General features: G+C 31.3%; 112 protein-coding genes and 4 tRNA genes (2 of these 116 running past the window's edge). 72 read left to right on the top strand and 44 right to left on the bottom strand.

What is annotated here, in order from left to right; genetic code table 11:
• On the bottom strand, positions 1-1,745 hold the beginning of the coding sequence (gene gltB, locus Q0873_RS12690; RefSeq protein ID WP_299107826.1) for a glutamate synthase large subunit. It extends 2,767 nt beyond the left edge of the window; only the first 1,745 of its 4,512 coding nucleotides appear in the window; the start codon lies at positions 1,743-1,745; its stop codon lies off the left edge, out of view.
• 85 nt (positions 1,746-1,830) lie between these two features.
• Positions 1,831-3,108, bottom strand: coding sequence for an ammonium transporter (locus Q0873_RS12685; protein WP_299107824.1), 1,278 nt, complete (start codon positions 3,106-3,108; stop codon positions 1,831-1,833).
• 452 nt (positions 3,109-3,560) lie between these two features.
• On the opposite strand from Q0873_RS12685, the gene Q0873_RS12680 reads away from it, so the two are divergent.
• On the top strand, positions 3,561-4,361 hold the full coding sequence (locus tag Q0873_RS12680) for a tRNA pseudouridine(38-40) synthase TruA (RefSeq protein ID WP_299107822.1): 801 nt from the start codon (positions 3,561-3,563) through the stop codon (positions 4,359-4,361).
• Positions 4,362-4,469: 108 nt separating this feature from the next.
• Here Q0873_RS12680 and Q0873_RS12675 read toward each other — a convergent pair whose 3' ends face one another.
• The gene (locus Q0873_RS12675) at positions 4,470-5,612 is read right to left on the bottom strand and encodes an acyl-CoA dehydrogenase (RefSeq protein ID WP_299107820.1); all 1,143 of its coding nucleotides are present in this window, start codon (positions 5,610-5,612) and stop codon (positions 4,470-4,472) included.
• An 88-nt stretch (positions 5,613-5,700) separates the two neighbouring features.
• Between Q0873_RS12675 and Q0873_RS12670 the strand changes: the two genes are divergently transcribed.
• The 35 genes from Q0873_RS12670 to Q0873_RS12500 all read left to right on the top strand — a co-directional run bounded on the left by Q0873_RS12670 (position 5,701) and on the right by Q0873_RS12500 (position 41,624).
• Complete coding sequence (locus Q0873_RS12670; protein ID WP_299107818.1) at positions 5,701-6,765, top strand: anhydro-N-acetylmuramic acid kinase; 1,065 nt, start codon at positions 5,701-5,703, stop codon at positions 6,763-6,765.
• Positions 6,766-6,940: 175 nt separating this feature from the next.
• A complete protein-coding gene (locus Q0873_RS12665) occupies positions 6,941-8,167 on the top strand; it encodes a Glu/Leu/Phe/Val dehydrogenase dimerization domain-containing protein (RefSeq protein WP_299107816.1) in 1,227 nt (408 codons plus the stop codon).
• 4 nt (positions 8,168-8,171) lie between these two features.
• Complete coding sequence (gene nhaD, locus Q0873_RS12660) at positions 8,172-9,566, top strand: sodium:proton antiporter NhaD (RefSeq protein ID WP_299107814.1); 1,395 nt, start codon at positions 8,172-8,174, stop codon at positions 9,564-9,566.
• Positions 9,567-9,709: 143 nt separating this feature from the next.
• On the top strand, positions 9,710-10,393 hold the full coding sequence (locus Q0873_RS12655) for a MotA/TolQ/ExbB proton channel family protein (protein WP_299107812.1): 684 nt from the start codon (positions 9,710-9,712) through the stop codon (positions 10,391-10,393).
• The gene (locus Q0873_RS12650; protein WP_299107810.1) at positions 10,393-10,785 is read left to right on the top strand and encodes a biopolymer transporter ExbD; all 393 of its coding nucleotides are present in this window, start codon (positions 10,393-10,395) and stop codon (positions 10,783-10,785) included. The genes Q0873_RS12655 and Q0873_RS12650 overlap by 1 nt, the downstream gene beginning before the upstream one ends.
• 1 nt (position 10,786) lies before the next feature.
• On the top strand, positions 10,787-11,614 hold the full coding sequence (locus tag Q0873_RS12645) for an energy transducer TonB (protein ID WP_299107808.1): 828 nt from the start codon (positions 10,787-10,789) through the stop codon (positions 11,612-11,614).
• Positions 11,615-11,645: 31 nt separating this feature from the next.
• Positions 11,646-12,968, top strand: coding sequence for a UDP-glucose/GDP-mannose dehydrogenase family protein (locus tag Q0873_RS12640; RefSeq protein ID WP_299107806.1), 1,323 nt, complete (start codon positions 11,646-11,648; stop codon positions 12,966-12,968).
• A 12-nt stretch (positions 12,969-12,980) separates the two neighbouring features.
• Positions 12,981-14,189 carry a folylpolyglutamate synthase/dihydrofolate synthase family protein gene (locus tag Q0873_RS12635; protein ID WP_299107804.1) on the top strand — a complete coding sequence of 403 codons (1,209 nt, stop codon included), beginning with the start codon at positions 12,981-12,983 and terminating at the stop codon, positions 14,187-14,189.
• Between the two features lie 70 nt (positions 14,190-14,259).
• Positions 14,260-14,334: transfer RNA gene (locus Q0873_RS12630), tRNA-Val, on the top strand.
• A 27-nt stretch (positions 14,335-14,361) separates the two neighbouring features.
• Positions 14,362-14,436 (top strand) — tRNA-Val (locus tag Q0873_RS12625).
• 98 nt (positions 14,437-14,534) lie between these two features.
• The gene (locus Q0873_RS12620; RefSeq protein WP_299107802.1) at positions 14,535-15,818 is read left to right on the top strand and encodes a nucleotide sugar dehydrogenase; all 1,284 of its coding nucleotides are present in this window, start codon (positions 14,535-14,537) and stop codon (positions 15,816-15,818) included.
• Between the two features lie 31 nt (positions 15,819-15,849).
• The gene (locus Q0873_RS12615) at positions 15,850-16,281 is read left to right on the top strand and encodes an adenylyltransferase/cytidyltransferase family protein (RefSeq protein WP_299107800.1); all 432 of its coding nucleotides are present in this window, start codon (positions 15,850-15,852) and stop codon (positions 16,279-16,281) included.
• 18 nt (positions 16,282-16,299) lie between these two features.
• On the top strand, positions 16,300-17,427 hold the full coding sequence (gene wecB / locus Q0873_RS12610; RefSeq protein ID WP_299107798.1) for a UDP-N-acetylglucosamine 2-epimerase (non-hydrolyzing): 1,128 nt from the start codon (positions 16,300-16,302) through the stop codon (positions 17,425-17,427).
• Positions 17,428-17,429: 2 nt separating this feature from the next.
• A complete protein-coding gene (gene wecC, locus Q0873_RS12605; protein WP_299107796.1) occupies positions 17,430-18,653 on the top strand; it encodes a UDP-N-acetyl-D-mannosamine dehydrogenase in 1,224 nt (407 codons plus the stop codon).
• Positions 18,640-19,950 (top strand): MATE family efflux transporter, encoded by a 1,311-nt coding sequence (locus Q0873_RS12600; protein ID WP_299107794.1) that lies wholly within the window; start codon positions 18,640-18,642, stop codon positions 19,948-19,950. The genes wecC and Q0873_RS12600 overlap by 14 nt, the downstream gene beginning before the upstream one ends.
• Positions 19,934-20,437, top strand: coding sequence for an acyltransferase (locus tag Q0873_RS12595; RefSeq protein ID WP_299107792.1), 504 nt, complete (start codon positions 19,934-19,936; stop codon positions 20,435-20,437). The genes Q0873_RS12600 and Q0873_RS12595 overlap by 17 nt, the downstream gene beginning before the upstream one ends.
• Complete coding sequence (locus tag Q0873_RS12590; RefSeq protein ID WP_299107791.1) at positions 20,434-21,588, top strand: O-antigen ligase family protein; 1,155 nt, start codon at positions 20,434-20,436, stop codon at positions 21,586-21,588. The genes Q0873_RS12595 and Q0873_RS12590 overlap by 4 nt, the downstream gene beginning before the upstream one ends.
• A 1-nt stretch (position 21,589) precedes the next feature.
• On the top strand, positions 21,590-22,675 hold the full coding sequence (locus Q0873_RS12585) for a glycosyltransferase (RefSeq protein ID WP_299107789.1): 1,086 nt from the start codon (positions 21,590-21,592) through the stop codon (positions 22,673-22,675).
• Between the two features lie 10 nt (positions 22,676-22,685).
• Positions 22,686-23,603 carry a GNAT family N-acetyltransferase gene (locus Q0873_RS12580; RefSeq protein ID WP_299107787.1) on the top strand — a complete coding sequence of 306 codons (918 nt, stop codon included), beginning with the start codon at positions 22,686-22,688 and terminating at the stop codon, positions 23,601-23,603.
• A complete protein-coding gene (locus tag Q0873_RS12575) occupies positions 23,603-24,331 on the top strand; it encodes a polysaccharide deacetylase family protein (protein WP_299107785.1) in 729 nt (242 codons plus the stop codon). Before Q0873_RS12580 ends, Q0873_RS12575 begins: the two co-directional genes overlap by 1 nt.
• A gap of 130 nt (positions 24,332-24,461) precedes the next feature.
• Positions 24,462-25,601 carry a glycosyltransferase gene (locus tag Q0873_RS12570; RefSeq protein ID WP_299107783.1) on the top strand — a complete coding sequence of 380 codons (1,140 nt, stop codon included), beginning with the start codon at positions 24,462-24,464 and terminating at the stop codon, positions 25,599-25,601.
• The gene (locus Q0873_RS12565) at positions 25,601-26,461 is read left to right on the top strand and encodes a glycosyltransferase family 2 protein (protein ID WP_299107779.1); all 861 of its coding nucleotides are present in this window, start codon (positions 25,601-25,603) and stop codon (positions 26,459-26,461) included. Before Q0873_RS12570 ends, Q0873_RS12565 begins: the two co-directional genes overlap by 1 nt.
• Before the next feature lie 64 nt (positions 26,462-26,525).
• The gene (asnB, locus tag Q0873_RS12560) at positions 26,526-28,418 is read left to right on the top strand and encodes an asparagine synthase (glutamine-hydrolyzing) (RefSeq protein WP_299107776.1); all 1,893 of its coding nucleotides are present in this window, start codon (positions 26,526-26,528) and stop codon (positions 28,416-28,418) included.
• 3 nt (positions 28,419-28,421) lie between these two features.
• Positions 28,422-30,542: a bi-domain-containing oxidoreductase gene (locus tag Q0873_RS12555; RefSeq protein WP_299107773.1), complete on the top strand. Its 2,121-nt coding sequence runs from the start codon at positions 28,422-28,424 to the stop codon at positions 30,540-30,542.
• Positions 30,524-32,107 carry an alginate lyase family protein gene (locus Q0873_RS12550; protein WP_299107771.1) on the top strand — a complete coding sequence of 528 codons (1,584 nt, stop codon included), beginning with the start codon at positions 30,524-30,526 and terminating at the stop codon, positions 32,105-32,107. Before Q0873_RS12555 ends, Q0873_RS12550 begins: the two co-directional genes overlap by 19 nt.
• A gap of 5 nt (positions 32,108-32,112) precedes the next feature.
• The gene (locus tag Q0873_RS12545) at positions 32,113-33,291 is read left to right on the top strand and encodes a glycosyltransferase family 4 protein (protein ID WP_299107769.1); all 1,179 of its coding nucleotides are present in this window, start codon (positions 32,113-32,115) and stop codon (positions 33,289-33,291) included.
• Entirely contained in the window at positions 33,281-34,204 is a 924-nt protein-coding gene (locus Q0873_RS12540) for an NAD-dependent epimerase/dehydratase family protein (RefSeq protein ID WP_299107767.1), read from the top strand. The genes Q0873_RS12545 and Q0873_RS12540 overlap by 11 nt, the downstream gene beginning before the upstream one ends.
• Before the next feature lie 3 nt (positions 34,205-34,207).
• On the top strand, positions 34,208-34,759 hold the full coding sequence (locus Q0873_RS12535; protein WP_299107765.1) for a sugar transferase: 552 nt from the start codon (positions 34,208-34,210) through the stop codon (positions 34,757-34,759).
• Positions 34,760-34,825: 66 nt separating this feature from the next.
• A complete protein-coding gene (gene rfbA / locus Q0873_RS12530; RefSeq protein WP_299107763.1) occupies positions 34,826-35,701 on the top strand; it encodes a glucose-1-phosphate thymidylyltransferase RfbA in 876 nt (291 codons plus the stop codon).
• On the top strand, positions 35,701-36,255 hold the full coding sequence (gene rfbC, locus Q0873_RS12525; protein ID WP_299107760.1) for a dTDP-4-dehydrorhamnose 3,5-epimerase: 555 nt from the start codon (positions 35,701-35,703) through the stop codon (positions 36,253-36,255). Before rfbA ends, rfbC begins: the two co-directional genes overlap by 1 nt.
• Before the next feature lie 38 nt (positions 36,256-36,293).
• Entirely contained in the window at positions 36,294-37,346 is a 1,053-nt protein-coding gene (gene rfbB / locus Q0873_RS12520) for a dTDP-glucose 4,6-dehydratase (protein WP_299107758.1), read from the top strand.
• Between the two features lie 50 nt (positions 37,347-37,396).
• Positions 37,397-38,626 carry a 3-phosphoshikimate 1-carboxyvinyltransferase gene (locus Q0873_RS12515; RefSeq protein ID WP_299107755.1) on the top strand — a complete coding sequence of 410 codons (1,230 nt, stop codon included), beginning with the start codon at positions 37,397-37,399 and terminating at the stop codon, positions 38,624-38,626.
• 65 nt (positions 38,627-38,691) lie between these two features.
• Positions 38,692-39,741 carry a tRNA preQ1(34) S-adenosylmethionine ribosyltransferase-isomerase QueA gene (queA, locus tag Q0873_RS12510; protein ID WP_299107752.1) on the top strand — a complete coding sequence of 350 codons (1,050 nt, stop codon included), beginning with the start codon at positions 38,692-38,694 and terminating at the stop codon, positions 39,739-39,741.
• 80 nt (positions 39,742-39,821) lie between these two features.
• Entirely contained in the window at positions 39,822-40,862 is a 1,041-nt protein-coding gene (gene rlmN, locus Q0873_RS12505; RefSeq protein ID WP_299107749.1) for a 23S rRNA (adenine(2503)-C(2))-methyltransferase RlmN, read from the top strand.
• 6 nt (positions 40,863-40,868) lie between these two features.
• Positions 40,869-41,624, top strand: coding sequence for a hypothetical protein (locus Q0873_RS12500; RefSeq protein WP_299107746.1), 756 nt, complete (start codon positions 40,869-40,871; stop codon positions 41,622-41,624).
• Here the strand turns inward: Q0873_RS12500 and Q0873_RS12495 are convergent.
• The gene (locus Q0873_RS12495) at positions 41,617-42,171 is read right to left on the bottom strand and encodes a hypothetical protein (protein ID WP_299107743.1); all 555 of its coding nucleotides are present in this window, start codon (positions 42,169-42,171) and stop codon (positions 41,617-41,619) included. The genes Q0873_RS12500 and Q0873_RS12495 overlap by 8 nt on opposite strands.
• A 59-nt stretch (positions 42,172-42,230) precedes the next feature.
• On the opposite strand from Q0873_RS12495, the gene Q0873_RS12490 reads away from it, so the two are divergent.
• The 6 genes from Q0873_RS12490 to Q0873_RS12465 all read left to right on the top strand — a co-directional run bounded on the left by Q0873_RS12490 (position 42,231) and on the right by Q0873_RS12465 (position 47,572).
• Positions 42,231-43,208: a polyprenyl synthetase family protein gene (locus Q0873_RS12490; protein ID WP_299107740.1), complete on the top strand. Its 978-nt coding sequence runs from the start codon at positions 42,231-42,233 to the stop codon at positions 43,206-43,208.
• The gene (locus Q0873_RS12485; protein WP_299107737.1) at positions 43,192-43,578 is read left to right on the top strand and encodes a hypothetical protein; all 387 of its coding nucleotides are present in this window, start codon (positions 43,192-43,194) and stop codon (positions 43,576-43,578) included. Before Q0873_RS12490 ends, Q0873_RS12485 begins: the two co-directional genes overlap by 17 nt.
• A gap of 3 nt (positions 43,579-43,581) precedes the next feature.
• Entirely contained in the window at positions 43,582-44,625 is a 1,044-nt protein-coding gene (locus Q0873_RS12480) for a helix-turn-helix domain-containing protein (protein ID WP_299107734.1), read from the top strand.
• 74 nt (positions 44,626-44,699) lie between these two features.
• A complete protein-coding gene (locus tag Q0873_RS12475) occupies positions 44,700-45,503 on the top strand; it encodes a type 1 glutamine amidotransferase domain-containing protein (RefSeq protein ID WP_299107731.1) in 804 nt (267 codons plus the stop codon).
• A gap of 6 nt (positions 45,504-45,509) precedes the next feature.
• On the top strand, positions 45,510-45,926 hold the full coding sequence (locus Q0873_RS12470; RefSeq protein ID WP_299107728.1) for a nuclear transport factor 2 family protein: 417 nt from the start codon (positions 45,510-45,512) through the stop codon (positions 45,924-45,926).
• Positions 45,923-47,572, top strand: a complete 1,650-nt coding sequence (locus tag Q0873_RS12465) for a serine hydrolase domain-containing protein (RefSeq protein ID WP_299107725.1) — start codon at positions 45,923-45,925, stop codon at positions 47,570-47,572. The genes Q0873_RS12470 and Q0873_RS12465 overlap by 4 nt, the downstream gene beginning before the upstream one ends.
• A gap of 56 nt (positions 47,573-47,628) precedes the next feature.
• On the opposite strand, the gene groL is transcribed toward Q0873_RS12465, so the two are convergent.
• The 7 genes from groL to miaB all read right to left on the bottom strand — a co-directional run bounded on the left by groL (position 47,629) and on the right by miaB (position 54,179).
• Positions 47,629-49,266, bottom strand: a complete 1,638-nt coding sequence (gene groL, locus Q0873_RS12460) for a chaperonin GroEL (protein WP_299107722.1) — start codon at positions 49,264-49,266, stop codon at positions 47,629-47,631.
• Between the two features lie 75 nt (positions 49,267-49,341).
• On the bottom strand, positions 49,342-49,617 hold the full coding sequence (locus Q0873_RS12455) for a co-chaperone GroES (protein WP_299107720.1): 276 nt from the start codon (positions 49,615-49,617) through the stop codon (positions 49,342-49,344).
• A 165-nt stretch (positions 49,618-49,782) separates the two neighbouring features.
• Complete coding sequence (secG, locus tag Q0873_RS12450; RefSeq protein WP_299107718.1) at positions 49,783-50,124, bottom strand: preprotein translocase subunit SecG; 342 nt, start codon at positions 50,122-50,124, stop codon at positions 49,783-49,785.
• On the bottom strand, positions 50,125-50,865 hold the full coding sequence (locus Q0873_RS12445; RefSeq protein WP_299107715.1) for a hypothetical protein: 741 nt from the start codon (positions 50,863-50,865) through the stop codon (positions 50,125-50,127).
• 4 nt (positions 50,866-50,869) lie between these two features.
• Entirely contained in the window at positions 50,870-51,376 is a 507-nt protein-coding gene (locus Q0873_RS12440) for an LptE family protein (RefSeq protein ID WP_299107713.1), read from the bottom strand.
• A 35-nt stretch (positions 51,377-51,411) separates the two neighbouring features.
• A complete protein-coding gene (locus Q0873_RS12435; protein WP_299107711.1) occupies positions 51,412-52,650 on the bottom strand; it encodes a sigma-54 dependent transcriptional regulator in 1,239 nt (412 codons plus the stop codon).
• A gap of 74 nt (positions 52,651-52,724) precedes the next feature.
• A complete protein-coding gene (gene miaB / locus Q0873_RS12430) occupies positions 52,725-54,179 on the bottom strand; it encodes a tRNA (N6-isopentenyl adenosine(37)-C2)-methylthiotransferase MiaB (protein ID WP_299107709.1) in 1,455 nt (484 codons plus the stop codon).
• 211 nt (positions 54,180-54,390) lie between these two features.
• Here miaB and topA point away from each other — a divergent pair, with 211 nt between their 5' ends.
• The 7 genes from topA (at position 54,391) to Q0873_RS12395 (ending at position 63,846) form a co-directional block, all read left to right on the top strand.
• A complete protein-coding gene (gene topA, locus Q0873_RS12425) occupies positions 54,391-56,877 on the top strand; it encodes a type I DNA topoisomerase (protein ID WP_299107707.1) in 2,487 nt (828 codons plus the stop codon).
• A 53-nt stretch (positions 56,878-56,930) separates the two neighbouring features.
• On the top strand, positions 56,931-58,085 hold the full coding sequence (locus Q0873_RS12420) for a formimidoylglutamase (protein WP_299107704.1): 1,155 nt from the start codon (positions 56,931-56,933) through the stop codon (positions 58,083-58,085).
• Between the two features lie 98 nt (positions 58,086-58,183).
• On the top strand, positions 58,184-59,560 hold the full coding sequence (gldK, locus tag Q0873_RS12415) for a gliding motility lipoprotein GldK (RefSeq protein ID WP_299107701.1): 1,377 nt from the start codon (positions 58,184-58,186) through the stop codon (positions 59,558-59,560).
• 55 nt (positions 59,561-59,615) lie between these two features.
• Positions 59,616-60,254: a gliding motility protein GldL gene (gene gldL, locus Q0873_RS12410; protein ID WP_299107698.1), complete on the top strand. Its 639-nt coding sequence runs from the start codon at positions 59,616-59,618 to the stop codon at positions 60,252-60,254.
• Between the two features lie 45 nt (positions 60,255-60,299).
• The gene (gene gldM / locus Q0873_RS12405) at positions 60,300-61,835 is read left to right on the top strand and encodes a gliding motility protein GldM (protein WP_299107695.1); all 1,536 of its coding nucleotides are present in this window, start codon (positions 60,300-60,302) and stop codon (positions 61,833-61,835) included.
• A 15-nt stretch (positions 61,836-61,850) separates the two neighbouring features.
• Complete coding sequence (gene gldN, locus Q0873_RS12400) at positions 61,851-62,714, top strand: gliding motility protein GldN (protein WP_299107693.1); 864 nt, start codon at positions 61,851-61,853, stop codon at positions 62,712-62,714.
• A gap of 76 nt (positions 62,715-62,790) precedes the next feature.
• Positions 62,791-63,846 (top strand): FAD-binding oxidoreductase, encoded by a 1,056-nt coding sequence (locus Q0873_RS12395; protein ID WP_299107690.1) that lies wholly within the window; start codon positions 62,791-62,793, stop codon positions 63,844-63,846.
• Here the strand turns inward: Q0873_RS12395 and Q0873_RS12390 are convergent.
• On the bottom strand, positions 63,838-64,233 hold the full coding sequence (locus tag Q0873_RS12390) for a DUF983 domain-containing protein (RefSeq protein ID WP_299107687.1): 396 nt from the start codon (positions 64,231-64,233) through the stop codon (positions 63,838-63,840). The genes Q0873_RS12395 and Q0873_RS12390 overlap by 9 nt on opposite strands.
• Before the next feature lie 95 nt (positions 64,234-64,328).
• Here Q0873_RS12390 and Q0873_RS12385 point away from each other — a divergent pair, with 95 nt between their 5' ends.
• Together Q0873_RS12385 and Q0873_RS12380 are read left to right on the top strand one after the other, a co-directional pair.
• Positions 64,329-66,248, top strand: coding sequence for an ABC-F family ATP-binding cassette domain-containing protein (locus Q0873_RS12385; RefSeq protein ID WP_299107684.1), 1,920 nt, complete (start codon positions 64,329-64,331; stop codon positions 66,246-66,248).
• Positions 66,249-66,266: 18 nt separating this feature from the next.
• Positions 66,267-67,289 (top strand): tetratricopeptide repeat protein, encoded by a 1,023-nt coding sequence (locus Q0873_RS12380; protein ID WP_299107681.1) that lies wholly within the window; start codon positions 66,267-66,269, stop codon positions 67,287-67,289.
• A 74-nt stretch (positions 67,290-67,363) separates the two neighbouring features.
• Here Q0873_RS12380 and Q0873_RS12375 read toward each other — a convergent pair whose 3' ends face one another.
• From Q0873_RS12375 to Q0873_RS12305, 15 genes are all read right to left on the bottom strand, one after another.
• Entirely contained in the window at positions 67,364-68,200 is an 837-nt protein-coding gene (locus tag Q0873_RS12375; protein WP_299107678.1) for an NmrA family NAD(P)-binding protein, read from the bottom strand.
• A gap of 11 nt (positions 68,201-68,211) precedes the next feature.
• Positions 68,212-68,697 (bottom strand): anthrone oxygenase family protein, encoded by a 486-nt coding sequence (locus Q0873_RS12370; protein ID WP_299107676.1) that lies wholly within the window; start codon positions 68,695-68,697, stop codon positions 68,212-68,214.
• Positions 68,694-69,086 carry a hypothetical protein gene (locus tag Q0873_RS12365; protein WP_299107674.1) on the bottom strand — a complete coding sequence of 131 codons (393 nt, stop codon included), beginning with the start codon at positions 69,084-69,086 and terminating at the stop codon, positions 68,694-68,696. The genes Q0873_RS12370 and Q0873_RS12365 overlap by 4 nt, the downstream gene beginning before the upstream one ends.
• Before the next feature lie 89 nt (positions 69,087-69,175).
• On the bottom strand, positions 69,176-70,027 hold the full coding sequence (locus tag Q0873_RS12360; protein ID WP_299107672.1) for an AraC family transcriptional regulator: 852 nt from the start codon (positions 70,025-70,027) through the stop codon (positions 69,176-69,178).
• Positions 70,028-70,123: 96 nt separating this feature from the next.
• Complete coding sequence (locus Q0873_RS12355) at positions 70,124-70,624, bottom strand: hypothetical protein (protein WP_299107669.1); 501 nt, start codon at positions 70,622-70,624, stop codon at positions 70,124-70,126.
• Positions 70,581-71,285 carry a hypothetical protein gene (locus Q0873_RS12350; protein WP_299107666.1) on the bottom strand — a complete coding sequence of 235 codons (705 nt, stop codon included), beginning with the start codon at positions 71,283-71,285 and terminating at the stop codon, positions 70,581-70,583. The genes Q0873_RS12355 and Q0873_RS12350 overlap by 44 nt, the downstream gene beginning before the upstream one ends.
• Positions 71,260-72,471 carry a hypothetical protein gene (locus tag Q0873_RS12345; RefSeq protein WP_299107663.1) on the bottom strand — a complete coding sequence of 404 codons (1,212 nt, stop codon included), beginning with the start codon at positions 72,469-72,471 and terminating at the stop codon, positions 71,260-71,262. Before Q0873_RS12345 ends, Q0873_RS12350 begins: the two co-directional genes overlap by 26 nt.
• A gap of 28 nt (positions 72,472-72,499) precedes the next feature.
• Positions 72,500-73,114, bottom strand: a complete 615-nt coding sequence (locus Q0873_RS12340) for a hypothetical protein (protein WP_299107660.1) — start codon at positions 73,112-73,114, stop codon at positions 72,500-72,502.
• Positions 73,115-73,248: 134 nt separating this feature from the next.
• Positions 73,249-74,157 (bottom strand): DUF1963 domain-containing protein, encoded by a 909-nt coding sequence (locus tag Q0873_RS12335; protein ID WP_299107657.1) that lies wholly within the window; start codon positions 74,155-74,157, stop codon positions 73,249-73,251.
• Between the two features lie 151 nt (positions 74,158-74,308).
• Positions 74,309-74,839 (bottom strand): hypothetical protein, encoded by a 531-nt coding sequence (locus tag Q0873_RS12330; RefSeq protein ID WP_299107654.1) that lies wholly within the window; start codon positions 74,837-74,839, stop codon positions 74,309-74,311.
• A 45-nt stretch (positions 74,840-74,884) separates the two neighbouring features.
• Positions 74,885-75,526, bottom strand: coding sequence for a hypothetical protein (locus Q0873_RS12325; protein ID WP_299107651.1), 642 nt, complete (start codon positions 75,524-75,526; stop codon positions 74,885-74,887).
• Between the two features lie 103 nt (positions 75,527-75,629).
• The gene (locus tag Q0873_RS12320) at positions 75,630-76,343 is read right to left on the bottom strand and encodes a hypothetical protein (protein WP_299107648.1); all 714 of its coding nucleotides are present in this window, start codon (positions 76,341-76,343) and stop codon (positions 75,630-75,632) included.
• 58 nt (positions 76,344-76,401) lie between these two features.
• Complete coding sequence (locus Q0873_RS12315; protein ID WP_299107646.1) at positions 76,402-77,025, bottom strand: JAB domain-containing protein; 624 nt, start codon at positions 77,023-77,025, stop codon at positions 76,402-76,404.
• 193 nt (positions 77,026-77,218) lie between these two features.
• Positions 77,219-78,172 carry a putative phage abortive infection protein gene (locus Q0873_RS12310; RefSeq protein ID WP_299107643.1) on the bottom strand — a complete coding sequence of 318 codons (954 nt, stop codon included), beginning with the start codon at positions 78,170-78,172 and terminating at the stop codon, positions 77,219-77,221.
• 28 nt (positions 78,173-78,200) lie between these two features.
• A complete protein-coding gene (locus Q0873_RS12305; protein WP_299107641.1) occupies positions 78,201-79,649 on the bottom strand; it encodes an SEFIR domain-containing protein in 1,449 nt (482 codons plus the stop codon).
• 430 nt (positions 79,650-80,079) lie between these two features.
• Between Q0873_RS12305 and Q0873_RS12300 the strand changes: the two genes are divergently transcribed.
• The 3 genes from Q0873_RS12300 to Q0873_RS12290 are packed head-to-tail and all read left to right on the top strand — an operon-like array spanning position 80,080 to position 82,728.
• Positions 80,080-80,961 carry a winged helix-turn-helix domain-containing protein gene (locus Q0873_RS12300; protein ID WP_299107639.1) on the top strand — a complete coding sequence of 294 codons (882 nt, stop codon included), beginning with the start codon at positions 80,080-80,082 and terminating at the stop codon, positions 80,959-80,961.
• A gap of 31 nt (positions 80,962-80,992) precedes the next feature.
• On the top strand, positions 80,993-81,934 hold the full coding sequence (locus Q0873_RS12295; protein ID WP_299107637.1) for a pyridoxal-phosphate dependent enzyme: 942 nt from the start codon (positions 80,993-80,995) through the stop codon (positions 81,932-81,934).
• A complete protein-coding gene (locus tag Q0873_RS12290; RefSeq protein WP_299107634.1) occupies positions 81,934-82,728 on the top strand; it encodes a glucosaminidase domain-containing protein in 795 nt (264 codons plus the stop codon). Before Q0873_RS12295 ends, Q0873_RS12290 begins: the two co-directional genes overlap by 1 nt.
• Positions 82,729-82,778: 50 nt before the next feature.
• On the opposite strand, the gene Q0873_RS12285 is transcribed toward Q0873_RS12290, so the two are convergent.
• Together Q0873_RS12285 and Q0873_RS12280 are read right to left on the bottom strand one after the other, a co-directional pair.
• Positions 82,779-83,906 (bottom strand): hypothetical protein, encoded by a 1,128-nt coding sequence (locus Q0873_RS12285; RefSeq protein WP_299107632.1) that lies wholly within the window; start codon positions 83,904-83,906, stop codon positions 82,779-82,781.
• A gap of 41 nt (positions 83,907-83,947) precedes the next feature.
• Complete coding sequence (locus Q0873_RS12280) at positions 83,948-84,646, bottom strand: SIMPL domain-containing protein (RefSeq protein WP_299107630.1); 699 nt, start codon at positions 84,644-84,646, stop codon at positions 83,948-83,950.
• A gap of 255 nt (positions 84,647-84,901) precedes the next feature.
• Between Q0873_RS12280 and Q0873_RS12275 the strand changes: the two genes are divergently transcribed.
• From Q0873_RS12275 to Q0873_RS12260, 4 genes are read left to right on the top strand one after another with little or no spacing between them, the layout of a single operon-like run.
• Positions 84,902-87,058: a histidine kinase gene (locus Q0873_RS12275; RefSeq protein WP_299107628.1), complete on the top strand. Its 2,157-nt coding sequence runs from the start codon at positions 84,902-84,904 to the stop codon at positions 87,056-87,058.
• 3 nt (positions 87,059-87,061) lie between these two features.
• A complete protein-coding gene (locus Q0873_RS12270) occupies positions 87,062-87,793 on the top strand; it encodes a LytTR family DNA-binding domain-containing protein (protein WP_299107626.1) in 732 nt (243 codons plus the stop codon).
• Positions 87,794-87,795: 2 nt separating this feature from the next.
• A complete protein-coding gene (locus tag Q0873_RS12265) occupies positions 87,796-88,155 on the top strand; it encodes a hypothetical protein (protein WP_299107624.1) in 360 nt (119 codons plus the stop codon).
• A 14-nt stretch (positions 88,156-88,169) separates the two neighbouring features.
• Positions 88,170-88,685 carry a gamma carbonic anhydrase family protein gene (locus tag Q0873_RS12260; RefSeq protein ID WP_299107622.1) on the top strand — a complete coding sequence of 172 codons (516 nt, stop codon included), beginning with the start codon at positions 88,170-88,172 and terminating at the stop codon, positions 88,683-88,685.
• A 51-nt stretch (positions 88,686-88,736) separates the two neighbouring features.
• On the opposite strand, the gene Q0873_RS12255 is transcribed toward Q0873_RS12260, so the two are convergent.
• Both Q0873_RS12255 and Q0873_RS12250 read right to left on the bottom strand, forming a co-directional pair.
• On the bottom strand, positions 88,737-89,438 hold the full coding sequence (locus tag Q0873_RS12255) for a CPBP family intramembrane glutamic endopeptidase (protein ID WP_299107620.1): 702 nt from the start codon (positions 89,436-89,438) through the stop codon (positions 88,737-88,739).
• A gap of 1 nt (position 89,439) precedes the next feature.
• Positions 89,440-90,612: a metallophosphoesterase gene (locus tag Q0873_RS12250; protein ID WP_299107617.1), complete on the bottom strand. Its 1,173-nt coding sequence runs from the start codon at positions 90,610-90,612 to the stop codon at positions 89,440-89,442.
• Positions 90,613-90,823: 211 nt separating this feature from the next.
• Here Q0873_RS12250 and Q0873_RS12245 point away from each other — a divergent pair, with 211 nt between their 5' ends.
• Both Q0873_RS12245 and Q0873_RS12240 read left to right on the top strand, forming a co-directional pair.
• Positions 90,824-91,645, top strand: a complete 822-nt coding sequence (locus Q0873_RS12245) for a histidine kinase (protein WP_299107614.1) — start codon at positions 90,824-90,826, stop codon at positions 91,643-91,645.
• Positions 91,642-92,328: a LytTR family DNA-binding domain-containing protein gene (locus Q0873_RS12240; RefSeq protein ID WP_299107612.1), complete on the top strand. Its 687-nt coding sequence runs from the start codon at positions 91,642-91,644 to the stop codon at positions 92,326-92,328. Before Q0873_RS12245 ends, Q0873_RS12240 begins: the two co-directional genes overlap by 4 nt.
• 34 nt (positions 92,329-92,362) lie before the next feature.
• Here the strand turns inward: Q0873_RS12240 and Q0873_RS12235 are convergent, their stop codons facing one another.
• The gene (locus Q0873_RS12235; protein ID WP_299107609.1) at positions 92,363-92,812 is read right to left on the bottom strand and encodes a hypothetical protein; all 450 of its coding nucleotides are present in this window, start codon (positions 92,810-92,812) and stop codon (positions 92,363-92,365) included.
• Positions 92,813-92,899: 87 nt separating this feature from the next.
• Between Q0873_RS12235 and Q0873_RS12230 the strand changes: the two genes are divergently transcribed.
• Positions 92,900-93,877: an endonuclease/exonuclease/phosphatase family protein gene (locus Q0873_RS12230; RefSeq protein WP_299107607.1), complete on the top strand. Its 978-nt coding sequence runs from the start codon at positions 92,900-92,902 to the stop codon at positions 93,875-93,877.
• A 56-nt stretch (positions 93,878-93,933) separates the two neighbouring features.
• On the opposite strand, the gene Q0873_RS12225 is transcribed toward Q0873_RS12230, so the two are convergent.
• Both Q0873_RS12225 and Q0873_RS12220 read right to left on the bottom strand, forming a co-directional pair.
• Positions 93,934-94,006: transfer RNA gene (locus Q0873_RS12225), tRNA-Phe, on the bottom strand.
• Positions 94,007-94,040: 34 nt separating this feature from the next.
• Positions 94,041-94,113 (bottom strand) — tRNA-Phe (locus Q0873_RS12220).
• 110 nt (positions 94,114-94,223) lie between these two features.
• On the opposite strand from Q0873_RS12220, the gene Q0873_RS12215 reads away from it, so the two are divergent.
• The 7 genes from Q0873_RS12215 (at position 94,224) to Q0873_RS12185 (ending at position 101,853) form a co-directional block, all read left to right on the top strand.
• The gene (locus tag Q0873_RS12215) at positions 94,224-94,955 is read left to right on the top strand and encodes a type III pantothenate kinase (RefSeq protein ID WP_299107605.1); all 732 of its coding nucleotides are present in this window, start codon (positions 94,224-94,226) and stop codon (positions 94,953-94,955) included.
• Complete coding sequence (locus tag Q0873_RS12210; protein ID WP_299107603.1) at positions 94,948-96,222, top strand: hypothetical protein; 1,275 nt, start codon at positions 94,948-94,950, stop codon at positions 96,220-96,222. The genes Q0873_RS12215 and Q0873_RS12210 overlap by 8 nt, the downstream gene beginning before the upstream one ends.
• A gap of 13 nt (positions 96,223-96,235) precedes the next feature.
• Complete coding sequence (locus Q0873_RS12205; protein WP_299107601.1) at positions 96,236-97,552, top strand: hypothetical protein; 1,317 nt, start codon at positions 96,236-96,238, stop codon at positions 97,550-97,552.
• Positions 97,553-97,564: 12 nt separating this feature from the next.
• A complete protein-coding gene (gene lptC, locus Q0873_RS12200) occupies positions 97,565-98,134 on the top strand; it encodes an LPS export ABC transporter periplasmic protein LptC (RefSeq protein WP_299107599.1) in 570 nt (189 codons plus the stop codon).
• Entirely contained in the window at positions 98,134-98,331 is a 198-nt protein-coding gene (locus tag Q0873_RS12195; protein ID WP_299107597.1) for a hypothetical protein, read from the top strand. The genes lptC and Q0873_RS12195 overlap by 1 nt, the downstream gene beginning before the upstream one ends.
• Complete coding sequence (locus tag Q0873_RS12190; protein ID WP_299107594.1) at positions 98,331-99,623, top strand: hemolysin family protein; 1,293 nt, start codon at positions 98,331-98,333, stop codon at positions 99,621-99,623. Before Q0873_RS12195 ends, Q0873_RS12190 begins: the two co-directional genes overlap by 1 nt.
• Positions 99,624-99,735: 112 nt before the next feature.
• Positions 99,736-101,853, top strand: a complete 2,118-nt coding sequence (locus Q0873_RS12185; protein ID WP_299107592.1) for a peptidylprolyl isomerase — start codon at positions 99,736-99,738, stop codon at positions 101,851-101,853.
• 237 nt (positions 101,854-102,090) lie between these two features.
• On the opposite strand, the gene Q0873_RS12180 is transcribed toward Q0873_RS12185, so the two are convergent.
• The 4 genes from Q0873_RS12180 to lpdA all read right to left on the bottom strand — a co-directional run bounded on the left by Q0873_RS12180 (position 102,091) and on the right by lpdA (position 105,917).
• Positions 102,091-102,810 (bottom strand): metallophosphoesterase, encoded by a 720-nt coding sequence (locus Q0873_RS12180; RefSeq protein ID WP_299107590.1) that lies wholly within the window; start codon positions 102,808-102,810, stop codon positions 102,091-102,093.
• Between the two features lie 67 nt (positions 102,811-102,877).
• Complete coding sequence (locus tag Q0873_RS12175; protein WP_299107588.1) at positions 102,878-103,720, bottom strand: AraC family transcriptional regulator; 843 nt, start codon at positions 103,718-103,720, stop codon at positions 102,878-102,880.
• 317 nt (positions 103,721-104,037) lie between these two features.
• A complete protein-coding gene (locus Q0873_RS12170) occupies positions 104,038-104,355 on the bottom strand; it encodes a hypothetical protein (RefSeq protein ID WP_299107586.1) in 318 nt (105 codons plus the stop codon).
• 161 nt (positions 104,356-104,516) lie between these two features.
• Positions 104,517-105,917 (bottom strand): dihydrolipoyl dehydrogenase, encoded by a 1,401-nt coding sequence (lpdA, locus tag Q0873_RS12165; protein ID WP_299107584.1) that lies wholly within the window; start codon positions 105,915-105,917, stop codon positions 104,517-104,519.
• A 118-nt stretch (positions 105,918-106,035) separates the two neighbouring features.
• On the opposite strand from lpdA, the gene Q0873_RS12160 reads away from it, so the two are divergent.
• Positions 106,036-107,265, top strand: coding sequence for a glycosyltransferase (locus Q0873_RS12160; RefSeq protein ID WP_299107581.1), 1,230 nt, complete (start codon positions 106,036-106,038; stop codon positions 107,263-107,265).
• Here the strand turns inward: Q0873_RS12160 and Q0873_RS12155 are convergent.
• The 5 genes from Q0873_RS12155 to Q0873_RS12135 all read right to left on the bottom strand — a co-directional run bounded on the left by Q0873_RS12155 (position 107,262) and on the right by Q0873_RS12135 (position 112,788).
• Positions 107,262-108,473 carry a carboxypeptidase-like regulatory domain-containing protein gene (locus tag Q0873_RS12155; RefSeq protein ID WP_299107579.1) on the bottom strand — a complete coding sequence of 404 codons (1,212 nt, stop codon included), beginning with the start codon at positions 108,471-108,473 and terminating at the stop codon, positions 107,262-107,264. The genes Q0873_RS12160 and Q0873_RS12155 overlap by 4 nt on opposite strands.
• 59 nt (positions 108,474-108,532) lie before the next feature.
• On the bottom strand, positions 108,533-110,560 hold the full coding sequence (locus tag Q0873_RS12150; RefSeq protein WP_299107577.1) for a M3 family metallopeptidase: 2,028 nt from the start codon (positions 110,558-110,560) through the stop codon (positions 108,533-108,535).
• A 76-nt stretch (positions 110,561-110,636) separates the two neighbouring features.
• Positions 110,637-111,116, bottom strand: a complete 480-nt coding sequence (gene purE / locus Q0873_RS12145) for a 5-(carboxyamino)imidazole ribonucleotide mutase (RefSeq protein ID WP_299107575.1) — start codon at positions 111,114-111,116, stop codon at positions 110,637-110,639.
• Positions 111,117-111,156: 40 nt separating this feature from the next.
• The gene (locus tag Q0873_RS12140; protein ID WP_299107573.1) at positions 111,157-112,314 is read right to left on the bottom strand and encodes a 5-(carboxyamino)imidazole ribonucleotide synthase; all 1,158 of its coding nucleotides are present in this window, start codon (positions 112,312-112,314) and stop codon (positions 111,157-111,159) included.
• A 69-nt stretch (positions 112,315-112,383) separates the two neighbouring features.
• Positions 112,384-112,788, bottom strand: a complete 405-nt coding sequence (locus tag Q0873_RS12135) for a hypothetical protein (RefSeq protein ID WP_299107571.1) — start codon at positions 112,786-112,788, stop codon at positions 112,384-112,386.
• 189 nt (positions 112,789-112,977) lie between these two features.
• Here Q0873_RS12135 and greA point away from each other — a divergent pair, with 189 nt between their 5' ends.
• Together greA and Q0873_RS12125 are read left to right on the top strand one after the other, a co-directional pair.
• Positions 112,978-113,451 (top strand): transcription elongation factor GreA, encoded by a 474-nt coding sequence (gene greA, locus Q0873_RS12130; protein ID WP_299107569.1) that lies wholly within the window; start codon positions 112,978-112,980, stop codon positions 113,449-113,451.
• Positions 113,452-113,530: 79 nt separating this feature from the next.
• Complete coding sequence (locus Q0873_RS12125; protein WP_299107568.1) at positions 113,531-113,923, top strand: HIT family protein; 393 nt, start codon at positions 113,531-113,533, stop codon at positions 113,921-113,923.
• Between the two features lie 26 nt (positions 113,924-113,949).
• Here Q0873_RS12125 and Q0873_RS12120 read toward each other — a convergent pair whose 3' ends face one another.
• Positions 113,950-115,086 (bottom strand): HAMP domain-containing sensor histidine kinase, encoded by a 1,137-nt coding sequence (locus Q0873_RS12120; protein ID WP_299107566.1) that lies wholly within the window; start codon positions 115,084-115,086, stop codon positions 113,950-113,952.
• Between the two features lie 87 nt (positions 115,087-115,173).
• Between Q0873_RS12120 and Q0873_RS12115 the strand changes: the two genes are divergently transcribed.
• Positions 115,174-115,343 carry the 5' end (the start) of a flavin reductase family protein gene (locus Q0873_RS12115; RefSeq protein WP_299107564.1) on the top strand. 691 nt of this gene lie beyond the right edge of the window, so the window shows 170 of its 861 coding nt (coding positions 1-170); it begins with the start codon at positions 115,174-115,176; the stop codon falls past the right edge of the window.

The following is a 115,343-nucleotide window of genomic DNA, read 5'->3' as shown; positions in this document are numbered from 1 at the left end:
ACTGCTTTAAAATCGGGATGATCTATATTTTTTATCTTATCTAAATCCCCATTAGAAATTACTGGATTCTGAATTCTAAGTTTTTTAGCTTGCTCAGGAATAATGTCGAAAATATTACGATCTCCTCCGATGGCAAGACTGATATCTGTAATAAGCTCTTCTCTAATTCCGTCTAAAGGCGGATTGGTAACTTGAGCAAATAATTGTTTGAAGTAATTATATAATAATTGAGGTTTGTCGGATAAGACAGCTAATGGAGTATCATTCCCCATTGATCCGATAGCCTCTTTGGCTTTCGTAGCCATTGGAATGATTACTGTATTTATTTCTTCTAGAGTATATCCAAAAACACGTAACCTAGTTTTATAATTGGTTGCTTCAATAGGACACATGTTATTTGTATAAGGAACTTTTGCTAAAGGAAGTGTATGTTCATTCACCCACTCTTCGTAAGGTTTTTTAGAAACAATTTCAGATTTAATTTCGTCATCTTCAATAATTCTTCCAGCATTCATATCAACCAAGAACATTTTACCAGGTTCTAATCGACCATGTCTTTCTACATTTTCTGGGTCAATTTGAACTACTCCGATTTCAGAAGACATAATAACAAATCCGTCTTTGGTAACCGTATATCTTGAAGGTCTTAGTCCGTTCCTGTCTAAAAGAGCTCCAATATAATTTCCATCTGTAAAAGGAATAGAAGCAGGGCCGTCCCATGGTTCCATAATACATGAGTTGTACTCATAGAACGCTTTTTTATCTTCAGACATTGTTTGATGTTTTTCCCAAGCTTCAGGAACCATAATCATCATTACTTCTGGTAAAGATCTACCGGTCATTAATAAAAGTTCTACCACCAAATCCATTGAAGCAGAATCAGACTTACCATCTCTTACAATAGGAAATAAATTTTGAATATCTTCACCAAACCAGTTACTTTTCATAAGTTCTTCTCGAGCTCTCATTCTACTTACATTTCCTCTTAATGTGTTTATTTCACCATTGTGACACATATAACGGAAAGGTTGTGCTAAACTCCATGCCGGAAATGTATTGGTAGAAAAACGTTGATGTACAAGAGCTAATCTTGTGACTACGTCTTTTTCTTTTAAATCTTTATAATATCTGCCAATATCTTCAGGAATTAGAAGTCCTTTATAAATTAATGTTGTTGTAGATAGACTTGGTAGATAGAAGTACTCGGCTTGAGAAAGTTTTGATTTAGCAATAGTATGTTCAGCGATTTTCCTTGCTGCAAATAGTTTAGCATTAAAGGCTAAGTCATTAAGTTCTGCATTGTTTTTATCGATGAAAATTTGCTTTATTTTAGGTTCGGTTTTAGAAGCTATTTTACCGATAAATGAAGTATCAACGGGAACATCTCTCCAACCTATAATTCTTAATCCTTGTTTGTTAATTTCTTCTTCAAGAATTGAAATACAATAATTTGATTGGTTAGAGCTTTTTGGAAGGAATACCATTCCGACAGCATATTCTTTTGGAGCGGGGATTGTAAACGAGCAAACACGGTTAAAAAATTCGTGTGGAATATCAATAAGAATACCAGCACCATCACCTGTTCTTCCATCAGAACTTACAGCTCCTCTATGTTCTAATTTTACTAGAATTTCAAGGGCATTATGGATAATAGTGTTTGATTTTTCTCCATTTAAATTACAAATGAATCCAGCACCACAATTGTCTCTTTCAAACTCTGGGTAATATAATCCTTGTTGTTTCATTTTATGCTGTTTTACAATAATTAAAGTTTAATAGAACTAACAATTTCAGTTAGCTCAGTATGATTAAAGCAGATAGTTGAAAAAACTATTCACCTCTATCTCTTTTTCCAGGGTATGCAATGGTACCATGTTCAGCTAAATCCAATCCTTTTTCTTCAATTTCTCTAGAAACTCTTAGTCCAATTGTTTTCTTTAGTGTGAATAGAACTGCAAATGCTAGCACAATTGCCCATAAGGCATAAGCAAAAGCTCCTAAAGCTTGAACTCCTAATTGAGAGAATCCTCCACCGTTGAAAAGTCCAATTCCTTTATCACCTGTAACTCCCCAAAGTCCAATAACTAAGGTTCCCCATACACCTACAACTCCATGAACAGATGCGGCGCCAATGGCATCGTCTATTTTTAATTTCTTTTCAATAAATTCAATGGAGAATACGACTAAAATACCTCCGATTAATCCGGCTAAAGCTGCGCCAATATCAGTCATATTTCCACAACCTGCTGTAATGCTTACCAAACCAGCCAAAGCTCCATTTAAGGTTTGTGCTAAATGAGGTTTACCATACCAAATCCATGTAGTGATAAGTGCTCCTAAACCTCCTGCTGCTGCAGAAATATTAGTAAGTAGCACAATGTTTGATGCTGCAATAGCATCGTCGCCTCCCCAAGCTAATTGGGAACCTCCATTAAATCCGAACCATCCTAACCATAAAATGAAAACACCTAAAGTGGCCAATATTTGATTGTGTCCAGGAATGGGAATTACTTTATCATCTACAAATTTTCCAATTCTAGGACCTACTAAAATAGCAGCAACAAGAGCGGCCCATCCACCAACAGAATGTACAATTGAAGAGCCTGCAAAATCAATGAATCCCATTTTTGTTAACCAACCTTCACCTTGCCATTGCCAACCACCCGCTATTGGGTAAATTAAAGAGGTCATAATAACTGAAAATATAACATAGGTAGAGTATTTGGTTCTACCTGCAATAGCTCCAGATACAATTGTAGCAGCAGTTGCAGCAAACATGGTTTGAAAAAGAAGATCAGCTCCTTTTCCTTGAAATAAACCACTCCAGAAGAACCATCCATTAGAGGTACTTCCATACATTAATGAATATCCGATCATCCAATAGGTTAAAGAACCTACACAGATGTCGAGTAAATTTTTCATAGCAATGTTTACTGCGTTTTTAGAACGCGTCATTCCAGATTCAACTAAGGTAAATCCAGCTTGCATGAAGAATACTAAAATTGCTGAAAGAAGCATCCATAGCATTCCCATGTCTTTTTTGATTTTAGCGACTTCAGTTACTAAGTCTGCAGTATTGTCTTGAATTAGAGGAAGAATTAAACTCATAATAGGTGTTTTTTGTTCAAAAGAGTAAATAGTCGATAACCTTTTTTTGTTGTTTTGGGACTGTTATTATTTGAATTTCTTGATTAAATGAGGTACTAATTTTGGGATTTCTGAAGATATAAACAAATGATATGTAGCTTGTTAGTGGCTGAAAACGTTTTCGTGAGGGGTTAGGGTGATAAAAAAATGGGGGTAAAAATTTTAATATGATAAAATGAGGAAACTTAACTATATGTAAAATGAGAAGTATTCAAATAAAACTGTAAAAAACGAGGATTTGATAAAAATGCAATTTTTTAATAAAAAATTGTTTTTTAGATGTGTAATTTTAATGAAAATTACAATTTCATTGATTTATTTTTATTGAAAGTTTGTTTTTATTGAATTATCAATAATTTATTTAAAGTGATTCAAAATAAGGATAAAATTGAAAATGGTTGTAGATTTGGAGCATGAATTATAGGCATTCTTATTTAATTAGATTACAGTATTTAGGATTTAGAGTTCATGGTTGGCAAAAACAACCTAACTTAAAAACGATTCATTTGTTTGTAGATAAAACGATTAAGTTTATATATAAAGGTATTCGTTTTAAAACCATTGGTGTAGGTAGAACAGATGCAAAAGTGTCTTCTACTGATTTTGCCTTTCAGTTATTTTTAGATGATACACTTGATTTAAATGATTTTATTGAGTTGTTTAATTTAAATTCTCCTGCAGATGTTAAAGCAGTATCTATAGAAAAAGTAGAAGATGCTAATTTTAATATTATTCAACACCCTAAAGAGAAAGAATATCGTTATTATTTCTCTCATGGAGAAAAAAATCATCCTTATAGTGCTCCTTTTTTGGTGGGTTATTTAAATAACTTGGATATAGAAAAAATGCAATTAGCAGCGAAGCTTTTTGAGGGAGAACATGATTTTACAAACTATTGTAAAAGACCCAATGAAGCAACTAAAGTTATTCGAACAATTAATTCATGTGAAATAATTAAAAATACTGAGCTTACGGCTTCTTTTTTCCCTAAAGTAAGCTATGTGTTGGTTGTAAAGGGTAGTGGTTTTATGAGGAATCAAATTCGTTTAATTATGGGAGCCTTGGAAAGAGTAGGAAGTGGAGTTTATGATTTAGAATTTATACAAAAGAGTTTAGAAAAAGGAAATACTATTGAAATGGATAAGGTTGTCGCACCTGCATCTGGATTACATTTACATAAGATTAATTTTGAAAACGATTTGCGTAAGGGATAGAAGCTAGTTACCATGTAACGCGTATAGCCCGACCACAAAGTGGATACGCCCAAAAGAAAAAGGTTCACTTTTTAAGTGAACCTTATATAATTCTATGAAAATAGTTGTTTATTCTCGAATTAAACTTCTTGAAATTACTATTTTTTGAATTTCAGAAGTTCCTTCATAAATCTGAGTAATTTTTGCATCACGCATTAAACGTTCAACATGATATTCTTTTACAAATCCATTACCTCCGTGAATTTGTACAGCTTCAACAGTATGTTCCATTGCAACTTTAGAAGCATATAACTTTGCCATTGCTCCTTCGCGATCATAATTCTCACCGGCATCTTTCTTACATGCAGCAGCCATTACTAAATGACGAGCAGCAGTAATTTCTGTATACATATCAGCAAGTTTGAATGCAATTGCTTGATGATTACAAATCTCTGTTCCGAAAGCTTTACGTTCTTTAGAATATTTTAAAGCTAATTCGTAAGCTCCAGAAGCAATTCCTAAAGCTTGTGCAGCAATACCAATACGACCTCCTGATAAAGTTTTCATGGCAAACTTGAATCCGAATCCGTCTTCTCCAATTCTGTTTTCTTTTGGAACTTTTACATCATTGAATTGTAATGTATGAGTGTCAGAACCACGAATACCTAATTTATCTTCTTTTGGTCCAATGTGGAATCCTTCCATACCTTTTTCAACGATAAAAGCATTAATTCCTTTATGTCCTTTTTCTCTGTCGGTTTGTGCAATTACTAAGTAAACATCAGAACGTCCACCATTAGTAATCCAGTTTTTAGTTCCGTTTAATAAATAGTGATCTCCTTTGTCTATTGCAGTAGTAGCTTGTGAAGTAGCATCTGATCCAGCTTCTGGCTCACTTAAACAAAAAGCTCCAATTACTTCACCAGTAGCTAATTTTGTTAAATACTTTTGCTTTTGCTCTTCAGTTCCATATGCTTCTAGACCATAACATACTAATGAGTTGTTTACAGAAACCATTACTGAAGCTGAAGCATCAATCTTAGAAAGCTCTTCCATGATCAACACATAAGAAACAGAGTCCATTCCACTTCCTCCATATTTTGGATCTACCATTATTCCCATAAATCCTAATTCACCCATTTTGCGAACTAGTTCCTGAGGGAACTCTTGTTTCTCGTCTCTTTCTATAACTCCAGGCAATAATTCGGTTTGTGCAAAATCACGAGCAGCATCACGAATCATTAGGTGCTCTTCTGTAAGATTAAAATCCATTATATGTGTTTTTGTTAAATTCGTAAAAAATGAGCTCAAAGATACTTTTTTAATATGAATTTTTCAATAGACTTGTTATTTTTACCAGATGCAAAATAAAGATATTTTTTGTTTGGGAGTTATGTCTGGAACTTCATTAGATGGATTAGATGTTGCCTATGTTCGAATTAACTCTAATAATTATGTAGACTTTGCTATTATTGAAGCTATAACGATTCCTTATAGTAATAAATGGAAGACAGATTTAAGAAATGCTATTAATTTTTCTAAAGAAGAATTGAGTATTTTAGATATTGAATATGGAAAATTACTAGGAGAAGAGATTTTAAGTTTTATTGAAAACTTTTCAATTGAAAGAATTGATTTTATCGCTTCTCATGGTCATACTGTTTTTCATCAGCCAGATAAAGGAATTACACTACAAATTGGAAGCGGACAAAAGATTGCCAATATAACTAAGCAAAGGGTGGTTTGTGATTTTAGAACGCAGGATGTCAAATTTGGAGGTCAGGGAGCTCCTTTAGTTCCTATTGGAGATCAATTATTATTTTCAAATTACGGTTATTGTATAAACTTGGGAGGTTTTGCAAATATTTCTTTTGAGGAGAATAATCAAAGGGTTGCTTTTGACGTATGTCCTGTGAACATTGTAATGAACCATTATTGTAGAAAATTAAACTTAGAGTATGATGATGAAGGAAAGATAGCCGCTAAAGGAAATATAAATTATGAGCTACTAGAACGTTTGAATGGTTTAGATTTTTATGAAAAGAAATATCCAAAATCTTTAGGATTAGAATGGGTTCAGTCGTCAATATTTCCTTTAATTGATGAGATGGAATCTGATGTGCCAATAATTTTAAGAACATTTGTAGAGCATATAGCTATTCAGATACATAATATACTATTGGTTGATTCGTTAATTTTGGTTACTGGTGGTGGAGCTTTTAACAAGTTTTTATTAAAAAGGATAGAAATATTATCAGAAAAAAGAGTAGTTACTCCTACTAATATGCTTATAAACTACAAAGAAGCGTTAATTTTTGCATTTTTAGGGGTGCTAAAATTAAAGAATGAAGTAAATTGCCTAAAGTCTGTAACAGGGGCGAAAGAAGATCATTCATCGGGTGTAATTTTTATTCCAGAGAAATAAAATTAAACTATTTGAGTACTGATTTTTTTATGGTAAATTTGTTCGGATTACAAAACAACTAAAATCTACGCAAAATGAGTCAACTTTAGCTTCCCTTTGGGAAGAATATTAAAATCTGAAGATTAGAAAATGAAAAAGAAATTAATTAAAGTTGAATTACCCATTTAAATTAACAATGAAAGAATTATTAAAACAATACGAAGAAAAGCAACCAGAAATAGTGTTTAATTGGAAAGATCCTGAAACAGAGGCAGAAGGATGGACCGTTATAAACTCCTTAAGAGGAGGAGCTGCTGGTGGTGGTACGAGAATGCGCAAAGGATTAGATAAATATGAAGTTATGTCCTTAGCAAAAACTATGGAGGTTAAATTTACAGTTTCTGGTCCTGCAATTGGAGGAGCTAAGTCTGGAATTAATTTTGACCCAAGAGATCCTAGAAAAAAAGGAGTATTAGAGCGTTGGTATAAAGCAGTTGCTCCATTATTAAAGAATTATTATGGTACTGGAGGAGATTTAAATGTTGATGAAATTCATGAAGTAATTCCAATTACTGAAGATAGTGGTGTTTGGCATCCACAGGAAGGAGTTTTTAATGGGCATTTTAAACCAACGGAAGCAGATAAGATTAACCGCATTGGTCAGTTACGTCATGGAGTAATTAAAGTTTTAGAAGATGAAAACTTGTCGCCTAGTATATTAAGAAAATATACTGTGGCAGATATGATTACTGGTTATGGTGTGGCAGAAGCTGTTCGTCATTATTATGATATCTATGGAGGTAGTGTTGTAGGAAAGAGAGCGGTAGTTCAAGGTTTTGGAAATGTAGGATCTGCTGCAGCATATTACTTAGCTCAAATGGGAGCGAAAGTAGTTGGAATTATTGACCGCGTAGGTGGTGTTATTAAAGAGGAAGGATTTTCTTTTGAGGAAATTAAAGAAATGTTCTTAAACAAAGACGGAAATACCTTAGTTTCTGAATATATGGTTCCATTTGAAGAAATGAATGAACGAATTTGGAAGTTGCCTTGCGAAGTTTTTGCTCCTTGTGCGGCGTCAAGGTTAGTAACTCAAGAACAAATTAATCAAATGATTAACTCAGGGTTAGAAGTAATTTCTTGTGGAGCAAATGTGCCTTTTGCTGATAAAGAAATTTTCTTTGGTCCTATCATGGAAGATACCGATAAAAAAGTGAGTTTAATTCCTGATTTTATCTCTAACTGTGGTATGGCTAGAGTATTTGCGTACTTTATGGAACGCCGTGTAGAAATGACGGATGAGGCTATCTTTGAAGATACTTCAAATATTATAAGAAAAGCGTTGCAAAGAACTTTTGCAAAGAGTGCATCTAAGACTAGAATAAGTGAAACTGCTTTTGAAATAGCATTAAAAGAATTAATATAAATATATGGAATTAGCGATTATTTTAATTTTCGTTTTAGGGTATCTGGGGATTACCTTAGAACACAATTTAAAAATAGATAAATTAATACCTGCATTAGTAATGATGGCATTGTGTTGGGCAATGGTAGCATTAGGAGTAGATGGTTTTTCAAATTGGTTTGACTCAGGAAAACATGCTTTAGTAGAAGGTTTTCCAGCATTGGCTCATGAAGACAAAATGCATTTAATGGAAGAAACGTTGTTGCACCATTTAGGTAAAACAGCAGAAATTTTAGTATTCCTTTTAGGTGCAATGACCATTGTAGAAATTATAGATTATTTTGATGGGTTTTCTACCATTAAAGGATATGTGAAGACTAAGAGTAAGAAAAAAATCTTATGGTTATTTTCGATTTTAGCTTTTATTTTATCTGCTATAATTGACAACTTAACAGCAACTATCGTATTGATTTCGATTCTTCAAAAAATAGTAAAGAGGAGAGAAGATCGTATTTGGTTTGCAGGATTAATTATCATCGCTGCGAATGCTGGAGGGGCTTGGTCTCCAATTGGAGATGTTACTACAACTATGTTATGGATTGGTAAGAAGGTTACAACACCAATGTTGTTTTTATACCTGTTTATCCCATCGGTATTATGTATGGCTGTTCCTTCTTTTATTGCAACTTTTTTACCTGCTTTCAAAGGAGATATTGAGGTTGAAGAAAGAGAAGAAAATAGTAAACCAAATAAGTATAGCGCAACTATGTTATACTTAGGTTTAGGAGCAATAGTATTTGTACCAATTTTTAAAACGGTTACACATTTACCACCATACGTAGGTATGATGTTGTCATTAGGTGTTGTTGCTACATTTGCAGAAATATATTCTAGGACAAAATTCTCTTTAACAGATTTTGATAGTGAAGAATCAGATGCACATGCACATCATAGTCCAGTTCACCATTCCTTATCTAAGATTGAAATGCCTAGTATTTTATTCTTCTTAGGGATTTTAATGGCGGTGGCTGCATTAGAATCTTTAGGTATTCTATTTAATTTCGCTGATTCATTAAAGAATTCAATTCCATTAATGGGGACTGAGTTAGAAGGAACTAAGGTTTCTGATTTAGTGGTAATGTTATTAGGAGTAGGTTCAGCGGTAATTGATAATGTACCGTTAGTTGCTGCATCTTTAGGAATGTTCTCGGAGCCATTAGATAATGAGTTATGGCACTTTATTGCATTTGCAGCAGGAACAGGAGGATCAATGTTAATTATTGGTTCTGCTGCAGGAGTTGTAGCAATGGGAATGGAGAAGATTGATTTCTTCTGGTATTTAAAGAAAATATCATGGTTAGCATTAATTGGTTTTGTCGTAGGGTCGTTAGCATTTATGGTAATGAGAACACTACTTTAAAAAGTAATTAAAAATATATTAGAAAAAGTCTTCCTCAATAGTGATTATTGGGGAAGACTTTTTTATACTTGTATTGTAAAACAATTTAAGAGAAAACAAACCGTTAGGTAATTAAAACATTAACTCTAATTCATAGTTATTTTATGTTATTATTTCAAGAAGCTCAACAATTGGCAGACGAAGTATCAGAAGAAAAGACATTGTCCATTTATAAATTAATTATGGATGGAGGCGTAGGGGGTCAAATCATTATAGCTTTGTTATTTGTGCTTTTAGCTGTGGCATTGTATATTTATTTTGAACGTTTTTTTGCGATAAAAGCTGCATCTAAAGTTGATAAGAATTTTATGAATCAGATTAGAGACCATGTAACAAATGGAAAGATAGAAAGCGCGAAGGCATTATGTGATAATACACATACTCCAACAGCTAGATTAATTGGAAAAGGGATTTCTCGAATTGGAAAACCTTTAGACGATATTAATACGGCTATAGAAAATGCTGGAAAATTAGAAGTTTATCAATTAGAAAGAAATGTATCTGTACTTGCAACAATAGCAGGAGCAGCACCAATGATTGGTTTCTTGGGTACGGTAATTGGAATGATTGTTGCAATTCATGAAATAGCAAACTCAGGAGGGCAAATTGATATTAAAATGCTTTCTGATGGATTGTATACGGCAATGACAACAACAGTTGCAGGTTTAATCGTGGGGATTATAGCTTACATAACATATAACCATTTAGTAGTTAGAACTGATAAGGTGGTGTATCAAATGGAAGCAAAATCTGTAGAGTTTTTAGATTTATTAAATGAACCAGTATAATGAATTTAAGAGGAAGAAATAAGGTCGATCCAAATTTCAATATGTCATCTATGACAGATATTGTTTTTTTGTTATTGATATTTTTTATGCTAACATCTACCTTAGTAACGGTAAGTGCAATTGATGTTTTACTTCCTAAAGCAGGAGGGAAAACCGAGAATCAAACTTCTGTAGCGGTAACCATTACTGAAAGCTCTTCGTTTTATATTGATAAAACAAAAATAAGTTCAGGAAACTTAGAAAGAGAATTGTTGTCAAGAGTTGGGGCGGATAAGAAAAAAACGGTGGTTATTAGAGGAGATCAAAATGTGCCTTATAAGAATGTAATGAGAGTTATAGATATAGCTAATAAGAATAAGTTGAAGATGATTTTAGCTGTAAAAGGAAAATAAAATGAGAGTTTTAGATACTGAACATAAACGTAAATCAGCAGTCATTACTGCTATTATTCTGATATTATTGTTGTTCGGGATATTTAATTACGGAATGAAGTATCTTGATCCTCCTATAGAATATGGACTCGCAATTAACTTAGGAAATTCAGAAGTAGGTAGTGGAGAGCCAGTAGAAAAAACGAAAGCGCAAGCTGTACCAAAACAAGAGGAGGTTGTTGAAGAAGTTGAGGAAAAGGTAGAAGATGTTCCAGAAGAGACTATTCAGGAAGAAGTTATTACAAATGAAACTTCTGAAGAGGTTCCAGTTGTAGAAAAACCAAAAGAGAAAAAAAAAGAAGTTAAAGAAACACCAAAAAAGGAAAAACCAAAAGAAAAGCCGAAGCCAAAACCTTCAAAAGAAACCACCGACGCTTTAAATAGCTTGTTAAATGGTACTTCTAAAGATGGTGCAAATACTGGAGAAGGAGATGATAATGAGTCAGGTGTAAAAGGTAATGAAAATGGTGACCCTAATTCTAATAAGTACTACGGGAATTCTGGTAGTGGGTCTGGAGGAAATTATAATTTAGCAGGAAGAAAAGCATTGTCTAAACCTATAAAAAAACCAGATTGCCAAGAAGAAGGTACTGTAGTAGTTAGTATAGAAGTAGATCAAAATGGAAAAGTGATTAAAGCAACTCCTGGGGTAAAAGGATCTACAAATACTGCTCCTTGTTTATTAGAACCTGCTAAGCAGGCAGCTTTGAGAACAAAGTGGAATGCAGATGGCAATGCGCCAACCAAACAAAGAGGAACAATTATCTACAGGTTTTCTCTTTCAAAATAATTAAATACTAAATTTGTCGAAAAAATAAAGAATGAAGATTACTGTAATAGGATCCGGTTATGTAGGATTGGTTACTGGTGCTTGTTTTGCGGAAATGGGTAACGAGGTAACTTGTGTTGATATTGATAAGAAAAGAGTAGAAAATCTTCAAAATGGAATAATACCTATTCATGAACCTGGGTTGGAGAGTCTAATACTTAAAAATGTAGAAAATAAAAACATATTTTTTACAACAAGTTTACTTGAGGCTGTAAAAAGTACAGAAATTGTTTTTATTGCAGTTGGGACTCCTATGAATGAAGATGGATCTGCAGATTTACAACACGTTTTAGCGGTGGCAAAAGAACTTGGTAAGAATTTAGAGCATTCCATTTTAGTAGTTAATAAATCAACGGTGCCTGTTGGAACTGCAGATAAAGTAAGAGAAGTAATTCAAGAAGAATTTAAAAATAGAAATTTATCTATTGATTTTGATGTGGTTTCAAATCCTGAATTTTTAAAAGAAGGAGCTGCTATTAATGATTTTATGAAGCCTGATAGAGTTGTTATAGGTTCTGATAGTGAATCTGTAATAAAAAAAATGAAGCAATTATATAGTCCATTTTTTAGAACGCACGACCGTTTTTTAACCATGGATATTAAATCAGCTGAAATGACGAAGTATGCTGCCAATGCAATGCTCGCAACAAAAATATCTTTTATGAATGAAATGGCTAATATTTGTGAGAGAGTTGGAGCAGATGTTAATCAAGTTAGATTAGGTATTGGTTCTGATTCAAGAATTGGGTATAGTTTTATTTATCCGGGTATTGGTTATGGAGGAGCATGTTTTCCTAAGGATATAAAAGCATTGAAAAAAGTTGCAGAAGATTACGGATATGAAGCACAGTTGATTAATGCTGTTGAGAATATAAATAATAGACAAAAAACAGTTCTTGTAGATAAGATAGTTAAAAGGTTTGGAGAAGATTTAGAAGGGTTGACTTTTGCTGTGTGGGGATTGTCGTTTAAACCAGGAACGGATGATATGAGAGAAGCTCCATCTGTGCATGTAATAAAAGAACTTGTAAAACGAAAAGCGAAGATTAAGGCTTACGACCCTAAAGCAATGATAGGTGCTAAAGAGTTTTATTTAAAAAATGTTGACGGGGTTGAGTATTGCAAATCTAAGTATGAGGTGTTACCGGATTCAAATGCATTGCTTTTAATGACAGAGTGGAAAGAGTTTAGGTCTCCAGACTTTGAAGAAATAAAAAAGCAATTAATAGATCCTGTTATATTTGATGGAAGAAATCAATATTATGCTTTTAATATTGAAGAAATAGGATTTGAATATTTCCAAATAGGAAAGTAATATACTTTTACAATGACTTACGAAGAGGTAGTTAAATGGATGTTCGCGCAGTTACCTATGTATCAACGTCAAGGAAAATCTGCTTTTAAAAAAGATTTGACTAATATATTGATGTTATCTGAACATTTAGATCGTCCAGAGAATAAGTTTAAGACTATTCATATAGGGGGAACAAATGGTAAGGGGTCAACAAGTCATATGATAGCTTCGGTTTTACAAGAAGCAGGTTACAAAGTTGGACTATATACTTCGCCACACTTAAAAAACTTTACAGAAAGAATTCGAATTAATGGGAAAGAAATTGATAAGAATGAGGTTGTAGAGTTTATAATAGAGAATAGAGCATTTTTAGAAAAGCAAAAGCTTTCATTTTTTGAAATGACCGTCGGAATGGCTTTTAACTACTTTGCAAAAGAAGAAGTTGATGTTGCTATAATAGAAGTTGGACTTGGAGGAAGATTGGATTCTACAAATATTATTACTCCAGAAGTGTCGGTGATTACAAATATAGGGTTAGATCATACACAATTTTTAGGAGAAACATTACCCGAAATTGCTTTTGAAAAAGCAGGAATAATTAAAAAAGGTGTTCCTGTTGTGATAGGTGAAAGACAGGAAGAAGTTGAGCAAGTATTTGTAAAGAAAGCTCAGGAATGTGATTCGGAAATAATGTTTGCTTCAGATAATACGGCTAAGTTTGAAACAGATTTGTTAGGAGTGTATCAAAAGAATAATGTGAAAACTGCTGTTGAGGCTATACGTCAATTAAAAGGATTCTCGGTATCTAAGGAAGATGTTAGGAAAGGTTTGTTGAATGTAGTGAGTAATACCAACTTAAAAGGACGTTGGCAGGTTTTGCAAGAGAATCCAAAAGTTGTTTGTGATACAGCACATAATAAAGAAGGATTAAGGTATACACTTGAACAACTAAAAAAAGAAAGATATCAAGATTTACATATAGTGTTAGGGATGGTTTCTGATAAAAAAATAAGTGAAATTTTGCCATTGTTTCCCAAGAATGCGACTTATTATTTTTGCAAACCTGATATTCCAAGAGGGATGGAGGTAGAAAGTTTAAAAAAAATATGTGAAGAGTATGGTTTAGTCGGAAGAAGTTTTAATTCTGTTAAAGAGGCATATATCAGATCGTTAGAAAGGAGTGTTGAGGAAGATGTGATTTATGTAGGAGGGAGCACTTTTGTTGTTGCTGAAATTTTATAGAAAAAAAGTAAAAAAAGTCATTGTAGATATCTAAAAGAGTTATATATTTGCACCCGCAATTGACAATTAAGGGCGCGTAGCTCAGTTGGTTCAGAGCACTTGGTTTACACCCAAGGGGTCAGGGGTTCGAATCCCTTCGCGCCCACAACTCTTAAGATGTTAAATTGCAAACGGGCGCGTAGCTCAGTTGGTTCAGAGCACTTGGTTTACACCCAAGGGGTCAGGGGTTCGAATCCCTTCGCGCCCACAGAAAGTCTTCATCGTATCGGTGAAGACTTTTTTTATATATAACGTTTTGGTAATACTATTTTTTGTAGTTTTGCGCATTAGTTTTTAACAGAAAAAATGGAAGAAAAAAAAATTGCCGTTATTGGTTTGGGGTATGTAGGATTGCCTCTTGCTAGGCTGTTTGCAACAAAATATTCAGTAGTTGGTTTTGATATAAATGAAGATAGAGTAAATGAATTGATGTCTGGAGTTGATTCTACTTTGGAAGTAGAGGATGATGTTTTACGCACGGTATTAGTAGGTAAAGAATCTAATGAAAAAGGACTGTATTGCTCTTTTGATAGTAACGATATAAAGGAGTGTGATGTTTATATAGTAACAGTTCCAACTCCGGTAGATAAAAATAATAGACCTGTTTTAACTCCATTAATAAAGGCTAGTGAGACTGTTGGAAAAGTTCTAGGAAAAGGAGATGTAGTTATATATGAATCTACAGTGTATCCTGGAGTTACGGAAGAAGAATGTATTCCAGTTTTAGAACGTGTTTCAGGGTTGGAGTTTAATAAAGACTTTTATGCAGGGTATTCACCTGAGCGTATTAACCCTGGAGATAAGAAGCATACAGTTGATAAAATTTTAAAGGTGACTTCTGGGTCGACCCCAGAGATAGGGAGAATAGTGGATGAACTATATAAATCGGTAATTACAGCAGGAACACATTTAGCTCCTACAATTAAAGTTGCCGAAGCTTCAAAGGTCATCGAAAATTCACAGAGAGATATAAATATTGCTTTTGTCAATGAGTTGGCTAAAATATTTGGGTTAATGGATATTAATACCCAAGATGTTTTAAATGCAGCAGGGACAAAATGGAACTTTTTACCCTTTAAACCTGGTTTAGTTGGTGGGCATTGTATAGGTGTAGACCCTTATTATCTTGCACAAAAAGCACAAGAGTTCGGTTATCATCCAGGTATTATTTTGGCAGGACGAAGAATGAATGATAGTATGGGGGAATATGTTGCGTCTCAGGTTATTAAATTAATGATCGATAAAGACATTAAAATTAAAAAAGCTAATGTGTTGGTCTTAGGAATTACGTTTAAAGAGAACTGTCCAGATGTACGTAACACCAAAGTTATTGATGTAGTAAAATCTTTGAAAGAATATAATACAAATACAATTGTTTATGACCCTTGGGCGGATGAAAATGAAGTTAAACAAGAGTATGGTATTGAATCAGTTAGAGACTTTCCAAAAGGGGATTATGATGCAGTAGTTTTGGCTGTGGCTCATGATAAATTCAATGAAATCGATTTTAAGTCTTTAAAGGAGCATGGATCTGTAATATATGATGTTAAAGGTTTTCTGCCCGAGAGTATAGTAGATAAGGTCTTATAACATAACTGTAATTAGATAAAAGAGAATGAAAATGAAAATGGGAATTACCTTTAGTGCATTTGATTTACTTCATGCAGGACATATTAAGATGTTAGAAGAAGCGAAAAGACAATGTGATTATTTAATCTGTGGCTTGCAGACTGATCCTACAATAGATAGACCGGAGAAAAATAAACCTGTTCAATCTGTTGTTGAAAGATACATTCAATTAAAAGGATGTAAATATGTAGATGAAATTGTTCCTTATGCAACTGAACAAGATTTAGAAGATATTCTACGTTCTTTTCAAATTGATGTTCGTATTATTGGTGATGAGTATGCTAATAAAATGTTCACGGGTAGAGATTATTGTGAAAAAAAGGGAATCAAGCTATATTTTAATAAAAGAGAACATCGCTTTTCTAGTAGTGGGCTAAGAAAGGAAGTAGCTGAGAAGGAAACTTTAAACTCGAAAGATAAATAATCTACAAAAATAGATCAAATGAAAAAAAAGAACCTTATTGTTTTTGGTACAAGACCAGAAGCTATAAAAATGGCTCCTTTGGTTAAAGAATTCTTAAAGAATACTAAAGATTTTGAAACTAAGGTTTGTATTACTGCACAACATAGAGAAATGTTGGATCAGGTATTAGAATTTTTTGAGATAGTTCCTGATTATGATATGGATTTAATGAAGCCAAATCAGAATTTATATACTTTAACGGCAGATATTATTACTGGGCTAAAACCAATATTAGAGGAGTTTAAGCCAGACTTTGTTTATATACATGGTGATACAACAACTACGATGGCTTCTAGTATAGCTGCTTTTTATTCAGGAGCTAAGGTTTGTCATGTGGAGGCTGGTCTAAGGACTTTTAACAAACGATCTCCGTTTCCAGAAGAAATTAATAGAAGCGTAGCTGGAAGTATTTGTGATTATCATTTTTCCCCAACTGAAACTTCTAAAAACAACTTATTAAGAGAGAATATTTCTAAGGATTCAATTGTTATTACTGGGAATACAGTGATAGACGCACTACATATTAGCTCAGAAAAAGTTACATCTGACGAGTATTTAGATAATGAAATATCATTACTTAAAAATATAGTTGATGACTCTAAAAAGATGATCTTAGTTACTGGTCATAGAAGAGAAAATCATGGGCAAGGATTTGTAAATATATGTACTGCATTAAAAGAAATCGCTGAAAAGAATTCTGGTGTTCAAATAATTTATCCAGTACACTTGAACCCAAATGTTCAAAAACCAGTGTACGAACTTCTTAGTGAAGTTGAAAACATTAAGTTAATATCTCCCTTGTCATACCCATCTTTTGTTTGGTTAATGAATCAATCATATTTAATAATTACTGATAGTGGAGGGGTACAAGAAGAAGCACCAAGTTTAGGGAAACCAGTCTTGGTTATGAGAGATACTACTGAAAGACCTGAAGCTGTTGAAGCAGGAACGGTTATTCTTGTTGGTACCAATACAGAGGAAATTGTTAGTAGAACTCAGGGACTATTAAACGATAGTGCTATGTATGCTGCTATGAGTCAGTTACATAATCCGTATGGAGATGGAACAGCATGTGAGAAAATTGTAGAATTTATAAAAGAATTATAAAAATGAATCAACCAGAAGTGGTAATGATAGGTTTAGGGTATATTGGTTTACCAACAGCTGCCTTAATAGCACAAAATGAAGTTAATGTTCATGGAGTTGATATAAATCCTAAAGTAGTAGAAACTATTAATAAAGGAGAAATTCATATCGTTGAACCTGAGTTAGATAGTGCTGTTGAAACCGCTGTTAAAAATGGTTATTTAAGGGCATCTACCAAAGCGGTTACAGCAAATAACTATCTTATTGTAGTACCTACACCTTTTAAAGGAAAGAATGAACCCGATATTTCTTTTGTAGAAGCTGCTACACTTGGGATTATACCTTTGTTAAAAGAAGGAGATTTATATATTATCGAATCAACATCTCCAATAGGAACTACAGAGAAGATGCGCGATCTTATTTATCAAAAAAGACCAGAGCTTAGAGATAAATTGTTTTTGGCATATTGTCCAGAGAGGGTGCTGCCTGGAAATGTAATGTATGAATTGGTTCATAATGATAGAGTTATTGGGGGGATAGATGAGAAGTCAACAGATAAAGCAATCAGCTTTTATTCAAACTATGTAAAAGGTAAATTACATAGAACTAATGCACGTACTGCAGAGATGTGTAAATTGGTTGAAAATTCTTCTAGAGATGTTCAAATTGCATTTGCTAATGAATTGTCATTGATATGCGATAAAGCAGAAATAAATGTTTGGGAGTTAATTAATTTAGCAAATAAACATCCGCGTGTAAATATTTTACAGCCAGGTTGTGGTGTTGGAGGTCATTGTATTGCTGTTGACCCATATTTTATTGTTTCTGAATATCCAATGGAATCAAAAATTATTGGAACCGCAAGAGAAGTTAATAATTATAAATCCTTTTGGTGCGCTGAGAAAATCCAAAACGCAAAACTTAAATTCGAATTAGAGTATGGAAGAAAGCCAAAGGTTGCTTTAATGGGATTAGCGTTTAAACCTAATATAGATGATCTTAGAGAGTCTCCTGCTAAGTATATTGTTAATAAAGTTTTACAAAATGATAGTAATGGTGAATATTTTATTGTTGAACCTAATATCGAAGAACACAATGTATTTAAACTAACTAACTATAATGAAGCAATTGAAAAAGCTGATGTAATAGCCTTCTTGGTAGCTCATGAAGAGTTTAAACAGATGAAATTAGATAAAGATAAGGTTGTGTTAGATTTTTGCGGGGTTATAAAAAATGAAAATATTTGAAAGACTTGGTAATAGAAATAAATTTGTTTTAAAGTCCTTTTCTGCCTCTTTTGTAGCAAGAGTAGTTGGATTACTTTTTACAATTATAGCAACTCCGTTTTTGTTAAAAGAACTGGGTGAAGAGGAATATGGAATATGGAGTATACTTATTAGTTTGTCGGGATATTTGGCATTTTCAGATTTAGGTTTAGGAAATGGTCTTTTGAATTTTTTATTGCAAAATAAAGAAGATGTCTCTCTTGTAAAAAAATCAATAAAAACTACTTTTTTATTTCTAAGTATTGTAAGTACTCTCTTAATTTTAATATTTGGAATATTTACATTAGTATTCGATTGGGAGACTTTTTTTAGTATAAAAAAAGAAGATCTTAATCTGGTCTTTTTTTTAGTTATAACTGTTTTTTGTTTAAATATTCCATTGGCGATAATTCAAAAAGTTCAGTACGCATTTTTGGATAATCCAATTTATCATTTTTGGGAGGCCATTCAAAAGATATTATCAATGGTACTTATCTTAGTACTAATATATTTTAAGAAAGGATTAATATGGTATGTTTTGGCTTTTTATCTTCCTGTTAATATTGTTAATATTTTTAATATCATAACATATCAAAGGAAAAACAATCTGATTAAAGTTCTGTTTGAAAAACCTCTTTTTGATAAAAAGGTTTTTCAAATTATATTTAAGACAGGGTCACTTTTTTTCCTAATGAATTTAACGTATCTATTTGGGAGAAGTGTAGATAAGTTTTTATTAGCTCGAGTGGGAAACCTTGAATTGGTTACAAGTTATGATATTTTGATGAGACCTTATGAGATAATGATAGTGTTTGTAATGATGCTTTCGAGTTCTCTTTGGTCAGCTTTTGGAGAAGCATTGCAAAAGAAAGATTATAATTGGATTACAAATATTTTAAAGAAAGGAACAAAGTTGTCTTTCATTTTGATAACCATTTTTACACTTATTTTAACTTTTTTAGGAAATTATATTTTAAGTATTTGGTTGGGTAATAATTATTCGTTTTCAAGACTATACTATATTTTGTTAGGAGTATGGACTTTATTTTTGTTGGTGTCTAATATTCTGTCTTCTTTTTTAAATGCCGCAAATATTTTAAAATTTCAGATAAAGATGTTTGTGTGTTATGGAATAGTATCTTTTATTTTTAAATATTTAGGTATTAATTATTATGATCTATTAGGGTTTATTATTGGAAATATAATTGCTTTTGGAATTTGCATTTTACTACCGAGTTATTTAAAAATTAATAATTTTATTTATGATAAAAATAATTAATCATTTTTTAAGACTATTATTGAAGGTATTTCCAGAGTATACCTTTAAGTACCTAACGGCGAGAATTTATAGAGTTATTGGTTATAAGTCTATTAGTAGTAAAGCAAGAATATTCTCTTCTGTAAAAATATTAGGAGAGGTCGAGGTGGTTATTGGAGAAGATACTTTTATAGGAGCAAATACTTTTATTGGGGGCGGGAATTGTAAAATTAGCATAGGGAAAAATTGTGATATATCATCAAATGTACAAATTATAGGCGGTACGCATGAGATTGATGTATTAGGAGATAGAATTGCAGGAAAAGGATATTCTGAAGACATTATAATAGGTGATGGAGTGTGGATATGTGCCGGGGCAAAAATTTTAGGAGGTGTTACAATTGGTGAAAAAGCAATAATAGCAGCGGGAAGCGTTGTTAACAAGGATGTTGAAAGTTATACGGTGGTAGGAGGTGTTCCTGCCAAACTTATTAGAAAATTAAAATGAGAGTAAACATACCACATATTATTTTTTGTGTTTTTATTACTGTTTTTTTGACGCTACTACTTAAAATTAGTCCGGAAGTATCTAAAGTTTATTATCCAGTTATATTTGTTTTGTTTTTTCTTTTAATAGCAAAACCAGTTAATTTTAAGATTAATCTAATAGCGTTTATTTTTACTTTAATTACAGGACTTAGCATTTTTCTTAATGATATTCCGACTATTTTTAATTCGTATAATAGGTGGTTAGGATGGCTTTTAATTTTATTTGTTTTTGGCCCTTTAATTACAACTACTCCTTTTATTAAATTTAGAATTAAGGCCTTTAGTTTTTTGTTGAAATTATTACCTTTTTTAACTATACTTTCATTTTTATGGTATGTTTTTGGATTACCTAATTTGGGAAGAGGAGATTTTACAGGGGTAACGTATCACTCAATGTTACTTGGTCCCATTTCTGGACTGAGTAGTGCTTTCTTTTTAAATAAGAATTTGTTTGAAGGTAAAAGTAAAAAACGTTTAGGACTTTTATTGATTTCTCTTGTGGTTTGTGTTCTGGCAGCTTCTAGAACTGCTCTTTTAGCTTTTGTTCTGGTGGCATTGGTGTCATTTTATATCAAATATAAGATGAAAAATTTATTATACTTAATTTTATTATTTTGTGGATTTATAATTTTTCAGGCCGTTAATATGGAGAATGTAAACCAAGGTTCAGGTATATTTGAAAGTCTTAGTAATAAATCCTTTAATAATTCCAGAGAAGGCTATTGGACAAATAGGATTAAAGAATGGTATAAAAGCCCATTGATAGGAGTAGGTTTTGCTTCTGTTGATTTAACAATAAGTGACTTGGGAGTGCATGAGGATGGTAGTATTGAACCTGGGACTTCTTGGTTAGCTGTCTTGTCTATGACAGGTCTTTTAGGATTGTTATCCTTCATACTTTTACTATCTAACATATATACTAAGCTATATAAATTAATTAAAACAAATGATATTTTGATAATTAATGTACTGAGTTTTAATATATTTTTTATTGTTAGTTTTGTATCCGAAGGATACTTGTTTGCAGCAGGTTCTGTTTCTGGATTAATCTATTGGTTATCACTTGGATGTGCTTCTAGTTTAATAAGTGTTTATGCAAAAAAAAAATAAAATGAGGTTTCTGTTTTTTCAAAAGATGATTTCAATGCACTTTTCCTCTTTTTTAAGAGAACTATCAAATGATCATGATGTCTATTTGTTTGTAGACGAGGAAATCTCAGAGAGCAGAAGAAAGCAAGGTTGGAAAGTACCAGACTTGGGAAATACTATTGTAAAAATTAATAGTAGTATTAGTGATACAAAAAAAATAATAGATAAGGAAGATGAAGCTATTTTAGTTTTTTCAAGTATTTATAATTCAAAAAAGAATAATATTTTTTTTAAGTATGCGTCGAAGAAAGGAAGGAAATTAGGAATTTCTTCTGAACCTTATGAAGCCAACGGATGGAAAGGGACATTACGTTTTTTGAGATCTAAGGTATATTTCTATTTTTATGGTAAAAGTATAAAGTTTATTCTAACCAAAGGAAATTTAGGAGTTAATTGGTTTACCAAAGTAGGATACAAAAAAAATATAGTTCATCAATGGGCGTATTTTATTGAAAATAATGGAAAAACTCTTGACAGACTTAAGATTAATAGCTCTATGGTGGAGTTAATTTATGTTGGTCAATTAATAAATAGAAAAAGAATCTTAGAACTTTTGAAAGTCGTATCTGAGATAGAAAATGTAAGAATTAGAATTATTGGTAGAGGAGAGTTAAAGGAGGAAGTTGTAGAATTTGCTCAAAACTATCCTAAAAGAATTGAGTATTTAGGTACTTTAGAAAATTCTAAAGTATTAGAATGTGTGTCAAAATCTGATTTGCTTGTATTACCTAGTGTTTTTGATGGTTGGGGAGCTGTTGTAAATGAATCACTACAGCTAGGAACCCCAGTGCTATGTACAGATACTTGTGGAGCAAGTGTTTTAGTTGATGGTTCTATTAGGGGAGAAAGTTTTGCTTGGGATGAGGAAAAATTAAAAGAATTAATTATCAAATGGGCTCAAAAAGATGATTTAAGAGATAATAGAAATCAAATTATTGAGTGGAGTAATAATTTATCTTTTGTTAAAGCAAAAGATTATTTTATAGAGGTAATGACATCTATAGAAGATAAAAAAGAGAATCATTTTATTAAGGCCCCATGGCTATAAAAAGGAGAATATGAGTTATTATTTAGAACCAGTATCGGAAAACAATTTAGAGGATATAAAATACTTGATTAAGTCAATCTATGATAGAGATTCAAGTATTGAGACTATAGGAAAAAAGTATGACACTTCAGGCTTTGGAGAGTATACTGTGGGTTACATAGCATATCATGAGGAAACCAAAGAACCATCCGCTTATTATGGCGTGTTTCCAATAGTTTTTGAATATAAAGGAAAAAAAATTCTTGCAGCTCAATCGGGAGATACTATGACACATCCAAATCATAGAAGAAAGGGGCTGTTTACTAAATTAGCAAAAGAAACTTATGAATTAGCAAAGGCAAAAGGAGTCGAGTTTGTTTTTGGTTTTCCAGTTGAAGCATCATATTACGGCTTCGTGAAGAAGCTAGACTGGAAGCATGATAATGATATCCAAAAATATGATTTCTTCACTTTATCAATACCATATAGTTATTTATTTAAAAAACATCATAATAAAATAGCCAGTTTTTTATTAAAAGGAAGAAAGAATAAAGATTCATATCCTAATTCTAATATTGATCTAAATTTGCCAAAAATAGAGAGATCAACTTCTTTCTACGAGTATAAAAATAAAGAGGGAAATTTTAATGTTAATTTTTTAGGACTTAAAATTTGGTTTCACATTAAAGGAGTTACAATGATAATTGCTGATTTAGAATTTGGAAGAAAGACATCTATTAGGTCAGTGATTTTTAAACTTAGAGTTTTAGCTACTATACTAGGGGTTGTAAGAGTTAGTTTCCATCTAACAAATAACAGTAGTTTAAATGATATGCTAAAAAGTAAGTACAAAAATAAAAAGGGATTAGCAGTTGGTTATGTGAATTTTTCTTCAGAGTTACCTTTGAATGAATTATGTTTTACTTATGCTGATTTTGATACTTTTTAATGATGAAAGAGAGTCTAAAAAAAGTATTATTGATATTAGGAGGTTTTCTTTTTAATAATAGAAAAAGTAAAGTTTTGTATTATCATGATGTTCATGGAGATAAAAAATATACTTCCATGTCTACAGATATAGATTTGTTTAAAAATCATATCTCTCAGATAAAGAAGAATGGATATTCTATAGTGAAAGAAATCTCCAATAACAGAAATGAAGTTCTAATTTGTTTTGATGATGGGTTTAGAGGAGTTTATGAAAATAGAGATTTTTTTATTAAGAACAAAATTTATGCTACAATTTTTTTAATTACTTCATGTATTAATGAAAAAGATTTTTTAACTGAGAAAGAGATTATAGAGTTGAAAAATATTGGCTTGTTTAAATTTGAATCGCACACACATACCCATAGAAACTTAGGAGAACTTACAGAAAAAGAAATAGAAGAAGAAGTAGTCTTAAGTAAGAGTATATTAGAAAAATTATTAGGAGAAAAAGTAGAATCGTTGTGTTTTCCGAGAGGAGTTTTTTCTGAAAAATCAATTGAGATTGCAAAAGAAAAGGGCTACAAGAGGTTATACTTGTCAATCCCAGGAGAATACTTTAATAAAAACGATAATAAAATTAAACTTAGATATTTTGCACAAGAAACTTCGAAAAAAATGTTTCCACACCTGTTAAGAGGAGGGCAAAATATTTTTAGTAAAAAGTTGTATAAAATGCATAAACGTTAAAAAAATGGGGGAACATTTGCAAGCTTTTAATAATAAGGGGAAAATAACTTTGAATAGATTTTCTGAGAAGTGTAGACTGGAGCAAAAAAAATGTCAAAGGTTTTTGACTAATATTTAATTTGTAAATAGAATGAGAATCATTCATGTAGTACCATACATTGGAGATAAGGCAAGTGGGCCTGCTTATTCAGTACCTGCTTTATGTAATGCGTTACAACAAAGTGGGTGTGATGTAACTCTTTATACTTTAGCACCTCTTAATGTATCTGAGGAAAATTTTTTATTTAAGGTTAAGACATTTAAAAGAGATAAATATCCTTCTCATAGTTTTGGAGCGTCAAAAGAAATGTTTAAGGCGCTTTTAAAGGAATCAAAAAATGTTGATCTGATTCATATGCATAGTTTGTGGATGGCTCAGAATATTTATGTGGGTAAGGTAGCTAGAAAATTCAAAATACCCTTAGTTACTTCACCTAGAGGAACGCTTTCAAAAGAGGCGTTGAAAAGATCTCGATGGAAAAAGGAAATTGTATTAGCACTAGGACAACGTAGAGCATTGAGGTATTCTAAGTATTACCATGCAACAGCTATACATGAGTATGAAGATATTAATGATTATGTAAGTGATAAAAAGACAACTATTATTCCTAACGGAGTTGATATACCGAACTTAATTGATAAAGTTAAAGCTAACAAGAGTGAAGATAGGAGTCGAAGAAAATTACTTTTTTTAGCAAGAATACATCCAATTAAAGGCTTAGAAAATTTAATAGATGCTTGGTTAAATTTAGAACAAGAATTTAAAGATTGGGATTTAGAAATTGTTGGAGTAGGTGATGAGAATTATGTAAGCTCCCTTAAAAATAGGGTAAAGGAGAAGGGAATAGAAAGAATATATTTTTTAGACCCAGTTTTTGGAGAAAGTAAGAATGTAAAATTCCAAGAATCAGAACTTTATATTTTACCTAGTTTTTCTGAAAATTTTGGTATGACGGTAGCAGAAGCTCTATCGAATGGAGTGCCTACTATAACTACTGACGGCACACCATGGGAAGAAATTGATAAAAAAGATTGTGGATGGTATATACAGCCTAATCGCAATAGTATTGAAGAAACGCTTCGGGAAGCACTCTCTTTGTCTCCGAAAGAACTCAGTTTAAAGGGACAAAAGGGAAGAAATTGGATGATTCATGATTATTCTTGGAGGTCATTAGCACTTCAGTTAGTTGACTTTTATAAAGAAATTTTGAATGAAAATTTAAAGAAATAATGATAGATAATTTAACAGTAGTAATTTTAACACTAAATGAAGAAGTTAATATCCGTCAATCTCTTAAGAACGTTGTTGGATGGGCAAAAGAAGTATTTGTTTTAGATAGCTTATCTAATGATGCTACTCAGGATATAGCCATCAAGCTTGGAGCGAAAGTATTTACGAGAGAATTTGATAATTATGCTAACCAAAGAAGGTACGCTATAGAGGAATTACCTATTGAAACAGATTGGATTTTATTTTTAGATGCTGATGAGTATTTAACAGGTGATTTGAAAACTGAAATAGTAGAAGAACTTTCAAATAGTGCTTTTGATGGATACTATATAAAGTATAGATTTTACTTTTTAGGAAAATGGATTAAATATGGAGGATATTATGGAACTAAAATTTTAAGACTCTTTAAAAAAGATCGAGCCACTGTAAGTAGAGATATGAATGAACATGTTTCAGTTAATGGTAAGGTAAGTACTTTGAAGAATGATTTTATTCATGAAGATAGAAAGGGGGTTTCAGATTGGACACAAAAACATAATAAATATGCTACATATGAAGCATTGGAATTAATTAAATTTGACGAAAAGAAAAAAGAAGAAAATGACGAATTTGCCAATTTATTTGGAACTCAACCGCAAAGAAAAAGGTGGATTAGAGAGAAAATATGGAATAAATTATTACCTCCCTTGATAAGACCTATTTTCTATTTTTTATACAGGTATATTATAAGACTGGGGTTTTTAGATGGAAAACAGGGTTTTATTTTCCATTTTCTGCATGCTTTTTGGTTTATGCTACTCATTGATGTGAAATATCTCGAAATGAAAACGAAATCAAAAGAGATAATAAAAAATAAATAATTTAAGTTAGAGGTTAGCTTAGTTAAAAATAAAACAATAAAACAATATAAATCAAGAAAATGATATGTGTGGAATACTAGGGTATTTTGGAGGAAATCAAGAAAGATTTATTGAAAAAACTAAATTAGAAGACATTGCTCATAGAGGTCCAGATTTTAGTAGTTCAACTAGTTTGGATAATTGCTTTTTAGGGCATACAAGATTATCTATACTTGATTTGAGTGAGAATGGAAACCAACCCATGCACTCAAAAGATAATAGATATTTTATAATTTTTAACGGTGAAATATATAATCATATTGAATTAAGACAAAAATATTTAGACAAAGTTGACTTTGTGTCAACAAGTGATACTGAGACTATTTTGTATGGAGTGATTGAATATGGAATAGATTTTATCAGTAAGTTAAATGGAATTTTTGCATTTTGCTTTTATGACACGTTAACTAATGATTATATGGTGGTGAGAGATCATTTTGGTGTGAAACCATTGTATTATCATATAAATGAAAAAGAGTTATGTTTTTCTTCTGAGTTAAAGGCGATTTTACCTTTTTTAGATGATAAAAGCATTGATTTACATACAGTAAAAAAACATGTAAATTTTTTATGGTCAACTGGTGAATCAACTATGTTGAATGAAGTTAAGAAACTATTACCAGGCCATTTAATAACAGGAAATTCGAAAGATCATAGTAAGGTAAAGTTTCAGCAGTATTATACAATTCCTTTTAATGATAGTAAAATAGAAAAGAAATTAGAAGAACATTATATAGATGAGCTAGAGGAAAAGTTAATTAACGCTGTAGAAAGACAAATGCTATCCGATGTTCCCATAGGATTTTTTCTTTCGGGAGGTTTAGATTCTAGTTTAATTGTTGCTATTGCAAGAAAACTCTATCCAGATAGAAAAATTAAAAGTTATACTATAAAAAGTCCCGAGATTGTAAAAGAAGGTTTTTCGGATGATTTGTTTTATGCAGAAAAAGTTGCTCAACATTTAAATGTTGATTTATCAATAGTGAATGCCGATACGGATGTTTTAAAGTTTTTTGATAAAATAGTGTACCATTTGGATGAACCACAATCTGATTCAGCACCTATAAATGTTTATAATATTTGTTCGCAGGCAAGGAAAGACGGTATTAAAGTATTATTAGGTGGTACAGCAGGAGATGATCTTTTTTCTGGATATAGAAGGCACCAAGCTTTAGATTTAGAAAAATATTTTGAGGTTATACCTGTTGGTATAAGAAAAGTCTTAAAAAAAGGAGTTTCTCGATTGGACAAAAAGAAACCTTTCTTCAGAAGGTTAAATAAACTACTTGCAAATATTGATAAAAGTAAAAATGAAAGAATGATGGGGTATTTCTCTTGGTTAGCCCCTGAAACTTTAAATGGTTTGTTTTTAGAAAGAAATAACTCAGATGTATTTAAGAGGTTTAAAGAATTAAATAACCAAATTCCAGATTCGACTTCAGATTTAAATAGAATGTTATTTTGGGAGTTGAATACCTTTTTAGTCGACCATAATTTAAATTATACAGATAAATTAAGTATGGCAACTGGTGTTGAAGTTAGAGTTCCTTTTTTAGATAAAGAATTGGTTGAGTTTTCAACTAAAATTCCTGTAGAACTTAAGTTAAAAGGAAAAGAAACTAAATATATTTTAAAAAAGGTGGCAGAGAGATATTTACCTAAAGAAGTAATTTATAGACCAAAAACTGGTTTTGGTGCGCCAGTTAGAGAATGGATATTGAATGATATGTCTTTTATGATAGAGGATTATTTGAGTAAAGAAATTGTAGAAAGAAGAGGTATCTTTGAATATGCTAAAATAGAACAGTTATTAGATAAGAATAGAAAAGGAGTTGAAGATGTTTCTTATAGTATTTGGGCTCTTTTATCAATTGAATCATGGATGAGGCAATTCTATGATAAAGAAATGAAATTATAAATAATGAAACAAATTATACAAGACCTTAAAAAGGGAGATACTATATTAGAAGAAGTTCCGGTGCCTTTAGTTAAAAAAGGACATGTGCTTATAAAAACAACAAAGACATTAGTATCTCTTGGTACAGAAAAAATGTTGGTTGAGTTTGGTAAGGCAAACTTTATTCAGAAAGCAAAACAGCAACCTGATAAAGTAAAAATGGTACTTGATAAAATAAAAACCGATGGGTTAAAACCAACCTTGGATGCAGTATTTAATAAACTAGGACAACCTTTACCTTTAGGATATTGTAATGTAGGAGAGGTTGTTGCTGTAGGAAATGGGGTTACAGAGTTTAATATTGGAGATCGAGTTGCTTCGAATGGGAATCATGCGGAGTATGTTTTAGTTCCGAAAAATTTAGTAGCGAAGATACCAGATAATGTTGCAGATGAAGAGGCAGTTTTTACTGTTATAGGTTCTATAGGTTTACAAGGAATTAGATTGTTAAAACCTACCTTTGGAGAAACAATTGTAGTAGTAGGTTTGGGGTTAATTGGATTAGTTACTGCTGAGCTTTTAAAAGCAAATGGATGTAATGTAATTGGTTTTGATTTTGATCCTGAAAAAATTAAAATAGCGCAATCTAAAGGAATAATAGCAATAAACCCGTCTGAAGGAACTGATCAAGTTAAATTTGTAGAAACTTTTACTAATGGAGTAGGAGCAGATGGAGTAATTATAACAGCTTCTAGTAAGAGTAATGAAATCATTGCTCAGTCAGCACAAATGTGCCGTAAACTTGGAAGGGTAATTTTAGTGGGAGTTATAGGATTAGATATCAGCAGGGCCGATTTTTATAACAAGGAAATTTCTTTTCAAGTATCTTGTTCATATGGACCAGGAAGATATGATGAAGAGTATGAACAGAAAGGAAATGATTATCCTATTGGTTATGTTCGTTGGACTGAGAAAAGAAATTTTGAGGCAGTATTGAATGCTATTTCAAATGGTTCATTGGATGTGAAACCTTTGATAACAGAAAGGGTTCCGCTAAAAGAGTTTGACAAGATTTATGGAGACATGTCTTCGTCTAAATCAATAGCTTCAATATTAGAGTATAATTCAACGGAAGAACCTAAAACCACCGTCGCTATAAATGAAAAGTCCTTTAAAGAAAATAAAGGAGTTATAGGAATAGTTGGTGCTGGTAATTTTACTAGTGCAACAATTTTGCCTAATTTGAAAAAAATTAATGCTGATGTAAAATATATAGCTAGTTCTGGAGGTTTGTCGTCTACAACCATGGCTAAACAATATGGGATAGCAAATTCAACAACAAACTATAAGGAGATGCTATCTGATAATGAGGTTGATACGGTTTTTATAACCACAAAGCATAATATGCATGCTTCTATGGTTTTAGAGGTAATGAGATCGAATAAAAGTGTTTTTGTAGAAAAACCATTAGCCTTAACTACTGAGGAATTAGATGAAATTATAAAAGAGTATAATGAAAGTGACGTTTCAGTATCTGTTGGGTTTAACAGGCGTTTTGCTCCTTTAGCAAAACAAATGAAGAAGGTTTTAGGAAGTGACAATACTCCAATGAATATTGTTGCTACAATGAATGCAGGTTTTATTCCAGATGATGTATGGGTGCATGATATGGAAGTTGGAGGAGGACGAATTATAGGAGAAGCTTGTCATTACATCGATTTATGTACTTATTTAGCAGGAAGTAAAGTGAAAGCGGTTTGTATGAATTCAATGGGAATAAACCCTCAAGAAAATACGGATAATGCAAGTATCTTATTGAAATATGAGAATGGTACCAATGCGGTAATCAATTATTTTGCTAATGGTTCCAAAGCTTATTCTAAAGAAAGAGTGGAGGTATATTCTCAAGAAAGAACTTTAGTAATGGATAATTGGAGAAAGTTAAGAGGATATGGATTTAAAAAATTCTCAAAAAGTTCTTCAAAACAAGATAAAGGACATTATAACCAATTCAATGAATTGATTGATAGTCAGAAAAAAGGAGGCAATCCAATTATTTCTTTTGAGGAAATCGTGAACACAACAAGAGCATCGTTTGCTGCTATTGAGTCTTTGAAGCAAGGAGGATGGATAGAAATAAAATAATAACTTTATACAATACAATAAAGTTTTTAAAGCCTGTTCAAATTTATTACAGGCTTTACTATTTTGTAAGGAATCGTTTATCTAAAAAAGATTATGATAAAAGACTTGTTGAGAAACCAATAGGTTTAAAATGGGAGGATGAAGTTTTAAATAGAAAATCCTTTTTAGGAGAAAATAGTTTTAAATTTTTAAATGTTTCAAAAAGTTTTGAAGAAAAAATAGATTGGAATTATGCTTCATTTGGTAAATTATGGACTTATAATTTAAACTACTTTGATTTTTTAAATCAAGAGGGTATCTCGAAAGAAGATGGGCTGAGTTTAATAACTAATTATATCAAGAATGATAAGAACTTACTAGACGGTAAAGAACCATATACGGTTTCGTTAAGAGGAATAAATTGGATAAAATTTCTTTCTAAGAATAGTATAAAAGAAGAGGTAGTCAATCAAACCTTATATAATCATTATCAATTCTTGATAAACAATTTAGAGTATCATTTATTAGGAAACCATTTATTAGAAAATGGCTTTTCTTTATTTTTTGGGGCTTACTATTTTAACGATAAAAGCTTTTATAAAAAAGCGAAAAAGATTTTAAAGGAGCAACTTGAAGAACAGATATTAGGAGATGGAGCACATTTTGAACTATCACCAATGTATCATCAAATATTGTTGAACAAATTATTAGATTGTATCCGATTGGTTCAACTGAATAATTCTTGGAACAATGAGGAAGAGTTAAAAACTTTTTTAATTGATAAGGCCTCAAAAATGCTTTCTTGGTTAGATACAATTACTTATACGAACGGTAATATTCCAATGGTTAACGATAGTGCATTTGATATAGCCCCTACTTCAATAGAGTTGTTCAGATATGCAAAAAAAACAGGAATATCTTGGAATCAAACAAGATTGAATGAATCTGGATACAGGAAATTTCAAACAGAAGAACTTGAGGTATTTATGGATGTTGGAGACATAAAACCTTCGTACCAACCTGGTCATGCGCATTCTGATACTTTCAGTTTCGAGTTATATAATAAAAATAAGCCAATAATAGTTGATCCAGGAGTTTCTACTTATGAGAAAAATCAATTAAGACAAGAAGAGAGAGGAACCTATTATCATAATACAGTGCAGTTAGCTGATCTTGAGCAAACTGAAGTTTGGGGAGGTTTTAGAGTGGGCAAAAGAGCCAGAATATTTGATTTGAAAGAAGAAGACGGATTGATATCTGCTAAGCATGATGGTTATAAAAAAAATGGAATAATTCATGAAAGAACCTTTCAAATAAATGAGGAGACTTTGTTAATTTACGATAATGTTTTAGGGAATTCTACCTTAAATAAAAAATTCATTTTGCATTTTCATCCTGATGTAGAGTATAAGAAAATTAGTGATAAAGAATACTACTTAAATCATTTGAGATTAACCATAGATGGAGATATAAAAAGAGCAGAAGAAAAAAATTACTACTATTGTTTAGGTTTCAATAAAACAGTTATAGGAAAAAAAATAGTAATTATTTTTGAAGAAAAATTAAAGGTAGCAATAGCAAAATAATAACCATGAAAATATTATTTCTAACGTTTTATTATGAGCCAGACTTGTGTGCTGGTTCTTTTAGGAATACTTCCTTGTTAAAGGAATTAGTTAAGCATCTAAAGCAAGAAGATACTATTGATGTTGTAACTACACATCCTAATAGGTATGATTCTTTTAAAATGGAAGCTAAGGATAAAGAAAAAGTGCGTGATGGTATTTTTGTGAATAGAATTAAAATACCAGAGCATGGAAGTGGGATTCTTGGTCAAATAAAATCATTTAAAAAGTTTTATTTTGAAGCATTAGAACTCACAAAAAATAAAGAGTATGATTTGGTCTATGCTTCTTCATCTCGTTTGTTTACAGCTTTTCTGGGGGCAAGAATAGTAAGAAAGAAAAAAGCAAAGCTGTACTTAGATATTCGTGATATTTTTAGAGAAACTATAACGGATCTTTATAAAAGTAAAGTTCTAAACTTAGGATTGAATTTAATTTTAAAACCTATTGAAAATTATACGTTTGGAAGAGCAGAACATATAAACTTAGTTTCTAAAGGATTTGAAAGTTACTTTACAAAATATACTAAAGCTAAATATACTTTCTTTACTAACGGGATTGATGAACTTTTTTTATCACTAAAGAAAAAAGATACTTTTAGTCGTAATGATAAAAAAACTATTGTATATGGAGGTAATATTGGTGAAGGGCAAGGCCTCGATTTAATAATACCTCAAATTGCTATGAAATTATCTGATACACATAGGTTTTTGATTATTGGAGACGGTGGAGCTAAAAATAAATTGGAAGATCAACTTAAAATTAATAAAATAAATAATGTTGATTTATTACCACCTGTTACTAGAGATCGGTTAATAGACTATTATCAAAATGCAGATTTTTTATTTTTACATTTAAATAAGCATAAGGCCTTTGAAAGGGTATTACCATCCAAGCTTTTTGAATATGGGACATTTGATAAACCAATAATAGCAGGAGTAGATGGATATGCGAAAGTTTTCCTTAAGGAAAATATGTCAAATTTAATTTTATTTGAGCCAACTAATTCAGATGAGCTATATGAAAAAATTAAAAAATATTCATACGTAAATATTGACAGACTGGATTTTAAAGAGAAGTTCTCAAGATTAGAGATTAATAAGAAAATGGCAAACTCTATAATAGCTCTTGGAGATGAACAATAAAATTATAATTACAGGAATATCTGGTTTTGTAGGAAAAAGCTTGAAGGAATATTTAGAAAGTCAGTTTGAAATATCCGGAGTATCGAGAGAAAAATCAAGGAGTATTTTTTCATACGGAGAATTGTCGGGAAAATTATTTTCGGAGTATGGTACAATTATTCATTTAGCAGGGAAAGCACATGATTTAAAAAATGTATCAGATGATGAAGAATATTTCATTGCAAATACTGAGCTAACAAAAGAACTTTTTGATAAGTTTTTGGAGAGTAAGAGTGAGACTTTTATATTTATGAGTTCCGTGAAAGCTGTGGCAGATGAAGTAGAAAAGGTACTAACAGAAGAAGCTCAACCAAACCCGATAACTGCATATGGAAAATCAAAATTAGCGGCTGAAAAGTATATTTTAGGTAAAAAACTTCCTAAAAACAAAAGAGTATATATTTTAAGGCCTTGTATGATACATGGACCTAATAATAAAGGAAACTTAAATTTATTATATAGTTTTGTGTCAAAAGGAATACCTTATCCGTTTGGGAGGTATGAAAATAAACGCTCTTTTTTGTCTGTCAATAATTTATGTTTTGTGATTGAAGGGTTAATTAAAAATAAAAATGTTGTATCGGGAGTGTATCACATTGCGGATGATCAACCAATCTCAACAAAAGAGTTAGTAATAAATATAGGTGAGGCTATAAATAAAAAAGTGTTAATCGTTAATACTCCTAAATTCGTTATCAATTTATTAGGTAAAATTGGAAATATAATCCCTTTTCCAATAAGTACAGAGAAAATACACAAATTAACTAGTAATTATGTAGTTTCTAACAAGAAAATTAAGCAAGCTATCGGAAAAAAAATGCCTTTAGCTGTTGAAGAAGGGATACAGTTGACTATAAAAAGTTTTAATATATAATATATGACACGTTTTTTTGATTTCATTTTTTCTTTTTTTGGAATTTTGGTTTTATGGCCATTGGGTTTAATCGTATACATCTTAGGATTATTTGATACAGGGTCACCAATTTTTAAACAAGAACGAGTAGGTAAAAATAAAAAACCATTTACATTACTTAAGTTCAGAACAATGGGGGTAAATACAAAATCGGTGGCAACACATTTAGCAAACAGTAGTTCTGTAACAAAATTGGGGGCTTTTTTAAGAAAGTCAAAACTAGATGAATTACCGCAACTGATTAATGTTTTAAAAGGTGATATGAGTTTAGTTGGTCCAAGACCAAATCTTTTTAATCAAGAGGAACTAATAGAAGAGAGAAGTAAAAAAGGAGTTTATGATTTCTTACCAGGGATTACTGGTTTAGCTCAAATTAATGAAATTGATATGTCAACTCCAAAAAAGTTAGCTGAGGTAGATGCTGAGATGCTAAAGTCTTTAACAATAAAGAAATACTTTCAATATATCTTTGCAACCGTAGGAGGAAAAGGATCGGGAGATAGAATTAAAGAATAAATGAAAATAGGCTCAGAAAATTTTCTGAGCTTATTTTTTTAATTTAGCTTTTATAGTTTTTAACAAATGAAAGGAATAATCTTAGCAGGCGGATCGGGAACTCGATTATATCCCATAACTAAAGGGGTATCAAAACAGCTATTGCCGATTTATGATAAACCAATGATTTATTATCCTTTGTCAGTATTAATGCTTGCAGGGATAAAAGAAATTTTGATTATCTCTACTCCAGATGATTTGCCAAATTTTCAAAAATTACTTGGGAATGGAAGTGATTTAGGCCTTAGTATAATATATGCGGAACAACCTTCTCCAGATGGATTAGCACAAGCTTTTATTATAGGAGAAGAGTTTATTGGGAATGATGATGTTTGTATGGTTTTAGGAGACAATATTTTTTATGGTCATGGACTTCCCGAAATGTTGAAGTCGGCAATTAATAATGTAAAGAAGCAAAATAAGGCTACTGTATTTGGGTATTATGTTAAAGATGCAGAGCGTTATGGAGTAGTTGATTTTGATGCTAATGGAAATGCAAAATCTATTATTGAAAAACCTAAAGAGCCTAAATCTAATTATGCTGTAGTAGGATTGTACTTTTATCCTAATACTGTAATTGATGTAGCAAAAGATGTAAAACCGTCAGAAAGAGGAGAACTAGAGATTACATCGGTAAATCAATATTATTTAGAAAAAGAACAATTGAAGGTTGAGTTAATGGGACGTGGTTTTGCCTGGTTAGATACTGGAACACATGATTCTTTGTTAGAAGCAAGTCAGTTTATAGAAACTATAGAAAAAAGACAAGGGTTAAAAGTGGCTTGTTTAGAAGAGATAGCTTTATACATGGGGTATATTTCAAAGGAACAGGTAAAAAAACTAGCAGAGCCTTTGAAAAAGAGTAGCTATGGTCAGTACCTTTTAAACTTGATAAAAGTATAATGCAGTTTATAAAAACAAAAATTCCAGAAGTTATAGTAATTGAGCCTCGAGTTTTTAATGATGATAGAGGTTACTTTTTTGAATCTTTTAATCAACAAGAATTTGAAAAGAATATTGGTGAAGTTCAATTTGTTCAAGATAATGAATCTAAATCTGTAAAAGGAGTCTTAAGAGGATTGCATTTTCAAAAACCACCATATGCACAAGCAAAATTAGTACGTTGTATACAAGGAAAAGTGTTAGATGTTATTGTTGATGTAAGAAAGAATTCTCCAACTTATGGAGAGCATATTACTATAGAACTATCAGAAGAAAATAAAAAGCAAGTATTTGTACCTAGAGGTTGTGCACATGGTTATGCCGTTCTTTCTGAAGAAGCCATTTTCGCTTATAAAGTAGATAATTATTATGCTCCAGAATTTGATTCGGGGATTATATGGAATGATAGATTGTTAAGAATAGATTGGCAAACTAATATTGAAGAAGTGATTCTTTCAGAAAAAGACAAAGCATTGGAAGCATTTGAAGCATTAGAAACTCCATTTATTTATTAGTAAATTTGAAGAAATTTAAAAGAAACTGATAGTTCTTAATGAGAAATGTTTTAATCACTGGGGGAGCTGGATTTATAGGTTCACATGTTGTTCGATTATTTGTAAAAAAATATCCAAATTATCATATTATAAATTTAGATGCGTTAACCTATGCAGGTAATTTATATAATTTAGAAGACTTAGAATCCGCATCTAATTACACTTTTGTAAAAGGAGATATTTGTGATGAAGTTTTGGTACATGAAATTTTTCAAAAATATGAGATAGATAGTGTAATCAACCTAGCAGCTGAATCTCATGTAGATCGATCAATTTCTGATCCGTTTTCATTTGTAAAGACCAATGTTTTTGGAACATTAAATCTATTAGAAACGGCAAAAAACTATTGGAAAGAAGATTTTAGTAAAAAGTTGTTTTATCATGTTTCAACTGATGAGGTATATGGAAGTTTAAGCTCAGAAGGCTTTTTTACAGAAGCAACATCCTATAATCCAAAATCACCATATTCAGCATCAAAAGCATCATCAGATCACTTTGTAAGAGCATTTGCTAATACCTATGGTTTACCCATTGTAATATCAAATTGTTCAAATAACTATGGACCCAATCAATTTCCGGAAAAATTAATACCTCTTTGTATTCACAATATTTGTGAGAATAAACCAATTCCAGTTTATGGGAATGGGCAAAATGTGAGAGATTGGTTATATGTTGAAGATCATGCAAGTGCTATTGATACCATTTTTCATAGAGGAAAAGTAAACGAAACATATAATGTTGGAGGAATAAGTGAAAGAACAAATATTGAAATTGTTGAGAAGCTAATTGAAATAACCGATACCCTTTTAGAAAGAGAAAAGGGAGTATCTAAAAGTTTAATAACCTATGTTACTGATAGAGCTGGTCATGATTTTAGATATGCTATTGATACTTCTAAAATAGAAAGAGATTTAAATTGGAAACCTTCCATGAGTTTTGATAAAGGAATAGAACAAACGGTTCGTTGGTATTTAGAAAATCAAACTTGGTTAGAAAAAATAACTGATGGTAGTTATAAAGACTACTATAAAACTTTTGCTTCTAAAAAATAATTCCCACCTTAGCGCCTTATAATGTAAGCTAACATAGAAAACGTTTTAAGGTGAATTTACAATTAACGACTCAAAGCAAAAGTTTAAACGAAAGTATTATCATTTCAGGTTCAAAGAGCGAATCAAACAGGTTATTGATTTTACAGAAACTATATGATAATTTAAAGATTGAGAATCTATCTGATTCGGATGACTCTAATCATTTATTAGAAGCATTAACATCACAAAAAGAAACTGTTAATATTGGGCATGCAGGTACGGCAATGCGTTTTTTAACAGCCTATTTTGCTTGTTTAGAAGGAAGAGAAGTGATACTTACAGGTTCCGAAAGAATGCAAAACAGACCCATCGGAATTTTAGTAGATGCTTTGAGGAGTTTAGGTGCTAAAATAGAGTATGTTGCAAAAGAAGGATATCCACCACTTAAAATTACTGGGCAAAAGTTTGAAAAGAATAAAGTTCAAATTGACGGTAATGTAAGTAGTCAATACATATCTGCCTTAGCCCTAATTGCATCAAGTTTAGAAAACGGATTGGAAATAGAGCTTATAGGAAAAGTAACTTCTGTACCTTATGTAAACATGACGTTGAGTTTGCTAAATGAACTAGGTATTTCAACTACTTTTAAAGATAACATTATTACTGTTTTTTATAAGGAGGAATTAGCGTCGAAGGAGGTTGTTGTAGAATCTGATTGGAGTTCAGCATCATATTTTTACTCATTAGTAGCTTTAAGCGAATTAGGGTCTGAAATAACTTTAACTGCATACAAACAAAACAGTCTACAAGGAGATAGTTGTTTAAGTGAAATTTATAAACATTTTGGAGTAACTACCAATTTCAAAGAGCATTCTATTGTCCTTAAAAAAGAAAAAGAGACAAATAAAGATGTTTTAAATATAGATTTAAAAAATGCTCCGGATATTGCACAAACAATTGCTGTAACTTGTTTTGGTTTGGAGGTTGGTTGTGACTTAGAAGGGTTACACACATTAAAAATTAAAGAAACAGACCGATTAGAAGCATTAAAAGAAGAGCTAACAAAATTTGGAGCTGAGATAGAAGTAACGAATGAGACGTTGCATTTAAAACCTTCCAAAGAAATAGCAAAAAATGTTACAGTAAAAACATATCAAGACCATAGAATGGCGATGGCTTTTGCTCCTTTAGCATTAAAAGTTCCTGTTCAAATTTCAGAAGCAATGGTGGTAACTAAATCATATAGAAGTTTCTGGAACGATATGAAGAAAATTGGAATGTTGGTTGAAGAGATAAAATAAACCTTGAATTGCTTGACAACGCCTATTTCGATATTGTATATTTGCCACCGTTAAGAAAATAAAACATGAAGTTATCAAATTTTAATTTTGAATTGCCAGCAGAGTTATTGGCAGAGTATCCATCAGAGCATAGAGATGAAGCGAGATTAATGGTATTGCATAGAGATACTCAAAAAATTGAACATAAATTATTTAAAGATTTAATCAATTATTTTGATGAAGGAGATGTAATGATGTTAAATAACACAAAGGTATTTCCTGCTAGAATGTTTGGTAACAAAGAAAAAACAGGAGCACGTATTGAAGTGTTTTTATTACGTGAATTAAATGCAGAACACCGTTTGTGGGATGTGTTAGTTGATCCTGCTCGTAAAATTAGAATTGGAAATAAATTATTCTTTGGTGAAGATGAAAGTTTAGTAGCTGAAGTAATTGATAATACAACATCAAGAGGAAGAACATTACGTTTCTTATTTGACGGTTCTTATGAAGAGTTCCGAAAGAAATTATTAGAATTAGGAGAAACACCTTTGCCAAAATATATTAAGCGTGATGTAGAGCCAGAAGATGAACAAAGGTACCAAACTATTTTTGCTAAGAATGAAGGAGCTGTTGCAGCACCAACTGCTGGATTACACTTTTCAAAGCACTTAATGAAACGTTTAGAGATTAAAGGAGTTGATTTTGCAGAAATGACTTTACATGTTGGATTAGGAACTTTTAATCCAGTAGAAGTAGAAGATTTATCTAAGCATAAAATGGATTCTGAGCAAATAGTTATACCACAAGCGTCATGTGATATTGTAAATAATGCAATAGAAACAAAACGTAAGATATGTGCAGTAGGTACTACGGTAATGAGAACAGTTGAATCGTCTGTTTCAGCAAGTAATCGTTTAAATGCATTTGAAGGATGGACAAATAAATTTATCTTCCCTCCATATGACTTTAGTATTGCGAATTGTATGGTAACTAATTTTCATACACCAAAATCAACTTTATTAATGATGGTTTCTGCGTTTGCTGGTCATGACTTTATGATGGAAGCTTACCAAGAAGCAGTAAAAGAGAAATATAAGTTTTATTCTTACGGAGACGCAATGTTAATCCTATAAGAATCAAAATTTACTATAATAAATAGTCACAAACCTCACTAGCTTTTAAAGCTGTGAGGTTTTATGTATTTTTGAAACAGATGACAACAAAGAAAAAAGATATACGCGCACTAACCAAAGACCAACTTAGAGAGTTTTTCGTAAATAATGGCGATAAAGCTTTTAGAGGTAACCAAGTTTATGAATGGCTTTGGCATAAAGCAGCACATACTTTTGATGATATGACTAATATTTCTAAAGCTACTAGAGAAATGTTAGATCAGAACTTTGTAATTAATCATATTGAGGTAGATACGATGCAGCGTAGTAATGATGGGACTATTAAAAACGCCATTAAATTGCACGATGGATTAGTCGTAGAATCTGTTTTAATTCCAACAGAAAAAAGAACGACAGCATGTGTTTCTAGTCAAGTTGGGTGTAGTTTAGATTGTAAGTTTTGCGCAACAGCTCGTTTAAAGCGAATGCGTAATTTGAATGCTGATGAAATTTATGATCAAGTAGTAGCAATTGATAAGCAAAGTAGATTATATCATAACCATAAATTAACGAACATTGTATTTATGGGAATGGGAGAGCCTTTAATGAACTATAATAATGTAATAAAGGCAATTGATAAAATAACTTCAGAAGAAGGTTTAGGAATGGCTGCAAGAAGAATTACATTGTCTACATCTGGAGTTCCTAAAATGATAAAGAAAATGGCAGATGATGAGGTGCGCTTCAATTTAGCAGTTTCTTTACACTCTGCAATAGATGAGGTCCGTACTTCAATTATGCCATTTAATTCAACTTTTCCTTTAAAGGATTTAAAAGAATCTTTAGAGTATTGGTATGCAAAAACTAAACGAAAGATAACATACGAATATGTAGTATGGAATGGAATTAATGATAGAAAGGAAGATATTGATGCTTTAATCAAATTTTGCGGTTATGTACCTTGTAAAGTGAATTTGATTGAATACAATCCAATTGACGATGGTGAATTCCAGCAAGCTTCTGAACGTGCATTAAACAATTATATTTCTAATTTAGAAATGCATGATATTACGGTAAACGTTCGTCGTTCTAGAGGAAAAGATATCGATGCTGCTTGTGGGCAATTAGCGAATAAAAGCTAGTTGTAAATGGAATTTTCTAAAACGCTTACAGGACAAGTACTTCAAACGCTAGGATGGTTATTACTAATTATCATAACAGGGCTTTTTATAGATAGTAAGTTTGTTGCAGAAAATATTTACAGTAATGCACAGTGGCTTAATAACATAATTGTTTCGTTTGTATTCGTTTATTTGTATATAAAAGCTAATCCAAGAACAAAACAACAACTGTTTTTTGCATTAATTATAGGAATAATAGGGGAGTATATTTTCTCAGTAGGTCTCGGGATGTATACCTATCGCTTACAGAATATACCACATTATGTACCACCTGGTCATGCCATTGTTTTTGTATTGGTTTACTATTTTTCAAGAAAACCTCAGGTTAAATTAAATAGAAAAAGAATTGAACAATTTTGTTTACTGCTTATTATACCTACTTCAATATATTTTCTTCTTTTGAAAAATGATGTGTTTGGTTTTATATGTACTCTGTTGATTTTTTACTTTTTAAGAAAACATCCAAAGGAAAGAATGTTTTATTTAGTAATGTACTGTGTAGTTGCTATAGTAGAGTTTGTAGGTACTGGATTGGAATGTTGGAAATGGCCCGAACTAGCTTTTAACAAATTTAGTTTTTTACCAAGTGCTAATCCACCATTAGGAATAAGTTTGTTTTATTTTGGATTAGATAGAGGAACATTGTCTATTTATAAAAGAAAGAATAAAACAGTCTGGAATCGCTTTAAAAGTATTCAAAAAACGCAAAAAAGAATTAGTTAGTTTTTTCTAAAGTAGCCTTTTGAAATACTGAAATAGGGTAGCCAAAAACCTCTGGTATATCTTCAGAAATTCCACCAGACTTCACCTTGTTTTTTAAAGCCGTAAATAATATTTCAAATTCTAATTTTTTCTCTGTAAACTTCGCTCTAGAACTTAGTAAACTCCCTTGTACTTCAAAGAAACTATGTAGAGTGTTATCATTTAAATAAGTAGGTAGAATGATACAATTATTCTCATTTACTTCAAAAATTCCTTTTTCTTTATCTTTAATTATCAAAGTATAATTTCTAGGTTGCCCGTTATATACTAATTTGTAATCAAATTTATGAATAGAATCAGTTTTGAGTAAGTGATATTCCATAGGAATTTCTTGAGAACCTTTGGGATTGAAGATTTGTAAAGTTCCTTTGTAAATTCCTAAAAAATCATCAGGAAAAATTAGTTGTTCTTGTGTCTTTTCTTTTTTAATTTCTTTAGAAGTAGGTTTTGTTTGGCACCCTATAAGAACTAAAACTAAAAAAGATAAAAAAAGGAAAGTTTTTTTCATAAGAAACTGTTTTTCCAAAGATAACCAATCCAAAATTATTTTCTACTTTTGATGTTCGAATGAAGCCAGTAGAGCAAATAAAACTTCCCATAGCTAAAGAAATGGAACTCTTTGAAACAAAGTTCAAAGATTCTATGTTGTCTAAAGTCCCATTATTAAATAGAATTACATATTACATCGTTCGACGTAAAGGAAAACAAATGAGACCAATGTTTGTTTTTTTAGTGGCGAAAATGGTTTCTAATGGAGGTTTTGACGAACGTACATATAGAGGAGCTTCTGTAGTAGAATTAATTCATACTGCTACTTTAGTACATGATGATGTAGTAGACGATAGTAATAGGCGGAGAGGTTTTTTCTCTATTAATGCACTTTGGAAAAATAAAATTGCTGTTTTAGTAGGTGATTTTTTATTGTCCAAAGGATTGTTACTTTCTATAGATAATGAAGATTTTGACCTTTTAAAGCTTATTTCTATTGCGGTGCGCGAGATGAGTGAAGGAGAATTGTTGCAGATTGAAAAGGCGAGAAAGTTAGATATAACAGAAGAAGTATATTTTGAAATCATTCGACAGAAGACAGCTACTTTAATTGCTGCTTGTTGTGGAATAGGTGCGGCATCTGTAGGAGCTAAGAATGAAACAGTTCAACAGATGAGAAAATTTGGAGAGTATATTGGAATAGCTTTCCAAATAAAAGACGATTTGTTTGATTATACAGAAGATAAAATTGGAAAGCCTACTGGAATTGATATTAAGGAACAAAAAATGACGCTTCCTTTAATTTATACTTTAAATACTTGTTCAGCAGAAAAGAAAAAATGGCTTATCAATTCTGTAAAGAAACACAACACGAATAAGAAAAGAGTAAAAGAAGTAATTGCTTTTGTTAAAGAAAGTGGAGGTTTAGAATATACAATAGCTAAAATGCACGATTATAAAAATAAAGCACTAGCTATTTTAGATAACTATCCAGAATCTGAATATAAGAACTCTTTGCTACAGATGATAGATTATGTTGTTGAAAGGAAGATTTAATTACTTTTTTATAGTTTCTATAATTTTTCTTTCATGCACAAAAGAGAAAAGGTATCAAGATTATAATGAAAACGATTTTTATGAAGTACAAGGGGTTGTAACTAAAGCTTATCAAACTTCTTCTATTTTTGATTCATCGTATAACAGATTAATGAATTATACTTATGCTATTAATGACTCAATTTTTTTAGAGGGTAAAGAAAAAGAGTTTTATAAAGCATGGGAATTTGGACAACCAATAATAGTTTTAGTACATAGAAAAGATTCTACTATTAGTTTTTACGCAAGAAGTGGAATATTAAATAGTCTTACAGAAAAACAAATAGAAACATTTAATACTATTTTAGAAATAGACAGAATTAAAAATTAATGAATGGAATTTGGTAGAGAACTCTTATTTTTCTTTAGCGCGTTAGGGGCTTTTAATGGCTTAATTCTTAGTTTGTATTTTATATTCTTTGTAAAGCCTCAAAATCTATCAAATAAGTTTTTAGGAGTATTTATTTTAATGCTGAGCATTAGAATTGGAAAATCGGTATTCTTTTACTTTAACCCTAAATTGTCTTTTCATTTTTTACAGTTTGGATTAACCGCTTGCTTTTTTATAGGCCCTTTCTTGTATTTTTATATTAGATCAGTAGAAGAATCAAAAGAGCGTATTAAAAAAGAATGGAAGTATCATATTGCTATATTACTTCCTATAATCTTAACTATAGGATATCTATATCCATTTGAAACCAATATAGATTTGTGGAGACCATATATCATAAAAAGTATTTATTTTGTTTGGTTCCTTTACATATTAGCATCTATATATACATTAAGAAATCGAGCAAATAAATTACTTGCTAAAACGAAAGAGGTAACGATATTAGATATATGGTTGTTGAGTTTGTTAATAGCGAATCTACTAATTTTAACAGCTTATAATTTTGTTAGTTTTACAAACTATATCTCTGGAGCTTTAACATTTACATTTCTTTTGTATTTATTAGTCATATTCTTGTTTTCTAGAAAGGGAAAGGAAATCAGATTACTTAATAAAGAAGTAAAATATGCAGATAAGAAAATAGAAATAAATAAGGCAAAAGACTTGTTAATAAAACTAGATCAATTGATGAATGATGAAGAGTTGTATAAAAATGCAAACTTAAAATCTTCAGAAGTAGCACAGAAAATGAAATTGACTACGCATCAGTTTTCTCAATTGTTAAATGATAATTTAGGTAAAAGTTTTCCTGTTTTTGTTAATGAATATAGAATTGAATCAGCAAAAAAAATGATTCTCGATGATAATAGTATTACTATAGAAGCTATTGGTTATGAAAATGGTTTTAATTCAAAATCAACGTTTTACACCACCTTTAAGAAGCTGGTAGGAAAAACTCCTTCACAATTTAAGAGTTCTGTTTTATAAATTAGAACTTCTACTTTATAGCATATAAACTTATTTAGCGTTTAATACTTCAATTTGCAGGAAAAACATAGTTTATGCAAATAGTATTAAAATCAATATTGATAATTGTAGTTTTTCTCGGTTGTCAATCATCAAGTGTTAAGAAAGAATCTCCGAAAAACTTAACCAGTACTTTCAAACAGAAGTCTTCAAATAGAATTTTGTTTGTAGTATCTAACCAAAAAACCTACGGAAATACATCTTTAAAAACAGCGAATCATTTCGGTGAAATTGTATATGCATATGACGTATTAGTTGATGCGGGTTGCAAAATAGATTTCGTGAGCCCTCAGGGAGGAGAAGTTTTGTTGGGATATATTGATAAAACCAATAAGATTCAGCAGAAATATTTAGAAAAAACTGATTTTTTAAATCAGTTAAAGTACACGAAAAAACCAAGTGAAGTAGATTATTCAGATTATAAAGCTATTTATTATGTAGGTGGTGGGGCAGCTATGTTTGGAGTTCCGGAGAATAAAGAAATTCAGGATTTAGCTATTAATATTTACGAGAAAAATAAGGGAGTTGTTTCTGCTATCTGTCATGGCACTGCAGGAATTGTACATGTTAAAACTAAAGAAGGAAGGTATTTGTATGAAGACAAAGAAGTAAATGGTTTTCCAGATCTTTTTGAAAGAGTAGATAAAGAATATTATCAGACTTTTCCTTTTTCTATTGAGAAGATTATCAAGGAAAGAGGAGGCAAGTTTAGTTATTCTAAAAAAGGATGGGATAATTACTATAGAGTTGATGGAAGACTGATTACAGGTCAAGACCCAACAGCATCGGCTTCAGTGGCAAAAAAAATTGTAGAAGTATTAAAAATCAATCAAAATTAAATTAAAATGAGAAAATCACTTTTAATGATATTCCTTTTGATAGGAATATCTGTAACTGCTCAAACAGAAATAGAAAGAATAAATAAAGTTTTATATGATTATATAGACGGAACTGCAAATGGTGAGCCTTCTAGGTTAAAAAGAGCGTTTCATCCCGAGTTTAACTTGTATTTCGTAGCAAAAGATTCGTTGAGAGTATGGAAAGGAGAAAATTATATAAACAATGTAAAAGAAGGAAAGAAAAGTAATCGAATAGGTAAAGTACTTTCTATAGATTTTGAAGGAAATGCTGCAGTAGCTAAAATTGAAATATTGATGCCTTCAAGAAAACGAATTTATACAGACTATTTACTACTGTTAAAAATTAAAAATGATTGGAAGATAATTCACAAATCTTTCACTTTTAAAAACTATCATAAATGAAACATTTAAAACTAGTATTCTTCTTTTACTTTGTAAAAATGGTGTTACATGCACAAGTTGAAAATGCAAAGTTTGATAAGTTTTTTAAGAATTGGAAAGAAGAAAATAAACCGGGAGTAGTTGGGGGAGCTATTAAGGATGGTAAAGTTATTTTTTTAAAAGCATTTGGAAGTGCAGATATAAGTAATAATAAAAGAAATACTATACAGACTAAGTTTGAAGTAGATGATTTAGCAAAGCAGTTTACGGTATTGGCAACTTTCTTATTGGTAGAAGAAGGGAAGATCTCTTTAGAAGATGATATAAGAAGATATATACCAAAACTCCCTAATTACAAGTATCAAATCAAAGTAAAACATTTATTAAATCACTCTAGTGGATTACATAATTTGGATCCGATAAAAGAACTGCTGGGTATTAGATCTTTTGATACGTTCACGCAAGAAGACGCGTTGAAGATAATTCAAAGTCAAGAAGAGTTGGATTTTATTCCAGGAACAGAGTTTTCTTACATGAGATCAGATACCGAGATAATTCTATTATCAGAAATTATAGCAAAAGCATCTGAAAAATCATTTATTGAATTTACATCGGAGCGTGTCTTTAAACCTTTAGGAATGTTAAATACAGCTTTTAATAATGAAAGGGAATTATTAGATAATGTGGCTATTTCATATCGAGTAGGAGAAGAGGTTTTAAATAATCCAGTTAACAATTTAACACTAGGAGCAACAAATTTATATACTACAGGGGAGGATTTAGCAAAATGGTTTCAGGTGTATACAAATTCTTCAAATCCATTAAATAAACTGGTAAAAAGATTAGATGATTTTGTTAAGTTGGATAATGGAGAAAAGTATAACTCTTCATGGGGAACAATGACCTATGGAAGGTATTTTGATCATTTAGAAAGAGGTTTAGAATCTATTTGGCAGTTTGGTATTAATGCTGGTTATGCAAGTAATATGTTTCGATTTTATACCAAAGGTTTTGTTTCATTTGTTTTAGGAAATAATAATAGATATAATGGAATGCCCGCTATGAGTATGGCTTATGAAGATTTGAAGGAAGAATTTCCAAAAGCTCGAATAGTAAATTTTAAAGAGATAAAGACCAAAAGGCTCTCTAAAAAGCAACTTGAAAAATTTGAAGGATTTTATTGGAAAGAGCAAAATGGGGTAGCAAGACACATTTATGTGAAAAATGATACACTTCGATACAAACGATTAGAAAGTGGTATTGAAACCGCATTGGTTCCGTTAGATGATAATAGGTTTCAATTTGTGGTTAATAGCGACGATGAGGTAATAATGACTTTTAAAGATAATAGTTATTATATAAAAGTAGGAGTAGGAGATGCGGAGGTTTATAAAAAATATAAATCCGTGCAATTGTCTAATACACATTTAGAAGAATACGTAGGGCTTTATTATAATGATGAATTAGGAGTAGTTTATGAACTAAAAAACGAGGAAGATAAATTAATCGCCAGTAATTTTAAAAATGATGAAACAATATTCTATACAATAACAAATAAAACCTTTAGGAGTAACACATTTATGTTGTCCTGTATTGAATTAGAAAATAATGGTTTTTATGTTAAGACAGATGGAGTGCGTAAATTGTTTTTTAAAAAACTTGATTAACTAAAAAAACCTCGAGAATTAATTCTCGAGGTTTTTAATTTTATATAAAGATGATCTTACATCATTCCTGGCATTCCACCACCCATTGGAGGCATTCCACCACCAGCAGGAGCATCTTCTTTAATATCTACTAAAGCACATTCAGTAGTTAATATCATTCCAGATACAGAAGCTGCATTTTCTAAAGCAACACGAGTTACTTTCTTAGGATCAATAATCCCAGCTTCTAACATATCTACATAAGCTTCAGATTTAGCGTCATAACCAAAGTCTTTATCTCCTTCTAAAACCTTATTAATAACAACAGATCCTTCTCCTCCAGCATTTTCAACAATCGTTCTTAAAGGAGACTCAATAGCTCTGTTTACAATTTGTATACCTGTAGTCTCATCTAAATTATCAGTGGTAATAGTTTCTAATACTTTTTTAGCACGAACTAAAGCAACACCACCACCAGCAACGATACCTTCTTCAACAGCTGCACGAGTAGCGTGTAAAGCATCATCAACACGGTCTTTCTTTTCTTTCATTTCTACCTCAGAAGCAGCTCCTACGTATAATACAGCTACACCTCCTGCTAATTTAGCTAAACGTTCCTGTAATTTTTCACGATCGTAATCAGAAGTAGTAGTTTCAATTTGTGCTTTAATTTGGTTTACACGAGCTTTGATTTGCTCTTCATCTCCAGAACCGTTTACAATAGTAGTATTGTCTTTGTCAATAGTTACAGTTTCAGCAGTACCTAATAAATCTAAAGTAGCATTTTCTAAAGAGAAACCTCTTTCTTCAGAAATTACGGTACCTCCAGTTAAGATAGCGATATCTTCTAACATTGCTTTTCTTCTATCTCCAAATCCAGGAGCTTTTACAGCAGCAATCTTTAATCCACCTCTTAATTTGTTTACTACTAAGGTAGCTAAAGCTTGTCCGTCTACATCTTCAGCAATAATTAATAAAGGACGACCTGATTGAGCAACTGGCTCTAAGATTGGTAAAATTTCTTGTAAGTTAGAAATCTTTTTATCGAATAATAAGATATATGGGTTTTCTAGCTCAGCAATCATTTTATCTGCATTAGTAACGAAGTAAGGAGATAAATATCCTCTGTCAAACTGCATTCCTTCCACAACATCAACATAGGTATCTGTTCCTTTTGCCTCTTCAACAGTAATAACTCCTTCTTTACCTACTTTACCAAAAGCAGTAGCAATTAAATCACCAATTACTCCGTCGTTATTCGCAGAAATTGAAGCTACTTGTTTAATTTTTTCAGAAGAGTCACCAACTTCTTTAGATTGTTTAGCTAAATCTTCAGTAATAGCAGCAACAGCTTTGTCAATACCACGCTTTAAATCCATTGGATTTGCTCCGGCAGCAACGTTCTTTAATCCTTCTTTTACAATTGCTTGTGCTAAAACAGTAGCAGTTGTAGTACCATCACCAGCTAAATCATTTGTTTTAGAAGCTACTTCTTTTACCATTTGAGCTCCCATGTTTTCTAATTCATCTTCTAGCTCAACTTCTTTAGCTACAGAAACTCCATCTTTAGTTACGTGAGGAGCTCCAAATGATTTAGAAATAATTACGTTACGACCTTTTGGTCCTAAAGTTACTTTTACTGCATTTGCTAATGCATCAACTCCACGTTTTAATCCTTCGCGAGCTTCAACATCAAACTTTATATCTTTTGCCATTGTTTTTATGCTTTATGCCTTATACCCTAAGTTTTGGGTTTTATGCTAGTTGTTATTTTAATTTTTAATACCGAATTAAACGATTGCCATGATATCTGACTCACGCATCATTAAATAATCCTTTCCTTCTAACTTTAATTCAGTTCCTGAGTACTTTCCGTATAAAACAGTGTCACCAACTTTTACAGTTAATGGCTCATCTTTTTTACCATTACCAACAGCAACCACCGTTCCTTTTTGTGGCTTTTCTTTAGCGTTATCAGGAATAATAATTCCAGAAGCTGTAGTAGTTTCTGCTGCAGCTGGTTCTACAAGAACTCTATCTGCTAAAGGTTTAATGTTTAATCCCATTTTATATGTTTTGTATAATTTAATTTTAGTTTTTACAATTTGACTTTGTCAGAAACTATGCCAATACTTTTATGCTGTCAAATTTACGAACTAGATAGGTTTTGGTTAAAAAAAAATGCCAACGTGTCATTTACGTTGGCATTTTAAAATATATTTTGGGTTCTATTATCGAACGCTATCTTTTGTTGTCTCAGTAGTAGCTGGAGTTTCAGCAGGTGTTGTTGCTTCAACATTTTCTAAAGTACTATCTAATTGAGGAGCGTCTGAAGCATTTCCTCTTGGAATAGCAAAATTAGCCAATAAAATTAATGCAAACATAGTAATAGCTAATGTCCAAGTAGTACGGTCTAAAAACGTATTTGTGTTTTGTACTCCTCCTATGTTTTGAGTTCCTCCTCCAAAAGAAGAAGATAATCCTCCACCTTTAGGGTTTTGAACCATTACGATTAAAATTAAAGCTATAGCAACTATTAAAATAAGTACTAAAAGTAAAGTATAAGTTGTCATCTATTTATTATTTTGTAATGTTTGTATTTTTTTAATCTGGTCTGCAAAGAAACCACTTTTTTCTGGATATTTCAAACTTAATATTTTATATGCTTGAATTGCACTGTCATACTTCTTTTGCTCTAGATAAACTTTAGCTAAAGTTTCTGTCATTAACTGCGTAGAATCTTGTGTTTCTTTAGGTTTTATGTCTATAATAGGAGCGGTTTTATTGGGCCTAGATATTTTAGGGTTATTAGTTATAAAACGATTGATAATATCATCTTGCTCCGTTACTTTTGTTTTTTCTTCTTTTTCTAATGTATCATCCGCAACATTGTCTCTAACGATTGGTTGTTTGGATGATAATTGTAGCCATTGGTTAAAAGAAAAAGTTTCGCTATTTGTAAAAGAAAGCGGTTTCCCAATTTCAAGTTCTTCTTCTATTTTTGAAGCTGAACTTTTCTTTTTTGATGTTAAAATACTTTTTAAACTAAATTTCTCCTCTTCTTGGGTTTTAAGTTCAAAATCTTTAGAAGTAATGAACTCAAAAAGAACGGTTCTATTAGTGGTGTATGCTGCTGTTTTTTTTAATTGATTATTATACTTAAAACTATCTTGACTTTTTAACGCCTTTAAATATAAAGCTCGAGCTGATTGGAAATAAGGGTATTGATCAATAATACTCTTTAGCTCCAAAGTATCATTAAGGTGAATACTTTGAGCGTTTTCTAATAGTTTTATGTAAGTGCCTTTTTCCAAATTATTACCACTTAGCAACAGATGCGTTAAAAATATCTTGAGTTATACGCTCTAGAATAACTTCTAAAGCAGTTTCTAGTACACTTCCAGTTAATTGTTGATCAGCTCCATAATCATAATAGAAAGAAAAACGTTTTTCGAAATTGTCTTTTTCTTCTTTCTTGTTCTCAAAATTAACATTAACTGAAATTGTTAATCGGTTTTGAGCGGCTGTTTGATTTCCTGTAGCACTCATTGGAGTAATACGATAATCAACAATTTCACCGTAAAAGTATAAATCCCCTCCGTTATTAACTAAAGTTAAGTTAGTTTGACGCGTAAACAAATCTTGTAAGTCTTGCGTGAATTTTTGACTTAAAATAGGTTCAATTAATGGGGCCTGATTAGGGAAGAAGTCAACTTGGATTGTTTCTGCATCCCCAGTATTACCTCCAGTAAAAGAATAGGCACCACAACCAATTAAAATTGAGGTAGCCACAAAAAGAAATGATATATATATAAGTTTTTTCATATGAATCTAATGAGTTATAAATGTAAGCAAATGTATTATAAGTCGTACTGCTTAATTTTTCGATATAAAGTTCGTTCAGAAATCCCCAATTCTTTGGCTGCTAGTTTACGTTTACCGTTGTTCTTTTCAAGTGATTTTTTAATCATCTCTATTTCTTTCTCTTGTAGAGATAAGTTCTCATCTTCTTCTATTGTTTCGGCATAATCAAAATTATCTTCAATAGAAGGTGATTGTGGTATTTGTACCACTTCAACTTGGTGCGTTTCTGGCTGCTGTTGAGGTTGCTCTTGATAAATACGTTCAATTAAACCATGATTCGCTTCTTTCACCTGTTCAGAATTTCCACTTTTCATTAATTCCAAGGTGAGTTTTTTCAAATCATTGATATCATTACGCATGTCAAACAAAACCTTGTACATAATATCTCGTTCGGTTGAAAAATCAGATTGCCCTCCAGATTTAGAATTAACAACAGCAGGCAAATTTCCTTGGATATTAGGTAAATATTGAATCACTTTTTCTGGAGTAATTAATCTATCCTCTTCAACTACAGAAATTTGTTCAGCAATGTTTCTTAGTTGTCGAATGTTTCCAGGAAAATTGTAATTTAATAGAACTCTAGTTGCTGCCTCATCTAGCCGTATAGTAGGCATTCTGTATTTTTGAGCAAAATCAGAAGCAAATTTTCTAAATAATAAATGAATATCCTCTCCACGTTCACGAAGTGGTGGTAATGGTATTTCAATTGTACTTAAACGATAATATAAATCTTCTCTAAATTTACCTTTGGCAATGGCATCGTGCATGTTTACATTGGTAGCAGCTACGATTCGAACATTGGTTTTTTGTACCTGAGAAGAACCTACTTTAATAAACTCTCCATTTTCAAGAACACGTAATAATCTAACTTGAGTTGTTAGTGGTAATTCTCCTACTTCATCTAAGAAAATAGTTCCACCATCAGCAACTTCGAAATATCCTTTTCTAGAAGCGGTAGCTCCGGTAAAGGCGCCTTTTTCATGGCCAAACAATTCACTATCAATAGTTCCTTCAGGAATTGCTCCGCAGTTTACAGCAATATACTTGGCATGTTTACGATGTGATAATTGATGAATAATCTTAGGAATATTCTCTTTACCAACACCACTTTCACCAACAACTAATACTGAAATATCAGTAGGAGCAACACGAATTGCTTTTTCGATAGCGCGGTTTAATTGCACATCGTTACCAATAATTCCAAATCGTTGTTTTATAGCTTGTAAACTTTCCATATCTATTTTTTAGAGTCAAGACTTTAAGAGTTAAGAATCAAGAAATTTTATTTCTTGATTCTTAACTCTTAAGTTTAGTTATTTTCTGAGTACCCCACAGCAGTTCCTTTTAGTGTAGTTGAAGTACAATCTTCAATTTTTACATTCACAAAGTCACCCATTTTAAAATGTTCTTTAGGGAATACTACTACAGTATTTTGTGTATTACGTCCTTTCCATTCGTTTTCATTTTTCTTAGAAGTTCCTTCAATTAAAACTTCTTGAATCTTTCCAAGATGCTCTCTAGTTCTGTATAAACTATGTTCTTGTTGTAAGTTGATGATTTCTTGTAAACGACGTTTTTTTGTTTCTAATGGAATATCATCTTCCATTTTTTTAGCAGCTAAAGTTCCAGGGCGTTCAGAATATGCAAACATGAATCCGAAACTATACTTTACTTTTTCCATTAAATCAAGTGTGTCTTTATGATCTTGCTCAGTTTCTCCACAGAAACCAGCAATCATATCTTGACTTAAATTCATCTCAGGGATGATTTTATAAATATTTTCTATTAATTCTAGATATTCTTCACGAGTATGCAATCTGTTCATGGCTTTTAACATTGCATTACTTCCACTTTGAATAGGTAAGTGAATGTATTTACAAATGTTTTTATGTTTTGCCATTACATGAATTACATCTAAAGTCATGTCTTGTGGATTCGATGTAGAGAATCTAAAACGCATCTTAGGAAACTCAGTAGCACACATATCTAATAATTGTGCAAAATCTACAGCCGTTGCTTGTGCCATTTCAGAAGCTTTTTTGAAATCTTTTTTCAATCCACCTCCATACCATAAATATGAATCTACATTTTGACCTAATAAAGTAATTTCCTTGAAGTTTTTATCGTGCATAGAACGAATTTCTTCAATAATACTTTTTGGGTCACGACTACGCTCACGTCCTCTAGTAAAAGGTACTACACAGAAAGTACACATATTGTCACATCCACGTGTAATAGATACAAATGCAGAAACTCCATTAGAGTTTAAACGAACTGGAGAAACATCTGCATAGGTTTCTTCCTTAGATAAAATTACGTTTACTGCATCTCTTCCTGCTTCAACCTCTTCAACTAAATTTGGTAAATCTCTATAGGCGTCAGGACCTACAACTAGGTCTACAATTTTTTCCTCTTCTAAAAATTTAGCTTTTAAGCGTTCTGCCATACAACCTAAAACCCCAACTTTCATTTTAGGATTTACCTTTTTTACGGCGTTGTATTTTTTTAAACGATTACGAACAGTGGTTTCAGCTTTTTCACGAATAGAACAGGTATTCACTAACACTAAGTCGGCTTCTTCCATGTTACTCGTAGTGTTAAATCCTTCTTCAGCTAAAATAGAAGCAACGATTTCACTATCGTTCATATTCATTTGGCAACCATAACTTTCAATAAAAAGTTTTTTGCTATTGCCGTCCTTTTGTTCCGTTAACAAAGGTTTTCCTTGTTTTTTCTCGTCAATTACTTTCTCTACTTGTTCCATAAAACCTTAAAATCGTGATAAAATAGTGTGCAAAGATACAACCAAAAAGTGTAATTTATGACAAATTGTCATTGAAAATATATGGGTGTTTAACTTTAATTAATTGTAAAATTTAAAAGAATCATTTTGATTAAAAAAAAACTCTCTACTTTTGCAAATTGAAAACCACTATATATATTATGGTGTAAAAAGAGAATAGAGAATTAGAAGTATGGCAAAAAATTTAGTAATAGTAGAGTCACCTGCAAAAGCAAAAACCATTGAGAAATTTTTAGGAAAGGATTTTCAAGTAGAATCAAGTTTTGGACATATTGCAGATTTACCATCTAAAGAATTAGGAGTAAATGTAGAGGGAGACTTTAAACCTAAATATATAGTATCTACTGATAAAAAGGCGGTAGTTAAAAAGTTAAAAGATTTAGCAAAGAAAGCAGAAACAGTTTGGTTAGCTTCCGATGAGGATCGTGAGGGAGAAGCAATTGCATGGCACTTAGCTGAGCAATTAAAATTAGATGAGAGTAAAACCAAACGTATTGTTTTTCATGAGATTACTAAAAAAGCCATTTTAAGAGCTGTTGATAACCCAAGAGATATTAATTATAACTTGGTAAATGCACAACAGGCTCGTAGAATATTAGATAGACTAGTAGGATATGAGCTTTCTCCTGTTTTATGGAGAAAGGTAAAAGGAGGATTATCAGCAGGTAGAGTACAATCGGTTGCAGTACGTTTAATTGTTGAACGTGAGCGTTCAATTGAAGGGTTTACTCCAGTGGCTTCTTATAGAGTAGATGCAGAGTTTATTAATGGAGAAGGAAAGAAGTTTAAAGCTAAATTAGGGAAGAACTTTGACACAAAGGAGGAAGCACAAGCGTTTTTAAACTCATGTATAGCTGCTAATTTCTCAGTAGCAGATTTACAGAAAAAGCCAGCAAAAAAATCTCCAGCACCTCCATTTACGACATCAACATTACAACAGGAAGCTTCTAGGAAATTAGGTTTTCCGGTAGCAAAAACGATGATGATGGCGCAACGTTTATATGAAGCCGGGTTAATTACGTATATGAGAACAGATAGTGTAAACTTATCTGATGATGCTCGTAATGCTGCACAAGAAGAAATTACAGATTCTTATGGAGCGGAGTATAGTAAACCGCGTAATTTCTCTACAAAATCAAAAGGAGCACAAGAGGCGCACGAGGCAATTCGTCCTACTAATATGACGCGTCATGAAGTCTCAGTAGATTACGATCAAGACCGTTTATACAGCTTAATATGGAAACGTACCATTGCTTCTCAGATGAGTGATGCTCAATTAGAAAGAACGGCAGTAAAGATTGATAACAACAAAAATGACAAGCAGTTCAATGCAAATGGAGAGGTGATTACTTTTGAAGGATTCTTAAAAGTATACTTGGAAGGAACTGACCATGAAGAAGAAGAACAAGCAGGAATGTTACCTAAGATGAAAGTAGGTGAAAGCTTAGAAAATGAATTCATAACGGCAACGGAGCGTTATACACGTCCACCAGCAAGGTTTACGGAAGCATCTTTAGTAAAGCGTTTGGAAGAATTAGGAATCGGACGTCCATCTACATATGCACCTACCATTTCTACGATTCAAAGAAGACAATATATTGAGAAAGGAACAGTAGAAGGTCAAGAAAGAAAATATGCTCAGTTAAAATTAGCTGAGAATAAACTTTCTGAAAAAGAGCTTATTGAAAGAGTAGGATCTGATAAAGGAAAGTTGGTTCCTACCGATATAGGAAATATTGTAAATGATTTCTTGGTAGCGAATTTTGATTCTATTTTAGATTATGGATTTACAGCTAAAGTAGAAAATGAATTTGATGAAATTGCAGAAGGAAAAGAAGATTGGACTGCAATGATTAAAGAATTCTACAAAGAATTTCATGTTAATGTAGAGGATGTAGCAGCGAATGCGGATAGAGCAAGTGGACAACGATTGTTGGGTGTGGATCCAGAAAGTGGAAAAAATGTATATGTACGTTTAGGTCGTTTTGGAGCAATGGTTCAAATTGGAGAGGCTACCGATGAAGAGAAGCCGAAATTTGCGAGCTTACAAGGAGACCAAACTATGAGCTCAATTACATATGAAGAAGCTATGGATTTATTCAAGTTACCTAAAACATTAGGTGACTATGAAGAAAAAGAAGTAGTGGTTGCTAATGGACGTTTTGGACCATATATTAAGTTTGATGGTAAATATGTTTCTTTAGATAAAGGAGAGAATCCAATGTCTGTAGATATGGATAGAGCTATTGAATTAATTGAAGCGAAGAGAAAAGCGGATGCACCAATTGGTGAATATGAAGGAATGCCGATTCAAAAAGGAGTTGGTCGTTTTGGGCCATTTATAAAATGGAATTCGATTTTTATTAATGTTAATAAAAAATACGATTTTGATAACTTATCTCAAGCAGATTTAGAAGAGCTTATTGAAGATAAGAAAAGAAAGGAACGCGAAAAGCTAATTCATAACTTTGAAGAGGTAGGAATTCGAGTAGAAAAGGCGCGTTGGGGTCGATTTAATGTAATTAAAGGAAAGATAAAAGTAGAACTTCCTAAAACAACAGAAATTGAAAAAATGACCCAAGAAGAAGCGGTAAAACTTATTGAAGCAAAGACACCTAAGAAAAAAACAACAAAAAAGAAATCAACAAAAAAGAAGTAATTTAGCAAAGAGTTAAAATAGTTAGTATATTGCACTTCTAATTTTCCCCTAGAATGAACATCGATTTTTTAACTTCAATTGAAAATTCGGTGGTTGCATATTGTCAACAGCAACCCCAAAATACTTTGGGCAATCTGATAAGTATTCACACAGAAGAACACTTTCCAGATTTGTCTGATGTTTCTATTGCTATTATAGGGGTAAAGGACGGAAGAGGAGCAGTTGATAATTTTGGATGCGGACAAGAACTTCAAGAAATAAGAAAAAGCTTTTATAGTTTATATCCAGGGAAATGGCAGGTTAAAATTGCCGATTTAGGAAATGTAGCAATGGGGAATACTGTTGCTGATACTTATTTTGCCGTTTCGTCTATAATCACATCACTTTTAAAATTAAACATTATACCTATAATAATAGGTGGTGGTCAGGATATTACTTATGCAAACTATAGAGCATATGATGCTTTAGAGCAAACAGTAAATTTAGTTGCTGTTGATAGCCGATTTGATTTAGGTGGATTAGATGATGAATTAACTTCAAAATCATTTTTAAGTAAAGTGATTATGGAGCAACCTACGAACTTATTTAACTATAGTAATTTAGGATATCAAACATATTTTAACTCACAAGAGGAAATACAATTGTTAGAAAATTTGTATTTTGATGCTTATCGTTTGGGAGAAGTAAAGGATATAACCTTAGTAGAACCAATCTTAAGAGATGCTGATATTGTGAGTGTAGATTTGGGCTGTATTCGTCAGAGTGAAGCACCAGGAAATAAAAACGCGTCACCAAATGGATTTTATGGAGAAGAAATTTGTGCCATTGCAAGATATGCTGGTATAAGTGATAAGGTGAGCTCGTTTGGTATATATGAATACAATAGTAAGTTTGATTTAAACAATCAAACAGCACAACTTGTATCGCAAATAATATGGTATTTTGTAGAAGGGGTAAACTTTAGAGCAAAGGATTATCCATATTCAACAAAAGAAACATATCAAAAGTTTACAGTCGTTTTAGAAGACGATGAACCAATTAACTTTTATAAAAGTGATAAAAGTGGACGTTGGTGGATGGAAATAAATTTAATATCGAATAATAAACATAAAAGACATGCGTTAATACCTTGTAGTTATCAAGATTATGAATACGCTTTGCAACAAAAAATACCTAAACGATGGTATAAGGCTTTACAAAAAATGTAACAAGTTGTAATAAAGTGTTTTCAAAAAAGTATAATAGGTAATTGTTTTTTAATAAAAAAAATAATAGGTTTACGCCTCTTTACATGAAAGAATATAGTATGAAGAAATTAGCAGCATTTGCATTATTAGTATCAGTTGTGTACGCTTGTGGATCAAGTGGTGATAGAGGAGAATTGGTGGGGTCTAAGTCCAAGAGGAAATGGTTTGCTGAAAAACCATATGGTATGGTAAAAATACCGGGAGGTTCTTTTACTATGGGTAAGCAAGACGAAGATCCATTAGGAGCAATGAATGCACCAACTAAAACAGTAACAGTTCAACCATTTTATATGGATGAGTCTGAAATCACAAACACAGAGTATAAGCAATTTGTAGTGTATGTAAGAGACTCTATTACTAGAACACGTTTAGCATACCAAGCAGAATTTTCTGAAGGTGGAGGAGATGAAGCTACTGGAGGAGATAGAGCTGAAGGAATTCAATTATATGCATTTGCTTCTAAAGATACTACAAATGAATCTGCATATGATAAGTATATGCGTGAGAACTATTACGAATTAGGAGAAGGAATTGATTCTTTAAAGCCATTAAATTGGGAAGAAGATTTGGTTTGGAACCAACAAGAATATCCCGATGCTGATTATGTAGAGGTAATGGACTCTTTATTTATTCCTAAAGATGAAGCTTTAAATGGTATTCGTACTTTCAATACTAAATTATTAAACTATAGATATTTCTGGTTCGATAATGAAGCTGCTGCAAGAACAGGAAAGAACAGGAAAGATTTTATGCAAAACGAGGTAATTAACATTTACCCAGATACAACTGTATGGATTAAAGATTTCAACTATTCTTATAATGATCCAATGCACCAAGAGTATTTTGCACACAAGGCTTATGAAGCTTATCCAGTAGTTGGAGTTAACTGGCACCAAGCAAAAGCTTTCTGTCACTGGAGAACTCAAAATAAAAATGCATTCCAAAGATCTAAGAAAAATTTAGGATTAGTTCCAGCGTTTAGATTACCAACCGAAGCTGAGTGGGAATATGCTGCTCGTGGAGGATTGAATTATGCAAAGTATCCTTGGGGAGGTCCAAGTACAACAAGTGATAGAGGATGTTTCTTAGCAAACTTTAAACCAGTACGTGGAGATTATGCAGCTGATGGAGCTTTATATACTGTAGAAGCAACTTCATATAATCCTAACGAATATGGATTATTCAATATGGCAGGAAATGTAGCAGAATGGACAAACACTGCATACAATCAAATGTCTTACTACATGGGGTCTACAATGAACCCGAACGTAGAGAATAAAGAAAACGGTAGAAAAATTATCCGTGGAGGATCTTGGAAAGATGTAGCGTATTTCTTAGAAGTAAGTTCTCGTGATTGGGAATATGCCGATACTGCTAGAAGTTACATTGGTTTCAGAACAGTTCAAGATTACTTAGGAGTTAACAAAAACAAATAATCAAGATTCAAGAATAAATATTAATTAAAAATTCCCTTAAAAAACAACAAAAATTATGGCACAATCAAAATCAACTAAGAGATTATTTAACATGGCTTACGGTTTAGGAGCCGCAGTAGTAATTTTAGGAGCATTATTCAAAATTTTACACTGGCCTTTTGGTAACGAGATGTTAATTTTAGGTATGATTACAGAGGCAATCGTTTTCGCATTATCTGCTTTTGAAGCAATTGAAGACGATTTAGATTGGACAAAAGTATATCCTGAATTAGCAGATGGACAATCAACTGGTAAGAAAGGAAAAGAAGCTACTCCAGCTGATGCTCAGTCATTATTATCTCAAAAGTTAGATAATATCTTAAAAGAAGCTAAGTTTGATACTCAATTAGTTTCTCGTTTAGGAGATAGTATTAAGGATTTCCAAGGAGCGGTAGAGCCATTAGCATCTGCTTCTCAATCAATTTCAGCTACGAATAGCTATAACGAGCAAATGTCTAGAGCAGCTGCTCAAATGGAATCATTAAACAGTTTATACCAAACACAAGTAGAAAACGCAAGTAAGCAAGCAGATTTAAATTCTGCAATGGTTGAGAACTCTCAACGTTTACAAGAGCAAATGCAATCATTAGCTACAAACTTATCTTCTTTAAACGGAGTATATGGAGGTATGTTATCTGCAATGTCTACTAAGTAATTAGTTTATCTAATTTAATTATTAACAAAATAAACTAACACTAGTATGGCAGGAGGAAAACTATCACCAAGGCAGAAGATGATTAACCTTATGTACCTTGTATTCATTGCAATGTTAGCAATGAACATGAGTAAGGAAGTATTATCTGCTTTTGGTTTAATGAACGAAAAATTATCTGAAGCAAATATTAAAGCATCAGAGAAAAATGAGGCAGCATATGCAACTTTAGCTCAAAAGGCAGTTGAACAAGCAAAACAATATGGTGAAGCTAAAGAAAAGACTGACAAGTTAAAAGGAGCTGCAAACGATTTATATGCATATTTAGGAGATTTAAAATCTCAAATGACAGGAGACTTAGACGATCCTAAAGCATATGAAACAATGGATAAGTCTAAGTTTTTAGATGAATTATTCTTTAAAGGAGGAAAAATTACAGAAGCTGGTAAAGAGTTTGTTTCTAAAATTGAAGGATTTAGAAATGAGGCTGCAACTGCTTTAGAAGGAACTGAGGTTGCTGATGTAGTTTTAACTCGTTTTAATACAGATAAGGTTACCAACAAAGATGGTAAGAAAGTAGATTGGTTAAAGTATAACTACGAAGGATTTCCTTTAGTAGCATCTTTAACGAAGTTAACTCAGATTCAAGCAGACGTTAAGGCTACGGAATCAGATGCATTATCAGCTTTATTACAAGGAGAGTTAGAGAGCGCAGTTTCTATGACGAAGTATGAAGCAATGGTAGTTTTTGATAAAGGAGCGTATTATCCTGGTGAAAAATTATCGGGTAAAGTTATCTTAGGTAAAAAAGATCCTAACTTAACAGCTGAGAAAGTAATTATTAACGGTCAAGAAATTGATGCAGAGAAAATTCAAGCTGGTCAGGTTATTTTAGATGATCCTGTTGGGAATGTAGGAGACAAAGAATTAGACGGAGAATTCTTATTCAAGGAAGGTGATTCTACGGTGTCTATAGCAATTAAAGGAGGATATTCTGTAATTCCAAGACCTAATGAGGCATTAGTTTCTGCAGATAAAATGAATGTTGTTTACCGTGGTTTATCAAACCCATTAACAATTTCTATTCCTGGAGTACCAGGAAACAAAGTTTCAGCAAAAGCACCTGGTTTACGTAGAGTAAAAGGAGATAGCTATGTTATGAGACCTGGAAATGGAAATGAAGTAAACATCGTTGTTACAGGAACTCCAACTGGAGCGGATAAAGGTGTTCGTTCTGTTAAGAAATTTAGAATTAAAGATATTCCACCAGCGGTAGGAATGGTAAGAAATCAATACGGTACAGTTAAAATGCCTAAGTCAAGTGTAGGAAAAGTAACTGTAGCAGCTGGATTACCAGATTTCTTATTCGATTTAAATTTAAATGTGTCTAGCTTTAAAATTAAAGTTCCTGGTCAATTAGCTGTTCCTGTAAGTGGAACTAGATTAAATGCCAGAGCTAAACAAGCAATTAATAAGGCTAGAAGAAATGATGTTATTACAATTTATGACATCCAGGCATCTGTTTCAGGTTCAAACTATAAGATCAAGAAAGTTTTACCTGTAAGTATAGAAGTTTCAAATTAATAAAAATATAGAAGTATGAATTGGAAGCGTTTTTATGTGGTTATTATAGCCCTTGCTAGCACAAGTTTAGTGAGTGCACAAGCCAACCTTTTAAATGCTAAGAAGGTAGAAGAGATAGGTATTAAGCCACAAGCTCAAATTGATGCAGAGGCAGACAAACCTCTTCCTTATGGTTACATAAGTGATAGAGATGTACTATGGTCTAAGGTAGTTTGGGAGTATGTAGATTTAAACCAAAAAATCAACCTACCATATTATTATCCAATTGATACGGTTAGTATTTCTAATGGAAGACGTTCTTTATACGATACCTTATTAAAAGGAATTAGAACGGGACAGATCAAGGAGGTATATGAAGACTCTTATTTTACAACTAAAATAGGAATGACTGAAATTACAACTAAGATTGAAAATTCTCGTGATGACGGATATGGTAATGTTGATGTATACCAAATTAAATCAGACTATATCAAAGGATACTTAATTAAAGGAATTTGGTATTTTGATAAGCGTCAAGGAGAACTTAAATATCGTATGTTGGCAATCGCACCAATGGGTCCAGATGTTCAGGTTTTAGGAGTTGAAGAAATAGACGATGCAGACAATGTATATCCACTATTCTGGGTATTCTATCCAGATGCAAGAGAGACATTGCATAAATCGAAAGTATTTAATCCGCAAAACTCTGCACAACCGTTATCGTATGACAACCTTTTAAATGCACGTAGATTTAATTCTATTGTTCAGAAAGAAGAGAACTTATATGGAGATAGATCTATTAAAGATTACGTAAGAGGTAATTCATTATTCCAACTTTTAGAAGCGAATCGAATTAAAGAAGGAATTAGAGATAGAGAAATGGATATGTGGAATTACTAATTCCAATAGCTATAAAATTAAAAAAGCGTTTGCATTTGCAAACGCTTTTTTTTGTAATAATACCTACCTTTGAAGTATGAATAAAAAGGTAGATTATATAGTCGTTGGTTTAGGCCTTGCAGGAATAGCTTTTGTAGAAGAATTGATAAAGGCAAATAAGTCTTTTGTTGTGTATGAGAATAGTTCTCAAGTATCGTCTATTGTTGCAGGAGGAACTTATAATCCTGTTATTTTAAAAAGATTTACACCGGTTTGGAACGGACATGAACAGCTGCAAATAGCAATTCCTTTTTATAAAAATATAGAAGAAAAGTTAGCCGTAGTTCTAGATACTCCTTTTAAAACTAGAAAAATATTTTCATCGGTAGGAGATGAGAATAATTGGTTTATAGCTTCAGACAAACCTATGCTTTCGCATTATATGAATCCTACAGTAGTAAAAGAACAAATACCAGGTGTTATTTGTGATTTTGGTTATGGAGAACTTAATGGGACAGGAAGAATTAATACACCGTTGTTGGTAGACTCTTATAAAAAATATTTAGAAAGCTTAAATGCTTTGATAACGAAAGAATTTGAGTATGATGCTCTATTAACTTCTAATGAGAATATAAATTATAAAGAAATTGAAGCAGAACATGTCGTGTTTTGTGAAGGATTTGGACTAAAGCAAAATCCGTTTTTTAATTATTTACCTTTAAATGGAACTAAGGGTGAAGTAATGACTATTCATGCTCCTGAATTAAAAATTGATTACTTATTAAAATCGGCGGTTTTTGTAATGCCAATTGGAAACGATTACTATAAAGTAGGAGCCACTTTTAATTGGACAGATAAAACTTCAATTCCAACAGAAGAAGGAAAAAAAGAGCTTGTAGAGAAACTAGAAAAAGTAATTAATGTACTGTACACAATTGTAGAACAAAAAGCTGGTATTCGTCCAACAGTGAAAGACAGAAGGCCTTTAGTAGGGTTGCATCCAGAAAACAGTAAGTTAGCCGTTTTAAACGGTTTAGGAACGCGAGGAGTTATGATTGCTCCAACGGTTGCTAAAAACTTGTTTAATCACCTTGAAAATAAGGAAGAGTTAGATAAGGAAATCGATATTAAACGATTTAAAGATTTATTTTAGAGTTTCTTTCTTTTTGGCATCTTTATCATAACTCACAAATAAGTTTATCCATATAATTCGAGATAATCTTAAGGTAACTGGCGTTAATAATAAAGATACTACAACAATACTAATAAAGCTTTGTAAAATACTCAGTCCAATAAATACTTTAGAAATAATAAATACTCCAACAAATAAAGCAACGGCTAAGGCGTAATTTACATACATGGCTCCAAAAAAGAATGAAGTTTCTAACATGTACTTTAATCCACAATTTGGACAGTTCTCATGGAGTTGAGTGATTTTTTTTGGATTTGCATTTAACTTGTATTTATAAAACTCTCCTTCGTGACAACGTGGACATTTATTGTTTAAAATACTGTATAATTTATTGCCTTTTCCAAACATGATGTAATTATTAGTTTCGTTTTAGTAAGTTTGTGCAAAATTCGGCAAAAAACTAACAAGAAAAAGTAACAGAGGTTACAAAAAACGAATATTAAATGTTAAATGTACATAATTTATCGGTCTCATTTATGGGAACCGATTTGTTTTCAGGAATTACTTTTAAACTAAATAAAGGTGATCGAATTGGATTGATTGGAAAAAATGGAGCGGGGAAATCAACCTTGCTAAAAGTATTGGCGGGAGATATTGAAAGCAGTGCAGGATCTTTGGCATTAGATAAAGAAATTAATATTGGGTTTTTACGTCAGGATATTGACTTTGTTCATGGAAGAACTATTTTAGAAGAAGCCTATCAAGCCTTCACTGAAATAAAAGAGATTGAGGGAGAATTGGACGATATCAATGCACAGTTAGCTGAAAGAACCGATTATGAAAGTGAAAGCTACAATCAGTTAATTATTGATTTAAATGAAAAAACAGAACGCTACGAGCTTTTAGGAGGTTATAACTACCAAGGAGATACAGAGAAAATATTACAAGGTTTAGGGTTTCAACGAGAAGATTTTGATAAACTAACCGATACTTTTTCTGGAGGTTGGCGTATGCGTATAGAGTTAGCGAAACTTCTTTTACAGAACAACGATATTTTATTACTCGATGAGCCTACCAACCACTTAGATATTGAATCTATTATTTGGTTGGAAAACTTTTTAAAGAATTATGCAGGTGCGATTGTACTGGTATCGCATGATAAAATGTTTTTAGATAATGTAACCAATCGAACTATTGAGATTTCATTAGGTCAGATTTACGATTATAAAAAGCCGTACTCTGAGTTTTTAAAACTACGTGCTGAGATTAAAGAGAAGCAATTACAAACGCAAAAGAATCAGCAAAAAGAAATAGAACATACCGAGAAGTTGATTGAAAAGTTTAGAGCCAAAGCAAGTAAGGCAGCAATGGCACAATCGCTTATCAAGAAATTAGAAAAGGTAGAGCGTATTGAAGTAGATCAGGATGATAATGCCGTTATGAATGTACGTTTTGAAATTTCAAAAGAACCAGGGAAAATTATTGTAGAGGCGGAAAACCTAAGCAAGAATTACGGTGAAAAAGAAGTTTTAAAAAATGTTGATTTATTAATCGAACGTAACAGTAAGATTGCTTTTGTTGGTCAAAACGGACAAGGAAAATCTACCTTAGCCAAAATGATGGTAGGGGAGATTCCATTTGATGGAGATTTAAAACTAGGACATAATGTAGAGGTAGGGTATTTTGCGCAGAATCAATCAGAACATTTACCACCAGAAAAAACGGTGTTAGAAATCATGGAAGATGCTGCCAATGAATCTAACCGAATTAAAGTAAGAGATATGTTAGGAGCTTTCTTATTTAGTGGTGAAGCGGTAGATAAAAAAGCAAAAGTATTATCAGGAGGTGAGCGAAATAGATTGGCCTTGTGTAAATTATTATTATCGCCATTTAATGTGCTGATAATGGATGAGCCTACCAACCACTTAGATATTGCTTCTAAAAATGTACTAAAGCAATCGTTACAAAACTTTGATGGAACTTTAATTATTGTTTCTCACGACCGTGATTTCTTACAAGGATTAACTACTACGGTTTACGGGTTTAAAGATCGAGAGATTAAGGAGTACTTGGGAGATATTGATTATTTCTTAGAACAACATCAAATAGAAAGTTTACGCGAAGCAGAAAAGCGTACCGTTGTAAAAGCAGAGAAAGATACTTCTAAAAAAGAAGCGTATAAGCTATCTAAAGAGCAAGAAAAAGAGCTTAAAAAATTAAAGAATAGGATAAACAAAATTGAAAAAGAAATAGCTAATTTAGAAGAAGAAATTGAAAAGATTGATTTAGAATTAGCACAGAATTACGCAGAAGTTTCTGCACAACCCAACTTCTTTGAAAACTACAAAGTTAAAAAAGCCAAAATAGATGATTTAATGGAAGAATGGGAGCAGGTTGAAGAAAAAATATCTAACTTTAGCTAATTATATAAAAATTGTACTATGAAAAGAATTTTATTGGCACTATTGATGTGCTGCGCTGTGCTGCATGTAAATGCTCAAGAAGATTTTAATAAACTTATTGAAGTAGGTATCTCGAATCATGATAAGGGAAGATACCAAGATGCAATAAAGTATTATAAGAAAGCTTTAGAGTTAAAACCAGAATCTCATTTAGCGAATTATGAAATCTCGTTGTCTTATATGAGTCTTAAAGATTATAAGAACGCGATTAAATATTCTGAAAAGGTTTTAAGTAAATCTAAAGATGAGCGATTGTTATTACCTGCATATGTTAATAAAGCTTCTGCTTTAGATATGATGGGAAAAACGAAAAAGTCCATCAGAATTTTTGAAAAGGCTATTAAAAAACTAGGAGGTCATTATTTACTTCATTTTAACTTAGCAGTAAATTATTTAAAATTAAATGATTTAAAGAATGCTGAAATTCATTTACAAGGAGCAATAAAGAATAATCCTTTTCACACGTCTAGCCATTTTTATTTGGCAAAGATAAATGACGCTCAAGGAAACAAAGTACAGGCATTATTAGCCAGTTATTATTTCTTATTCATAGAACCAGAATCTATAAGAGCTCAAGAAATTTATGCAATACTTAAGAAGAATATAAAAGCGGGCGTTAAAAAAGAGGACGGTAAAAACATAACAATCAACTTAAGTTCTATGGGAGGTGATGCTGATTTTAGTGCAGCGGAGTTAATGTTATCCATGTTAGAGGCATCAAGAAATTTAGAAGAAAATAAAGGAAAGACAGATGAAGAAATGTTTGTTGAAAACACCAAAAGTTTTTTCGGGATTTTAGGAGAGTTAAAAGAGGATAGTAAGAAAGAAGGTTTTTGGTGGGATTTTTATGTGACATTTTATGATAAACTTGCAAAGAGTGAACATATGGAAGCATATTGTAATTTTGTAACTCAAATGGATTTGAAATCGAAAAGATGGATTGATGATAATGAAGAAAAAATGAAGTCGTTTTTAGCTTGGTTAGAGAAAGAACTCAAATAACTTTTATAAAAGATACATAAAACCTCCTAGTATTTACTAGGAGGTTTTTTATTGATAAAGTTTTATGGTAATCATTAACTAACTTTAACTTGGGTCCAAACTCCAGTTTTAGTTGTTTCTTGTGCGTATTCCAGAAACGTTTTTGCTTTTCTTTCAAGAACTTTTTCAACATCATTAACAATCAATTGATTTTTAGGATTGGTTAAAACATGACTAAACAAATATTCAATTAGCCAAATAACATCATTAGGCAATTGCATTTGCTTCATGCCAGCTATATACTGTTCTAATGTAATGTCGTAAAAGTTTAAATTTCTACCACTAGTTTTTGAAATAATATCAATAATATTTTTAAACGTTATTAACTCTGGACCGGTTACTTCAATGGTTTTACTATTGTAAGAATCGTCGAGTAAAACTGTAGCAGCGACTTCAGCAATATCATTCGCATCAACAAATGGTATTAATACATCAGACATTGGTAATGCTACTTCTCCAGATAATATAGGGTCTAAAAAGAAGCTTTCACTCCAATTTTGGTTAAACCATGAGGCTCTAACAATCGTGTAATTAATACCTGAGTCCTTCACAATTTGTTCGCAGGCTTCAGCTTCTGTTTCACCTTTTCCTGATAATAAAACCATTTTTTTTACACCTAATTCTTTCGCTAAATAAGTTAAACTTTTTATGGCTTCTTTTGCTCCCGGAACTGCTAAGTCAGGATAATAGGTAACATACATTTTTTCTATTCCATTTAAAGCAGCTACCCAAGTATCTTTGTTATCCCAATCAAAGCTAGGGGATGCATTTCTAGAACCAATTCTAGGTTCAATTCCTTTTTTTCTTAATTGTTCTACTACTCGGCGACCAGTTTTACCTGTTCCACCGATAATTAAAATGTTATTGTTCATGATTTAATTGTTTAAAATTGTTTTTTTATAAAAATTGCAACCAGCAATAATATGAATGAGGTCATACTAGCTATGGTTCTTAGTGTGTGATATAGATTCCACTTACTTTCATAATAGTTTCTAAAGTTTTTTAATTGAGTAATGTCTAATTTGTCAAGATTTAGTGCTTCCAATTCATTGTTTAGAGGAACATTTCCGAAGGCAGTTATACCAAAAGTTCCTATTAAGTAAGTAAGAGCTGAAATTAGAACGAACCAAAACATAGGCTTATAATTAAACTGCATATAAGTAGTTATGAGCAGTGTAATTAGGCTTCCAAAAAACACTATAAAGAATGCAGGGTTTAAAATTTCTTTATTAATACTTTGCATGGTTTCTAAATAGGTTAAATCACCTGTTTTTTTTGTGCCTAAAATGACAGAAACTGACCAAACAAAGAAAAAACCTGTAGCAAGTGCATTTAATAATACCGTAATAAAAAGTGTTAGTGTTTTCATGCTTTTAGTTTATTGGTTAAGTAGTTTCCGAAGAACCACACAATTACATAAAGCTCTATTGCAATAACATAGAATGTAGGGTCTCCAAAAAAATCTGAATGGCTACTGCCATTTGGAATTAAGAATACGGGAACTGTTATACAAGCATCAAGTAGTGTAATAACAAGTACAAATATGAGAGCGAGTAAAGATGGTTTTAAATACTGTTTTTTATAAAACAGATATGTTCCTAAACAAGCACTTGGTATTATGGCAAGTGCCAATACTATATTGGCTTGTAAGTCTGGGTCGTCTAGTATAGGAGCATAAAATGATAAGAGGAAAGAGCAAACACCCAAACTCCAAACTAATATGGCGCTTATAATACTAAATAAACTTTTGCTAATCATAATGTTGGTTTTCAATTATGATGCAAAGCTATAGTGCTTGTTTACCAGTAACTTATTCGAAAAGAATTATGATTTATTCGAAAAGAATTTTAGACTTGGCTTGGTCTAAAACCAAACTTTTTTTCAAAAGCGTTAGAAAAAGAACCTAAACTATCATAGCCAACAGCCCAAGCGGCTTCTTGAATTGTTTTTTTATCGTTCTTAATTAGATTATATGCTTTCTTTAAGCGTTCGTTTTGTAAATATTTAAAAACAGGAACACCAAATTGAGCTTTGAACTCTTTTTTAAGTTTGTTGGTGTTTGTTCCTATTTTATGAGCTAGTTCTGTTAAAGAGGGAGGGTTTTCTAAATTGGCGACTAAAATTTCGTGTGCTAGATTAATTTTTTCGAGCGTTAAAGCATTGAGTTTAACGTTTTGTTGTTGGGCTAATTGTCCGAAATAATGAGATAGTAAAGCCGTGATATGACTTTTATAGAAAAGCATTTTAAGTTCACCCTCGAAGGTATTATTGAAGAATTGTTCAACTAATTGAAACATCTCCGGACTCATATTAAACACAGGTCCTTCAACATAATGATCTTTTGGGTGTACTAACGGACGTAAAAATTTTTCTAAAAACAAACCTTCTCCATCAGGTAGTTTATCAATGTTTTTAAGTGCTGTAACAATAACCAAGCATTGAAGCGGTTTTAGTTTAGAAACATGATGTTCAAAGGTTACTTTATCATTCGCATAGAATGATAATACCATGCCTTTGGTATGATGGAATTCTTTCATTTTTCCATCAAATTTCACTTTCAAACCAACGTCACCAACTCCATAAAAAGCAATGGCGATTACTGGTTCATCAAAAAAACAAGAATCAATCAAGTTATTATCAGAAGAAGCCTCTTCTAATAAAATAGTATAATCATTTATGTCTATGATTTCTCGATTCATTGTACGTTTACCTTAGTGGGCTTTACTTTTTTAATTGAACTACAGCAAATAGATAGTTTTCAATTTTTTGATGTACAAATTTATTGTTGATCGTTTTTAAAATCTACCTTGATCATAAATTTGAAATTCAAAAGAATCATTCAGTTGGTATCCATAAACATTCTGTATAATGTCTAATGTAACTTCTTTTATTTGTTGACGATCTCTTCCAAAATTAATAGAATAGCAAGAAATACCATCTTGAAGTTGATAAAAATCGAATTTTCCAAAACAATTCAAGTTTTTGAATTTTGTTAATTCTTTTTCTTCGTTATCAAATGTTAGATTCATAGAAAAATTAAATTCTCTTTCAGATTTATCTACATCATGAATAGATTTACCTAAACTCAAAGGTATTAACAAACCATGAACCAATTGGATAACCACAACATTGTCTTTAGCTATATCAATTAAGAAAGTATGATTATTTTGTTCAAAATTTTTAAAGGTTAAGTTTATACTATTCTCTAGCCCAATACTTAATTCTTCTTTTACTATAGAATTTCCATTATTGTTAATACCAAAGATAGCCAAAATGGATTTTAAGATTTTTTTCATCTGATAATTTAAGGTGTTTACTAATGTTTAGGATAAAAGTTGCTACTGTTTTGTGGGGAAATTTTAAATTCTTTCCTATGTAAGGAAAAATACTTTTGAGGTAAGTTAGTTTTGATTTTTCTATTAAATAGAGACCCATATTCTTTATTTCGTGTTCCCATTGTTTCCACTTCTCAGAATTTGGGTTATTCAAAGAGATCTTAATTTGAGTATTCGGAGCGAAAATTAAATATTTATATCTAACACCATCTAAAGCAAATCCGGGATTGGCTTCGAACATATCATACTCTGTAAAATTTTTTACTCTATCTTGGAAATCTTCAGACCTACTTTCTAAATAAAATTCATTCATAGCTCCATCTTTATTTACCGTGAAAATTCCCTGAATTAACTCTTCTGAATTTTTAATGTCTCTAAAATTACTTTCTTTAAATTTTATTGAGAAAATCCAACAAGATTCAATAAGGGAATGTGTAATATTTACAAGCCAAGAGTATTCAATGTCTTTTTCATTGGTTCTGAAATTTTTATTATTACGAATGACTTTTTTACCAGCTGTTATATCAAGTATTCCTAGTTTATTAGATAAACTTGAAATAATTTTTTGTTGGTATTTAAGTTCCTCCAATTCGTATTCATTCATTTGATTGGCTCTGTTCATGGTTTTTTATTTCAGGTAATAATATACTGAGATCTGCATATTTTTCTTGATTTTTTAAAATATCTCTAACTTCAATTAGTTGTTCAACAAGCATTATATTAGCTTTTAACTCATTCTTTTCCTTATCACTAGGATGATAGCTAAAGTCTTTAGAATCATCAAGTATAATTTTTGATTTATTTACCAATAAAATTTCTTCTTTTAAAACCTCAAAAAGTTCTTTTGTTTCATTTGAAGTACTTTTAAAATAATTAATTTGTTTTAAAATATCCTTTGGTAATGCGTAATCCCAATTTGTTAAAGTTCGTGCTTCACCATGGTATCTATAATCACCTCTTGCTTTTAAGTTATGAATAAGAATTTTTTGAATAACAATAGTATCTATTGATACTTTTTGATCTCTAGAAAAAGCATGTTTGATGTTCCAGATTTGGTCTACAGAACTAGAAGATTTTCTCCTTTTTAATGCTGTTATGGCTTTATTGTCGAACTTAATACCATAATCAATTTCAGCTTTAGAAATTGCTTTTTCGGTATAACTAAATAATAATTTATGTTTTGTGAAATAGTTGTGGTTAACTATGTTTTGATCTACCGTTGTAGTTTTAGTTAATGTGAAAACAATAACAGTTGAAACAATTAATGAAATGAATATCCATTTTCCTGTTTTATATATACGTCTTACAAGGAACCAATTTTGTGTAAAAATTACTATTGGAATAAGAATAAATAATAGAGCGTGGTCTTTATACAGGTTTATTGGATGGTCAAAATAATTTGAAACTTCCCCGAGAATTAAAAATAAAAATAAGCAACCCAATTGAGCAGTAAGAAATAAAGCTAACCAAAAAAATAGTTGTGTATTGGTTCTTATTTGCTGTTTATATAATTTATGCTTTTTTCTTTTATGTAATGGACTTCCCATCCAAATCCATATAGTAATTGAAAGCCCTAATACGGTAGATAGCGAAGCAAAAAAATAATTAAAAAAGGATAATTCATTAGGTTCAAAGATTAATAAGTCTTCAGATACACTAGTTAGAAATCTTATAATTTCACGTATTCTGTTAAAGATTAAAGAAATGGCAATAGATGTAGTAACTCCAGCTATAACACCGAACCAAAATCTTTGCTTTCCTATAAGTTCAATTGATATTTTTTCTTTCTTAAAGCCTGTTTTTTTCATTCAATTTCTATAGTCATAGCTTTAAAAGCTATGCGCTTTTATTTTCTCTTTTCTTAATAATCTCTAAAGCGTTTATGCACATGGTTTCTAAAACCTTTTCTTGTCCGACCAACTCGTTCATCAATATTCTAAAGACCATTACATTTTCATGTGCCAATTCTTTTCTCTGTACTTCACGTGAGCTTAAGAAACTAACAATGTCTTTTATGGTTCCCTTTAGAACATTTTGTTGCTCGTACACCGCAAACAGCACTTGAGATTCATTTAAGTGGATACGGTTGGTAATTTTATCTTCTTTAGCAACCGTCCAAGCAATATTCTGAAATTGTTCTTGAATAATTCCATTTGGAGCTATTTCTCTTATAGCAAAATATCCATTTTTTAAAAATTTTTCTTCAATAGTTTCTCTATTACTTGGTAGACTGAGTCTATCCATTATCTCCTCATGATATTGAATAATATTTTGTAGTATTTCTCTATTATTTTGGATTTCACTTTTGATATTCTGAACAATCAGTTTTGTTCTTTTAGCCTCATTTTTTTCATTTTTCCATTCGTTAATAAATAAAGCAATGAATACACTAAATATGATCATTAATGACTCTAAGATAATCTTGGACCAAAATGATTTTCTTTTTGACATAAAATTTTGTTTTAAATTAAAGCTAGCAGTTTCAATTAACGGTTGGTTTTGGGATTAAATTTACTCTTTTTCTATTAAGTTATTATCTATTAGTAATTGAGTTTGTAAATTGTAAGGGATAATACTTTTTATTTTTAAGTGCTTTGAAAAACCATAATTACATTTTCGATATTTCTCTTTTCTAAGTTCTCATGTTCAATGCCAAAATAGATAACAGCACTTCCACCAAACCTACTTAAATCTGAATTTTCATCATTACAATCGAGTTGTAATAATATGCTATAGTTTTTTGAAATTTTTTGAGCTTCTGTTTTTTTTGATTTGTAATCTTCAATAGTTTTAATATCCAATTTTTTAGCTGCAAAATCGAAAACGACACTAGATTGAATAGACCTGTCTTCTCCAAGAACTTGATGGAAATTATCGACTTGTTGATTTGTCAAATTATCAATAAAATTAACTATGTTCTCATGAAAACCATCAAAATCATTATATTTCAGGTCGTATTTTTTTATTTTGTAATTTTCATCATCCGGTAATGTGTAATATTTAAAATATTTAATTTGAGCAGTTTTAAACTTACTATCTAAAAAGTATCCTTTAGGGAATTCAAGTCGTTCTATGTTTTCTGTGTTTTCAGAATAGATTATTTTATAACTTGATTCTTTGTTAAGAAATCCAGGATGATTTTTGTCTATATATACAAAAACATACATCATTCCAGTTTTCGGAAGTTTATTTTGTAAATCGTATTTACTTAATTCGGTTAAATTGTATTGAGCACAAAAAGTTAAATATTCATTTTCAAATTTTGGCCATTCAAAATCTTTTGGTAAATCTGGGTTTCCACCAATTTTAGACTTTCCAATTCCAATTTCACTATCATTTTTTGATTGAGTTTTTATTCCGATTGTAGGTACTATTAAATCAATTATTTCTAATTTATCTAACTTTTCAATAGGATAATTAGATTTGATAATATGTTTTTTGATTTTTTTTAAGTTATTTTGACTAAAGTCAAATAATGAAGATAAAATAGCCATTAAATTTGATGTTTTTGTGGAGGGGCAAATGAGAAATTTAGTTGTAATAAACTATATTTTACTACCCAATCTTTCTATTCAGGTAGAATTAAATTGAACGCTTCACTTTCTTTATAATTATTAAATATAGTTTTATTTAAATTATTACCTTTTATTCTATACCGTACACTTCCCAATCTTTTTCGTAATCTTTAAAAACAAAAACGGTAACACTTTTGTAAGCCTTTTCTCCTTTAATTATTAAGTTAATATTGGCATTTCCTGTTTTACCATTCGAATTTGTTTGAACAGAAATTCCACCTGTTGGGATTAAACCAAAGCCTTTAATAGTTCCAACTTCTGATGCTAACTCTTTATCGTTTAGTATAAACTCTTTCGATATTTTAAACGCATCCGTATTAGGGATGATAATGATTAAAATGGTTTGAATTAATAGGCTAAAACAAATAAATCCAATTCCAATTTTATTCCAAATAGTCTTTTTATTTAAAGCCTTTCGTTTTTTAATCCCATCTAGTAATACACCGATGAGTCCAAACAGTATTAATACCCATCCAACAGATTTCGATTCCCAAAAGAAATTGACAGGAATTATTCGACTTATAAAACCATAGATTAGTAATAGTAAGCCAAGTCCGAGAGTAGCCTTTGTGAAGTTTTTTAGTTCTTTAATGTTTTCCATTATTCCAAGCAATTTGTTAAAGCATTAAATTATACTTTAGAGTTTTTATTTCAATTCGTAAAAGTATTCAGATTCACTATTCCAAAAATCTGTGATTTTTTTCGGTCCATTAGAGTAGTCTAGTTTAGCGTTTTGGTTATGTTCTAATATTTCTAATAGCTTCTTGTCAGATTCAATTTTTTCTTTAATTGTAGTAATTTGCAGTGCAATTTGCGAATCATTCAATCCTCGTTGCTTTAACCCCAGTTTTATTGATTCTATATCTACAGATAAGTAGTTTTTCATGCCAGTAATCATTCCATTGATTAAGTTCGTGTCCATAATCATAAAATCAAATTTAACAGGACTTTGATCTAACGGAATAGTTTTGTCGTAATAATGTTTTAACTCAGTATTTTGTATTAGTTGCTCTTTAGTTAAATTAACAATTCCATTTGAGTCGGTTGGAATAAAACTGTAAGTATAATAACTTAAAGAGTCTATATAAATGTTTAAATGGCAGAGCACATTTTCCAGTTTTAATTTCTCGCCGTTATTATTTAATAGTTGAACTGAGATTTTGTTGGGTAAAATAGGGTGTTTTTTATGTTCTGGTACGCCTGTGTTTTTGGCTGTACTATCATTTTTTATTACATTCTTACAAGAAAATGCTACTATTAATAATACCAAGTAGATTGTTGTTTTCAAATTGTAGGTATTTTCTTGTTTAATACTAACTTCTTTTGCAATTTTGAAACTGGGTTTTTCTAACCACATACTTTAAAGGCACATTTTTAGAGTTATAATTGGGTTATAAATTGTTGGTAATTGATTTTTTATTTAAATTCTTTATTATTTCCTCATCTTGGAATGTACGAATTCCATTTTCATAGTTTTTTAAAAAATATTCGTTATAACCTGTTTCGTTAATTCTTTCGGCAATATTTTTTTCGGTTAGTAATAATTTTGGCTTAGGAACGGTTAAAGTTGCTATTAGAAAATCAAATTCGTCCATTTCATTAGTCCAATCAATTTTAAGAAACCCATTTTCATCAATTATTTCAGGTTCATTTTCTAATTGATAGTCTGATTTACTCCAATTATAATCTTTATAAATTTTTGCCCATCTTTCTTTTATTATTTCAAGAGTTTTATTTTTCTCTAACTTTGGATTTATCAAAAGTCCAACTGTTCCCCAACTTTTATTAAGAGAAGGACCTGATTTTTTCCATAACCCTTCTGCTGAAGCCATTGCAAAAGCTTGACTTTCTAAATTTTTGGCATTCTTAAGAGTTTCTTTAAATCTTAAAATATAGGCATTTCCAAACTCAGTTTTTGGATGATTTGTAAGAATCATTGTATAAGTATTACTTCTTGAGCTTGATTCTCTTCCGTATCGAATTCTAATTTTTAATGGAATTTTATTTTCCGCAGATTCCAAATAGAGTTTTCTCCACTTCACACGTTTTGGTTCATTACCCCAAAATAAAGAACCAATTATTATTGCTCCACCTTTGAATTCCATTTCAGTAATGTTTTTAGTTTTTAACTCACAATTTTTCAGCCCTTCTTAGGCAATAACACTATTTTTTTCGGACTCTTAATTGTTCTATTTCTTCAATTGTTAGGCCAGTAAAGTTTGCAATTTTTTCTATAGGTTCATCAACCCTTTTCATGGCTTTCGCTATTTCAATTTTCTCTTTTCGTTTAGCTATTTCAGTAGCATCTTTTTTAATTTGTTGTTCTAATACATATTTAGGAACATACTTTGTGCTTTTTTTCAACTCATCTAAAAGCCCGATGTCTTTAAAGCTTAAATAACTTTTGGTTGAAATAATTAAATGGTCAATTACCTCTGTATCTACAATAATTCCTACTTGAATAAGTCTATCAGAAATATCTTTGTCAGATTCAGATGGTTTTAATTCACCACTTGGATGATTATGACATAAAATTATCTTAACCGCTCTTTTTTGTAGTGCAAAACTAAACACTTCCATAGGTTCTGCAATCGTTTTATTTACAGAGCCAAGACTAATTAATTCAATAAATAAAATTCGATTGTTATTTTCTAAACCAATTACCCAAAAGTGTTCTCTATTTTGGTCAATCTTACTTTCTCTTAGTAAAATACGTTGCATAATTCCGTAGATATCATCGGAATTCAGGACTTTAATCTTTTCTTTTTCGCTTAGTCTTATATCCATAGTATAAAAGTAAGCTTTTATTTTAAACTAAGAAATGGATTGTGAGGTTTGGAATGTTTGTGGCTATGATTTCGTTGCGAGTTGAAAATCCAGAAGGTTTTCCACTGTAGAAATCTAACCGGTTAAAAGTAACTAATTTTCTTTTTAAAAATATATTTAGCAATGAATTATAGTCATTGTTGTGCGTAGTTTTTTACCAATTCGGTTTCACGTTATTTAAATATTTATCATAAATCTCTCTATGGTACAGATTTTCATTAACAAGTCTAAAGTCAAAATTCTGCATAATATCATACTCTTTGATTAAGAACAAAAAGTTTGGATAACCTAAATGTACAATCAGCGAATTGTATAAAATCAGATAAAGTTCATCGGATGATAATTGTGCTCTTACCAAACTTGCATAAAATTGTTTTTTTTCCTTTGGTATAAGTTTTGAAAAATAAATGAACTTAAAAATATGATATACGTTTCTGTAATAATGACTTAATATTTGCTTGTAATCCTCAAAATAAAATTCTGTGTAAGCTTGAATCAATCTTTCTTCAGCTACCTCTATTGATTCAGGTTTAAACTCTTTCCAATTAGTTTGACCAGTTGAAGACTTATATGGAAGTGTATTAGAACCTTCGATTTTACTGTGTAAATCAATAAAAGCTTTAGATAAAACAGCTCTTTTTTCTAATGGTTCTGTTTGTCCAAGAAACTGATTTCTGTCGAAATTTAGTTTATCAACTAATTCGTGGTGCAAGCTTAATAGTTGAAAAAAAGTATTCTCAAACCTTTGTATTTTGAGTGTTTCACTTTGTTCCTTAAATACCTTTCGTGTTTCAGAAAGTTCGGTTCTTTGTAATTCAAACTCCTTTATTTGTTGATTGAGAGCATCGACTTGTGCTTCTAATGCTTGACGATTTATCTTAATGTCATTTCGTTGCTCTGTTAGTGCTACGTAAAATAAAATTACTCCTGCTAAAGACCATAATGAGCCAACTATTCCACCAATGAAGTCTCCAAATTGAGCAATTTTTTCAGAATTTAATTTGCTTGAAACATTGAAATTTTCTTTCCAAATAAAGAAACCTATTCCTGTAAGAAACAAGAATAGTCCAATCCATAATAGTCTTTTGCTGTTTTTTTCTGTTAACATTTCTCAATTACGTATAGCGATTAGTATATTATCTTGTTGTTCCTATTTTTTCTATTTCAATAACATCATATAGAGGTAATACTCGGTCAAATGAACCTGAATAACCAACACGATTATTATAAGGAGCATTTTGTGAGTCCTTTTCTTTCAATTCATTTAATTTTGATTTTAATTCCTGAATATCTTTAACACCAAACAGCCCTTTTACCTTGTTGAAATGTTTTTTTGAGACCATTTTGTAAAACAATTCTTTTTTGCCTTGAGAGTTATAAACATAAGTTTTGGGGAACCAACTTTTTCCATTCATATTTGCAACATAATAACATAAAAGGTCGGCTAGAACAAAATCAGATTTGTCCATATTTTCTGGAATTCTCTTTATGATTAAATCCGCCATTGAACTAAAGAAATTTTGAGAATAGGTTTCCTTATAATATTTATCAATGGAATCAACATGCCTATATAATTCATCAAAGGTTTTAGGTTCATTATTATAGTTGTTATGTCGGTCTTTAAAGAAATAAGTTGAGTATAATACATCCTCAACGAACTTGTAGTTTTCATTTTTTAACCCGATGGCCACCAGATAAATTAATAATTCGTGGTTTATAATTCGAAAATTATCAAATTCAAATTGAGACCAACTAGACCTTGATTCGTCAGGGGTTTCTAGAAGCGGCAATTTCTCTAGAAAATTAATAAGGATATCAAAATCAAAATCTATTTCCAATTTCGTTAATTTATTTATGAAATCTAAAAAGTCATTCCTAAGCTGGGTATATTGATGAATATTGTCACAAATTTGTTTGCCGATTCCTATATAGTCTCTTCCTTCAAATTCAATTTTGAAGTCTTTCAGGTTGTTGTAGAAAGTATTTAGGAAATCTCTAATTATTGAATTTATTCTTTTAGGATGTTTGTCTATTTGATAATCAAACGTTCTCAATATTTGTGAGGTTTTGAATGATTTAGGTGTTTCCTCGAACAAATATTTCGGTGGTGTGCCAATTTTGGGTTTTTGAAATGAAGGTCTTTGATAGATGTTCCTCAATAGTTTCTCATAATTTTCTTCAAAATGTTCATTTGAAGATAAGTCTATATAAATTCGACCGTCAAGGTAAGTTGGAATAAATGCGTTTCCTTCGCCATCTCTTTCAGTAACTATAGGAAGAAATTTTTCTTGCGAAGCATTTTTATAAACGTTTGGGCTGATAATTTGTGTTTCTGTTCCAACTCCCCCACTTCTTGAATCTGCTTTTTCTGAATATGTTTTATCTAGGATAATTAAAACCTTATTTATTTCGGGTGATTTTACCATAGATTCCATAAAATCAAACATGTCATGACCTTCCTTCAAATCCCATTTGTCAATTATTACTTCTATTCCGTCTGACATTAATCTTTCTGCCAGATTAATAACCCATTCCTCATGCTCAGGCGAAGACCAACTATATGATATAAATACTTTTTGTTTCAATTTCTGATTTTAGTTTAAATTACCCACAACTTGTTTATATGCGTACCTTTTATCCGTTTATAAATCCTAATTGGTAGTGTAAACGGAAAATATGTGGTTTCTTGAAGTTCCCAATATAGTTTAAATGAAGTAGTGAAAATTACGGTTTTCCATACTTTAAATACGGTTTTTCCGTAAATGTTTGTGTATTCGGTTTTGTGATGGGCAGATTACTTCATTACACGGTGCTTCATTCGTAATGACGTTTGGGGAATGTGTTTCACTTTATTTGTAATGATGTTAAGTAGTGTCATTGCGAGTGTAACGAAGCAATCTGTTTGCTCGGAGTTCTTGATAGGCAGATTACTTCGGTCATAATTTCCCTCGTAATGACGGTGGGTAGATTCTGCAAATGTCAAAAAAGTGTAAAAGAAGTGTCAACGCTCTTAAAATGAATATAAAAAGCCAGATATTTGTAAGTTGTATGCGTAAGAAAACTATTTTTTATATCGGTGTGTTTTTAGTGTTGCTAGGAGTAATTTCCTGTAGTAAACGAGATGCTTTTTCAGAAAGAGTAAAAGTGTCGGTACGTAGTATTGGTCATGAATTATTGCTAAATGCACATGATATGACTTCGTTGGTGTTACCCGTAAAAGAACTCAATGCATCAAGGTATCAATTAAGTTTTCAAAATAATTTAGAAATTCATCCAGATAGTTTGGTCTCTATTGTCAATAGAAACTTTAGTACGGCAAATTTTTCTACCCATTATATTTTAGAAGTCAAAGATTGTGAACACAAAGAAGTAGTATATAGCTATGAAATGCAACAAAAGGAAGAGAATTCTATTATTCCTTGTAGAGGAAGACTCTTACCAACCGCTTGTTACATCATAGAAATTCAGTTTTTACAAAAACAATTGGCAACTTCTCAGCCTTGGTTACTTTATGGAGGCTTACTAGTGCTACTTTTTATTGGCCTTTTTGTTTTTCTAAGAAGTAGGAATAAAAAGGAAGTGGTAGCAAAGACTTCAGAAGATATGCAAACATTAGGGATATTTGAGTTTTATCCGGAGCAAAACAAGTTGGTAAAACAAGCTACGGAAATCAGCTTGTCTAAAAAAGAATGCGAGTTATTGGCAATTTTCATCACAAAACCCAATGAGATTGTAAAAAGAGAAGAGCTTACCAAAAAAGTGTGGGAAGACAATGGTGTTTTTGTAGGGAGAAGTTTAGATACCTATATCTCCAAACTACGTAAAAAATTAAAAGACGACGCTTCTATTAAAATTACCAATATTCATGGGGTAGGCTATAAGTTAGAAATCAATTAAACTCTTACTTTTGTAGCATTAATTACTGTCAATGCTTTTTAAGTTAGAAATACCCACACCTATCAATCAACCTATTCAATTACCTATTTTAAAAGAAAAAGGAATTGAGTTATGGATTAAAAGAGAAGATAGCATTCATCCTTTTGTATCGGGTAATAAATTCAGAAAGCTCAAGTATAATATTACCAAGGCCCAAGAAGAAAAACAGCATACCTTACTAACTTTTGGAGGCGCGTACTCCAATCATATTGCTGCTACGGCCGCTGCTGGTAAAATGGCAGGATTCAAAACCATTGGAATTATTCGAGGTGATGAATTAGCAAAAGATATAGAACGCACCCTTGCAGGAAATGCTACCCTAAAACATGCCGTAGAAAATGGTATGCAATTGAGGTTTGTATCAAGAGAGTTATACCGAAATAAAACTTCGGAAGCATTTATCAAAGAACTCCAAAATGAGTTTGGAGAATTTTATTTAGTACCTGAAGGAGGAACCAATGATTTGGCCATACAAGGTTGTGAAGAGATCTTAACTTTTGAAGATGAAAAATTCAATTATATTTGCTGTGCTGTAGGTACTGGAGGGACCATTTCTGGATTGATAAACTCCATAAAGGAACACCAAAAAGTTATCGGGTTTCCAGCTTTAAAAGGAGATTTTTTAACCTCAGAAATACAGCAGTTCGCAAAGCGGAACGATCATTGGAGTTTACAAAATGCGTTTCATTTTGGTGGATACGGAAAATATACTCCAGAGCTTATTCGTTTTATAAATGAGTTTAAGGTACAAACAAACATTCCGTTAGATCCTATTTATACTGGGAAAATGCTATTTGGAATTTTCAAAATGATTGAAAACGATGCCTTTGAAAAGGGTAGCAAAATTTTAGCAATTCATACGGGAGGTTTGCAAGGAATTGATGGTGTAAACCAGAAGTTAAAAAATAAGAATCAAGAATTAATACAGGTTTAATGAAGTTATATTTAAGATTATTTATAGTAGTTACATTTTTAGGATTAACAAGTTGCGATACCAGTAAGCGTGTGGTAAACTCACAACCTAAAAAGGTTATTGTTAAGGAAGATGTAGAAACAAAACCTGATGTTGTTCAGTTAGAACAGGTAAAAAGAAAGACCAAAACAACGGTTAATAATACAGAAGAATATATCTTAAAATTTGCTCCTATTGCAGTTAAAAAGATGCATGAGCATAACATCCCAGCAAGTATTACATTGGCGCAAGGAATTTTAGAATCTGGTAGTGGAAGAAGTCCGTTAGCAATTCGTTCTAACAATCACTTTGGAATTAAGTGTCATAGAGGATGGAAAGGAAAAAGTGTAACCCATGATGATGATGAAAAAGGAGAATGCTTTAGAAAGTATAAATATCCAGAATCATCGTATGAAGACCATTCACAGTTCTTAATAACTCGTAAGCGTTATGCTAGTTTATTTAGATTACGTCATACCGATTATAAAGGTTGGGCATACGGATTGAAAAAAGCTGGATATGCTACCGATAGAAAATATCCGCAAAAATTAATTGCCTTAATTCATAAATACGATTTAAATAAATACGATCGAATTCCGAAAAGAGGAAAAAAAGGAAAACGAGTAGTAGCGCAAAACTCATATTATAAAGTTCAAAAAGGAGATACTTTATATTCTATTGCAAGAAAACATAATATTTCTGTAAAGGAGTTAAAATCAAATAATGGTTTAAGAGATAATACCATTAGTATCGGTCAGGATTTATTAATAAAATAAAAAAAGAAGGAGTTTCCTCCTTCTTAAAAATTGAATTGAACTAAGAACTACTACCAAGAGTAGTTTTTCTTTTTGGCCTGTTTTTTAATGGCCTTAATCATTACACTTTCTAATTCATTGTTTTTTGCATTAGCTTTTTGCTTTTTTGCAATAAACTGTTTCCTCTTCTTATTCAATTCCTGAATTTTTTGTTGAATTTCTTGGCGCTCTTTACTTTTCGTTTCAACGTATGTTTTAATTTCTTTAGTAGACTTACTTCTTAAGTGTTGCGGTAATTGTTCCTTCTTTAACTTGGTATAGTCTACTTTTTTATCTTTTGAAGCATCCACTAAATCCCAAGAAGAATTATTATACAATCGAGAACTTTTACTTACGGCACGCTTAACTACAACAGCTTCGTTTAACTCTTCTGCATTGGTATCTTGCAATGCTTGTTTTTGATATTTAGAATATCCGGCATTTCCATAGTGGATATAAGTTTTGTTTAATTTCTTATTTAAAATAATAATATCACTATCATAAGGTGTTACAATATGTACAATGTTCTTGTTGTGGTTAATGGTCATATAATCTCCATTTCCAAAATACGCTCCGTCTTGCCACATACCAGAAATACCATCGTTGTAATTACCACAAAAAATAGTATTGATGGTAATGTCTTTTTCTTTTGCGTTGGTAATAGCATCTTTATAATTAATCTTTCCTTGCGTAAATGGTTCGTTACCGGCAATAAAAATCATTTTTAAGTCTCGTTCATTTTTTCCCCATTCCAATTCATTTAATGAAGTTTGAATTACTTGTCCGCAAAACTCACTTCCACCATTGGTGCTTAAAGAAAATAAACGTTCAGAGATTTCATCTAAATCACTTGTAAATTGTAAAACCTGACGAATATATCCTTCTCTAGAAGATAAACGATCGTTTCCATATTCATACAACGCGATTTTTAAATTCGGGTTCACACCTTCACATTTCGCATAAGACAATTCATTTACAATATCCCACAACTGAGACTTTGCCTGGTTGATTAAACCGTCCATGCTATTACTTGTGTCTAATAATAAAGCAACTTTTATGGTCTGCTTTTTAACCTTTTCAATGGGAGTCGTATTCGCATAACTACTTACAGAAAGTAGAAGTCCGAATAGGAAACTAAATTTTAAAACATGATTTTTCATAATTTTTGGTTTTTAATTATTGTTTAATTAAAAGCTTGGTGTTATTTAATTTCAAATACTACATGAATAGATGATATTAGTTTGATGTTTTCAAATTGTACTACATCTTTTCTATATGATTTGACTTTTGATATACTGTAACTACTCTGATTTACGTTTAAATGATTTAGTTGCGCAAAATCTTGTAATTGATGTTCTGTTTCATATACCTTCAATGGCTTTCCCGTACCAGCGTCTATAGCATTTAGTAAATACTTGGCCTTTTCTTTAGCCGCTTTAATAGCCGCAATTCTATTTTTCTTTTTAAAAGTTGTAAGCTCCGAGTGTGTTGCTTTGATAATATTGGTGTCTGTAATTTTGAGTTTTTCGAAAATTTCAAATACCTTTTTTAGTTTTTTAGGACTCGTAACTTTTAAAGAATATTTACCCGTTGATAATACTTCTTGCGACCACCAACCCGTTTTTGAAATTACAGAGTTGATATCTGAGATAAATAAATTCTCTTTCGGAACTCCAATTTTTTCTAATTCATTTTTTAGCGAGTTTTCTAATTCATCTAAACTTGTTTTTTTACCACTCTTTACTTTTTCCTTTAGTAAAAGATCAATATAGATTTCATTCGGGCTTATTTCTAATTCTGCTTTACCTGTCACTTCAATAAAAGGAGTGTCCTTTTTACTAGATTGACTAAATGATAAACTTGTACATAGTACTAATATGATAACTTGTAATACTTTCATAACTTATTATTTATACATCAAAACTAAGACCAACTTTTTTCTTAAAAAATCTAGAATGAGTTAATAGTGTTGTTGAATGAGTGAAAAGGAATGAAAAATGAGTGAAACCGTATTTTTAGTATTCTTTTAAGTGGTTTTACTCTAAAGGTGATTTTTTGAACCCAGTTTTTGTGTGTATGTTTACATGAATTAATTAAAGAAATGAAGAGGTTTTTATATATACAATTGTTTTTACTTGCACTAACTCTTACTTCCATGCAAGCGCAAAGAAGTAAAGGTTATGATAGGGAGCATACAGTGCCAGTAAAAGTAATAGATGAAAAAACAAGATTACCTATTAGAAATGCTGAGGTAATTGTAAATGGTGAAATTTTTGTGTTTTCTCATATTTATGATAAATATATGGTTAAAGCAAGATTGAATGATGTAATACAGATTACGCACCCTGACTTTAATACCATGTTTCATACGGTAGAAAATTTTAAAGCAATTCAAATATTGGTAGAAGACTATGAAGATAAGAAATCTAAATATAGTTTTGATAAGTTGTCTATTCGTAAAAACAGTGGACCTAAAAGAGATTCTAAAGCATATAACACCTATTACGATTCGGTAAAATTTTATAAAGAAAAAGATTTAGACAAGAGTTTAACTTTTGTTGAGAAAATGCTTGATGAAAGCGATACCAAACGTAGACGGGCTGTTTCTTTTAGAGAATTAGCAGATATATATACCCATTGGAAACAGTATGATTTAGCTATTGAAAATTACAAGGCATCTCTAAAAGAAGTGAATGAAAATAGAGTGCTGTTATTGTTAGCTAAAACACAATTGTTAGCATTAAAGAACGGAGATGCTAAAAGAAGTTTTATGAGAGCTTCAAAAGGTAAGCTGAGTAATTATGAAAATTTAACGATTAATGAGGGGCTAGGAGATGTATATAAAAATTTGACAGAATATAAAAAGGCAAAAGAGTATTATGAAAGTGCCTTAGAAATTGCTCAAGCAAGTTCTTTAAAATCGAAAATAACTGATTTAAACTCAAAGCTAGCAGAAACCTATGCAAAACTAGGAGAAGGAGTAAAAGCAGATTCACTTTTTAAAAACTCATTGGATTTAGCCTATAAAGAAAATGTAAGAAGGTCATTGAATCAACAGCAAAAAGTAGCTGATTATTACAATCAAGCACAACGGTATGATGATGAAATTGATTTAAGGAAAGAAAGCTTAAAAGAAGCCAATGGTATTACTATAGAAACTGAAGATAAAGAGTCATTGGTAGATTCTATAACTTCACAAAAGATAAATTATAAAATAGGAAGCGCTTATATTTTAAAAGAAGAATTTAACCAGGCAATACCCTATTTAAAAAAGAGTATTGAAGAGGCAGATGAGAATGAAGATTTAATTGTACAAAAGGATGCTACTCGCAAATTATCGGAAGCTTTAGAAACTGTAGGAGCTTATTCTGAGGCGCTAAAGTCTTATCAAGATTATGTACAATTGGTAGACACTTTATATTCAAGAAAAGAGCAAGAAATACAGCAATTAAAACGTTTTGGAAAACGTATTGCAGAGAATCGAAGTAGAATAAAAAGTTTAGAAAAAGACAAAGAGTTGGCAGATACCAAGGTTGATTTGGCGTATAAGGATCAGCAGTTAGTCGAAGAAAGTAATAAACGTCAAGAATACGTAATCTATTCTTTAATAGGTGGAATGTTACTAATGTCGTTACTAGCATATTTTATGTTTAGAACCAACAAGCAACAAAAACTAGCAAACAATTTATTGGCATTGAAATCAATGCGTTCACAGATGAATCCACATTTCATTTTTAATGCCCTTAACTCTGTAAATAGTTTTATAGCGGTAAATGATGAACGAAGTGCGAACCGATATTTATCGGAGTTTTCTGTATTAATGCGCTCTGTTTTAGAAAATTCTGATGAAGATTTTATACCGTTATCTAAAGAAATTGAATTGTTGGAGTTATATGTAAAGTTAGAACACAATCGCTTTCAAGATAAGTTTGATTACACCATTACCATAGATGAAGAAATTCGATTGGAAGAATATTCAATTCCACCAATGCTGTTACAACCCTATATTGAGAATGCTATTTGGCATGGGCTTCGATATAAAGAAGAAAAAGGGAATTTGCATATTTCAATGAAGAACAAGAATGAAGAGTCAATTGTCATTTTAATAGAAGATAATGGAGTAGGAAGAAAGAAGTCTATAGAAATGAAGACTAAAAATCAATTGAAGCAGAAATCTAAAGGAATGAGTACGATTAAAAACAGAGTGTCAATTTTAAATGATATGTATCAAGATAAAATTGCTGTTTTAATAACAGATGTTTTTGAAGATGGAAGCGGAACAAAAGTAGAATTAACATTAAAAAAAGATTAAGCTATGAAGTTAAAAACAATTATTGTTGAAGATGAAGCAATAAGCAGAGATATTTTACGAAACTATATTTCTAAATACTGTCCTAATGTTGAATTGTTGGGAGAAGCAAGCAATATAAAGGAAGGAGAAGAACTGATAAATAAATACGATTTAGACTTGGTTTTTCTAGATGTTGAAATGCCTTTTGGAAATGCTTTTGATTTGTTAGAAAAAATAGAAAATAGAACCTTTGAAGTAGTTTTTGTAACTGCCTATGATCATTATGCGATTGATGCTCTAAATACACAGGCAACTTATTATCTATTAAAACCAATTTCGATAGATGAATTGATAAAAGCAGTGAACTTAGTTACAGAAATCAAGGAGAAAGAAATAGCTTTAGAAAGCTCCGTGCTTACGCCAAAATCAAATATGGTGAATGGAAAAATTACTATTCCCTTACAGGATGGTTTTGAGGTGGTAAATACAAGTGATATTTTGTTCTGTAAAGCAGATGATAATTATACAGAACTGTATTTTGAAAATTCTAAAAAATTGGTGAGTAAGACACTTAAGTATTTTGAAGGAATTTTAAAAGATTCGTCATTTGTAAGAATACACAAGTCATTTTTAGTGAATGTAAATGAGATTGTGAAATACAAAAAAGGAAAGGGAGGAAGCGTAGTGCTGTCAAACGGAAAAGAAATTATGGTCTCTTCATCAAAAAAGGCTAATTTGCTTTCGTATTTTAAATAAAGATGAAAAACAGGTGGTTAATAATTTTAATTTGTGCTTTTACTTCTTGCCATTTTAATAATGAGAAAGTGAAGTTTAAAATTATAAATAATACAAGTTTTATAATTGATTCTTTAAATATAAAACCAAACACATTTGAATCATTAAAATATGTTAAGTTGGTGCCTAAACAAAAGATAGAGTATTGCATTGATATGTCAGAAGCCTTACCAATTGATGATAGTTATCGATTAGAATATAAAATCAAAGATACAGTTGTGGTTAGAAAATTTGGATATTACGCAAAGGGCACTCCGATAGATGATTATATAATAATAAATATAGAAAAAGATACTATTAAATATGTTTCAAGAGAAATATAACATAATTTAAAAATATGCCAATAATAAAATCCGTAAACGGAAAACATCCGCAAATACCAGAAGATTGTTATGTTGCTGGAAATGCTACAATTGTAGGAGAAGTTACCATGGGAAAAGAATGTAGTGTATGGTTCAATGCAGTAATTCGTGGTGATGTACATTATATAAGAATGGGAGACAAGGTAAATATACAAGATGGAGCAGTGATACATGCTACTTATCAAAAATCACCAACTACAATTGGTAATAATGTATCCATAGGGCATAATGCTATTGTACATGGTTGTACTATTCATGATAACGTGTTGGTAGGTATGGGAAGTATTATTATGGATGATTGTGTGGTAGAATCGAATTCTATCATAGCTGCAGGAGCTGTTGTAACTAAGAATACAAAAGTAGAAAGCGGAAGTATTTACGCAGGAGTGCCTGCAAAGAAAGTAAAAGACATTTCTCAAGAGCTTATCTCAGGAGAAATTGACCGTATAGCCAATAATTATGTAAAATATTCTGGTTGGTTTAAAGAATAAAAAGAGCTCGGTTTTATAACGAAACCGAGCTTTGTACTACTTTCCCTTCTTCTAAAATAGGCTTTCAATAAATAGGGTAATAGGACTCTTTTTATCTAAGTAAAAAAAGGTTAATCCCCATGTATCATATAAGCCATGTATAAGTATAAGCAACCAAAGATTGGTTTTGTTTTTGTAAAAGATATATGAATCTGCTAATGTCATAATTGCAATGGTAATTACTCCAGAAATACCTTGGTAAGAATGTGAGATTCCAAAATATATGGAAGTGATGATTCCTGCAAACAACCAGGCTTTTTTTGTGTTTCCAAAAAGAGAAGCCAACCATTTATAGTAATAGCCTTTGAATAAAAACTCCTCACCAAAAGCTACAATTGTCCAAACAATAATTAGAATTATTATAAAATTAACAGGGTTGTGTTTAATTCCTTCAAGAGAGCTGTAATTAGGTGGTCCAAAGTAACTTTCTACAAAAAGAGCTATAATGTTGTCGAGAAAAAGAAGAGTAATAGTTAATAGTATACTATAAATAATTGTCTTTTTTGTAAGTCGCTTTGTAAAACCAAACAAAGACCATTTAAAATTACTTGACCAAAGAATTAATAAAACAATACCTAAACCAAAGAAGAAACTAAAATTTCTGTCTAAGCAGCCAAGTAATGGTGCTAGAAGCATAACTATAACAACAATAAAAGGTTTTGTGAGAAGTTTATAAACTGAATCTTTTTTAATCGATATTCCAGAGTTTTTCATATTATAAAGCTTTTTTAGTTCCGTTATGTAATACAGTGAAATATTTGTTGTTTTCAATTAACAAGCCTTCAGATTTTTTGTTTGGCCAACTTTTTAAATAATCATTCGGATGTTTTACGTCAATTGCAAGTACTTTTCCATTGTAATATTTTTTTACTGTAGATTGAATTGTATGTCCAACAACCACAGCTTTTGCATTGAATTTTTCAATTCCTTTTTCAACTTCTTCTTGAGATAGATCATCTTTAAAATAACCTCTATACCAACAAATTCCTTTTTTAGTAGAAAGAACCGTTTGCGTCATATTTTTTTCTGGTTTTGGAAAATATCTTTTGTAATAATTAGCTCTGTTAATTCGATTCAAATCGTGCAAAGTAAGACTTGATTTAGTAATTTCAGGATGAATTCCTCCATGAGTAAAAAGAATTCCGTTGATAAGTTCAATGGTGTTTTTAGAAGAGATCCATCTTCCTAAAAAAGAATTCTGATCATATAAATTAAACTGTTGTTTTCCTAAGATAGAAGCAATGGCATAATATTTTTGTTCGGCAGATTTATATTGCCCTTGAAGGTTTTTTAGTTCATGGTTTCCTAAGATAAAATGAACGTTTCCTCCATGTTTTTTAGCATCTTGTTCTAGCTTGTAAATAAACCAAAGAACTTGGGTGGTAGAAAAACCTCTATCTACAAAATCACCTACTAAAACTAAATGTCCTTTACCAAAAGTCCAGTTAAGTTCTTTGTCAATAACCTGATTGCTTATTAAAAAGTCGCGGAAAGTTTTATACTTACTTTCAATATCAGAAATAGCTAAAATTTTGTTTCCATCATTATAAATAGCTTTTGGAGTGCTTACATTTGGATTTATAGAAAAATCAAATTTAGAAGTATCTAAAGGAAAAAAGCAGTCGCCCTTGATAGAATTGTGAGTACTGTGTTTTTGAGTGTCTACAAAAAAGCCATCATCTTTATTACCTTTTACATAGTTTACAGAAAGAAGACTGTCGTTTTCGAAAAAAACATAGGGTCCTTCATGGGAAAGGTCATAACGCTTCGGGTTTTGTCCATAATTAAAAGTACCGTTAGCATATAGCAAAAAGCAAACTCCAATAATAAATAAGGTAAGTATAGTACCAAAAATGTGTTTAAAATATCGTAAAATTCTTTTTTTCATCAGTTCTAAGTATTAAATATTGATGAAGCAAACCTATTCATAGGGTTTGTTTGAATAAAGTTATTGGGATGTGTTGAGGTTCTTTGATTACAAAAGGATGCTTTTATGTAGGACAGTCCGTTTGTCACACTTTTTAAATAGTATAACCTCAATTTTAGATAGTTTAACAAGAAGCCAATAATAAAAGAAAAAGGAAATGTACTTTTACTTCATGAAATTTATTAGAAGTAAAAAACATAAAACAATTTTAAAGTATGTTATAGCAATTTCAATACTAATTCCAGTATTAATTGTTGCTTACGAAATAATCGTTTTAGGAAAGGATAACGTAGTTTTATTTATTGATTTTCCTTCTGTTTATAGTGTGTTGACAATTCTATACTACGGATTGTTGTTTGTTATTGGATTTGGATGGGCTCTTAGAGAGATCAAACAAACCTTAAAACTTCGAAATGAGAAAATAAAAAATGAACTTAAGTATTTAAAAGCTCAAGTGAGTCCTCATTTCTTCTTTAATATGTTGAATAACCTATATGGTTCTATTGATAAGGATGCCGAAAAAGCAAAAAATATAGTATTGGAGTTGTCAGAAATGATGCGTTACAGTATTTACCAAGGAGAAAAAGAATATGTAACACTAAAGGAAGAGATTAAGTTTATACGAAATTTTGTTGCCTTACATAAAAAGAGATATTACAAAGATTTGAAAATAGAATTTGTAATAGATATTGAAGACGAGGATATGAAAATTATGCCGTTAACCTTTATTAATTTGGTAGAAAATGCTTTTAAACATGGAGTAGAAAGACTTAGGGGGGAGGCATATGTATACATACGGTTAAAATCTGATGATAAGATTATTTATTTTGAAGTTGAAAATAACTTTGATAAAGAGGAAAAAGAAAAAGAAGCTGGAGTAGGATTGTTAAATTTAACTAGAAGATTAGATTTGGTGTATCCAGATAAATACAAATTAGTAACTTCAACAATTGATGAAGTGTTCAATATTCAATTAACATTACAAGCTATATGATTAAATATATTATTGTTGATGATGAGCCTGTAGCTCATGATATCATAAAAGGATATTGTGATGTGTTACCAAATTTTAAGTTTGAAAACAGTTGCTATGATGCTATTGAGGCCTTAGATTTTTTATCTAATAATCAGGTAGATTTGATTTTCTTAGATTTAAATATGCCTAAACTTAAAGGATTTGATTTTTTAAAAGTACTATCGAATTCACCTAAAATAATCGTAACAACAGCATACGCAGAATATGCTTTGGAAGGCTATGAGTTAAATGTTGTAGATTATCTATTAAAACCTTTTAGCTTTGAGAGACTCGTAAAAGCTGTTAATAAAATAGATACAAAAGAAGAGGAGGTGAAACCTGTGAAAAAAACCGCTGAGAATAGTTTGTTCATCAGAAGTAATAAAAAATATATTCAGGTAAATATCGATGATATATTATTTGTAGAAGCTTTAGGGAATTATTGCAAAGTGGTATGTATAGATGATGAGTATAGTGTAAGAGAAAAAATTTCGGAATTTAAAGAGTTGTTAGATGATGATTTGTTTTTACAAGTACACAAGTCTTTTATTATAGCAAAGAAGAAGGTAAAAGAAATAGAAGGAAATCGAATAAGAATTAAGGATTATGTTATTCCAATAGGAAAAACATATAAAGTAAATTTGAACCATTGGTTAAAATAAAAAAGTTCGGTTGAAAACCGAACTTTTTTATTTTTTACCACTCATCTTTAGACCTTTCAGAGTGTTTTTTCTTTTTGTGTTTCTTAAGACGTTTTTTTCCTTTTTGAACTCTTCTAGAAAGAGATTTTTCAAATCTTTCGTATTGTTGTTCATTTAAAATTTGTTTCATTTCCTGCTTAATAGCAATTTGCTTATCAAGCATTTTACTTTTTAACTCATAGCGTTGTTCAGAAGAAAGTTCTTGCCCTTTAGCTTTCATGGCTTTTCTTTTTTCTCTCATGGCCATGTGATCACTAACTGATTGTGCTAATAAAGGTCTAATTTGACGTTGTTGTTTAGGTGTTAGATCAAGTTTTAAAGTCATTTTTTTTAACTTTAATTCAGTTTTTTGATCTATACTTAATTCATCCTTTTGTTTCTTTTGAGCTACTAATGTTGTACTTACGGTAAACATTAAAAGAAATAAAGCTACTAATTTTTTCATGGTTTTAATTTTAAATTACGCTTCTATGACTAAGCAAAACTAAAAAAGTTTAAATTTGAAAACCAATTTAACATTTTTTTAATTTTTATGAAGCAAATAATCAGAGTTCTTTTAAAACTATTAATAGTTTTATCGGCACTTGCATTCGTGTTTTTTTTGTGGGCCTCATCACCTACAATGAATGAGAAAGAGTATGCAAAACTAATTACTCACAGTTACAATACCAAAGTTGATAATGATTCTATTTATAGCATTGTTACATATAATATTGGGTATTTAAGTGGGATGACAAATAACAGAGCAATTGCCAAACCAAAAGAATTATTCGAAGCTAATTTAAGCAAGGTTGTTTCAGAAATAAAAAAAGAAAACCCCGATATCATAGCGTTTCAAGAAATAGACTACAATGCTGCGCGTTCCTATGAGGTAGATCAAGAAGAAGAAATAGCTAAGTTAGGGTATAACTATGTGGCAAGAGGAGTTAACTGGGATGAGCATTATGTGCCGTACCCGTATTGGCCACCAAGTATGCATTTTGGAAAAATGGTTTCTGGACAATCAATTGTTAGTAAATATGAGTTAAAGGATTATGAGCGTATTGTTTTAGAACGCGTTCCTGATAATCCTTTTTATAGAGATGCCTTGTATTTAGAGCGTTTGGTTCAGGTAACCAAAGTTGTTTTAGAAGAAAAGGAGGTAGTGGTGATTAATATTCATTTAGAAGCGTTCGATAAACCAACCAGATCACGTCAATTTGACTATGTGGTTAATTTATTTAATAGTTATAAAAAAGATTATCCTACAATTCTTTTAGGTGATTTTAATTCTAGAGCAAGAGATAAGAGTGCAGTAATTCAAAAAATGTTTGAAATGGACAATATTGGAAATGCGGCTTTCGAAGTAGCAAATCCAGCAAATACATTTGATACGAAAGATTTATATGAGCGAATAGATTATATTTTCTATACAGAGAATTCGATTGAATATGTAGAAGGTAAGGTATTGAATGGTTTTGAACAAGCTTCAGATCACTTACCAGTAGAAATGAAGTTTCGATTAAAATAAATAGAAGTAAAACATATAAAAACAAAAAATCCGAACAGAAGTTCGGATTTTTTATGTGGTGCCTCCAGGAATCGAACCAGGGACACAAGGATTTTCAGTCCTTTGCTCTACCAACTGAGCTAAGGCACCATTTGGTTTTGCCAATCAAAAGCTTCAAAAAAAGTGGTGCCTCCAGGAATCGAACCAGGGACACAAGGATTTTCAGTCCTTTGCTCTACCAACTGAGCTAAGGCACCAGTTATTAGCTTTTGTTTAGCGGATGCAAATATACAATCGTTTTTTAATTTAACAAAGCAATTAGTTTAAAAAAATGTATTGTAAATTTGAAGTTTTGTAAAAAGAGGATATGTACTTAATAATTGACGTAGGTAATACAAGAGTGAAAGCGGCTGTTTATGAACAGGATAGCTTGGTTGAGTTGGTGGTTTTTAAAAAGTCTAAAATAATTTCAGAATTGAAAAAAATAATTTCAAAATTTTCAATTTCTCATAGTATTATATCTTCAGTAGCATCTATTTCGAGAGAAAAGAAAGAAAAAATAGATGATTTTTTGAAGCCAATGTACCTTAATTCTTCCACAGAAGTACCGTTTAAGAATAAATACAAAACACCCAAAACTTTGGGAGTAGATAGAATAGCACTAGCTTCTGCGGCAGTGAGTACTTATAAGAATAAAAATGTATTGGTAATTGATGCAGGAACTTGTATTACCTACGAATTTGTTACAATGAATAAAGAGTATTTAGGAGGAGCTATTTCACCAGGTATACAAATGCGCTATAAAGCTTTACATACTTTTACAGCAAAATTACCGTTGTTAACATCAGAAAAAGTTGAAACCGTTATTGGAAAAGATACAAATACATCAATTCACTCGGGTGTGGTAAATGGTGTTTGTAGAGAAATAGATGGGGTAATAGAGCAATATAAAGATGACTATCAAGATTTAACAGTAGTTTTAACAGGAGGAGACACATATTTCTTGGCTAAACAATTAAAAAGTGTCATATTTGCCCATCCAAATTTTGTTTTGGAAGGTTTACATACAATATTGAATTATAATTTAGCGAATGATTAAGAGGATATTACTAGGAGTATTCGTATTAAGCTCAGTAACATTATTAGCACAACGTAACAGTGCTTCACCGTATTCTGTTTTTGGAATAGGTGAGAATTTTGAAGCAGTAACAGTTGAACAAGCTTCTATGGGGGGAATTGGAGTGGCAATGAAAGATTCAAAGTATTTAAACTTTGTGAATCCTGCGGCCAATGCAGATTTACGTTATGCAACTTATGGTCTAGGAGGAAGCTTAACTTTTTTAACTTTAAAAGAAGGGAATAGTTCTCAGTCTGGAAACTCAACGAATTTAAGATATATAGCTTTAGGATTTCCTATTGGTAAAAAAGCAGGGTTTTCTGTTGGATTACAACCTTTTTCTTCTGTAGGATATTCTTTAGTAAATAATAGTAATGCTCAAGACGTAACAGTATTTAGAGGAAGTGGAGGTACAAATAAGATCTACGCTAGTTTTGGTATGTATGTCTACGAAGGACTTTCTTTAGGAGCAGAAGCAGCATTTATTTTCGGAAATACTGAAAACACGATTTTAAATGTACGTGAAGGAGTTGCTAGAGGATCTAAGAATAGTGAAGAATTAAATATTCGAGGAGGACAGTTTAAATTAGGAGCTCAGTATAAGACACAATTAAAAAATGATTTGCAATTACAAACAGGATTAGCAATGACTTTACAGTCTGATTTAACAGGTACTGGTACTGACAAGTTTTATTCTGTAGTGTTTAATTCTAATGGGTCTGAAATAGAAAAAGATATCAACTCTACTACGAATATAAATGGAAATATAACAATCCCTTTAAAAACTGTTTTTGGAGTTGGTATTGGAAAGTTAGATAAATGGTACGTTGGAGTTAATCAACAATTCCAAAAAGCATTGTCTACAAATAATTCATTAATAACAGATGGAACTTCTTTTAGATACGATGATTCAAGAAAATTTTCATTTGGTGGGTATTATATTCCTAAAAAGAACTCTATATCAAGTTATTGGGATAGGATAACTTATAGAGCGGGGGCGCGTTTTGAAAATGTTGGGTTATTAGTTAATACAGGAAGTTCTAATAATTTTACAGCTGTAAAAGACTTTGGCATAAATGTTGGATTAGGATTGCCATTACCAGGTCAAGCATCTAATTTAAATATTGGATTTGAATATGGACAAAGAGGAACAACTAATAATAACTTAATACAAGAAAATTATTTTAATGTAAGATTAAGTTTATCTTTGAACAGCAGAAACTGGTTTGTAAAGAGACAAATAGATTAATAAAAACTGATAAATGATGAAAAAAATTACGTATTTACTAACAGGATTATTTTTGTTTGTAGCCGTAAGCGGGGTTAAGGCACAGGCAAATCAAGAGTGTCTGGTTAAGTATAACTTAATGAGCGGTGATGTTAAAAATAAAAAATACACTGGAGACGCTAAGCAAAATTTAGATTACCTTTTAACTAATTGCCCAAAATTATCAGTCAATATTTATAAATATGGGGCAAAGTTAGCAGAGGCAACTAAAGATCACGGTTTAGTTAAGAAGCTATATGAAGCAAGAATCGCAAATTTCCCTCAAAAAGGAGCTGCGAAAGCACATAGTGATTATGCTACCTATGTATTAAAAAACAAGTTGGCTTCTGAAGATGAGGCGTTTTCATATTTAGAGAAAGCATATAAAATTTCACCTAAGGATATGGGGGTTAAGAATATCTTTAGATATTTTAAAACCGTAACTGAAAAAAATAAAGATACGAATCCTCAAAAAGTATTTGATACGTATGATGATGTAATGGAGTCTGTAGGAGAAAAGTTAGATGATTATAACAAGAAAATTGCAGCATTACAAATAAAGGATTCTTTAAAAACAATTTCTGCCAAAGAAAAAAGAAATTTAAGAGCTTATACTATTAACTCAACTTCTTTAGGTCAAGTAGAAGGTGGTTTAGATGCTACAATTTCAGAAATAGCTACTTGTGAAAGATTAATTCCAATTTATAGTAGAGATTTTGAAGCTAATAAAGCTAACGGAGTTTGGTTAAAAAGAGCAGTTTCTAGAATGTATAATAAAGGATGTGCAACTGATCCATTATTTGAAAAACTTGCAAATGCTTATGCAGAAACAACTCAATCAGCAGACGCTTATAACTTCTTAGCAGGAGTTTTAGCTAAGAATGGTGATAAAGGAGGTGCTGCTCAAATGAGAAAAAAGGCATTCGATTTAGAAACAGATCCATTAAAGAAAGCAAAGTATAAGTTAAGAGAAGCTCAAAGTGCAAGCGGAAGTAGAGCAAGAGCATTAGCTAGAGAAGCATTAAGATATAATCCAAACATGGGTAAGGCATATTTATTTATTGCAAGTTTATATGCTAGGAGTGCAAACTCTTGTGGAAGTGATGAATTTGAAAAGAGAATGGTATACGTTGCAGCTTTAAATAAAGCACAAAGAGCAAAAAGAGTAGATCCAGGATGTGGTGCAGGAAGATATATTAATAACTATAAAGGAAATGTACCTTCTAAGAAATTAGTTTTCCAAAAAGGATTAGCATCAGGTTCTTCTTATAGAGTAGGATGTTGGATTGGTGAAACTGTAAGAGTACCATAATCAATATAGATTTTGAGTAGAAAAAAACATATAATAAATAACATTGCTATCATTAGTTTGGTGGCAATGTTTTTTTCTTGTGTAAATAGTAAAAAAGAAGTACAGGATTTTTTAGCAGATAAAAATCTACCTATTGGAGTCGCTAAGAATACAAATCATGTGTATAAAGATTCAGGAAGAGTTACATCAAGATTGATTACACCTCTATTACTCGATTTTTCCAATAGAAAAGAGCATCCGTATAATGAATTTCCAAAAGGGATAAAGATTGTTTCTATAAATAAGAATGGAAAAGACTCTACTACCATTACAGGAAATTATGCGTTAACATATTCAAAAACGCAAGTTTCGGAAATAAGAGGAAATGTGGTGATAACTAATCATACTGATAATTCAAAATTAGAAACGAACCAATTGTTTTGGGATCAGAAAGAAGCTTACTTTTTTACTGAAGACGGTTTTAGATTAACTACCCCAGAAAGTGTAATTAATGGTTTTGGATTTGAATCAAAACAAGATTTAACACAGTTCATAGCGAAGGATATTACTGGAGATATCCAAGTAAAACAAAAAGAAATATAATGAATACACTTTGGAAATATATACAATACGGTTATCTAGTTGTAGGAATCATTTTTTTTGTTGAAGGAATATTAAAATGGAATTCTGACAAACAACAGGCACTTATTATGTTTGGTTTTGCTATCTTTATTACGTTAATTTTCTTTTTTAAACGTAATTTTAGAAGAAAGGTAGAAAAACGAAACAAACAAGGTTAATGTATACCGAACTGATTATAATTTTTACATCCATTCTTTTTTCAGCTTTTTTTTCTGGAATGGAAATAGCCTTTGTGTCGGCTAACAAGTTACATATAGAACTTGAGAAAAAAAGGGAAGGTATCGTTCCCAAGATACTTGCAAAACTTACAGAGAAATCATCAAAATTCATTACAACAATGCTTGTGGGTAACAATATTGCTTTGGTAATATATAGTTACTTTATGGGGGAGTTGTTAATGGGGTGGTTTAAAGCACTACTGCCAACTGGAATTATATTTCTTGATTATTTATTAAATGATGTAAGTCTACTTACGCAAACTACTATTTCGACGATTATAATTTTAGTTACTGCAGAGTTTTTACCAAAAGCGATATCGAGAATTTATGCAAATGAAATGTTGAAGTTGTTTGTAATACCAGCTTACATTTTCTATATCTTGTTTTATTTTATTTCTTGGTTTATAACTAAGATTTCTGACTTCTTTTTACACGTTTTTTTTAAAGCGAAAGAAAATAATGCACAAGTAGAATTTAGTAAAGAGGAATTAGGAAACTATATTTCAGAACAATTAGAAACAGGTAAAGATGCGGAAGAAGTTGATTCTGAGATTCAAATTTTTCAAAATGCACTAGAATTTCACAAGGTGAAATCTCGTGAGATTATGGTGCCTCGAACAGAAATTATGGCGGTTGATCTTCATGAATCTGTAGCCAATCTGAGAAATTTATTTATAGAAACAGGGTATTCTAAAATATTGGTTTATAAAAATTCATTAGATAATATTTTAGGGTATGTAAATGCTTTTGAACTGTTTAAAAAACCAAGGTCTATAAAGTCAATTTTATTACCAGTTGAATTTGTTCCGGAGTCTATGATGATTAATGACGTGTTAAATGCGCTCATGAAAAAAAGAAGGAGTATTGCGGTAGTAGTAGATGAGTATGGAGGTACTTCTGGTATTATTACGGTTGAAGATGTAGTTGAAGAACTCTTTGGAGAAATAGAAGACGAGCATGATGTACAACAACAATTAGAAGAAAAAATAAATGAACGAGAATTTAAATTTTCAGCACGTCTTGAGGTTGATTATTTGAATGAAGAGTATAATTTAGAAATTCCTAAAGAAGAAGCCTATGAAACGTTAGGTGGTTTTGTAATAAATCATACAGAGACTATTCCAGAAGAAGGAGACAAAATTGAAATAGGAAAGTTGCATATAGAAATCTTAAACGTAAGTGCTACTAAAATAAACGATTTATACCTTAAAGTTTTAGATAAAGAAGGATAAACTTTAATTCTTTAATAAAACATATCAAACCCCCTCTAAAACAGCTAAAAAAACGTTGCATTATTTAATGTGAAATTGTATTTTCGCACACTGTTAATTAAATAAATGACGTATGGCAATTTTATCGAAAATTAGAGAACGTTCAATGTTCTTGATTCTTGTAATAGGTTTAGCACTTTTTGCTTTTGTATTAGACCCTTCTACTATTTCAGACTTTTTTAACGCAAGTAAAGTAGACGAAATAGGAGAGGTAGATGGAGAAACTATTTCACGTTTAGAGTTTGCTGAGGCTTTAGATGCATATAAAACTCAGACTGGAAATAGAGTTGGAGAAATGCAAGCAGCAAAGACGGTATGGGATAACTTACTAAGACAAAAGATTTACAAAGCGCAATTAGAAGAAGCAGGAATCACTGTTGGAGATGCAGATATTTTTAATAAAATTTGTGAAAATCCTTCAATTCAAGGTGATCAAAGATTTCAAACAGCTGGAATTTTCGATAGAAATAAATTAAAAGAGTTTTTAAAAACCATTAAGGAAACAAATGGAGAAGAGTGGAGGTTATGGCAGAACTTTATGACTTCTATTCAAAATAACTTAGAAAAAACTGCATACGATAATTTAGTGGCGGCTGGTTTAGGTGCTTCTTTAAAAGAAGGAGAAACTGACTATTTAACCAACAACACTAAGATTACGGCTAAATATGTACGAGTACCATATTCTACAATCGCTGATAGTTTAGTTACTTTAACAAAAGGAGAAGTAAAAAGCTATATTGAAAAGAACTCAAATCAATTTCAAGTTGAAGAGTCAAGAGATTTAGAAGCAGTAAGATTTGATATTTTACCAACAAAAGAAGATGAAGAGGCAATTAAAGCAGAAGTAGCTAAGTTATTAGAAGATTCTGTTGTAAATAATACGCCTATCAAAGGATTAAAGAATACTACTGATTATGCTGAGTTTTTTGAAGAGAATGAATCAGATATTTCTTTAGATGATACTTACAAGTATAAAGTACAAGTACCACAGGTTATTGCTGATGATATCTTTAATGGTAAAGAAGGTGATGCTTTTGGTCCTTATAAAGATGGAGAGTACTTTAAGATTTCTAAAATAACTAAGGTTACTCAATTACCTGACTCTGCTCAAGCAAGACATATTTTAATTCCTTTCGTAGGAGCTTCTAGTGCAGCGGCAACAGTAACTCAAAATGAAGAAGAAGCAAAGAAAACTGCAGATAGTTTATTAACTGTAGTAAAAGCTACTCCTTCTAAATTTGCTGATTTAGCAAAAGAAATGTCATCAGATAAAGGTTCTTCAGATAAAGGAGGATTCTATGATTGGTTCCCATACGGACAAATGGTACCTGCTTTTAGAGACTTTGTTTTTGAAGGTAAAGAAGGAGATATGGGAGTTGTAAAAACACCTTTCGGTTTCCACGTAATTAAAGTTGAAGGACACAAGAACTTCCAACCAGTAGTTAAATTGGCTACTTATGGTAGAAAAATAGAAGCTTCTGAAGCAACAGAGAATAAAATATTCCAAGAAGCAGAAACATTTGCTTTAGAATTAACTAATGGAAAAAGCTTTGAAGATGCTGTTAAAGAAAAAGGTTTAAAATCTATTTCTTCTGTTGGAATTAAAGCTTTAGATGAGAATGTACCAAGTATAGGTAACGAAAGAGAAATGGTTACTTGGTCATTTGGAAAAGATTTAGAAGTAGGAGACTTTAAGCGTTTTGATATTAATGGAGGATATGCAGTAGCAGTATTAAAAGCAAAAACTGCAAAAGGATTAATGCCAGTAGATAAAGCAATTGCACAAGTTCGCCCTATTTTAGTTAAAGAAAAGAAAGCTGCTTTAATCGCAGAAAAAATGAATGGAGCTAACTTACAAGATATAGCAACAGCAAATTCACAAACTGTAAGAACAGCAGCAGACGTTAACTTACAATCTCCAACATTACCTGGAATTGGTAACGAACCAAAAGTAGTTGGAGCAATGTTATATGCTAAAGAAAATGAGTTAAAGAACAAGGTAGCAGGAGGTTTAGGAGTATATGCTTTTATCGTAGAGAAAAGAGAATTACCAGTTGCTTTACCTAATTACGATACATTTAGAAAGCGTATTGCAAACGATAGAAAAGGAAGAACATATCAATTATATGAAGCAATGAAGAAAGCTTCAAATGTTGAAGATAGACTTAGCTCTTTCTACGGAATAGAATAAAACAACAAGTCCATACAATTTAAAAATCCGAACTATTTAGTTCGGATTTTTTTGTTAAAGAATCTTCTTATTGCATAATTTCTTATGATGCTTAGTATTGTAAAATATAGCGTTAGCGCAATGTTTTTTTGATAGTTACTTGTAATACCTAGAAAAGGAAATAGAATGTTTAAAGAAACCAGCGTAACTAGAAAACCAATTGAGACATTTATAAGACTTTCTATAAAGGATTGTTTTTTAGTTTGACTCATGGAATAATTGAGTTTGAGTAGTTATGTTGTTATGAGTAATATAGATAAGTCTGTAACCATAAGTATTTGCGTCTATTCCTATTTTATCTGTTTGTTTTTTGATTTGATAGGACACAGCTGGACTTATATATTGCGTAACATTTTTGTCAATAATTGTACTACTTAGGTGGTAGTGACCACAAAAAACAGTAATGCTATTTGAATGTTTTTGTAATAGATCAAGAATGGCTTTTCTATTTTTTAGAGCTCCTATTTCATCAACTTTTAAATTGAGTCCAATAATTGGGTGATGTAGGGAAATTAAAACATGCTTGTTAGTCTTAAGTTCCTTTTCAAGCCATGCTAGTTGCTGCTTATCAATTATTCCTAATGAAGAGTCTAGATAAATATACTTGTAAAAATCATCCTCATGACTATAGTATAACTTTGATGAGTTAAAGAGTTTTGACTTAATATATGTTGCGGTTTCAAGTTCGGAATCGTGATTTACTAAAGTAACAGATAAATTAAAATGGTTACATTCTTTAAAGAAGAAGTCTAAGCTCGTTCTTTCACCAATATCTCCAGTGCAAATAATCTCATTTATATTAAGGGACGAAATATGTTGTAACACGGTTTTTAATCGGTTCCTTGCAGAGATACCTTGTTTTTTAGTGAAGGGTTCATCTAAATGTAAATCGGTTATATGAGCGATTCTTTTTATCATGAGTAAATAATCTTTTTGATAAAAGTATCTATACGCTCAAGGTTACTGTTGTAATATCTTGCGGATTTTACTGTTCTCTATAAATTGTAGGAGTAATTCCGAAATACTTTTTAAAAACGTTAGAGAAGTAAGAAGAGTTTTCAAAGCCATTATCCACTGCAATTTCAAAGATTGTTTTTTTAGAAAGTCTTAGTTGTTCTTTAGCACTGTTTAGCCTAATGAATGTTAGGTATTCTATAGGAGTATACCCCATTATTTCAGTGAACAATCTATGTAAATAATACTTGCTAACGCCTATAGCATTACTTAGAGTATCTAGAGATATTTTACGCGTAAAATTATCATGCATATAGGTTTGAGCCATGGTTGCGTATTTATAGAGTTCTTTTTGGGTATTGTATTTTATTATTTTTAATTCAGAAAATTTAGCTTTGATTTTAACATGCTCTTTTATGACAGTTTCTGAAAGATGAATGAATAAATCGTCCATTTGAAGCTTGAAAAGATTGGGCTGGTTTTCATACAAAAAAGCCATTTTCTGTAATTCATCTCCAATAAGATTATGGTTGGATTGAGGGAATTCAAAAAATTCTAAAGAAGTATCTCTTGCATATAGATTGGAATAAATTTCTCCAATTAAGTCTGGTGATAAAAAAAAAGAAAGTCCTTTGCTCCCTTTTAAGGCTCTGGTGGAAATGTTTTTGTTATTTAAGATAATATATTGTCCAGAAGAAATAAGGCTGTCCTGATGGCTATGGTTGTATTCCTTAGTCCCTTCAATAACATACTTTATAGAGCAGGCAGATTCGTATTGAATTTCAATATCACTTGTATGCTCAGAGTATAATATTTTATTTTCTAGTTGACTCGAAAAGTTAGGAAGGGCTGTTATTTTCTCAAGGGTAACCATTATGTTTAATAATTAGGAATATTTAAGCCTAAGGTAATCTCTCTATGTATTACCCAAATATCGTTTTCTTTTTTAAGCTTTACAATTCCTGAGCCTCCACGTTTTTTTTGAGACTGTTTTTCTCGTTCGGTTAGGTTAGGATCATTTTCAAAATGATAGCTATCAATATAATAAGGATTTGTATTCGGTTCTTTTAAATAAATATGAATATGTTCGGCGATTTGTGTTCCGGGATAAGAAGCAGGTCTAAAAGTGTAAAAAGTAAACTTACCATCCTTATTCGTTTTTAACCAGCCTCTATATTGTCCATGCCTTTTTTACCAACCAATAGGTGTTGCACTTGGTGTGTATCTCCCAGTTCTATCTACATGATATACATAGATTACAATATCCTCTGCAGGTGTTTTTCCATCTTTTTGAAATATAGTACCAGTTATTTTTAATTTTGGTTCATTTTCAAAAAAGCCAGGTAATGTATCAATTGATTTAAGACTCTTGTTAAGAGTTTTATAATCCAATAAAGCAATACAATCTTGGCAAGGCCCACCCACATTTCTTTCTTTGACGTTTTGAGATTGTCCATTGCAGCAAATCAAAACCAACGTAATACAAAGTACTCTTAATAACTGTTTCATTATTTGATTGATGTTTAGTGATAGGAGTCTGCTTAAAAGTACAAATTTCTTAAGAGGTTTTTTACTGTATCTGTCTAATTGAGAGTTAAATAAATATTAAAATAATAAAAAAAGCAACCTCATTAAGAGATTGCTTTTTAGTATATTCTTTACGTTGTTAATTACGCATTTAATGGCTTTCCATCCCAAGCAGCTTTAGCCGCTTCTTTTACAGCTTCAGAATACGTTGGGTGTCCATGACAAATACGAGCTAAATCTTCCGCAGAAGCTCTGTATTCCATTGCTACAGCCGCTTCCATGATTAAATCAGCTACACGAGCACCTACCATATGTACTCCTAATACTTCATCTGTATTTTTATCGGCTAATACTTTAACAAATCCATCAATGTCTCCACTAGCACGAGAACGTCCTAAAGCACGCATTGAGAATTTTCCAGCTTTGTAATCAACACCGGCATCTTTAAGTTCTTGCTCAGTTTTACCAACAGCGGCAACTTCTGGCCAAGTGTATACAATACCAGGAATTAAGTTATAATCAATATGAGGCTTTTGTCCTGCTAAGTATTCAGCAACCACAACACCTTCTTCTTCTGCTTTATGAGCTAACATAGCACCACGTACTACATCTCCAATAGCATAAATATTAGAAACATTCGTTTGTAAATGGTCGTTAACTTCTACCATTCCTCTTTCTGTAACTTTTACACCCGCTTTTTCTAAAGCCAATCCATCAGTATAAGGACGACGACCTACAGAGACTAAACAGTAATCACCAGTAAAAGTAACTTCTTCACCTTTTTTATTTGTAGCTTTTACAATAACTTCATCTCCATTTCTTTCAACAGAAGTAACTCCGTGACTTACATTGAACTTTATTCCTTGCTTCTTTAAAACTTTAGTAAGTTCTTTAGAAACATCTTTATCCATTGTAGGAGTAATTGTAGGAGCATATTCAATTACAGTTACATCAGCACCTAAACGCTTGTAAACCGAACCTAATTCTAATCCAATAACACCACCACCAATAACTAATAAGTGTTTTGGTACTTCTTTTAACTTTAAAGCTTCAGTAGAAGTAATTACACGTTCTTTATCAATTGAAATAAACGGTAACGTAGAAGGTTTAGAACCTGTAGCTATAATAATGTTAGTTCCTTCGATAACTTCTGAAGAACCATCATTTTTAGTAACTTTTACATGGGTAGCATCTTCAAAAGATCCTACACCTTCAAAAACATCAATACTGTTTTTGTCCATTAAATATTTAATACCTCCCGTAGTAGTTTCTACTACTTTAGCTTTACGGTCAACCATTTTTCCGAAGTCAAATGAAGGCTTCTCAACAGAAATTCCGTGCTCTTCAAAATGATGAACAGCATCGTAATAGTGGTGAGAAGAATCTAATAAAGCTTTTGATGGGATACATCCAACATTTAAACAAGTTCCACCTAAAGTTGGGTATTTTTCTATAATAGCAACTTTAGAACCTAATTGTGCAGCTCTGATAGCAGAAATATATCCACCAGGTCCAGAACCAATAACGATAACATCGTATTTCATGAGTTATGTTTGTTTTGTGTTTTTCAGAATAATAACTACAAAATTACACAATCTAGATGACTTGCAATGAACGATTTTAGATTTGTTTTGTTTGATTTGTTTTACCTTTGGAAATTGTATGAAGAAACTTTTAATAATAGGGTACGTTTGGGTTGAAAAAACAACAGGTGCAGGAAATAGAATGTTGCAATTAATTGAGTTGTTTTTAGAAGATGATTATCAAATAATATTTGCTTCACCAGCTCAAAAAACAGAAAACTCTTTAGATTTAACTAGTTTAGGAGTAAAAGAAGTTTCTATTGAATTAAACAGTGCTTCATTTGATGACTTTATATCAAGTTTACAACCAAGTGTGGTATTGTTTGATCGTTTTATGATGGAAGAACAATTTGGTTGGAGAATTGCAAAATATACTCCAAAAGCAATTCGAATTTTAGATACGGAAGATTTGCATTTTTTGCGCAAGGTTCGTCATAAACAATTGAAAAAAGGAGAGAGCTTCTCGAATGAAGCGTTACTCCAATCTGATGAGGCAAAACGTGAAGTTGCAGCTATTTTACGTTGTGATTTAAGTTTGATTATTTCTTCTTACGAGATGAAGTTGTTACAGGAAGTGTTTAGTGTTGATAAGAAGATACTTTATCATTTACCTTTTTTATTAGATAAAATAGGTGATACCATAATTTCCAATTGGAAACCATTTGAGGAAAGAGAGCATTTTGTGTTTATCGGGAATTTTTTTCATGCTCCAAATGTTGATGCTGCTTTGCAGTTAAAACTAATCTGGAAATATATTAAAAGCCAACTGCCAAATGCTGAAATGCATATATATGGAGCTTATACCACTCAGCAAATTCAGGAATTGCACAAACCCAAAGAACGATTTTTAATAAAAGGTTTTGCGAAAGATGCAATAGAAGTGGTAGAGAAGGCAAGAGTAGTATTGGCACCGTTACGTTTTGGAGCCGGGATAAAGGGGAAGCTAACGGAAGCAATGATTTGTGGAACACCATCAATAACCACAAGTATTGGTGCAGAAGGAATGCATGCTGATTTACTTTGGAATGGTTTTATAAAAGATGATTGGAATACATTTGCAGATAGTGCTTCGGAATTATATACTAATAAGAGTATATGGAAACAAGCACAACAAAATGGAAAGCAAATCATTAATGAATTATATGATAAAGAGAAATTATCAACCCCATTTGTACATTGCATCACGCAAATTGTTACAAACCTAGATAAACACCGTACTCAAAACTTTTTAGGAAGGATGTTACAACATCAAACATTACAAGCTACTAAGTACATGAGTAAATGGATTGAAGAAAAGAATAAAAATTAGTTCTTCAAAGGTTTGTAATTTAAAGGAAGCATGGCTCCAATAGATTCAAATGCCCAATAACCTTCAGTTAACATAGATTTAGGTGCTACAATACCATGAGAATTGATAGCAGTTTTACCTTTGATAAGAGCAATTTTACTAGGTTGCATTCCTAAGGCTTTTTCAGGTGCTTTGATATTAAATTTTATATAATTGTATTCTTCTGGCTCGTATTTATAAACAACATTAAGATATCCTTTAAAATCTAAGTAGGGAATGTTTTCCTCATATGAAAGTATATGCTTATCAGAAATATTTTTTTCCGTAAAATAGTCTAAATATTTTGGTAGTGAAAATTTCCTAATAGTAACTAAAGCACTATCTATTTTGGTTTTAGGCTGTAAGATAATTTTATCAAAATCTACCTTTGCATAGATTGGTTTAAGTGTTTTTCTCGCAAGTTCGATTTGCTCATCAGAAGGTCTTTCTGGATTTACAATTTTACTGAATCGATGAATGATAAAACCTTCCTCTTCTGTTTTGTTTTGAAGCAAGCTTCTTAAAAAATGCATTCGAGAACCATTAAAGGCTTTTAGTCTATTTTGGCGCCACTTTTTACTAACGTTTTTTCTCAAATCTTTAAACTGGACATACCCACTAAAAAATATTTTATCATCTTGTTTTACAAAATCCACCAAGTCATAGGTTATGAGGTATCCTAATTCTTTGTTTTTAATAATTAAACTTTTTTTAGCGTAGGCATGAAATATATTAGTGGTTTCATCAAAAGAAAAGTACAGATCTTTTTCATTTACTATTTTACATTTTTTTGAAGCGGCACTTCTTCCTAAAAAAGCACGTTTAAAGAAAAATAAATCTCTTTTCCATTTATAATCATAAACAATATCTTTAATAACTACTTCATTAAGTAAATTGGTGTCTTCTTGAAGTTGAATGGTTATTTTTTGATGCTTGTTTTCTGAATTGATTAAGATTTTCTTGGTTTTATAACCTATATAAGATACAATGAGATTGTAATTTCCTTCTTGAATTTTTAACTCAAACTCACCTTTTGAATTTGTAATAGTACCAACAGTGGTGTTATTAAAGTAAACAGAAGCACCTTCTAAGGGTTCATGAATATTGTTGTGAACCTTTCCTTTAATAGTAAGTTGAGAAAATGATAACGCAGTATAAAACAGCAGTAAAATAACAAGTCCTTTTTTCATAGCATAATTTTTCCATAAAAATAAGGACTTGTTTGTATTATTTAAAAAAATAGTTGGAATTATTTAAGTAATCCAGCTCTTTTTAACAAAGCATCTGAGTTTGGTTTTTTACCTCTAAATCGCTTGTATAAATCCATAGGTTTTTCTGTTCCTCCTTTTGATAGTACGTTATTTTTGAATTTGTCAGCCACTTCTTTGTTGAAAATTCCTTCTTCTTTAAAGTACTCAAAGGCATCAGCATCTAAAACTTCTGCCCATTTATAAGAATAATATCCAGCAGAGTAACCTCCTTGAAAAATATGAGAAAAAGCAGTACTCATGCAATTCTCTGAAACATCTGGGTATAATTTTGTGTTTTTGAAGGCTTCTAATTCAAAATCCTTTACAGAAGTAATACTTTCAGGTGATTCTCCTCCATGCCATGACATATCAAGTAAACCAAAACTTAACTGTCTTAACGTTTGCATTCCTTCATGAAAACTTGCAGATTCTTTGATTTTTTGAACGTATTCCATAGGAATAACTTCTCCAGTTTCATAATGCTTGGCAAACAGTTCTAAGGCCTCTTTTTCATAACACCAGTTTTCTAAAACTTGACTAGGTAATTCTACAAAATCCCAAGAAACAGAGGTTCCAGATAAACTTCCATAAGTAGTATTCGCTAGCATTCCGTGTAATGCATGCCCAAACTCATGAAACAACGTAGTTACTTCATTAAAAGTTAATAGAGAAGGTTTTGTTTCTGTTGGTTTGGTAAAATTACATACGATGGAAACTTGAGGACGTTCGTTTATGTTATTCTTAATTTGTTGTGATTTATAAGAAGTCATCCATGCCCCGTTTCTTTTTCCAGGTCTTGGGTGGAAATCAGCATAAAAATAAGAAATGAACTCACCTTTATTATTTGTTACTGAATATGTTTTTACATCTTCGTGGTATTTGTCAATTGTGTCTATTTCTTCAAATTGAAGATCGAATAATTTACTAGAAATCTCAAAGACACCATCAATAACATTTTCCAGTTTGAAATATGGTTTTAATAACTCTTGATCTAAGCTAAACAATTCTTTTTTCAATTTTTCAGAATAAAACGCAGAATCCCACTTTTGCAATTGATCTATTCCATCAAGTTTTTTTGCATAGTTTTCTAAGTTTTCAAATTCTTTTTTCGCAGCAGGTTTTGCCTTTTCTAATAATTCATTTAGAAAATCTAATACCTTGGTAGGAGTTTCTGCCATTCGTTCTTCTAAAACAAAATGTGCATGCGTTTTATAACCTAATAGATTGGCTCTTTTATGACGAAGGTTTACTATATCTAGAACAATTTGTTCATTGTTGAATTCATTTTGTTGAAACCCTTTTTTACCCATAGCTATTGAAAGTTGTTTACGTAACTCTCTATTTTCTGCATAGGTCATAAAAGGAATATAGCTTGGATAGTCTAATGTAATTAACCAACCTTCTTTTTCTTTTTGTTGTGCTAGTAATTTAGCAGCTTCTTTAGCACCATCTGGAAGTCCAGCTAGATCCTCTTCATTCGTTAATAACAATTCAAAAGCGTTGGTTTCAGCTAAAACATTTTCTCCAAATTGAAGCGATAATTTAGCCAAGGCTGCATCTAGTTTACGAAGTTCAGTTTTGTCTGTATCATTCAAATTGGCTCCGTTTCTAGCAAAACCTTTGTATTGTTTTTCTAACAACATGATTTGCTCTGGAGTTAAATTTAATTGCTCTTTTTGATCATAAACAGCTTTTACCCTATTAAACAAAGCCTCATTTAAAATCATGTCGTTTTTAAACTCACTCAACCAAGGAGAAATATCTTTTGCTATTTTTTGAATTTCTTCATTGGTTTCTGCCGAATTTAAATTGAAAAAAATTGAAGTAACTCGGTCTAATTTATCCCCAACATAATCTAGCGCTTCAGTGGTGTTTATAAAATTAGGAGCTTCAATATTTTCTATAATAGCAGTGATTTCTTCTTTTGCTAATTCTATAGCTTTTTGTATTGCGGGTTTATAGTTTTCCTCTTTTACTTTTGAAAAAGGAGGTGTATTAAAATCTTGTAATAAAGGATTCTTAGTCATAAAAGTCTCTTTTAAAATTGAAAAAACCTCACAAAGTTGAATGAGTGAGGTTTGTATAATAGAAGTACTAAGGTACTTATTTTTTTACTCTTTCTGAAGCTTTTTCAACCTTAAGTTTTAAGCCTTCTTTATAGGCTATAATTTTATCTAAAACACATTTGTCTGAGGCTCCAATAATTTGTGCAGCAAGAATTCCTGCGTTTTTAGCTCCGTCTAAAGCAACGGTAGCAACAGGAACACCTCCAGGCATTTGTAAAATAGATAAAACAGAATCCCAACCATCAATTGAGTTTCTACTTTTTACAGGTACTCCAATTACAGGTAAAGGACTCATACTTGCCACCATACCTGGTAAATGGGCAGCACCTCCAGCACCGGCTACAATTGCTTTAACGCCTCTTTTATGAGCGTTAGTTGCGTAATCAAATAATTTCTCTGGAGTTCTGTGAGCAGATACAATATCAACTTCAACTTGAATATCAAAACTCTCTAAAATATCTATTGCTTCTTGCATTATTGGAAGATCAGAATCGCTTCCCATGATAATTCCTACCATACTTTTATTTTTTTGTTATCTCGAGGATCAAGTCGAGAAATTATTTACTAATTACTCTAATGGTTTCTTTTACTTGCTGAGCTACTTTTCTAGCTTCGTTGATATCTGTATTCACAATAGTAACATGTCCCATTTTACGGAAAGGTTTTGTAATAGTTTTTCCATAGATATGAGGGGTTACACCGTCTATTTTTAAAATATCTTCAATGTTTTCATATACCACATTACCCGTGTATCCTTCTGCACCTACAAGATTAACCATAATACCTGCTACTTTACTTTCAGTATTTCCTAAAGGAAGGTTTAAAATACTTCGTAAGTGTTGTTCAAATTGATTGGTATAACTTGCTTCTATGGAATAATGTCCTGAATTATGAGTTCTAGGAGCTACTTCATTTACTAATATTTCATCATCTTCAGTCTGAAACATTTCCACAGCTAACAAACCTACAAAATCAAAGGAATCGGCAACTTTAAGTGCTACTTTCTGAGCTTTTTGAGCTACAGCTTCTTGAATACGAGCTGGACAAATTACATATTCTACCTGATTTGCTTCTGGATGAAACTCCATTTCTACAACAGGGTATGTTTTTGTTTCTCCACGTTCGTTTCGAGCTACGATTACGGCAAGTTCATTTTTAAAAGGAATTAGTTTTTCAGTAATACATTCTCCACTAGGTAAACCTTCTAAATCAGCGATGTTTCTAACAACCTTAACTCCGTTACCATCATATCCAAAACGAGCAGCTTTCCATACAAAAGGAAAATCTATAATGTCATTTTCATAGGAGTGTTTTAACTCTTCTAAATATGCATAATGATTAAATTCTGCGGCAGGGATATTGTGGTCTTTGTAGAATTTTTTTTGTTGAGCTTTATTCTGAATAACTCTTAAATTCTTTGGTTTCGGATAAATGGTTAACCCTTCTGCTTCTAATTTATCTAGCGCATCAATGTTTACATTTTCGATTTCAATAGTTAATAAATCTACCTGTTTACCAAAGTTGTATACAGTTTCAAAGTCTAATAAGTCTCCTTGATGAAATTCATTACAAATTTGAGCACATGGAGCTTCTTTGTTTGCGTCTAATACTACCGTAAAAACATCAAATTTTTGAGTTTCGGATAATAGCATTTTACCTAACTGCCCTCCACCTAGAACTCCTAGTCTAAAGGAAGACGAAAAATAATTTTTCACGTTAAAAATTAATTAGTTGTGTTGTTGTTAGCGCAAAAATAAGAATCTTATCGGGTTGTGAAAATTTAATTATCTGCTAATTTGTAGAGAAGCGCTATTTATTTGTAAAACGTTGTACTCTAGTACAAAACAACCTTCACCATCTAGAGGTGAACCATTTAAAGAATTATACTCTTTATTATCACAAGCACACTTTAGCTTTAAGCCATCATAGGTCATAGGTGAGCCACAATTTTTTTGCGGACATTGTAAATCAAATGCCTGATAGTGACTATTTCTTCTAATAACTAGAACAGTTCTTCCACCAATACTGGTAATAGCACTACCGTTAGGAACTTGCAAATTGATGAATTCTGGGTTGTTCAAGTTGATCACTTCATTTAATCGAACACCGTTAAAACAGGTGTTCTGAACTATTTCGCTTCCGCAACTAGAAATAACTATAAAAACTAATAAGTAAAGAATTTTTCTCATTAAAACTGTATTCTATTGGTAATGTAACGTGACGAATTTACAAATATTTTGTACATTTGTAAGAGAATCTCATTCCAATAGGCGTGAGATTTTTGAATTTTAAAAGCCAAATTAAACTTAGGCAAAACGATTATAGGAAAGCTTCTAAAAGAAAGGAGTTTTGATGTTGGATTTAAAAGAAGAGAAAAAATGAGCAATATATCATATTATACAGAAGAAGGATTAAAGAAATTAAAAGATGAATTAGCGCACTTAGAGCAAGTAGAGCGTCCAAGAGTATCTCAAGAAATTGCGGATGCACGTGATAAGGGAGATTTAAGTGAGAACGCAGAGTATCATGCTGCAAAAGAAGAGCAATCGTTATTAGAAACCAAGATTGCAAAATTAAAGAATGTTGTTGCTAGTGCTCGTATTATTGATGAAAGTCAATTAGATACTTCTAAAATTTTAATTCATTCAATTGTAAAGATTAAAAATACGGTGAATGGAATGGAGTTTTCATATACGTTAGTTGCGGATAGTGAAAGCGATGTAAGAAACGGAAAATTATCTGTAAATTCACCAATAGGAAAAGGGTTATTAGGAAAGAAAGTTGGAGATGTAGCTGAAATTCAAGTTCCAAATGGAATTATGAAGTTTGAAATAATGGATATTTCACGTTAAAAAAAGACAAAAAATATTTTATAAATGAGCGTTGCTTTAAGCAACGCTTTTTTTATTTTTACTAAAAACTAAAAGAGACATGGCAAGTATTTTTACTAAGATAGTAGCAGGAGAAATTCCTTCATATAAAATTGCAGAAGATGAAAATTTTTATGCTTTTTTAGATATAAACCCAAATGCTAAAGGACATACGTTAGTAATTCCTAAAAGAGAGGAAAATAAAATATTTGATTTATCTAAAGAGGAATATGATGGGTTAATGTCTTTTTCTTATCGAGTAGCAAAAGCATTGGAAAAAGCAATTCCTTGTGAACGAATTGGGATGAGTGTCATAGGGTTAGAGGTTCCTCATGTGCATGTACATTTAATTCCAATAAATACGATGGCAGATATGCAGTTTGTTAAAAAGGACAAGCTGACTAATGATGAGTTTAAAACTATCGCTGAAAAAATAGCGGAGAACTTCAAGTAAATTAATAGCAACAAAAAAACATGAGGCTATAATTTATTGAGCAGAATTTCAAAAGTAGTTCCTTTTCCAAATTCTGATTTTAACACGTGAATTTTACCGTTGTGATAATCTTCAATAATACGTTTAGAGAGTGAAAGCCCTAAACCCCAACCGCGTTTTTTTGTGGTAAAGCCAGGTTTAAATATTTGATTGAATTGTGATTTGGCAATTCCCTTTCCTGTATCTGAAACCAATATTTTTACTGTTTTAGGAGTTTCTGAAATATGAACAGCAAGATCTCCTTTGGCTTGCATGGCGTCAATTGCATTTTTAATAAGATTTTCAATTACCCAGCCAAAGAGTTCTGTGTTTAGTTGAGCATACAAGTTGTTTTGACTTGAAGAGAAAGAAAAATTTGTATGCTTTGATCCTCGAGATTGTAAATAGTTAAAAGTGGTTTGAGTAATAGCAACCACATCTTGTTTTTTTAACTCAGGTAAGGAGCCAATTTTAGAAAATCTATTAGCAATGGTACTAAGCCTATCTACATCTTTTTGCATTTCATTGATATAAGATGGATCAATATTTTCGGTTTTCAAAATTTCAATCCAACCCAGTAGAGAAGATAAAGGAGTACCTATTTGATGTGCTGTTTCCTTAGCCATACCAGTCCATAACTTATTTTGTTCAGCTACTTTATTGGAGCGGTATACGAGATATATAATAGTAGAAAATAGCGCTAGAATTAAGAGTAACGCAATAGGATAATACGTTAGCTTGTAGAGTAAATCAGAATTCCTGTAATAAATATAATCCTTGGTATTAAGATACTCGATTACTATAGGAGCGTTTTGTTTTTTCATGAGATTCAATTGCTCCTTAAGATATTTTGGGTCTTTGGATTTAATAGAATCTAAATTGTAAGTGTATTTTATTTCACCATTTTCATCTACTGAAATTGCCGGGATGTTTTTAATTGTCTCAAAAACTTTGTTTTCTAAATTGATATTGGCATTTAAATCGGTATTTGCGGCTAACTCTTTTACTGCAGAAGCATAAACCTCCATTTTAGCACGTTCTTCTTCTTTAAATAGTTTAAAAAAAGAATAAGTATTCCATAGTATCAAAGTAACGATTCCAAAAGAAACTAGAACTCCAAATCGTTTTAGCCAATACGTATTCATAAAAAAACTCATTATTCAAATATAAACTATTCTTACAATAACTTAATTTATAAATCCGTAGTATATTTACATTAAAAATATTAGATAATGTTATCATTAGATCCTAAAGATTTACCTACAGGAAAATTACATAGTTATTTATTAGGGGCCATAGCTCCAAGACCTATAGCATTTGCGAGCACGATTGATAGTGAAGGAAATCCGAATTTATCTCCTTTTAGTTTTTTTAATGTTTTTGGAGCCAATCCTCCAATTAT

The sequence above is a fragment of the uncultured Tenacibaculum sp. genome (assembly GCF_947498805.1).
GTDB lineage: Bacteria > Bacteroidota > Bacteroidia > Flavobacteriales > Flavobacteriaceae > Polaribacter.
This window is presented reverse-complemented; position numbering and strand designations above follow the sequence as displayed.

Bases quoted from the DNA above. Each gene is read 5' to 3' on its own strand.
- rfbB (WP_299107758.1), top strand. From the start codon at position 36,294: ATGAGAAATGTTTTAATCACTGGGGGAGCTGGATTTATAGGTTCACAT.
- Q0873_RS12465 (WP_299107725.1), top strand. From the start codon at position 45,923: ATGAAACATTTAAAACTAGTATTCTTCTTTTACTTTGTAAAAATGGTG.
- Q0873_RS12435 (WP_299107711.1), bottom strand. From the start codon at position 52,650: ATGGAAAGTTTACAAGCTATAAAACAACGATTTGGAATTATTGGTAAC.
- Q0873_RS12535 (WP_299107765.1), top strand. From the start codon at position 34,208: ATGACACGTTTTTTTGATTTCATTTTTTCTTTTTTTGGAATTTTGGTT.
- Q0873_RS12245 (WP_299107614.1), top strand. From the start codon at position 90,824: ATGAAATTTATTAGAAGTAAAAAACATAAAACAATTTTAAAGTATGTT.
- Q0873_RS12645 (WP_299107808.1), top strand. From the start codon at position 10,787: ATGAGAGTTTTAGATACTGAACATAAACGTAAATCAGCAGTCATTACT.
- Q0873_RS12675 (WP_299107820.1), bottom strand. From the start codon at position 5,612: ATGGATTTTAATCTTACAGAAGAGCACCTAATGATTCGTGATGCTGCT.
- Q0873_RS12620 (WP_299107802.1), top strand. From the start codon at position 14,535: ATGGAAGAAAAAAAAATTGCCGTTATTGGTTTGGGGTATGTAGGATTG.
- Q0873_RS12570 (WP_299107783.1), top strand. From the start codon at position 24,462: ATGAGAATCATTCATGTAGTACCATACATTGGAGATAAGGCAAGTGGG.
- Q0873_RS12555 (WP_299107773.1), top strand. From the start codon at position 28,422: ATGAAACAAATTATACAAGACCTTAAAAAGGGAGATACTATATTAGAA.
- Q0873_RS12665 (WP_299107816.1), top strand. From the start codon at position 6,941: ATGAAAGAATTATTAAAACAATACGAAGAAAAGCAACCAGAAATAGTG.
- wecC (WP_299107796.1), top strand. From the start codon at position 17,430: ATGAATCAACCAGAAGTGGTAATGATAGGTTTAGGGTATATTGGTTTA.
- Q0873_RS12565 (WP_299107779.1), top strand. From the start codon at position 25,601: ATGATAGATAATTTAACAGTAGTAATTTTAACACTAAATGAAGAAGTT.
- Q0873_RS12390 (WP_299107687.1), bottom strand. From the start codon at position 64,233: ATGTTTGGAAAAGGCAATAAATTATACAGTATTTTAAACAATAAATGT.
- Q0873_RS12335 (WP_299107657.1), bottom strand. From the start codon at position 74,157: ATGGCTATTTTATCTTCATTATTTGACTTTAGTCAAAATAACTTAAAA.
- Q0873_RS12370 (WP_299107676.1), bottom strand. From the start codon at position 68,697: ATGAAAACACTAACACTTTTTATTACGGTATTATTAAATGCACTTGCT.
- Q0873_RS12125 (WP_299107568.1), top strand. From the start codon at position 113,531: ATGGCAAGTATTTTTACTAAGATAGTAGCAGGAGAAATTCCTTCATAT.
- Q0873_RS12340 (WP_299107660.1), bottom strand. From the start codon at position 73,114: ATGTCAAAAAGAAAATCATTTTGGTCCAAGATTATCTTAGAGTCATTA.
- rlmN (WP_299107749.1), top strand. From the start codon at position 39,822: ATGACAACAAAGAAAAAAGATATACGCGCACTAACCAAAGACCAACTT.
- purE (WP_299107575.1), bottom strand. From the start codon at position 111,116: ATGGTAGGAATTATCATGGGAAGCGATTCTGATCTTCCAATAATGCAA.
- Q0873_RS12500 (WP_299107746.1), top strand. From the start codon at position 40,869: ATGGAATTTTCTAAAACGCTTACAGGACAAGTACTTCAAACGCTAGGA.
- rfbC (WP_299107760.1), top strand. From the start codon at position 35,701: ATGCAGTTTATAAAAACAAAAATTCCAGAAGTTATAGTAATTGAGCCT.
- Q0873_RS12275 (WP_299107628.1), top strand. From the start codon at position 84,902: ATGCAAGCGCAAAGAAGTAAAGGTTATGATAGGGAGCATACAGTGCCA.
- Q0873_RS12235 (WP_299107609.1), bottom strand. From the start codon at position 92,812: ATGAAAAAATTAGTAGCTTTATTTCTTTTAATGTTTACCGTAAGTACA.
- Q0873_RS12550 (WP_299107771.1), top strand. From the start codon at position 30,524: ATGGATAGAAATAAAATAATAACTTTATACAATACAATAAAGTTTTTA.
- Q0873_RS12190 (WP_299107594.1), top strand. From the start codon at position 98,331: ATGTATACCGAACTGATTATAATTTTTACATCCATTCTTTTTTCAGCT.
- Q0873_RS12640 (WP_299107806.1), top strand. From the start codon at position 11,646: ATGAAGATTACTGTAATAGGATCCGGTTATGTAGGATTGGTTACTGGT.
- Q0873_RS12545 (WP_299107769.1), top strand. From the start codon at position 32,113: ATGAAAATATTATTTCTAACGTTTTATTATGAGCCAGACTTGTGTGCT.
- Q0873_RS12155 (WP_299107579.1), bottom strand. From the start codon at position 108,473: ATGAAAAAAGGACTTGTTATTTTACTGCTGTTTTATACTGCGTTATCA.
- Q0873_RS12240 (WP_299107612.1), top strand. From the start codon at position 91,642: ATGATTAAATATATTATTGTTGATGATGAGCCTGTAGCTCATGATATC.
- gldL (WP_299107698.1), top strand. From the start codon at position 59,616: ATGGCACAATCAAAATCAACTAAGAGATTATTTAACATGGCTTACGGT.
- Q0873_RS12455 (WP_299107720.1), bottom strand. From the start codon at position 49,617: ATGGGATTAAACATTAAACCTTTAGCAGATAGAGTTCTTGTAGAACCA.
- Q0873_RS12395 (WP_299107690.1), top strand. From the start codon at position 62,791: ATGAATAAAAAGGTAGATTATATAGTCGTTGGTTTAGGCCTTGCAGGA.
- Q0873_RS12380 (WP_299107681.1), top strand. From the start codon at position 66,267: ATGAAAAGAATTTTATTGGCACTATTGATGTGCTGCGCTGTGCTGCAT.
- asnB (WP_299107776.1), top strand. From the start codon at position 26,526: ATGTGTGGAATACTAGGGTATTTTGGAGGAAATCAAGAAAGATTTATT.
- Q0873_RS12575 (WP_299107785.1), top strand. From the start codon at position 23,603: ATGATGAAAGAGAGTCTAAAAAAAGTATTATTGATATTAGGAGGTTTT.
- miaB (WP_299107709.1), bottom strand. From the start codon at position 54,179: ATGGAACAAGTAGAGAAAGTAATTGACGAGAAAAAACAAGGAAAACCT.
- Q0873_RS12150 (WP_299107577.1), bottom strand. From the start codon at position 110,560: ATGACTAAGAATCCTTTATTACAAGATTTTAATACACCTCCTTTTTCA.
- Q0873_RS12170 (WP_299107586.1), bottom strand. From the start codon at position 104,355: ATGAAACAGTTATTAAGAGTACTTTGTATTACGTTGGTTTTGATTTGC.
- topA (WP_299107707.1), top strand. From the start codon at position 54,391: ATGGCAAAAAATTTAGTAATAGTAGAGTCACCTGCAAAAGCAAAAACC.
- Q0873_RS12310 (WP_299107643.1), bottom strand. From the start codon at position 78,172: ATGTTAACAGAAAAAAACAGCAAAAGACTATTATGGATTGGACTATTC.
- Q0873_RS12265 (WP_299107624.1), top strand. From the start codon at position 87,796: ATGAAAAACAGGTGGTTAATAATTTTAATTTGTGCTTTTACTTCTTGC.
- Q0873_RS12470 (WP_299107728.1), top strand. From the start codon at position 45,510: ATGAGAAAATCACTTTTAATGATATTCCTTTTGATAGGAATATCTGTA.
- Q0873_RS12160 (WP_299107581.1), top strand. From the start codon at position 106,036: ATGAAGAAACTTTTAATAATAGGGTACGTTTGGGTTGAAAAAACAACA.
- Q0873_RS12295 (WP_299107637.1), top strand. From the start codon at position 80,993: ATGCTTTTTAAGTTAGAAATACCCACACCTATCAATCAACCTATTCAA.
- Q0873_RS12210 (WP_299107603.1), top strand. From the start codon at position 94,948: ATGATTAAGAGGATATTACTAGGAGTATTCGTATTAAGCTCAGTAACA.
- wecB (WP_299107798.1), top strand. From the start codon at position 16,300: ATGAAAAAAAAGAACCTTATTGTTTTTGGTACAAGACCAGAAGCTATA.
- nhaD (WP_299107814.1), top strand. From the start codon at position 8,172: ATGGAATTAGCGATTATTTTAATTTTCGTTTTAGGGTATCTGGGGATT.
- Q0873_RS12355 (WP_299107669.1), bottom strand. From the start codon at position 70,624: ATGAAAAAAATCTTAAAATCCATTTTGGCTATCTTTGGTATTAACAAT.
- Q0873_RS12480 (WP_299107734.1), top strand. From the start codon at position 43,582: ATGGAATTTGGTAGAGAACTCTTATTTTTCTTTAGCGCGTTAGGGGCT.
- Q0873_RS12135 (WP_299107571.1), bottom strand. From the start codon at position 112,788: ATGAGAAAAATTCTTTACTTATTAGTTTTTATAGTTATTTCTAGTTGC.
- Q0873_RS12475 (WP_299107731.1), top strand. From the start codon at position 44,700: ATGCAAATAGTATTAAAATCAATATTGATAATTGTAGTTTTTCTCGGT.
- Q0873_RS12585 (WP_299107789.1), top strand. From the start codon at position 21,590: ATGAGGTTTCTGTTTTTTCAAAAGATGATTTCAATGCACTTTTCCTCT.
- Q0873_RS12595 (WP_299107792.1), top strand. From the start codon at position 19,934: ATGATAAAAATAATTAATCATTTTTTAAGACTATTATTGAAGGTATTT.
- gldM (WP_299107695.1), top strand. From the start codon at position 60,300: ATGGCAGGAGGAAAACTATCACCAAGGCAGAAGATGATTAACCTTATG.
- Q0873_RS12495 (WP_299107743.1), bottom strand. From the start codon at position 42,171: ATGAAAAAAACTTTCCTTTTTTTATCTTTTTTAGTTTTAGTTCTTATA.
- Q0873_RS12635 (WP_299107804.1), top strand. From the start codon at position 12,981: ATGACTTACGAAGAGGTAGTTAAATGGATGTTCGCGCAGTTACCTATG.
- Q0873_RS12320 (WP_299107648.1), bottom strand. From the start codon at position 76,343: ATGGAATTCAAAGGTGGAGCAATAATAATTGGTTCTTTATTTTGGGGT.
- Q0873_RS12670 (WP_299107818.1), top strand. From the start codon at position 5,701: ATGCAAAATAAAGATATTTTTTGTTTGGGAGTTATGTCTGGAACTTCA.
- Q0873_RS12215 (WP_299107605.1), top strand. From the start codon at position 94,224: ATGTACTTAATAATTGACGTAGGTAATACAAGAGTGAAAGCGGCTGTT.
- Q0873_RS12600 (WP_299107794.1), top strand. From the start codon at position 18,640: ATGAAAATATTTGAAAGACTTGGTAATAGAAATAAATTTGTTTTAAAG.
- Q0873_RS12680 (WP_299107822.1), top strand. From the start codon at position 3,561: ATGAATTATAGGCATTCTTATTTAATTAGATTACAGTATTTAGGATTT.
- rfbA (WP_299107763.1), top strand. From the start codon at position 34,826: ATGAAAGGAATAATCTTAGCAGGCGGATCGGGAACTCGATTATATCCC.
- Q0873_RS12280 (WP_299107630.1), bottom strand. From the start codon at position 84,646: ATGAAAGTATTACAAGTTATCATATTAGTACTATGTACAAGTTTATCA.
- Q0873_RS12650 (WP_299107810.1), top strand. From the start codon at position 10,393: ATGAATTTAAGAGGAAGAAATAAGGTCGATCCAAATTTCAATATGTCA.
- Q0873_RS12205 (WP_299107601.1), top strand. From the start codon at position 96,236: ATGATGAAAAAAATTACGTATTTACTAACAGGATTATTTTTGTTTGTA.
- Q0873_RS12350 (WP_299107666.1), bottom strand. From the start codon at position 71,285: ATGAACAGAGCCAATCAAATGAATGAATACGAATTGGAGGAACTTAAA.
- Q0873_RS12260 (WP_299107622.1), top strand. From the start codon at position 88,170: ATGCCAATAATAAAATCCGTAAACGGAAAACATCCGCAAATACCAGAA.
- Q0873_RS12230 (WP_299107607.1), top strand. From the start codon at position 92,900: ATGAAGCAAATAATCAGAGTTCTTTTAAAACTATTAATAGTTTTATCG.
- Q0873_RS12330 (WP_299107654.1), bottom strand. From the start codon at position 74,839: ATGGAAAACATTAAAGAACTAAAAAACTTCACAAAGGCTACTCTCGGA.
- Q0873_RS12440 (WP_299107713.1), bottom strand. From the start codon at position 51,376: ATGAAAAAACTTATATATATATCATTTCTTTTTGTGGCTACCTCAATT.
- groL (WP_299107722.1), bottom strand. From the start codon at position 49,266: ATGGCAAAAGATATAAAGTTTGATGTTGAAGCTCGCGAAGGATTAAAA.
- Q0873_RS12420 (WP_299107704.1), top strand. From the start codon at position 56,931: ATGAACATCGATTTTTTAACTTCAATTGAAAATTCGGTGGTTGCATAT.
- Q0873_RS12270 (WP_299107626.1), top strand. From the start codon at position 87,062: ATGAAGTTAAAAACAATTATTGTTGAAGATGAAGCAATAAGCAGAGAT.
- Q0873_RS12360 (WP_299107672.1), bottom strand. From the start codon at position 70,027: ATGAATCGAGAAATCATAGACATAAATGATTATACTATTTTATTAGAA.
- Q0873_RS12120 (WP_299107566.1), bottom strand. From the start codon at position 115,086: ATGAATACGTATTGGCTAAAACGATTTGGAGTTCTAGTTTCTTTTGGA.
- Q0873_RS12185 (WP_299107592.1), top strand. From the start codon at position 99,736: ATGGCAATTTTATCGAAAATTAGAGAACGTTCAATGTTCTTGATTCTT.
- Q0873_RS12180 (WP_299107590.1), bottom strand. From the start codon at position 102,810: ATGATAAAAAGAATCGCTCATATAACCGATTTACATTTAGATGAACCC.
- Q0873_RS12385 (WP_299107684.1), top strand. From the start codon at position 64,329: ATGTTAAATGTACATAATTTATCGGTCTCATTTATGGGAACCGATTTG.
- Q0873_RS12685 (WP_299107824.1), bottom strand. From the start codon at position 3,108: ATGAGTTTAATTCTTCCTCTAATTCAAGACAATACTGCAGACTTAGTA.
- Q0873_RS12345 (WP_299107663.1), bottom strand. From the start codon at position 72,471: ATGAAAAAAACAGGCTTTAAGAAAGAAAAAATATCAATTGAACTTATA.
- Q0873_RS12490 (WP_299107740.1), top strand. From the start codon at position 42,231: ATGAAGCCAGTAGAGCAAATAAAACTTCCCATAGCTAAAGAAATGGAA.
- Q0873_RS12300 (WP_299107639.1), top strand. From the start codon at position 80,080: ATGAATATAAAAAGCCAGATATTTGTAAGTTGTATGCGTAAGAAAACT.
- Q0873_RS12250 (WP_299107617.1), bottom strand. From the start codon at position 90,612: ATGAAAAAAAGAATTTTACGATATTTTAAACACATTTTTGGTACTATA.
- gldK (WP_299107701.1), top strand. From the start codon at position 58,184: ATGAAGAAATTAGCAGCATTTGCATTATTAGTATCAGTTGTGTACGCT.
- gldN (WP_299107693.1), top strand. From the start codon at position 61,851: ATGAATTGGAAGCGTTTTTATGTGGTTATTATAGCCCTTGCTAGCACA.
- queA (WP_299107752.1), top strand. From the start codon at position 38,692: ATGAAGTTATCAAATTTTAATTTTGAATTGCCAGCAGAGTTATTGGCA.
- Q0873_RS12315 (WP_299107646.1), bottom strand. From the start codon at position 77,025: ATGGATATAAGACTAAGCGAAAAAGAAAAGATTAAAGTCCTGAATTCC.
- Q0873_RS12615 (WP_299107800.1), top strand. From the start codon at position 15,850: ATGAAAATGGGAATTACCTTTAGTGCATTTGATTTACTTCATGCAGGA.
- Q0873_RS12580 (WP_299107787.1), top strand. From the start codon at position 22,686: ATGAGTTATTATTTAGAACCAGTATCGGAAAACAATTTAGAGGATATA.
- Q0873_RS12365 (WP_299107674.1), bottom strand. From the start codon at position 69,086: ATGATTAGCAAAAGTTTATTTAGTATTATAAGCGCCATATTAGTTTGG.
- Q0873_RS12285 (WP_299107632.1), bottom strand. From the start codon at position 83,906: ATGAAAAATCATGTTTTAAAATTTAGTTTCCTATTCGGACTTCTACTT.
- greA (WP_299107569.1), top strand. From the start codon at position 112,978: ATGAGCAATATATCATATTATACAGAAGAAGGATTAAAGAAATTAAAA.
- Q0873_RS12655 (WP_299107812.1), top strand. From the start codon at position 9,710: ATGTTATTATTTCAAGAAGCTCAACAATTGGCAGACGAAGTATCAGAA.
- Q0873_RS12540 (WP_299107767.1), top strand. From the start codon at position 33,281: ATGAACAATAAAATTATAATTACAGGAATATCTGGTTTTGTAGGAAAA.
- secG (WP_299107718.1), bottom strand. From the start codon at position 50,124: ATGACAACTTATACTTTACTTTTAGTACTTATTTTAATAGTTGCTATA.
- Q0873_RS12175 (WP_299107588.1), bottom strand. From the start codon at position 103,720: ATGGTTACCCTTGAGAAAATAACAGCCCTTCCTAACTTTTCGAGTCAA.
- lpdA (WP_299107584.1), bottom strand. From the start codon at position 105,917: ATGAAATACGATGTTATCGTTATTGGTTCTGGACCTGGTGGATATATT.
- Q0873_RS12375 (WP_299107678.1), bottom strand. From the start codon at position 68,200: ATGAACAATAACATTTTAATTATCGGTGGAACAGGTAAAACTGGTCGC.
- Q0873_RS12590 (WP_299107791.1), top strand. From the start codon at position 20,434: ATGAGAGTAAACATACCACATATTATTTTTTGTGTTTTTATTACTGTT.
- Q0873_RS12195 (WP_299107597.1), top strand. From the start codon at position 98,134: ATGAATACACTTTGGAAATATATACAATACGGTTATCTAGTTGTAGGA.
- Q0873_RS12255 (WP_299107620.1), bottom strand. From the start codon at position 89,438: ATGAAAAACTCTGGAATATCGATTAAAAAAGATTCAGTTTATAAACTT.
- Q0873_RS12290 (WP_299107634.1), top strand. From the start codon at position 81,934: ATGAAGTTATATTTAAGATTATTTATAGTAGTTACATTTTTAGGATTA.